Source organism: Streptomyces sp. NPDC102441 (assembly GCF_044765585.1).
In the GTDB taxonomy this organism is placed as follows: domain Bacteria; phylum Actinomycetota; class Actinomycetes; order Streptomycetales; family Streptomycetaceae; genus Streptomyces.
This window is the reverse complement of the sequence record NZ_JBIWKH010000001.1, coordinates 349,045-462,661: the sequence shown is the minus strand read 5'-3', so window position 1 is coordinate 462,661 and position 113,617 is coordinate 349,045. Positions and strand designations below refer to the sequence as shown.

103 protein-coding genes and 2 pseudogenes (2 of these 105 running past the window's edge) are annotated in these 113,617 nt (G+C 70.6%); 59 read left to right on the top strand and 46 right to left on the bottom strand.

What is annotated here, in order from left to right; all coding sequences use genetic code 11:
- From thrB to ACIREO_RS02030, 20 genes are all read left to right on the top strand, one after another.
- A protein-coding gene (gene thrB, locus ACIREO_RS02125) for a homoserine kinase (RefSeq protein WP_404103715.1) crosses the window boundary here: on the top strand, positions 1–871 show its 3' portion. The gene continues 47 nt to the left of window position 1, outside the view; only the last 871 of its 918 coding nucleotides appear in the window; the start codon falls outside the window, past its left edge; it ends in the stop codon at positions 869–871.
- Between the two features lie 388 nt (positions 872–1,259).
- The gene (gene rho, locus ACIREO_RS02120) at positions 1,260–3,353 is read left to right on the top strand and encodes a transcription termination factor Rho (protein ID WP_404103713.1); all 2,094 of its coding nucleotides are present in this window, start codon (positions 1,260–1,262) and stop codon (positions 3,351–3,353) included.
- Between the two features lie 455 nt (positions 3,354–3,808).
- Positions 3,809–4,912: an LCP family protein gene (locus ACIREO_RS02115; protein WP_404103710.1), complete on the top strand. Its 1,104-nt coding sequence runs from the start codon at positions 3,809–3,811 to the stop codon at positions 4,910–4,912.
- 177 nt (positions 4,913–5,089) lie between these two features.
- The gene (rpmE, locus tag ACIREO_RS02110; protein WP_033298361.1) at positions 5,090–5,314 is read left to right on the top strand and encodes a 50S ribosomal protein L31; all 225 of its coding nucleotides are present in this window, start codon (positions 5,090–5,092) and stop codon (positions 5,312–5,314) included.
- Between the two features lie 151 nt (positions 5,315–5,465).
- Positions 5,466–6,542 (top strand): peptide chain release factor 1, encoded by a 1,077-nt coding sequence (gene prfA, locus ACIREO_RS02105; protein WP_404103707.1) that lies wholly within the window; start codon positions 5,466–5,468, stop codon positions 6,540–6,542.
- A 52-nt stretch (positions 6,543–6,594) separates the two neighbouring features.
- Positions 6,595–7,440, top strand: coding sequence for a peptide chain release factor N(5)-glutamine methyltransferase (gene prmC, locus ACIREO_RS02100; RefSeq protein WP_404103704.1), 846 nt, complete (start codon positions 6,595–6,597; stop codon positions 7,438–7,440).
- Between the two features lie 58 nt (positions 7,441–7,498).
- A complete protein-coding gene (locus tag ACIREO_RS02095) occupies positions 7,499–8,146 on the top strand; it encodes an L-threonylcarbamoyladenylate synthase (protein WP_404103701.1) in 648 nt (215 codons plus the stop codon).
- Positions 8,143–8,784 (top strand): protein-tyrosine-phosphatase, encoded by a 642-nt coding sequence (locus ACIREO_RS02090; protein WP_404103698.1) that lies wholly within the window; start codon positions 8,143–8,145, stop codon positions 8,782–8,784. The genes ACIREO_RS02095 and ACIREO_RS02090 overlap by 4 nt, the downstream gene beginning before the upstream one ends.
- A 130-nt stretch (positions 8,785–8,914) precedes the next feature.
- A complete protein-coding gene (glyA, locus tag ACIREO_RS02085) occupies positions 8,915–10,222 on the top strand; it encodes a serine hydroxymethyltransferase (protein ID WP_404103695.1) in 1,308 nt (435 codons plus the stop codon).
- 81 nt (positions 10,223–10,303) lie between these two features.
- A complete protein-coding gene (locus tag ACIREO_RS02080; RefSeq protein WP_404103692.1) occupies positions 10,304–11,671 on the top strand; it encodes an MraY family glycosyltransferase in 1,368 nt (455 codons plus the stop codon).
- Positions 11,672–11,933: 262 nt separating this feature from the next.
- Positions 11,934–12,371, top strand: coding sequence for a hypothetical protein (locus tag ACIREO_RS02075; RefSeq protein ID WP_404103689.1), 438 nt, complete (start codon positions 11,934–11,936; stop codon positions 12,369–12,371).
- A 222-nt stretch (positions 12,372–12,593) separates the two neighbouring features.
- Positions 12,594–13,409 (top strand): F0F1 ATP synthase subunit A, encoded by an 816-nt coding sequence (gene atpB, locus ACIREO_RS02070; RefSeq protein WP_404103686.1) that lies wholly within the window; start codon positions 12,594–12,596, stop codon positions 13,407–13,409.
- 71 nt (positions 13,410–13,480) lie between these two features.
- On the top strand, positions 13,481–13,702 hold the full coding sequence (atpE, locus tag ACIREO_RS02065; RefSeq protein ID WP_404103683.1) for an ATP synthase F0 subunit C: 222 nt from the start codon (positions 13,481–13,483) through the stop codon (positions 13,700–13,702).
- Between the two features lie 45 nt (positions 13,703–13,747).
- The gene (locus tag ACIREO_RS02060; protein WP_404103681.1) at positions 13,748–14,293 is read left to right on the top strand and encodes a F0F1 ATP synthase subunit B; all 546 of its coding nucleotides are present in this window, start codon (positions 13,748–13,750) and stop codon (positions 14,291–14,293) included.
- The gene (locus tag ACIREO_RS02055; RefSeq protein ID WP_404103678.1) at positions 14,290–15,105 is read left to right on the top strand and encodes a F0F1 ATP synthase subunit delta; all 816 of its coding nucleotides are present in this window, start codon (positions 14,290–14,292) and stop codon (positions 15,103–15,105) included. Before ACIREO_RS02060 ends, ACIREO_RS02055 begins: the two co-directional genes overlap by 4 nt.
- Before the next feature lie 146 nt (positions 15,106–15,251).
- On the top strand, positions 15,252–16,823 hold the full coding sequence (gene atpA / locus ACIREO_RS02050) for a F0F1 ATP synthase subunit alpha (RefSeq protein WP_404103676.1): 1,572 nt from the start codon (positions 15,252–15,254) through the stop codon (positions 16,821–16,823).
- A gap of 3 nt (positions 16,824–16,826) precedes the next feature.
- Entirely contained in the window at positions 16,827–17,768 is a 942-nt protein-coding gene (locus ACIREO_RS02045; protein WP_404103674.1) for a F0F1 ATP synthase subunit gamma, read from the top strand.
- The gene (gene atpD / locus ACIREO_RS02040) at positions 17,768–19,210 is read left to right on the top strand and encodes a F0F1 ATP synthase subunit beta (protein ID WP_404103672.1); all 1,443 of its coding nucleotides are present in this window, start codon (positions 17,768–17,770) and stop codon (positions 19,208–19,210) included. Before ACIREO_RS02045 ends, atpD begins: the two co-directional genes overlap by 1 nt.
- A 109-nt stretch (positions 19,211–19,319) precedes the next feature.
- A complete protein-coding gene (locus tag ACIREO_RS02035) occupies positions 19,320–19,694 on the top strand; it encodes a F0F1 ATP synthase subunit epsilon (protein ID WP_404103670.1) in 375 nt (124 codons plus the stop codon).
- Between the two features lie 142 nt (positions 19,695–19,836).
- Positions 19,837–20,283 carry a DUF2550 domain-containing protein gene (locus ACIREO_RS02030; RefSeq protein WP_404104466.1) on the top strand — a complete coding sequence of 149 codons (447 nt, stop codon included), beginning with the start codon at positions 19,837–19,839 and terminating at the stop codon, positions 20,281–20,283.
- Positions 20,284–20,447: 164 nt separating this feature from the next.
- On the opposite strand, the gene ACIREO_RS02025 is transcribed toward ACIREO_RS02030, so the two are convergent.
- The 3 genes from ACIREO_RS02025 to ACIREO_RS02015 form a co-directional block, all read right to left on the bottom strand.
- Positions 20,448–22,328 carry a glycosyl hydrolase family 18 protein gene (locus tag ACIREO_RS02025; RefSeq protein ID WP_404103668.1) on the bottom strand — a complete coding sequence of 627 codons (1,881 nt, stop codon included), beginning with the start codon at positions 22,326–22,328 and terminating at the stop codon, positions 20,448–20,450.
- A 161-nt stretch (positions 22,329–22,489) separates the two neighbouring features.
- Positions 22,490–23,140, bottom strand: a complete 651-nt coding sequence (locus ACIREO_RS02020) for a response regulator (protein WP_404103666.1) — start codon at positions 23,138–23,140, stop codon at positions 22,490–22,492.
- Positions 23,137–24,333 (bottom strand): sensor histidine kinase, encoded by a 1,197-nt coding sequence (locus ACIREO_RS02015; RefSeq protein WP_404103663.1) that lies wholly within the window; start codon positions 24,331–24,333, stop codon positions 23,137–23,139. The genes ACIREO_RS02020 and ACIREO_RS02015 overlap by 4 nt, the downstream gene beginning before the upstream one ends.
- A gap of 151 nt (positions 24,334–24,484) precedes the next feature.
- On the opposite strand from ACIREO_RS02015, the gene ACIREO_RS02010 reads away from it, so the two are divergent.
- Positions 24,485–25,042, top strand: coding sequence for a hypothetical protein (locus ACIREO_RS02010; protein ID WP_404103661.1), 558 nt, complete (start codon positions 24,485–24,487; stop codon positions 25,040–25,042).
- Between the two features lies 1 nt (position 25,043).
- Here the strand turns inward: ACIREO_RS02010 and ACIREO_RS02005 are convergent, their stop codons facing one another.
- From ACIREO_RS02005 to ACIREO_RS01995, 3 genes are read right to left on the bottom strand one after another with little or no spacing between them, the layout of a single operon-like run.
- On the bottom strand, positions 25,044–25,616 hold the full coding sequence (locus ACIREO_RS02005; protein WP_404103659.1) for a cob(I)yrinic acid a,c-diamide adenosyltransferase: 573 nt from the start codon (positions 25,614–25,616) through the stop codon (positions 25,044–25,046).
- Between the two features lie 13 nt (positions 25,617–25,629).
- Positions 25,630–26,379 (bottom strand): ABC transporter permease, encoded by a 750-nt coding sequence (locus ACIREO_RS02000; protein ID WP_404103656.1) that lies wholly within the window; start codon positions 26,377–26,379, stop codon positions 25,630–25,632.
- A 7-nt stretch (positions 26,380–26,386) separates the two neighbouring features.
- Positions 26,387–27,169, bottom strand: a complete 783-nt coding sequence (locus ACIREO_RS01995) for an ABC transporter ATP-binding protein (RefSeq protein WP_404103654.1) — start codon at positions 27,167–27,169, stop codon at positions 26,387–26,389.
- 82 nt (positions 27,170–27,251) lie between these two features.
- Here ACIREO_RS01995 and ACIREO_RS01990 point away from each other — a divergent pair, with 82 nt between their 5' ends.
- From ACIREO_RS01990 to ACIREO_RS01975, 4 genes are all read left to right on the top strand, one after another.
- On the top strand, positions 27,252–27,893 hold the full coding sequence (locus ACIREO_RS01990) for a TetR/AcrR family transcriptional regulator (RefSeq protein ID WP_404103652.1): 642 nt from the start codon (positions 27,252–27,254) through the stop codon (positions 27,891–27,893).
- 127 nt (positions 27,894–28,020) lie between these two features.
- Entirely contained in the window at positions 28,021–28,869 is an 849-nt protein-coding gene (locus ACIREO_RS01985) for a 3-hydroxyacyl-CoA dehydrogenase family protein (RefSeq protein WP_404103649.1), read from the top strand.
- Positions 28,870–29,114: 245 nt separating this feature from the next.
- Entirely contained in the window at positions 29,115–29,438 is a 324-nt protein-coding gene (locus tag ACIREO_RS01980) for an STAS domain-containing protein (protein WP_014154038.1), read from the top strand.
- Between the two features lie 236 nt (positions 29,439–29,674).
- Positions 29,675–32,137 (top strand): ATP-binding protein, encoded by a 2,463-nt coding sequence (locus tag ACIREO_RS01975; RefSeq protein WP_404103647.1) that lies wholly within the window; start codon positions 29,675–29,677, stop codon positions 32,135–32,137.
- A 72-nt stretch (positions 32,138–32,209) separates the two neighbouring features.
- On the opposite strand, the gene nucS is transcribed toward ACIREO_RS01975, so the two are convergent.
- Entirely contained in the window at positions 32,210–32,881 is a 672-nt protein-coding gene (nucS, locus tag ACIREO_RS01970) for an endonuclease NucS (RefSeq protein ID WP_383563528.1), read from the bottom strand.
- A gap of 258 nt (positions 32,882–33,139) precedes the next feature.
- Here nucS and ACIREO_RS01965 point away from each other — a divergent pair, with 258 nt between their 5' ends.
- Entirely contained in the window at positions 33,140–33,532 is a 393-nt protein-coding gene (locus ACIREO_RS01965; protein ID WP_404103644.1) for an SCO5389 family protein, read from the top strand.
- A 98-nt stretch (positions 33,533–33,630) separates the two neighbouring features.
- Here ACIREO_RS01965 and ACIREO_RS01960 read toward each other — a convergent pair whose 3' ends face one another.
- Positions 33,631–34,662 carry an LLM class flavin-dependent oxidoreductase gene (locus tag ACIREO_RS01960; protein ID WP_404103641.1) on the bottom strand — a complete coding sequence of 344 codons (1,032 nt, stop codon included), beginning with the start codon at positions 34,660–34,662 and terminating at the stop codon, positions 33,631–33,633.
- Positions 34,663–34,876: 214 nt separating this feature from the next.
- Between ACIREO_RS01960 and ACIREO_RS01955 the strand changes: the two genes are divergently transcribed.
- Entirely contained in the window at positions 34,877–35,206 is a 330-nt protein-coding gene (locus ACIREO_RS01955; RefSeq protein WP_404103638.1) for an ATP/GTP-binding protein, read from the top strand.
- 9 nt (positions 35,207–35,215) lie between these two features.
- Here the strand turns inward: ACIREO_RS01955 and ACIREO_RS01950 are convergent, their stop codons facing one another.
- The 7 genes from ACIREO_RS01950 to mce all read right to left on the bottom strand — a co-directional run bounded on the left by ACIREO_RS01950 (position 35,216) and on the right by mce (position 44,828).
- Positions 35,216–36,079 carry an ABC transporter permease gene (locus ACIREO_RS01950; RefSeq protein WP_404103635.1) on the bottom strand — a complete coding sequence of 288 codons (864 nt, stop codon included), beginning with the start codon at positions 36,077–36,079 and terminating at the stop codon, positions 35,216–35,218.
- A complete protein-coding gene (locus ACIREO_RS01945; RefSeq protein ID WP_404103632.1) occupies positions 36,076–37,218 on the bottom strand; it encodes an ABC transporter ATP-binding protein in 1,143 nt (380 codons plus the stop codon). Before ACIREO_RS01945 ends, ACIREO_RS01950 begins: the two co-directional genes overlap by 4 nt.
- A 136-nt stretch (positions 37,219–37,354) precedes the next feature.
- A complete protein-coding gene (locus ACIREO_RS01940) occupies positions 37,355–38,134 on the bottom strand; it encodes an ABC transporter permease subunit (RefSeq protein ID WP_404103629.1) in 780 nt (259 codons plus the stop codon).
- Between the two features lie 5 nt (positions 38,135–38,139).
- Entirely contained in the window at positions 38,140–39,150 is a 1,011-nt protein-coding gene (locus tag ACIREO_RS01935; protein WP_404103627.1) for an ATP-binding cassette domain-containing protein, read from the bottom strand.
- A 99-nt stretch (positions 39,151–39,249) separates the two neighbouring features.
- The gene (locus ACIREO_RS01930; protein WP_404103624.1) at positions 39,250–40,185 is read right to left on the bottom strand and encodes a cellulose-binding protein; all 936 of its coding nucleotides are present in this window, start codon (positions 40,183–40,185) and stop codon (positions 39,250–39,252) included.
- 174 nt (positions 40,186–40,359) lie between these two features.
- A complete protein-coding gene (gene scy, locus ACIREO_RS01925) occupies positions 40,360–44,154 on the bottom strand; it encodes a polarized growth protein Scy (RefSeq protein WP_404103621.1) in 3,795 nt (1,264 codons plus the stop codon).
- 245 nt (positions 44,155–44,399) lie between these two features.
- Entirely contained in the window at positions 44,400–44,828 is a 429-nt protein-coding gene (gene mce, locus ACIREO_RS01920; RefSeq protein ID WP_404103619.1) for a methylmalonyl-CoA epimerase, read from the bottom strand.
- Positions 44,829–44,962: 134 nt separating this feature from the next.
- Between mce and ACIREO_RS01915 the strand changes: the two genes are divergently transcribed.
- On the top strand, positions 44,963–46,165 hold the full coding sequence (locus tag ACIREO_RS01915; RefSeq protein ID WP_404103616.1) for an acetyl-CoA C-acetyltransferase: 1,203 nt from the start codon (positions 44,963–44,965) through the stop codon (positions 46,163–46,165).
- A 28-nt stretch (positions 46,166–46,193) separates the two neighbouring features.
- Positions 46,194–47,156 (top strand): methylmalonyl Co-A mutase-associated GTPase MeaB, encoded by a 963-nt coding sequence (gene meaB / locus ACIREO_RS01910; protein ID WP_404103613.1) that lies wholly within the window; start codon positions 46,194–46,196, stop codon positions 47,154–47,156.
- A gap of 57 nt (positions 47,157–47,213) precedes the next feature.
- Here the strand turns inward: meaB and ACIREO_RS01905 are convergent, their stop codons facing one another.
- Positions 47,214–47,855: a PepSY domain-containing protein gene (locus ACIREO_RS01905; RefSeq protein ID WP_404103611.1), complete on the bottom strand. Its 642-nt coding sequence runs from the start codon at positions 47,853–47,855 to the stop codon at positions 47,214–47,216.
- A gap of 124 nt (positions 47,856–47,979) precedes the next feature.
- Here ACIREO_RS01905 and ACIREO_RS01900 point away from each other — a divergent pair, with 124 nt between their 5' ends.
- Positions 47,980–48,639 carry a response regulator transcription factor gene (locus ACIREO_RS01900; protein WP_404103608.1) on the top strand — a complete coding sequence of 220 codons (660 nt, stop codon included), beginning with the start codon at positions 47,980–47,982 and terminating at the stop codon, positions 48,637–48,639.
- Positions 48,636–50,081 carry a sensor histidine kinase gene (locus ACIREO_RS01895; protein ID WP_404103605.1) on the top strand — a complete coding sequence of 482 codons (1,446 nt, stop codon included), beginning with the start codon at positions 48,636–48,638 and terminating at the stop codon, positions 50,079–50,081. The genes ACIREO_RS01900 and ACIREO_RS01895 overlap by 4 nt, the downstream gene beginning before the upstream one ends.
- Positions 50,082–50,084: 3 nt before the next feature.
- Here the strand turns inward: ACIREO_RS01895 and ACIREO_RS01890 are convergent, their stop codons facing one another.
- From ACIREO_RS01890 to ACIREO_RS01875, 4 genes are all read right to left on the bottom strand, one after another.
- The gene (locus ACIREO_RS01890) at positions 50,085–50,561 is read right to left on the bottom strand and encodes a MarR family winged helix-turn-helix transcriptional regulator (RefSeq protein WP_404103602.1); all 477 of its coding nucleotides are present in this window, start codon (positions 50,559–50,561) and stop codon (positions 50,085–50,087) included.
- A gap of 95 nt (positions 50,562–50,656) precedes the next feature.
- Positions 50,657–51,418, bottom strand: coding sequence for an AIM24 family protein (locus tag ACIREO_RS01885; protein ID WP_404103599.1), 762 nt, complete (start codon positions 51,416–51,418; stop codon positions 50,657–50,659).
- Positions 51,415–52,065, bottom strand: coding sequence for an AIM24 family protein (locus ACIREO_RS01880; RefSeq protein ID WP_404103597.1), 651 nt, complete (start codon positions 52,063–52,065; stop codon positions 51,415–51,417). Before ACIREO_RS01880 ends, ACIREO_RS01885 begins: the two co-directional genes overlap by 4 nt.
- On the bottom strand, positions 52,065–52,697 hold the full coding sequence (locus ACIREO_RS01875) for an AIM24 family protein (RefSeq protein ID WP_404104463.1): 633 nt from the start codon (positions 52,695–52,697) through the stop codon (positions 52,065–52,067). Before ACIREO_RS01875 ends, ACIREO_RS01880 begins: the two co-directional genes overlap by 1 nt.
- Before the next feature lie 213 nt (positions 52,698–52,910).
- Between ACIREO_RS01875 and ACIREO_RS01870 the strand changes: the two genes are divergently transcribed.
- The 3 genes from ACIREO_RS01870 to ACIREO_RS01860 all read left to right on the top strand — a co-directional run bounded on the left by ACIREO_RS01870 (position 52,911) and on the right by ACIREO_RS01860 (position 55,093).
- Positions 52,911–53,261 (top strand): DUF3817 domain-containing protein, encoded by a 351-nt coding sequence (locus ACIREO_RS01870; protein ID WP_404103594.1) that lies wholly within the window; start codon positions 52,911–52,913, stop codon positions 53,259–53,261.
- Positions 53,258–53,551: an MTH1187 family thiamine-binding protein gene (locus tag ACIREO_RS01865; protein ID WP_383793467.1), complete on the top strand. Its 294-nt coding sequence runs from the start codon at positions 53,258–53,260 to the stop codon at positions 53,549–53,551. Before ACIREO_RS01870 ends, ACIREO_RS01865 begins: the two co-directional genes overlap by 4 nt.
- Positions 53,552–53,713: 162 nt before the next feature.
- Entirely contained in the window at positions 53,714–55,093 is a 1,380-nt protein-coding gene (locus ACIREO_RS01860) for a glycosyl transferase (RefSeq protein ID WP_404103591.1), read from the top strand.
- 26 nt (positions 55,094–55,119) lie between these two features.
- Here the strand turns inward: ACIREO_RS01860 and ACIREO_RS01855 are convergent, their stop codons facing one another.
- Positions 55,120–56,106, bottom strand: coding sequence for a DUF5937 family protein (locus tag ACIREO_RS01855; protein WP_404103588.1), 987 nt, complete (start codon positions 56,104–56,106; stop codon positions 55,120–55,122).
- Positions 56,107–56,127: 21 nt separating this feature from the next.
- On the opposite strand from ACIREO_RS01855, the gene ACIREO_RS01850 reads away from it, so the two are divergent.
- The 4 genes from ACIREO_RS01850 to ACIREO_RS01835 all read left to right on the top strand — a co-directional run bounded on the left by ACIREO_RS01850 (position 56,128) and on the right by ACIREO_RS01835 (position 60,249).
- Positions 56,128–57,528: an MFS transporter gene (locus ACIREO_RS01850; RefSeq protein ID WP_404103585.1), complete on the top strand. Its 1,401-nt coding sequence runs from the start codon at positions 56,128–56,130 to the stop codon at positions 57,526–57,528.
- A gap of 32 nt (positions 57,529–57,560) precedes the next feature.
- Positions 57,561–58,070: a MarR family winged helix-turn-helix transcriptional regulator gene (locus ACIREO_RS01845; RefSeq protein ID WP_404103582.1), complete on the top strand. Its 510-nt coding sequence runs from the start codon at positions 57,561–57,563 to the stop codon at positions 58,068–58,070.
- A gap of 62 nt (positions 58,071–58,132) precedes the next feature.
- The gene (locus ACIREO_RS01840; protein WP_404103579.1) at positions 58,133–58,465 is read left to right on the top strand and encodes a DUF3817 domain-containing protein; all 333 of its coding nucleotides are present in this window, start codon (positions 58,133–58,135) and stop codon (positions 58,463–58,465) included.
- Between the two features lie 83 nt (positions 58,466–58,548).
- A complete protein-coding gene (locus ACIREO_RS01835) occupies positions 58,549–60,249 on the top strand; it encodes a methylmalonyl-CoA mutase (protein WP_404103575.1) in 1,701 nt (566 codons plus the stop codon).
- Between the two features lie 7 nt (positions 60,250–60,256).
- Here ACIREO_RS01835 and ACIREO_RS01830 read toward each other — a convergent pair whose 3' ends face one another.
- Positions 60,257–60,892, bottom strand: a complete 636-nt coding sequence (locus ACIREO_RS01830) for a TetR/AcrR family transcriptional regulator (RefSeq protein ID WP_404103572.1) — start codon at positions 60,890–60,892, stop codon at positions 60,257–60,259.
- A 338-nt stretch (positions 60,893–61,230) separates the two neighbouring features.
- Here ACIREO_RS01830 and ACIREO_RS01825 point away from each other — a divergent pair, with 338 nt between their 5' ends.
- From ACIREO_RS01825 to ACIREO_RS01810, 4 genes are all read left to right on the top strand, one after another.
- Positions 61,231–62,187 carry a tetratricopeptide repeat protein gene (locus ACIREO_RS01825; RefSeq protein ID WP_404103570.1) on the top strand — a complete coding sequence of 319 codons (957 nt, stop codon included), beginning with the start codon at positions 61,231–61,233 and terminating at the stop codon, positions 62,185–62,187.
- 598 nt (positions 62,188–62,785) lie between these two features.
- Positions 62,786–63,427 carry a DUF6230 family protein gene (locus tag ACIREO_RS01820; RefSeq protein ID WP_404103567.1) on the top strand — a complete coding sequence of 214 codons (642 nt, stop codon included), beginning with the start codon at positions 62,786–62,788 and terminating at the stop codon, positions 63,425–63,427.
- Positions 63,428–63,519: 92 nt separating this feature from the next.
- Positions 63,520–64,080 (top strand): DUF6114 domain-containing protein, encoded by a 561-nt coding sequence (locus ACIREO_RS01815; protein ID WP_404103565.1) that lies wholly within the window; start codon positions 63,520–63,522, stop codon positions 64,078–64,080.
- Between the two features lie 10 nt (positions 64,081–64,090).
- Positions 64,091–65,371, top strand: a complete 1,281-nt coding sequence (locus ACIREO_RS01810; RefSeq protein WP_404103562.1) for a hypothetical protein — start codon at positions 64,091–64,093, stop codon at positions 65,369–65,371.
- A gap of 123 nt (positions 65,372–65,494) precedes the next feature.
- Here ACIREO_RS01810 and pyk read toward each other — a convergent pair whose 3' ends face one another.
- The 3 genes from pyk to pta all read right to left on the bottom strand — a co-directional run bounded on the left by pyk (position 65,495) and on the right by pta (position 70,316).
- Positions 65,495–66,922 (bottom strand): pyruvate kinase, encoded by a 1,428-nt coding sequence (pyk, locus tag ACIREO_RS01805; RefSeq protein ID WP_404103559.1) that lies wholly within the window; start codon positions 66,920–66,922, stop codon positions 65,495–65,497.
- A 74-nt stretch (positions 66,923–66,996) separates the two neighbouring features.
- Positions 66,997–68,202 (bottom strand): acetate kinase, encoded by a 1,206-nt coding sequence (locus ACIREO_RS01800; RefSeq protein WP_404103557.1) that lies wholly within the window; start codon positions 68,200–68,202, stop codon positions 66,997–66,999.
- Between the two features lie 41 nt (positions 68,203–68,243).
- A complete protein-coding gene (gene pta / locus ACIREO_RS01795) occupies positions 68,244–70,316 on the bottom strand; it encodes a phosphate acetyltransferase (RefSeq protein WP_404103555.1) in 2,073 nt (690 codons plus the stop codon).
- A gap of 241 nt (positions 70,317–70,557) precedes the next feature.
- Here pta and ACIREO_RS01790 point away from each other — a divergent pair, with 241 nt between their 5' ends.
- Positions 70,558–71,583, top strand: coding sequence for an ATP-dependent 6-phosphofructokinase (locus ACIREO_RS01790; protein WP_404103553.1), 1,026 nt, complete (start codon positions 70,558–70,560; stop codon positions 71,581–71,583).
- A 61-nt stretch (positions 71,584–71,644) separates the two neighbouring features.
- Here the strand turns inward: ACIREO_RS01790 and ACIREO_RS01785 are convergent, their stop codons facing one another.
- The 3 genes from ACIREO_RS01785 to ACIREO_RS01775 form a co-directional block, all read right to left on the bottom strand.
- Positions 71,645–72,268 (bottom strand): helix-turn-helix domain-containing protein, encoded by a 624-nt coding sequence (locus tag ACIREO_RS01785; protein WP_404104461.1) that lies wholly within the window; start codon positions 72,266–72,268, stop codon positions 71,645–71,647.
- Positions 72,269–72,432: 164 nt separating this feature from the next.
- Positions 72,433–73,107 carry a response regulator gene (locus ACIREO_RS01780; RefSeq protein WP_404103550.1) on the bottom strand — a complete coding sequence of 225 codons (675 nt, stop codon included), beginning with the start codon at positions 73,105–73,107 and terminating at the stop codon, positions 72,433–72,435.
- Positions 73,104–74,759: an ATP-binding protein gene (locus ACIREO_RS01775; protein ID WP_404103548.1), complete on the bottom strand. Its 1,656-nt coding sequence runs from the start codon at positions 74,757–74,759 to the stop codon at positions 73,104–73,106. The genes ACIREO_RS01780 and ACIREO_RS01775 overlap by 4 nt, the downstream gene beginning before the upstream one ends.
- Positions 74,760–74,914: 155 nt before the next feature.
- Here ACIREO_RS01775 and ACIREO_RS01770 point away from each other — a divergent pair, with 155 nt between their 5' ends.
- From ACIREO_RS01770 to ACIREO_RS01745, 6 genes are all read left to right on the top strand, one after another.
- Entirely contained in the window at positions 74,915–76,276 is a 1,362-nt protein-coding gene (locus ACIREO_RS01770; protein ID WP_404103545.1) for a cation:dicarboxylate symporter family transporter, read from the top strand.
- Between the two features lie 167 nt (positions 76,277–76,443).
- Positions 76,444–77,688, top strand: coding sequence for a hypothetical protein (locus ACIREO_RS01765; protein WP_404103542.1), 1,245 nt, complete (start codon positions 76,444–76,446; stop codon positions 77,686–77,688).
- Between the two features lie 131 nt (positions 77,689–77,819).
- The gene (locus tag ACIREO_RS01760; protein WP_404103539.1) at positions 77,820–78,236 is read left to right on the top strand and encodes a MerR family transcriptional regulator; all 417 of its coding nucleotides are present in this window, start codon (positions 77,820–77,822) and stop codon (positions 78,234–78,236) included.
- Positions 78,233–78,589: a thioredoxin gene (trxA, locus tag ACIREO_RS01755; protein ID WP_404103537.1), complete on the top strand. Its 357-nt coding sequence runs from the start codon at positions 78,233–78,235 to the stop codon at positions 78,587–78,589. The genes ACIREO_RS01760 and trxA overlap by 4 nt, the downstream gene beginning before the upstream one ends.
- Before the next feature lie 197 nt (positions 78,590–78,786).
- On the top strand, positions 78,787–79,392 hold the full coding sequence (locus ACIREO_RS01750; RefSeq protein ID WP_404103535.1) for a TetR/AcrR family transcriptional regulator: 606 nt from the start codon (positions 78,787–78,789) through the stop codon (positions 79,390–79,392).
- On the top strand, positions 79,392–80,228 hold the full coding sequence (locus ACIREO_RS01745; protein ID WP_404103533.1) for an alpha/beta fold hydrolase: 837 nt from the start codon (positions 79,392–79,394) through the stop codon (positions 80,226–80,228). The genes ACIREO_RS01750 and ACIREO_RS01745 overlap by 1 nt, the downstream gene beginning before the upstream one ends.
- Before the next feature lie 30 nt (positions 80,229–80,258).
- Here the strand turns inward: ACIREO_RS01745 and ACIREO_RS01740 are convergent, their stop codons facing one another.
- The gene (locus ACIREO_RS01740; protein WP_404103531.1) at positions 80,259–81,032 is read right to left on the bottom strand and encodes an SDR family NAD(P)-dependent oxidoreductase; all 774 of its coding nucleotides are present in this window, start codon (positions 81,030–81,032) and stop codon (positions 80,259–80,261) included.
- 81 nt (positions 81,033–81,113) lie between these two features.
- Between ACIREO_RS01740 and ACIREO_RS01735 the strand changes: the two genes are divergently transcribed.
- The 6 genes from ACIREO_RS01735 to ACIREO_RS01710 all read left to right on the top strand — a co-directional run bounded on the left by ACIREO_RS01735 (position 81,114) and on the right by ACIREO_RS01710 (position 88,308).
- A complete protein-coding gene (locus ACIREO_RS01735; protein WP_404103528.1) occupies positions 81,114–82,226 on the top strand; it encodes an ABC transporter substrate-binding protein in 1,113 nt (370 codons plus the stop codon).
- A 391-nt stretch (positions 82,227–82,617) separates the two neighbouring features.
- Entirely contained in the window at positions 82,618–83,346 is a 729-nt protein-coding gene (locus tag ACIREO_RS01730; protein WP_404103525.1) for an IclR family transcriptional regulator, read from the top strand.
- 86 nt (positions 83,347–83,432) lie between these two features.
- Complete coding sequence (locus ACIREO_RS01725) at positions 83,433–85,175, top strand: hypothetical protein (RefSeq protein ID WP_404103522.1); 1,743 nt, start codon at positions 83,433–83,435, stop codon at positions 85,173–85,175.
- Positions 85,172–85,858 carry a hypothetical protein gene (locus ACIREO_RS01720; RefSeq protein ID WP_404103520.1) on the top strand — a complete coding sequence of 229 codons (687 nt, stop codon included), beginning with the start codon at positions 85,172–85,174 and terminating at the stop codon, positions 85,856–85,858. Before ACIREO_RS01725 ends, ACIREO_RS01720 begins: the two co-directional genes overlap by 4 nt.
- A gap of 3 nt (positions 85,859–85,861) precedes the next feature.
- Positions 85,862–86,833, top strand: coding sequence for a dipeptidase (locus ACIREO_RS01715; protein ID WP_404103517.1), 972 nt, complete (start codon positions 85,862–85,864; stop codon positions 86,831–86,833).
- A 53-nt stretch (positions 86,834–86,886) separates the two neighbouring features.
- Positions 86,887–88,308 (top strand): MFS transporter, encoded by a 1,422-nt coding sequence (locus ACIREO_RS01710; protein WP_404103515.1) that lies wholly within the window; start codon positions 86,887–86,889, stop codon positions 88,306–88,308.
- 44 nt (positions 88,309–88,352) lie between these two features.
- Here the strand turns inward: ACIREO_RS01710 and ACIREO_RS01705 are convergent, their stop codons facing one another.
- The 9 genes from ACIREO_RS01705 to ACIREO_RS01665 all read right to left on the bottom strand — a co-directional run bounded on the left by ACIREO_RS01705 (position 88,353) and on the right by ACIREO_RS01665 (position 99,044).
- Positions 88,353–89,372 carry an ABC transporter ATP-binding protein gene (locus tag ACIREO_RS01705; protein ID WP_404103512.1) on the bottom strand — a complete coding sequence of 340 codons (1,020 nt, stop codon included), beginning with the start codon at positions 89,370–89,372 and terminating at the stop codon, positions 88,353–88,355.
- A complete protein-coding gene (locus tag ACIREO_RS01700; protein ID WP_404103509.1) occupies positions 89,369–90,541 on the bottom strand; it encodes an ABC transporter ATP-binding protein in 1,173 nt (390 codons plus the stop codon). The genes ACIREO_RS01705 and ACIREO_RS01700 overlap by 4 nt, the downstream gene beginning before the upstream one ends.
- Positions 90,541–91,428, bottom strand: a complete 888-nt coding sequence (locus ACIREO_RS01695) for an ABC transporter permease (RefSeq protein ID WP_404103506.1) — start codon at positions 91,426–91,428, stop codon at positions 90,541–90,543. Before ACIREO_RS01695 ends, ACIREO_RS01700 begins: the two co-directional genes overlap by 1 nt.
- On the bottom strand, positions 91,425–92,546 hold the full coding sequence (locus tag ACIREO_RS01690) for an ABC transporter permease (RefSeq protein ID WP_404103503.1): 1,122 nt from the start codon (positions 92,544–92,546) through the stop codon (positions 91,425–91,427). Before ACIREO_RS01690 ends, ACIREO_RS01695 begins: the two co-directional genes overlap by 4 nt.
- Before the next feature lie 4 nt (positions 92,547–92,550).
- Complete coding sequence (locus ACIREO_RS01685) at positions 92,551–94,200, bottom strand: ABC transporter substrate-binding protein (RefSeq protein WP_404103501.1); 1,650 nt, start codon at positions 94,198–94,200, stop codon at positions 92,551–92,553.
- A 162-nt stretch (positions 94,201–94,362) separates the two neighbouring features.
- Positions 94,363–95,373 carry a membrane dipeptidase gene (locus tag ACIREO_RS01680; RefSeq protein ID WP_404103498.1) on the bottom strand — a complete coding sequence of 337 codons (1,011 nt, stop codon included), beginning with the start codon at positions 95,371–95,373 and terminating at the stop codon, positions 94,363–94,365.
- A complete protein-coding gene (locus tag ACIREO_RS01675) occupies positions 95,370–96,215 on the bottom strand; it encodes a hypothetical protein (RefSeq protein ID WP_404103496.1) in 846 nt (281 codons plus the stop codon). The genes ACIREO_RS01680 and ACIREO_RS01675 overlap by 4 nt, the downstream gene beginning before the upstream one ends.
- On the bottom strand, positions 96,212–97,972 hold the full coding sequence (locus ACIREO_RS01670; protein ID WP_404103493.1) for a hypothetical protein: 1,761 nt from the start codon (positions 97,970–97,972) through the stop codon (positions 96,212–96,214). The genes ACIREO_RS01675 and ACIREO_RS01670 overlap by 4 nt, the downstream gene beginning before the upstream one ends.
- A gap of 352 nt (positions 97,973–98,324) precedes the next feature.
- Positions 98,325–99,044 carry an IclR family transcriptional regulator gene (locus ACIREO_RS01665; RefSeq protein ID WP_404103491.1) on the bottom strand — a complete coding sequence of 240 codons (720 nt, stop codon included), beginning with the start codon at positions 99,042–99,044 and terminating at the stop codon, positions 98,325–98,327.
- Positions 99,045–99,416: 372 nt separating this feature from the next.
- Here ACIREO_RS01665 and ACIREO_RS01660 point away from each other — a divergent pair, with 372 nt between their 5' ends.
- On the top strand, positions 99,417–100,706 hold the full coding sequence (locus ACIREO_RS01660) for a haloacid dehalogenase-like hydrolase (RefSeq protein ID WP_404103488.1): 1,290 nt from the start codon (positions 99,417–99,419) through the stop codon (positions 100,704–100,706).
- A 222-nt stretch (positions 100,707–100,928) separates the two neighbouring features.
- Complete coding sequence (locus ACIREO_RS01655; protein ID WP_404104459.1) at positions 100,929–101,927, top strand: RICIN domain-containing protein; 999 nt, start codon at positions 100,929–100,931, stop codon at positions 101,925–101,927.
- A 141-nt stretch (positions 101,928–102,068) separates the two neighbouring features.
- On the opposite strand, the gene ACIREO_RS01650 is transcribed toward ACIREO_RS01655, so the two are convergent.
- On the bottom strand, positions 102,069–102,278 hold the full coding sequence (locus ACIREO_RS01650; protein ID WP_404103486.1) for a DUF397 domain-containing protein: 210 nt from the start codon (positions 102,276–102,278) through the stop codon (positions 102,069–102,071).
- A pseudogene (locus ACIREO_RS01645) lies at positions 102,275–102,592 on the bottom strand (Scr1 family TA system antitoxin-like transcriptional regulator); the annotation flags it as partial. The pseudogene ACIREO_RS01645 and the gene ACIREO_RS01650, both read right to left, overlap by 4 nt.
- A gap of 211 nt (positions 102,593–102,803) precedes the next feature.
- Here ACIREO_RS01645 and ACIREO_RS01640 point away from each other — a divergent pair.
- A complete protein-coding gene (locus ACIREO_RS01640) occupies positions 102,804–103,349 on the top strand; it encodes a GNAT family N-acetyltransferase (protein ID WP_404103483.1) in 546 nt (181 codons plus the stop codon).
- A gap of 473 nt (positions 103,350–103,822) precedes the next feature.
- The gene (locus tag ACIREO_RS01635) at positions 103,823–104,806 is read left to right on the top strand and encodes a MarR family transcriptional regulator (protein WP_404103480.1); all 984 of its coding nucleotides are present in this window, start codon (positions 103,823–103,825) and stop codon (positions 104,804–104,806) included.
- A gap of 244 nt (positions 104,807–105,050) precedes the next feature.
- On the opposite strand, the pseudogene ACIREO_RS01630 reads toward ACIREO_RS01635, so the two are convergent.
- The 6 genes and pseudogenes from ACIREO_RS01630 to ACIREO_RS01605 all read right to left on the bottom strand — a co-directional run.
- Positions 105,051–105,248: pseudogene (locus ACIREO_RS01630) on the bottom strand (Fic family protein); the annotation flags it as partial.
- A gap of 215 nt (positions 105,249–105,463) precedes the next feature.
- Positions 105,464–105,814 (bottom strand): type II toxin-antitoxin system Phd/YefM family antitoxin, encoded by a 351-nt coding sequence (locus tag ACIREO_RS01625; protein WP_404103478.1) that lies wholly within the window; start codon positions 105,812–105,814, stop codon positions 105,464–105,466.
- Between the two features lie 111 nt (positions 105,815–105,925).
- Positions 105,926–108,355 carry a 1,4-alpha-glucan branching enzyme gene (gene glgB, locus ACIREO_RS01620; RefSeq protein ID WP_404103475.1) on the bottom strand — a complete coding sequence of 810 codons (2,430 nt, stop codon included), beginning with the start codon at positions 108,353–108,355 and terminating at the stop codon, positions 105,926–105,928.
- Positions 108,356–108,396: 41 nt separating this feature from the next.
- Positions 108,397–109,839 (bottom strand): maltokinase, encoded by a 1,443-nt coding sequence (locus tag ACIREO_RS01615; protein WP_404103473.1) that lies wholly within the window; start codon positions 109,837–109,839, stop codon positions 108,397–108,399.
- Positions 109,840–110,103: 264 nt separating this feature from the next.
- On the bottom strand, positions 110,104–111,810 hold the full coding sequence (gene treS, locus ACIREO_RS01610) for a maltose alpha-D-glucosyltransferase (protein ID WP_404103470.1): 1,707 nt from the start codon (positions 111,808–111,810) through the stop codon (positions 110,104–110,106).
- Positions 111,807–113,617, bottom strand: partial view of an alpha-1,4-glucan--maltose-1-phosphate maltosyltransferase gene (locus tag ACIREO_RS01605; protein ID WP_404103467.1) — the 3' portion only. 298 nt of this gene lie beyond the right edge of the window; the window shows 1,811 of its 2,109 coding nt (coding positions 299–2,109); its start codon lies off the right edge, out of view; the stop codon is at positions 111,807–111,809. The genes treS and ACIREO_RS01605 overlap by 4 nt, the downstream gene beginning before the upstream one ends.

Below are 113,617 nucleotides of genomic sequence, written 5' to 3'. Positions count from 1 at the left end.
CGCAACCAGCGCCAATCTGGGCCCTGGTTTCGACGCCCTCGGCCTCTCGCTGGGGCTCTACGACGACGTCGTCGTCCGGGTCGCCGATTCCGGGCTGCACATCGACATCGCGGGTGAGGGCGCCGAGACGCTGCCCCGCGACGAGAACCACCTGCTCGTACGCTCGCTGCGCACGGCCTTCGACCTGCTCGGCGGACAGCCCCGCGGCCTGGAGATCGTCTGTGCCAACCGCATCCCGCACGGCCGCGGCCTCGGATCCTCGTCCGCCGCCATCTGCGCCGGGATCGTCGCGGCCCGCGCCGTGACGACGGGCGGCGAGGCCCGTCTCGACGACGCCGCGCTGCTGGAGCTGGCGACCGAGATCGAGGGGCACCCCGACAACGTCGCCGCCTGTCTGCTCGGCGGATTCACACTCGCCTGGATGGACGGGGGAGCCGCCAGGGCGATCCGGATGGACCCTGCCACCTCCGTCGTACCAGTGGTGTTCGTGCCGGCCACCCCGGTGCTCACCGAGACCGCCCGTGGCCTGCTGCCGCGCACCGTCCCCCATGTGGACGCCGCGGCCAACTCCGGTCGTGCGGCCCTGCTCGTCGAGGCGTTGACCCGGCGCCCCGAGCTTCTTCTCGCCGCGACGGAGGACAGGATCCACCAGGAGTACCGGGGTCCCGCGATGCCGCAGACCGTGGAGCTGGTGAGCCGGCTGCGCGCCGACGGCGTCCCTGCTGTCATCTCCGGTGCGGGGCCCACCGTGCTCGCGCTGACGGAGGAGGGCTCGGCCGACAAGGTCGCCCGGCTGGCGGGTGAGGGATGGGCCGCGAACCGGCTCGCTCTCGACGCCACGGGTGCGAGCGTGTTGCCGCTCGCCGCGTAATCCCACGTGATTGCCGGTGCATGAGAGGGGGAATGTTTGTTGGAGCCGGTAGTGTTAACCTCAAGTCAGCAATCGACGTCTTCGTGGCGCGTTGCTTCGTGTCCCCCTCCGGGACCACCACTCTTCCGGGAGCCTCCCCGACTGCCTGAGCAGCCTGCCTGAGCTTTCGAACACGCTCCGGAACCGGCACGACACCCTCTTGCTCGTCCAGGAGTGGGCCGAGCAGGGGGATCTCGCGCCGGAACCCCGCACATTCGTCTCTCCGCCGCACCCGGCGGACCACCGCCCCGGCAAGGTCCGCGATCGACACGATCAACAGACCGCAGTCGGACAGCACAACCGGTCGCCGAGCCAGAAGGCCGACGTCCGCTCCAGGGAAGGACCCTTCGTGAGCGACACCACCGATCTGATGGGCGTGACTGCCGACAAGAGCGTCGACAGCTCCGTGCCCGCCGAAGGTGCTGCCACTGGCACCACCGCACGGCGCCGCCGCTCCGGCACCGGCCTTGACGGCATGGTCCTGGCCGAGCTGCAGCAGGTCGCGTCCGGCCTCGGCATCAAGGGCACTGCGCGGATGCGCAAGAGCCAGCTGATCGAGGTCATCAAGGAGGCGCAGGCCGGAGGATCCTCCGCGCCCGCCCCCAAGGCCGCCGCATCCACCGGTACGGACGCCGGGAGCAAGCCGAAGCGGCGTGCCACGTCCAAGACACGCACGGGCGACGAGAACGCTGCCGCCCCGGCCGCCGAGAAGGCGGACGCCCAGCAGCAGATCGACATCCCGGGTCAGCCCGCCAACGACGAGCCGCCGGCGGGCGAGCGCCGCCGTCGCCGGGCCACCGCGCAGGCGGGCAGCCCCGACACCAAGGACGAGTCCAAGCCGGAGGCCGAGCCGAAGGCGGAGCCCAAGGCCGAGGGCCGTCAGGACCGGGGCCAGGACCGCGGCGACGACCGCGCCGAGACGAAGGGCGAGGCCAAGGCCGAGTCCGCAGTCGACACGGCCGAGGGCCGTCGCGGCGACCGCCAGGACGGCCGGCGCGGTGACCGTGGCGACCGCCAGGAGCGCGGCGACCGCCAGGACCGCGGCGACCGCCGCGACCGCCAGCGCGACCGCCGGGGCAAGGGCGACGACCAGGGCCAGCAGGGCGGCGGACGCCGCGGGCAGGGCCAGCAGGGCGGCGGCCAGCAGGGCGGCGGCCAGAACCAGGGCCAGCAGGGCGGCGGCGGCCAGCAGGACGACGCCTACGACGACGAGGGCGGCCGGCGCGGCCGTCGGGGCCGTTACCGCGACCGCCGTGGCCGTCGTGGCCGCGACGACTTCGCGACCGACGTCCAGGTCGCCGACGACGACGTCCTGATCCCCGTCGCGGGCATCCTCGACATCCTCGACAACTACGCGTTCATCCGGACCTCCGGCTACCTGCCGGGACCGAACGACGTGTACGTCTCGCTCGCCCAGGTCCGTAAGAACGGCCTGCGCAAGGGTGACCACGTCACGGGTGCGGTGCGCCAGCCCAAGGACGGCGAGCGCCGTGAGAAGTTCAACGCGCTGGTCCGTCTCGACTCCGTCAACGGTATGGCGCCGGAGAGCGGCCGCGGCCGCGCCGAGTTCCAGAAGCTGACCCCGCTGTACCCGCAGGACCGGCTCCGTCTGGAGACCGACTCCAACATCCTGACCACCCGGATCGTCGACCTGGTCGCACCGATCGGCAAGGGCCAGCGAGGCCTGATCGTGGCGCCGCCGAAGACCGGTAAGACCATGATCCTTCAGGCGATCGCCAACGCGATCACGGTCAACAGCCCCGAGTGCCACCTGATGGTCGTCCTGGTCGACGAGCGTCCGGAAGAGGTCACCGACATGCAGCGGTCGGTGAAGGGCGAGGTCATCTCCTCGACCTTCGACCGCCCCGCCGAGGACCACACCACGGTCGCCGAGCTCGCCATCGAGCGCGCGAAGCGCCTCGTGGAGCTGGGGCACGACGTGGTGGTCCTGCTGGACTCGATCACCCGTCTGGGCCGCGCCTACAACCTGGCGGCGCCGGCCTCCGGCCGCATCCTGTCCGGTGGTGTCGACTCGACCGCGCTGTACCCGCCGAAGCGCTTCTTCGGTGCCGCGCGCAACATCGAGGACGGCGGCTCGCTGACCATCCTGGCCACCGCGCTCGTCGAGACCGGCTCGCGCATGGACGAGGTGATCTTCGAGGAGTTCAAGGGCACCGGCAACATGGAGCTCAAGCTCGACCGGAAGCTCTCGGACAAGCGCATCTTCCCGGCGGTGGACGTCGACGCGTCCAGCACCCGTAAGGAAGAGATCCTTCTCGGCACCGACGAACTGGCCGTGGTCTGGAAGCTGCGCAGGGTGCTTCACGCGCTCGACCAGCAGCAGGCGATCGAGCTTCTGCTGGACCGCATGAAGAAGACGCAGTCCAACGCGGAGTTCCTGCTCCAGATCCAGAAGACGACGCCGGGCAACGGCAACGACTGACGTCGCCCCGCCACTGGATGAACAGATGCCCCGTCACGAAGGTGACGGGGCATCTGCCGTACGTCACCTCCCATGAGTTGGCCGTCCTCCGGGCGGCGCGGCCCAGGCGGAGTGACCTCGCCCGACGGCTGCCACATGCCCGGCACGGCCGCCGGCGTGCACGGCGCGGACCCGTCGGTCCGCCGGGCGGGACGCACCCCGGCGACGTGCGATCTTTGCCACACGCGTCGCGTCCGTGACGGCCGGAGCAGCGGCGGCCCTGTTCGGCTGAAACACCAGGTGAGCGCCGGGTTCCCGGTCCGCCCGCCCGCTCTTTCCGAGGCCCCCGTCGCCGGACGGGGGCCTCAGCGGGTTGTGCAACGCTTCTCGCTGCTCCGGTCGTCCCACCGAGTGACGCCGGACCGCGCCCGTGCACCACGGCAGGGGGTAACAGCGAGAAGCGAAAGAGGGACCGCATGAGCGAGCAGAGCAGGAGCACCGGCCGAATACGCGGCACCGGCAGCCGCCGGAGGAAGCCGTCCCGTGGCCGCCGGGCGAAGAAGATCGCCCTGTGGGGCGCCGCCGCCCTGGTGGTCGTCGGAGGATCCGGGCTCGGTTACGCCTACTTCACGCTCAACGGGAACCTGAAGGGCGTCGACATCGACGCCGCGCTGGGCGCCGAGCGTCCCGACGACGTGGACAACGGGTCGCAGGACATCCTGGTGCTCGGATCGGACTCCCGCTCCGGCGCCAACGCGGAGTACGGCGCCGACCAGGGGTCCGCACGTGCGGACACCGCGATGGTCGTCCACGTCAACGAGGGGCACACCTCCGCGAGCGTGGTCTCGGTCCCGCGGGACACCCTCGTCGACCGTCCCGCCTGCACGAGCGACACGACCGGGGAGCAGGTCGGCGCGGAGCACGAGACGATGTTCAACTCCGCCTACCAGGTCGGCGGGCCCGCCTGCGCGGTGAAGACCGTCGAGTCGATGTCGGGCATCCGCATGGACCACTACGTCGAGGTCGACTTCACCGGGTTCAAGAAGCTCGTCGACGGGCTGGGCGGCGTCGACATCACCACCTCGCAGGCGATCGACGACCCCGACAGCCACCTCGCTCTGAAGCCCGGACCCCACACCCTGAGCGGGGAGCAGTCGCTCGGCCTCGTCCGTACGCGCCACAGCGTCGGCGACGGCAGCGACCTGGGCCGCATCCAGCTCCAGCAGGCCTTCGTCAAGGCGCTGATGGACCAGGCGAAGAGCGTCGGGGTGTTCTCGAACCCGAAGACGCTCTTCGGGCTCGCCGACACCGCCACCAAGGCCGTCACCACCGACTCCCAGCTGGCCTCCGTCAAGAAGCTCACCGGCTTCGCCGACGGGCTCAAGGGGCTCGGCTCGAAGAACATCGACATGGTCACGCTGCCCGTGGAGTACGACCCCGAGGACCCGAACCGGGTGCTGCCCCAGGAGAACGCAGACCGGAAGGTGTGGGCGGCCCTGAAGCAGGACAAGCCGGTCCCCGCCTCCGCCACGGCGAAGTCGGCCGGCGACAAGGGCGGGGCGGGGCAGGTCGTACGGTAACGGCACCTTCAGTCACCGGACGGTCGCGGAACGTTCCCCGTACGCACGGGAATACACACGGCCCGGTCCTCGTTTTGGGAGATACGGCCGGTCCTGGCAGACTGGTACGTCGGCCCCGGTTCACGGACGCGCAATCCGCGCGAACGACCCGGAGCCCTCCCGAATCTAGGAGACACCTTGAAGCGCGACATTCACCCCGAGTACGTCGAGACCCAGGTCAGCTGCACCTGCGGTGCGTCGTTCACCACCCGGAGCACCCTCGACGGCGGCGCGATCCGTGCCGACGTCTGCTCCGAGTGCCACCCGTTCTACACGGGCAAGCAGAAGATCCTCGACACCGGCGGCCGCGTGGCCCGCTTCGAGGCCCGCTTCGGCAAGGCTGCCGGCTCCGCCAGCAAGTAGCGAGCCACTGCGCCGGTTCCCGACGCCCTCCAGCGGGGCGCCGGGACCGGCGTTTTTTCCGGCTGTGCGGCCTGACGCCCCTTGCACGGCACCGGCAGCACACCGTCCAGCAGGCCCGCAGACGTACGACGCAGAAACCAGGAGCCCGAAGATGTTCGAGGCGGTCGAGGAACTGATCGGCGAACACGCCGATCTCGAGAAGAAGCTCGCCGACCCGTCGGTCCACGCCGACCAGGCCAACGCGCGCAAGCTCAACAAGCGCTACGCGGAGCTGACCCCGATCGTCTCCACCTACCGGTCCTGGAAGCAGACCGGCGACGACATCGAGACCGCCCGCGAATTCGCCGTCGACGACCCCGACTTCGCCGCCGAGGTCAAGGTCCTGGAGAAGCAGCGCGAGGAGATCACCGAGAAGCTCCGCCTTCTCCTGGTCCCGCGCGACCCCAGTGACGACAAGGACGTGCTCCTGGAGATCAAGGCGGGCGCCGGCGGCGACGAGTCCGCCCTCTTCGCCGGCGATCTGCTGCGCATGTATCTGCGCTACGCCGAGCGCGTCGGCTGGAAGACCGAGATCATCGACTCCACCGAGTCCGAGCTGGGCGGCTACAAGGACGTCCAGGTCGCCGTGAAGACAAAGGGCGGGAACGGGGCCACCGAGCCCGGCCAGGGCGTCTGGGCGCGGATGAAGTACGAGGGCGGCGTGCACCGCGTGCAGCGCGTGCCCTCGACCGAGTCCCAGGGCCGCATCCACACCTCGGCCGCCGGCGTGCTCGTCACGCCCGAGGCGGAGGAGGTCGATGTCGAGATCCACGCCAACGACCTGCGCATCGACGTCTACCGCTCCTCGGGACCGGGCGGCCAGTCCGTCAACACCACGGACTCCGCCGTGCGCATCACACACCTGCCGACCGGTGTCGTCGCCTCCTGCCAGAACGAGAAGAGCCAGCTCCAGAACAAGGAGCAGGCCATGCGCATCCTGCGGTCCCGGCTGCTGGCCGCCGCCCAGGAAGCGGCCGAGCAGGAAGCCTCCGACGTACGCCGCAGCCAGGTGCGTACCGTGGACCGCTCCGAGAAGATCCGGACGTACAACTTCCCGGAAAACCGCATCTCGGACCACCGCGTCGGCTTCAAGGCGTACAACTTGGACCAGGTACTCGACGGTGACCTCTACGCCGTCATCCAGGCCTGCGTCGACGCAGACTCCGCCGCCAAGCTCGCCGCCGCATAAGCCGTAAGCTCCACCGCCCAGCCCCGCTCGTGAACCCGTACGGAGAACCGCGATGAACCTGCTGCTCGCCGAGGTGGCCCAGGCCACCCAGCGGCTGGCCGACGCCGGTGTCCCCTCACCGCGATTCGACGCCGAGGAACTCGCCGCGTTCGTGCACGGGGTCAAGCGGGGCGAGCTCCACCATGTGCCGGACGCGGACTTCGACGCCCGCTACTGGGAGACGATCGCCCGCCGCGAGGCCCGCGAACCGCTCCAGCACATCACCGGCCGCACCTTCTTCCGCTACCTGGAGCTCCAGGTCGGCCCCGGCGTCTTCGTGCCCCGGCCCGAGACCGAGTCGGTCGTCGGCTGGGCGATAGACGCGGTCCGCGCGATGGACGTCGTCGAACCTCTGATCGTCGACCTCTGCACCGGATCGGGTGCGATCGCGCTCGCCATGGCGCAGGAGGTGCCGCGCTCGCGTGTGCACGGCGTGGAGCTGTCCGAGGACGCCCTGAGGTGGACCCGGAAGAACGCCGAGGGGTCCAGGGTCACCGTCCACCGGGGAGACGCCCTGAGCGCCCTTCCCGAGCTCGACGGCCAGGTCGACCTGGTGATCTCCAACCCGCCGTACATCCCGCTCACCGAGTGGGAGTACGTCGCGCCGGAGGCCCGCGACCACGACCCGCAGATGGCCCTCTTCTCCGGCGAGGACGGCCTCGACACCATCCGCGGCATCGAGCGCACCGCGCACCGTCTGCTCCGCCCCGGCGGGCTCGTCGTCATCGAGCACGCCGACACCCAGGGCGGCCAGGTGCCGTGGATCTTCACCGAGGAGCGGGGCTGGGCCGACGCGGCCGACCACCCCGACCTGAACAACCGGCCCCGGTTCGCGACGGCCCGCAAGGCCATGCCGTGACCACCGGGGCACCGGTACCGCACGATCCCTACCCGTACATGTCCGAGGAGGCCGGCTGATGGCACGGCGATACGACTGCAACGACGCGACCGACCGTACGACCGGCCTGCGTGAGGCCGCGTCCGCCGTCCGCCGCGGCGAACTGGTCGTGCTGCCCACCGACACCGTGTACGGGATCGGTGCGGACGCCTTCAGCTCGGAGGGCGTCGCCGACCTGCTCGACGCCAAGGGCCGCGGCCGCAACATGCCGACCCCTGTCCTGATCGGCTCCCCGAACACCCTGCACGGTCTGGTCACCGACTTCTCCGAGCAGGCCTGGGAGCTCGTCGACGCGTTCTGGCCCGGTGCCCTCACGCTCGTCGCCAAGCACCAGCCCTCGCTCCAGTGGGACCTCGGCGACACCCGCGGCACCGTCGCCGTCCGGATGCCCCTGCACCCGGTCGCCATCGAGCTCCTCACGGAGGTCGGCCCGATGGGAGTCTCCAGCGCCAACCTCACCGGACACCCCTCGCCCGAGGACTGCGACGCCGCGCAGGAGATGCTCGGCGACAGCGTCTCCGTGTACCTCGACGGCGGTCCGACCCCCGGGATCGTCCCGTCGTCGATCGTCGACGTCACCGGCAAGATCCCGGTGCTGCTGCGGGCAGGTGCCCTCTCGGTCGAGGAACTCCGCAAGGTGGTACCCGACCTCGAGGTGGCCAATTGACCGCCCCTGAGGGGCGTGGCATAACGGGGCGGCACGACACTTTCCGCATCCTCCACGTCAGCACCGGCAACGTCTGCCGCTCGCCCATCACCGAGCGGCTGACCCGCCATGCCCTCGTGGACCGTCTCGGTGACCCGCTCAGCGGCGGCCTCATCGTGGAGAGCGCGGGCACCTGGGGACATGAGGGCGCGCCCATGGAGGCCAACGCCGAGGTCGTCCTCGCCGACTTCGGCGCCGACCCCACCGGCTTCGTCGGCCGCGAGCTCCTCGACGAGCACGTGATCCGCGCCGACCTGGTGCTCACCGCCACCCGCGACCACCGCGCCCAGGTGATCTCCATGGGCCACTCGGCGGGCCTGCGGACCTTCACGCTCAAGGAGTTCACCCGGCTGGTGCGGGCCATAGACCCGGCGACGCTGCCCGACGCCATGGAGGAGGGCGTCGTCGAGCGTGCCCGCGCGCTGGTGCGCGCCGCGGCGGCCCTGCGCGGCTGGCTGCTGGCCCCCACCGCGGAGGCCGACGAGGTCTACGACCCGTACGGCGCCCCGATCACGTTCTTCCGTTCCATCGGCGACGAGATCAGCCAGGCGCTCGATCCCGTCATGACGGCACTGACCGGAGTGCGCGCCCCGCACTGAGCCGCACACGCGCCCCGAAGGGGGTGCGCCGACCGGCGTAGAAGGGCGCCCGGCAGCGGGCAGGCGGCCCGGGGCGGGCCTACATTGGATCTGACGCCACGCACCCCTCCTCCAGGCCCGGAGCCGTCAGATGCCGGTCACCACTCCAGCCGCACGCGCAGCCGCGCCCCCGCCCTCCGCGACGTCCGCGACGTCCGCGCCGGACACCGTCATGCCGCAGGACTTCGGCGCCCTGCTCCTCCAGGACCCGGAGATCGGCTCCGTCCTGATGGCCGAGGCCGGGCGGCAGTCGAGCACCCTCCAGCTCATCGCCGCCGAGAACTTCACCTCGCCCGCGGTCCTCGCCGCCCTCGGCTCCCCGCTCGCCAACAAGTACGCCGAGGGCTACCCCGGCGCCCGCCATCACGGCGGCTGCGAACAGGCCGACGCCGCCGAACGCGTCGCGGTCCGGCGGGCCAAGTCGCTGTTCGGCGCCGAGCACGCCAACGTCCAGCCGCACTCCGGATCGTCGGCCGTCCTCGCCGCGTACGCCGCGCTGCTGCGCCCCGGTGACACGGTGCTGGCCATGGGGCTCCCGTACGGCGGACATCTCACCCACGGTGCTCCCGGCAATTTCTCCGGACGCTGGTTCGAGTTCGCCGGTTACGGCGTCGACCCCGACAGCGGGCTGATCGACTACGCGCAGGTGCGCGCTCTGGCCAGGGCCCGGCGCCCCAAGGCGATCGTCTGCGGGTCCATCTCATATCCCCGCCACCCCGACTACGAGCAGTTCCGGGACATCGCCGACGAGGTGGGCGCCTATCTGATCGCGGACGCCGCGCACCCGATGGGGCTGATCGCCGGGGGAGCGGCGCCAAGCCCGGTGCCATACGCGGACGTGGTGTGCGCGACGACGCACAAGGTGCTGCGCGGACCGCGCGGCGGCATGCTCCTGTGCGGCGTGGAGCTCTCCGAGCGGATCGACCGCGCGGTGTTCCCGTTCACCCAGGGCGGAGCCCAGATGCACACCGTCGCGGCGAAGGCCGTCGCGTTCGGGGAGGCGGCGACCCCGGGGTTCGCGCTCTACGCCCACCGGGTCGTCGCGCACGCCCGCGTCCTGGCGGCCGCTCTGGAGGCCGAGGGCTTCGAGATCACCACGGGGGGCACGGACACCCACATCGTCGTCGTGGACCCTGGTCCGCTGGGCGTCGACGCCCGCACCGCCCGTGAGCGGCTCATGGCCGCGGGGATGGTCCTGGACACCTGCGCGCTGCCGTACGGGGACGCGCGCGGGATCCGGCTGGGCACCGCGGCCGTCACCACCCAGGGCATGGACGAGGACGACATGGCGCGGATCGCCGAGCTGTTCGGCGCGGCCGTGCGCGAGGAGGGCGACCCCGTCCTGCTGCGGGCCGAGGTCCGCGGACTGGCAGAGCACAATCCGCCGTATCCGGGGTAGGCGGTGTGCAACCAACAGCCCGTGGCACGGTGTCCTTGCTCATGAGACTAGGGTGTGGGGCTGAGATGGCCGGCGAAATCTGTGGGGCAGCCCGTGCGTGATTACCTGCTGACGCTCTGTGTCACGGCAGCGGTTACCTATCTGCTGACCGGGCCGGTGCGGAAGTTCGCCATCGCGGTCGGGGCGATGCCCGCGATCCGTGCGCGCGACGTGCACCGGGAACCGACACCTCGGCTCGGTGGCATCGCCATGTTCGGCGGACTGTGCGCGGGGCTGATCGTCGCGGACCACCTGAACAACCTGAACAGTGTCTTCGAACTGTCCAACGAACCACGGGCCCTGCTTTCGGGCGCAGCCCTGATCTGGCTGATCGGCGTCCTGGACGACAAGTTCGAGATCGATGCCCTGATCAAGCTCGGCGGCCAGATGATCGCCGCCGCTGTCATGGTCATCCAGGGTCTGACGATCCTGTGGCTGCCCATCCCCGGCGTCGGCACCGTCGCGCTCACCCAGTGGCAGGGCACGCTGCTCACGGTCGCCCTGGTCGTGATCACCATCAACGCCGTCAACTTCGTCGACGGACTGGACGGTCTCGCCTCCGGCATGGTGTGCATCGCCGCCGCGGCGTTCTTCCTCTACACCTACCGCCTCTGGTACGGGTACGGCATCGAGGCCGCCGCCCCCGCGACGCTCTTCGCCGCGATCCTGATGGGCATGTGCCTCGGCTTCCTGCCGCACAACATGCACCCCGCCCGGATCTTCATGGGTGACTCCGGGTCGATGCTGATCGGGCTGGTGCTGGCCGCCGGCGCGATCTCGGTCACCGGCCAGGTCGACCCCGACCTGATGAACCTCTTCGCCGGCGGTGAGCGCGCGGCGACCCACGCGATGCTGCCCGTCTTCATCCCGCTGCTGCTGCCGCTGACGATCATCGCCATTCCCGCCGCGGACCTGGTCCTCGCGATCGTCCGCCGCACCTGGAACGGGAAGTCGCCGTTCGCCGCCGACCGCGGGCACCTGCACCACCGGCTGCTGGAGATCGGGCACTCGCACAGCAGGTCCGTGCTGATCATGTACTTCTGGTCCGCGCTGATCGCCTTCGGCGCCGTCGGCTACTCCGTGCACTCCGCGTCGCTCTGGATCGTGCTGGTGATCGTGGGGCTCAGCGCCGTCGGCCTCGTCCTGCTGCTCATGCCGCGCTTCACCCCGCGCGCCCCCCACTGGGCCGAGTCCTTCGTGCCGCCGCGCTACAGGCGCCGTCGGCACGGCGGCCAGGACGAGGAGGCCGAAGGTGCCTCTGACGGCCAACACGGGCCCGAGGGCTCGCAGATGGCTTCCGCCGGGCCGGAGCGGCCCGTGTCCGTGGGTGTCTCCGGCGTCAACGGAGCGACCGCCATCGGCCCCCGTTCGCGCTTCACGGATCGGGACCGCGCCGACTCACCGCGCTGACCTCCCGGCACAGAAGTCCCCATACCAGACAATGCGCCGTGATGTTCTGCACACACGCGCGAAGTAACCCTCACGTGTGACAGCTGGCACACTTTCTGAGTAAAGACCTCATCAAATAGTTTGTGATACCGTTCACGAAGCCCGGTGAGGAGGCCGAAGGACCTGAGTAGCACGGTCCTTTGGCCCGAAGCACCGATTCGGACCGGGCCTACGCTCGTCCCTGACGACCACTGACCACCCCCTGCAAAGCGGAGTAACCGCCATGCCGTCCAACGACGCCCGGACTCTCCTTCACACCGCCGTGCCCACTGCTGCCGCCGGTGTCGTCACCGTCGCCGTCAGCGCTGCGCTCGCCGGCGGCGAGGGAGCGATCGGTGCTGCGGTCGGAACGTTGGTGGTGATCCTCTTCATGGGGATCGGACTCGGCGTTCTGCAACGCACGGCCAAGTCGCTGCCGCATCTGTTCCAGGCCATGGGGCTGGTGCTCTACACGGTCGAACTGCTGCTGCTCTTCGTCTTCGTCGCCGCGTTCAAGGACACGACGCTGTTCAATTCCAGGGCCTTCGCGGCCGCGGTGATGGTCGCCACCCTTGCCTGGGTCGCGGCGCAGATCCGTGTCCACATGAAGACCAAGATCCTTTACGTCGAACCGGAGTCGTCCGCGGGCAAGACGCCCGAGAACATGGGGTCTTCGACGTGAGGGGTAGGGCCGGGATAAGCGCGCGTTCGAGACCCTGCTATCGTCCGGTGCCAACTGCGGCACTGCGGGCGCGGGCATCAAAAACGGCGCCTGCTTCATCGCGAGGCGTAATGCCTGAGCCGCCCCCCATCCGTAAAACCAGTCCAGTGCCGACCAGCGGCTGCTTGCCGCGCCGACACAACGAGGTTGCCGTACCTATGCGCCACGCTGAAGGAGCCCGCGGTGAGTGCTGACCCGACGACGGTGCTCGCCTTCGAGACCGACTGCCACATCTTCGACGGATGCGGCTTCCCGGCTCCTGGCCTGCACTCCTTTGTTTTCGAGCCGATCGCCACCGTGGGCGGCATCGAGATCAACAAACCGATGCTGCTGGCGGTCCTGAGCACCGTTGTCGTCGTCGGCTTCTTCTGGGCCGCCTTCAACAAGCCGAAGCTGGTGCCCGGAAAGCTCCAGATGATCGCCGAAGCCGGTTACGACTTCATCCGTACCGGTGTGGTGTACGAGTCGCTCGGCAAGCGCGAGGGCAAGAAGTACGTGCCTCTCATGGTCTCGCTGTTCTTCTTCATCTGGATGATGAACATCTGGGCCATCATTCCGCTCGCCCAGTTCCCGGTGGTGTCCGTCATCGGATTCCCGGCGGGGCTGGCCGCGATCGTGTACATCCTCTGGGTCAGCGTGACCTTCAAGCGGCACGGCTTCGTCGGCGGCTGGAAGAACATCGCGGGTTACGACAAGTCGATCGGCCCGGCCCTGCCGATGGTCATGGTTTTCGAGCTCTTCTCGAACCTGTTGATCCGGCCGTTCACGCACGCGGTGCGACTCTTCGCGAACATGTTCGCCGGACATGTGCTGCTGCTGATCTTCACCATCGCCAGCTGGTACCTGCTGAACGGCATCGGCATCGCCTACGCGGGTGTCTCGTTCGTGATGGTTCTCCTCATGACCGTCTTCGAGATGTTCATCCAGGCTCTGCAGGCCTACGTCTTCGTGCTCCTGGCGTGCAACTACCTCCAGGGCGCCCTCGCAGAGCACCACTGACCAGCCGCTCCACCCCGATAGTCCTCCGGTGGCAAACCTCCACCGGTTCTGAAAGAGAAGGAAGAACTGGCATGTCCAACCTTGCTGCTGTCACCGGCGACCTCGGCTCCATCGGTTACGGCCTCGCCGCCATCGGTCCCGGCGTCGGCGTCGGCATCATCTTCGGTAACGGCACCCAGGCGCTGGCCCGTCAGCCCGAGGCGGCCGGCCTGATCCGCTCCAACCAGATCCTCGGCTTCGTGCTCTGTGAGGCGCTGGCCCTGATCGGTCTCGTCATGCCCTTCGTCTACTAGAGATCCTCGGATCAGCGAACCGCCCACTAGACGAAAGGCACTGATGTGATCGCCCTACAGCTGGCGGCAGAGGAAGAGATCCAGAATCCTCTGATCCCGGCGGTCCCCGAGATCATCATCGGTCTGATCGCCTTCGCCATTGTCTTCGGCGTCCTCGCCAAGAAGCTCCTCCCGAACATCAACAAGGTTCTGGAAGAGCGCCGCGAGGCCATCGAAGGCGGAATCGAGAAGGCCGACGCGGCCCAGACCGAGGCCCAGAGCGTTCTTGAGCAGTACAAGGCTCAGCTCGCCGAGGCCCGCCACGAGGCCGCTCGTCTGCGCCAGGAGGCGCAGGAGCAGGGTGCCGTCATCATCCAGGAGATGAGGGCGGAAGGTCAGCGGCAGCGCGAGGAGATCATCGCCGCCGGCCACACCCAGATCGAGGCCGACCGCAAGGCCGCGGCGTCCGCGCTGCGTCAGGACGTGGGCACCCTCGCCACCGCCCTGGCCGGCAAGCTCGTCGGTGAGTCCCTCGAGGACCACGCCCGGCAGAGCGGCACCGTCGACCGGTTCCTCGACGAGCTCGAGGCGAAGGCCGAGGCTGTCCGATGAACGGCGCGAGCCGCGAGGCGCTGGCCGCCGCACGCGAGCGTCTCGACGCACTGACCGACTCCACGTCGGTCGACGCGGCGAAGCTCGCCGAGGAGCTGGCAGCCGTCACCGCGCTGCTCCACCGCGAGGTGTCGCTGCGCCGGGTCCTCACCGACCCGTCGCAGGGAGGCGAGGCCAAGGCCGAGCTGGCCGGACGACTGCTGCGCGGTCAGGTGGGCGGCGAAGCCGTGGACCTGGTCTCCGGCATGGTCCGCTCCCGCTGGTCGCAGTCGCGTGACCTGGTGGACTCCGTCGAGGAGCTGGCCGCCACCGCGGACCTCACCGCGGCCCAGCGTGCCGGTGCGCTCGACGACGTCGAGGACGAGATCTTCCGGTTCGGCCGGATCGTCGGCTCCGACGTCGCGCTGCGCTCCGCCCTGACCGACCGGAAGGCCACGGCCTCCGCCAAGAGCGAGCTGCTGCGCAGCCTGCTCGGCGGCAAGGCCCAGCCCGTCACCGAGCGCGTGGTCACACGCCTCGTGACGCAGCCCCGAGGACGTAGCCTGGAAGCGGGACTCGACTCCCTGTCCAGGCTCGCCGCGGAGCGCCGGGACCGTATGGTCGCCGTCGTCACCTCGGCGGTGCCGCTGTCCGATCGCCAGAAGCAGCGCCTCGGCGCCGCCCTGGCGAAGATCTACGGCCGGCAGATGCACCTGAACCTGGACGTGGACCCCGAGGTCCTCGGCGGGATCGTGGTGCGCGTCGGTGACGAGGTCATCAACGGCACGATCGCGGAGCGCCTCGAAGAGGTCACCCGCAGGATGGCCGGCTGACAGCGCGCAGCGCCACACCGCACCAACTGAACGAGCAAGAATTGCGGCCCGGTTGGGCCGTGCAGAAATTGCAGAAGATTCCTGGGGGTCGCCCCCAGACCCCATTGAGAAACTTCGGGCCCAACAAGGAGAGCAGGGAACCCCAGATGGCGGAGCTTACGATCCGGCCGGAGGAGATCCGGGACGCACTGGATAACTTTGTCCAGTCGTACCAGCCGGACGCGGCCTCGCGCGAGGAGGTCGGGACGGTCAGCGTTGCCGGCGACGGCATCGCGAAGGTGGAGGGCCTGCCCTCCGCCATGGCGAACGAGCTGCTGAAGTTCGAGGACGGCACCCTCGGTCTCGCCCTCAACCTCGAGGAGCGCGAGATCGGTGCGATCGTCCTCGGCGAGTTCAGCGGAATCGAGGAGGGCCAGCCGGTGCAGCGCACCGGTGAGGTGCTCTCCGTCGGCGTCGGCGAGGGTTACCTCGGCCGCGTCGTCGACCCGCTCGGCAACCCGATCGACGGTCTCGGCGAGATCGCGACCGAAGGCCGTCGCGCCCTCGAGCTGCAGGCCCCTGGCGTCATGGTCCGCAAGTCGGTGCACGAGCCGATGCAGACCGGCTACAAGGCCGTCGACGCCATGGTGCCGATCGGCCGCGGCCAGCGACAGCTGATCATCGGCGACCGTCAGACGGGTAAGACCGCTCTGGCCGTCGACACGATCATCAACCAGCGCGACAACTGGCGCACGGGCGACGTGAACAAGCAGGTGCGCTGCATCTACGTCGCCATCGGTCAGAAGGGCTCCACCATCGCCTCCGTGCGCGGTGCCCTCGAAGAGGCCGGTGCGCTGGAGTACACGACCATCGTCGCCGCCCCGGCGTCCGACCCGGCCGGCTTCAAGTACCTGGCGCCGTACACCGGCTCGGCCATCGGCCAGCACTGGATGTACGACGGCAAGCACGTCCTCATCATCTTCGACGACCTCTCGAAGCAGGCCGACGCCTACCGCGCCGTGTCGCTTCTGCTGCGCCGTCCGCCGGGCCGCGAGGCCTACCCGGGCGACGTCTTCTACCTGCACTCGCGTCTGCTGGAGCGCTGCGCCAAGCTCTCCGACGACATGGGCGCCGGTTCGATGACGGGCCTCCCGATCGTCGAGACCAAGGCGAACGACGTTTCGGCGTTCATCCCGACCAACGTCATCTCCATCACCGACGGCCAGTGCTTCCTGGAGTCCGACCTGTTCAACGCGGGTCAGCGTCCGGCGCTCAACGTCGGTATCTCGGTCTCCCGAGTCGGTGGCTCCGCCCAGCACAAGGCCATGAAGCAGGTCTCCGGCCGACTGCGCGTGGACCTCGCCCAGTACCGCGAGCTGGAGGCGTTCGCCGCCTTCGGTTCCGACCTGGACGCGGCCTCCAAGGCGTCGCTGGAGCGCGGTAAGCGCATGGTCGAGCTGCTGAAGCAGGCGCAGTACGCCCCGTTCCCGATGGAGGAGCAGGTCGTCTCCGTCTGGGCCGGCACCACGGGCAAGATGGACGAGGTCCCGGTCGAGGACATCCGTCGCTTCGAGACCGAGCTGCTGGAGTTCCTGCGCCGTGAGCGCAAGGACCTTCTGACCAGCATCGCCGAGGGCGGCAAGATGTCCGACGACACGCTGCAGTCGATCGCCGACGCGATCGCCACCTTCAAGCAGCAGTTCGAGACCTCGGACGGCAAGCTCCTGGGCGAGGGCTGATCGATGGGCGCTCAGCTTCGCGTTTACAAGCGCCGCATCCAAGCCGTCACCGCGACCAAGAAGATCACCAAGGCGATGGAGATGATCGCCGCCTCGCGCATCGTCAAGGCGCAGCGCAAGGTGGCGGCCTCGATGCCGTACGCGACCGAGCTCACCCGTGCGGTGACCGCGGTGGCGACCGGCTCGAACACCAGGCATCCCCTCACCACCGAGGCCGAGGCTCCGGCCCGGGCGGCGGTCCTGCTCCTCACGAGCGACCGCGGTCTGGCCGGCGGCTACTCCTCCAACGCCATCAAGGCGGCGGAGCGGCTGAGGGAGCGGCTGGCGGCCGAGGGCAAGGAGGTCGACACGTACATCGTCGGCCGCAAGGGCGTCGCGTACTACGGCTTCCGTGAGCGCAAGGTCTCGGAGTCGTGGACCGGCTTCACCGACAGCCCCGAGTACTCGGATGCCAAGAAGGTCGCCGCGCCCCTGATCGAGTCCATCCAGAAGGACACGGCCGAGGGCGGCGTCGACGAGCTGCACATCGTCTTCACGGAGTTCGTGTCGATGATGACGCAGAACGCGATCGACGGCCGGATGCTGCCGCTGTCGCTCGACGCTGTGACATCAGCGGCTGGCGCCGGGGGCACGGAGGAGAGCACCGAGAAGGGCGAGATCCTTCCGCTGTTCGACTTCGAGCCGTCGGCTGAGGACGTCCTCGACGCCCTTCTGCCGCGCTACGTCGAGAGCCGTATCTACAACGCACTGCTGCAGGCCGCCGCTTCCGAGCACGCCGCCCGACGCCGTGCGATGAAGTCGGCGACCGACAACGCCGGGGATCTGATCAAGAGCCTCTCCCGGCTTGCCAACGCGGCCCGCCAGGCCGAAATCACCCAGGAAATCAGCGAGATCGTCGGCGGTGCAGGTGCGCTGGCCGACGCGTCCGCGGGGAGTGACAAGTAATGACGACGACAGTTGAGACGGCCGCTGCCACGGGCCGCGTCGCCCGGGTCATCGGCCCGGTCGTCGACGTGGAGTTCCCCGTCGACGCGATGCCGGAGATCTACAACGCCCTGCACATCGAGGTCGACGACCCGGCCGAGGCCGGCGCTCGTAAGACGCTGACCCTCGAAGTCGCCCAGCACCTGGGTGACGGCATGGTCCGCGCGATCTCGATGCAGCCCACCGACGGTGTGGTCCGCCAGTCCCCGGTGGTCAACACGGGCAAGGGCATCACCGTCCCCGTCGGTGACATCACCAAGGGCAAGGTGTTCAACACCCTCGGTGAGATCCTGAACGAGCCGGAGGCCGAGGCGCAGATCACCGAGCGCTGGCCGATCCACCGCAAGGCTCCGGCCTTCGACCAGCTCGAGTCGAAGACCGAGATGTTCGAGACCGGCCTGAAGGTCGTCGACCTGCTGACCCCGTACGTCAAGGGCGGCAAGATCGGTCTGTTCGGCGGTGCGGGCGTCGGCAAGACGGTCCTCATCCAGGAAATGATCATGCGTGTGGCGAAGCTGCACGACGGTGTGTCGGTGTTCGCCGGTGTCGGCGAGCGCACCCGTGAGGGCAACGACCTCATCGACGAGATGACCGAGTCGGGCGTCCTGGAGAAGACCGCTCTGGTCTTCGGCCAGATGGACGAGCCGCCGGGCACCCGTCTGCGGGTCGCGCTGTCCGCCCTGACCATGGCGGAGTACTTCCGCGATGTGCAGAAGCAGGACGTGCTGCTCTTCATCGACAACATCTTCCGCTTCACGCAGGCCGGTTCCGAGGTCTCCACGCTGCTCGGTCGCATGCCGTCCGCGGTGGGTTACCAGCCGACCCTGGCCGACGAGATGGGTGTGCTCCAGGAGCGCATCACCTCGACGCGTGGCCACTCGATCACCTCGATGCAGGCGATCTACGTCCCCGCGGACGACCTGACCGACCCGGCCCCGGCCACCACGTTCGCCCACCTCGACGCGACGACGGTTCTCTCCCGTCCGATCTCCGAGAAGGGCATCTACCCGGCCGTGGACCCGCTGGACTCCACGTCCCGCATCCTGGACCCGCGCTACATCTCGCAGGACCACTACGAGACCGCCATGCGTGTCAAGGGAATCCTTCAGAAGTACAAGGACCTCCAGGACATCATCGCCATTCTCGGTATGGACGAGCTGGGCGAGGAGGACAAGCTCACCGTCTTCCGCGCGCGTCGCGTCGAGCGCTTCCTGTCGCAGAACACCCACGCCGCCAAGCAGTTCACCGGCCTGGACGGTTCGGACGTTCCGCTCGACGAGTCGATCGCGGCGTTCAACGCGATCTGCGACGGGGAGTACGACCACTTCCCCGAGCAGGCGTTCTTCATGTGCGGTGGCATCGAGGACCTCAAGGCCAACGCCAAGGAACTCGGCATCTCCTGAGCCTCCGGCTCACCGAGGGGGGTGGGTGTGTCCCGCCCCCCTCACCACGCCCCGTAGAATTGAACCGACACCCGGCACGACCGCCGGGTGGTGACCCGAGGAGCCACCCTTGGCTGCTGAGCTGCATGTCGAGCTGGTCGCCGCGGACCGCAGTGTCTGGTCCGGCGAGGCCACCCTCGTTGTCGCACGTACCACGTCCGGCGACATCGGCGTCATGCCCGGTCACCAGCCGCTCCTGGGTGTGCTGGAATCGGGCCCCGTGACGATCCGTACGAGCGACGGCGCGACTGTCGTCGCCGCTGTGCACGGAGGTTTCATCTCGTTCGCGGACAACAAGCTCTCGCTGCTGGCAGAGATCGCTGAGCTTGCTGACGAGATCGATGTCCAGCGCGCCGAGCGTGCGCTGGAGCGTGCGAAGTCGGACACGGACGGCGGCGCGGAGCGCCGTGCGGACGTGCGACTGCGTGCGGTGGCGGCGCACTGAGCGTCCCCACGAGGAGTTTTTAACTCAGCCGCGGCCCGAGCTGGAGAGATCCAGACCGTGTCGCGGCTGAGGCGATGCAGGTGCAGTCCGGTTCGGCTCGGTTCGGTATCCGTTACTCGACGATGCGAGGAGGTCGGTGGAGATGGTCCTCGCGTTGTGGGTCGGCGGTCTGGTAGTCGTACTGGTCGCGGTGGGTCTGTTCGTCTTCGCCCTCCGCAGGCGGCTGATCCAGCGTTCCGGCGGGACCTTCGACTGCAGCCTGCGCTGGGACGTGTCCGAGGAGCCGGATCCGTCCGGCAAGGGCTGGGTGTACGGGGTCGCCCGCTACAGCGGTGACCGTGTCGACTGGTTCCGGGTCTTCTCCTATTCGCCCCGCCCGCGCCGTGGTCTTGAGCGCTCCGCCATCGAGGTGGTCGCGCGCCGGCTGCCCGAGGGCGAGGAGGAGCTGGCTCTCCTCTCCGATTCCGTCGTGCTCGGCTGTCTCCACCGGGGGACGCGCCTGGAGCTGGCGATGAGCGAGGACGCCCTGACCGGCTTCCTCGCCTGGCTGGAGGCGGCACCTCCGGGCCAGCGAGTCAATGTGGCTTAGATAGAGGGTTCTCGCTGGTTGGGGGTCCCCCCGGACGAAGTCTGGGGGAGAGTCAATGTGGCCTGACGTAAGCATGCGGACTTGCGAAAACCGGGGAGACAGGGGGCGGACCTGTCTCCCCGGCGCTTTCCGGGGTGTAACTACCTCGTGGGGGGTGGCGAGGATTAGTTCAGTCCGTTGTCCATCGCGCTCACGAGCTCACCGTTGGCGGTGTCGCCGCTGAACTCCCAGAAGAACGCCCCGCCCAGCCCCTGGCTGTTCGCCCAGGCCATCTTGGACGTGATCGTCGCCGGGGTGTCGTAGCTCCACCAGTTGGTGCCGCAGTGGGCGTACGCGGTGCCGGCGACCGTGCCCGTGGCCGGGCAGCTGTTCTTCAGGACCTTGTAGTCCTCGATGCCGGCCTCGTAGGTCCCCGCGGCGGCCCCGGTGGCCGTGCCGCCGGGTGCCGCCTGGGTGACGCCGGTCCAGCCGCGGCCGTAGAAGCCGATGCCCAGCAGCAGCTTCTTCGCCGGGACACCCTTGGCCTTCAGCTTTGCGATGGCCGCGGCGGAGTTGAAGCCGTCCTGCGGGATGCCGTCGTACGCGTTCAGCGGGGAGTGGGGGGCCGTCGGACCCTTGGCCTCCCAGGCGCCGAAGAAGTCGTACGTCATCACGTTGTACCAGTCGAAGTAGGCCGACGCTCCGGCGTAGTCGGCGGCGTCGATCTTGCCGCCCGCCGAGCCGTCCGCGGTGATCGCGGCGGTGACCAGGTTGTTCGTGCCGAACTTCGTGCGCAGCGCCGAGGAGAGGTTCTTCAGCGCGGCGGGTCCGCTGGTGTCACAGGTGAGACCGCAGGCGTTGGGGTACTCCCAGTCGATGTCGATGCCGTCGAAGACATCGGCCCAGCGGGGGTCCTCGACCAGGTCGTAGCAGGACTGGGCGAACGCGGCCGGGTTCTGCGCCGCGGCACCGAAGCCGCCGGACCAGGTCCAGCCGCCGAAGGACCAGATGACCTTGATGTTCGGGTACTTCGCCTTGAGCTTGCGCAGCTGGTTGAAGTTGCCGCGCAGCGGCTGGTCCCAGGTGTCGGCGACGCCGTCGACCGACTGGTCGGCGGTGTAGGCCTTGTCGTAGTCGGCGTAGGCGTCGCCGATGGTGCACTTGCCGCCCTGGACGTTGCCGAACGCGTAGTTGATGTGGGTGATCTTCTCGGCGGAGCCGGAGGTCACGAGGTTCTTGACGTGGTAGTTGCGCCCGTAGACGCCCCACTCCGTGAAGTAGCCGAGGTTGACCTTGCCACCGGGGCCGGGGCCCGGATCCGTGGTGCCGGTGGTGCGTACGGCGACCGAGGCGCTGACCGGACCGGTCTGGTCGGCGGTGTCGCGGGCCTGCACCGTGTACGAGTAGTCGGTGCCCTTGGTGAGGCCGGTGTCGGTGTACGTCGTCGTGGTCACCGTGGCGACCTTGGCACCGTCGCGCAGGACGTCGTAGTTCTTGATGCCCTTGTCGTCGGTGGCGGCGCTCCAGCTGAGCTTCGCCGAGGTGTCGGTGACGGCGCTCGCGGCGGGGGTGCCGGGCTTGGACGGGGCGTTGTCGCCGGGGACGCTGCCGCCGTCACAGGAGGCGCCGTTCAGCTTGCAGCCGGTGGGGGAGCCGGTGCCGGTGCCGTTGAAGCCGAAGCTGATGCTGGCGCCCGGGGCTACCGTCCCGTTCCAGCCGAGGTTCTTGGCCGTCCAGTGGTTTCCGGAGCTGGTGACGGCGGCGTCCCAGGCGGAGCCGGCCGCGGTGCCGGAGGGGAAGTCCCACTCGATCGTCCACGAGGAGAGGGCGGTCGTGCCGGTGTTCTTGACCGTCCACTGGCCTTCGAAACCGGTGCCCCAGTCGGACTTCTTGACGTAGGTGGCGGTCGCGGAGGTGGCGGCCTCGGCGGGGGAGGCCAGGCCGACCATGGCGGCGAGGGGAAGCAGCAGCGCGGTGAGACCCGCGACCGTCTTCGACCTGATGGCTGTGGAGGCTGAGCGTCTCCATCTGAGACGGGAGAGGCGTACGGGGTTGTCAGTGCTCAACGGTGCTCCTCGGGTGAGGTCCGGCAATCGGGATGGTCCGTCAAACCCTGCGTCGCCCTGAGCACGCTGTGTCATGGCGTACTCACCGCAGTGTGTGCCGTGACATTAGGAAGGTCTGGACCAATCGTCAAGAGGTCCAGACCAAAGTTCCATCCGGGGGTTCAGATACCCAACTCCTGGGCAAGAACCGCCGCTTGCACCCTGCTGCGGAGCTCCAGCTTCCCGAGCAGCCTGCTGACGTGGGTCTTCACCGTCGCCTCCGCCATCTGGAGGCGCCCAGCGATCTCCGCGTTCGACAGTCCCTCACCGAGGCAGCCCAGCACCTCCCGCTCCCTGCGCGTCAGCGCGTCCAGTACCTCGCGGCCCGGCCCGCCCGCCCTGCGCGAAGGGGTGGTCCCGGCGAACTCCTCGATCAGCCGCCGCGTGACCGCCGGGGCGATCAGGCCCTCGCCGCGCGCCACCGTGCGTACCGCTTCGAGCAGATCCTTGGCGTCGGTGTTCTTCAGCAGGAAGCCCGAGGCGCCCGCGCGCAGCGCGCCGAAGACGTATTCGTCCAGGTCGAAGGTGGTCAGCACCAGCACGTCCGCCAGCCGCTCACCCACGACCTGCCGTGTCGCTGACACCCCGTCGAGCCGGGGCATCTGCACATCCATGAGCACCAGATCCGGGCGGAGTTCACGGGCCAGGCGCACGGCGGCCTCGCCGTCGGCCGCCTCGCCCACCACCTCGATGTCCGGGGCGCTGCCCAGGATCAGCACCAGCCCCGCGCGCACGGCGGACTGGTCCTCCGCGACCAGCACCCGGATCGTCATGTGCGGTACGTCCTTTCCTCGACGGGCAGTTCGGCCCGCACCAGCCATGTCTTCGAGCCGTCGGACCGGGGTTCAGGACCCGCGTCCATCGTCCCGCCCAGCAGCGCCACCCGTTCGCGCATCCCCACCAGGCCGGCCCCCGAACCGGGCGCGCGCGGCCCCGGCCGGTCTCCGAGCACGCTGCTCACCTCGACGGTCAACACCCCACACGAACGTCCCAGCCGGACCGTCACCGGGCCCGGCGCCGCATGCTTCAGCGCGTTCGTCAGCGACTCCTGCACGATGCGGTACGCCGCCAGCTCCACCGGTGCGGGCAGCGGCCCGGACTCCTCGCGGGCGTCGTCCAGGGTGACGGTGAGCCCGCTGGACGCGGAGTTCGCGCCCGCCTGCCCGACGAGCGTGTCCAGGGAGGCGAGGGTCGGAGCCGCGCTCGGCGGCCCGGCCGCACCGCTCTCCCTCAGCAGCCCGATCAGCCGCCGCATCTCGGCCAGCCCGTCGACACTGTTCTGCCGGATGACCCCGAGGGCCTCCCGGGAGGTGCCCGCATCGTCGATGGAGAGCGCGGCGGTGGAGTGGATGGCGATCGCGGAGAGATGGTTGGCGACCATGTCGTGCAGCTCGCGGGCCATCCGGGAACGCTCCGCGGTCACCGCCTGCGCCCGGTCCATCTCCGCCAGCAGCGCGGTCTGGTCGGCACGCAGCCGGGCCGCGTCGGCGGCGTCGCGGTGGTTGCGCACACTGGCACCGGTCAGGGCGGGGCCGAAGAAGACCATGCCGATGACGATCCCGATGAGTACGGCGTCCGCGGACGGGGCCCAGGCGACGAAGCCGACCGTCGTGGCGACCGTGACGAGCAGGGCGATCACCGGGATGCGGCGTGAGGCGGCGGGCGCGCCGTACAGCACCGCGGCGTACACGAGGTCCGTGAACAGCAGCAGTGTCGCGAGGCTGCCCACGGTGAACTGATCAGCCACCAGCGCGAGGGCGCCGACCACCAGGGCGGTCAGCGGGGCGTTGCGCCGCAGCAGTTCCAGCGCCGACATCACCACGAGCGGCAGCAGGGACACCCAGGGGGCCTCGAAGAGCCGGCCGTTCTGGATGTGGATACCGATCAGCCACAGGATCGCACCGCCGGACAGCCCGACGACCGCGAGGAGGACGTCGTCGCGGTGCGGGCGCGTAACGGAGATCACCCTCCCATCCAACACGGTGGCGTGGAGCGGCACGTCCGTACGCGGGGTGAGGTGCGGCTACATCGAAGGATGCACTCACGTCTCGTCACTGCCGACGACGATCCGGCGCCGTACGGAGAGGAGCCTGGAAGGGACCGGAAGGGGAAGTGCCGTGATCGTCACACTGATCGTGCTCTGCGAGGTCGGGTTCTGGGTCCTGCTGGCCGCCGGACTCGCGCTGCGGTACGTCGCGAAGAAGCCCCGGCTGGGCGCCGCCGTGCTGCTGTGCGAGCCCCTGCTGGAGGTCGTGCTGCTCGTGGTGACGGCCGTCGACCTGAAGAACGGCGCCGAGCCCGACTGGAAGCACGGCCTGGCCGCCGTCTACATCGGCTTCACCGTGGGTCTCGGCCACTCCACCATCAAGTGGGTCGACGCCCGGGTCGCTCACCGCTTCGCGGGCGGCCCGCCGCCGGTGAAGCCCCCGAAGTACGGGATGGCGCGGGCCGCCCACGAGTGGCGCACCGCCGCGCGCTGGACCGTGGCCGCGGGAACGGCCATGGCCCTGCTCCAGGCGGCGATCTGGTACGTCGGCGGGGACGGCGACACCGGCTCGCTACAGATGTGGCAGCAGAAGATGCTCTGGGTGATCGGGATCAACCTGATCATCGCCGTGGGCTACACAGTCGCCCCGAAGCAGGAGCCGAAGGACCGGGTGGGAGCCGGCCGCTGACTCAGCGCTCGCCGCCCGGCACCCACAGGACGTCGCCGACCTCCTTGTTCGCCGTCCTGGCGAGGATGAACAGGAGGTCGGAGAGGCGGTTGAGATAGGTCGCCGTCAGCGCGTTCATCACCTCGCCGTGCACCTCCAGCGCAGCCCAGGTGGACCGCTCCGCGCGCCGGACGACCGTGCAGGCCTGGTGCAGCAGCGCCGCCCCCGGCGTCCCGCCCGGGAGGATGAAGCTGCGGAGCTTCTCCAGCTCCTCCAGGAAGGTGTCGCAGTCCGCCTCCAGCTTGTCGACGTACGGCTGCTCCACCCGCAGCGGCGGGTACTCCGGGTTCTCGACCACCGGTGTGCACAGGTCCGCGCCCACGTCGAACAGGTCGTTCTGTACCCGGACGAGGACCTTCACGACGTCCTCCGGGAGGCTCCCGAGCGCGATCGCCGTGCCGATGGCGGCATTGGCCTCGTTGGCGTCGGCGTAGGCCGAGATCCGCAGATCGGTCTTGGCGGTCCGGCTCATGTCGCCGAGGGCCGTGGTGCCCTTGTCGCCGGTACGGGTGTAGATGCGCGTCAGATTGACCATGGGGCCAGCGTAGTTAGGCTCCCGCCCGACGGAAGACGCGCGTGCCGACCGTCACAGCCAGAAGGGCGAACGCGAGGGCCACCAGGACCCCGTACAGCATGTGTGCCGTGGCGTACGAGCCGACGTACGCGTCCCGCACCGCGTCCACCAGATAGCGGAACGGCGTGAAGTGCGACAGGACGTCCAGCCAGGCGGGACCCAGCGTCATCGGCAGCATCAGACCGGAGAGCAGCATGGCCGGCATGGTGAGCGAGTTGATCACCGGCCCGAACTCCTGCGGCGTACGCACCTTCATGGCCAGGGCGTACGACAGCGAGGCCAGCGAGACGGTCAGCAGCCCCACGAACGCGAAGCCGATGAGCACCCCGGGCAGCGGGGCGCGCAGCCCCATGACCAGCGCGGCGAGCACCAGCAGCACGGACTGGAACATGAAGAGCAGGGCGTCCCGCAGGACCCGTCCCAGCAGGAGGGCGAGACGGCTGACGGGGGTCACGCGCATGCGCTCGACCACCCCCGTCGACTGCTCGATGATGATCGCGAAACCGGTGAACGAGGCTCCGAACAGCGCCAGTTGCAGGAGCAGGCCGGGCACCAGGACCTGCCAGGAGTCACCGGTGGAGCCGAGCGGGAGGCTTGTGAGGAGCGGGCCGAAGAAGAGCAGGTAGAGCAGCGGCATCAGGATCCCGAAGAAGATCTGGAACCGGGAGCGCAGGGTCTGTCGGACGTACCGGCCGAAGATCAGCGAGGTGTCGTGGAGAAGCATGGGGGTCCTATACGGCGACGGGGGCGGCCTCGGCGGCGGCCGGGGTCCGCCCGGTGATCGCGAGGAAGGTCTCGTGGAGCGAGGCGTCGGGGGAGCCGGCGTGCTCGGTCTTCAGTGCGGCCGGGGCTCCCTCGGCGACGACCAGGCCGCCGTCGATGACGACCAGCCGGTCCGCGAGGGCGTCGGCCTCGTCGAGGTAGTGGGTGGTGAGCACGACCGTGGTGCCGAACTCGTCCCGCAGCCCACGGACCAGGTCCCAGAGGTCCTCCCGGCTGCCCGGATCGAGACCGGTGGTCGGCTCGTCGAGGAAGAGCACGGCCGGACGGTGGGTGAGGCCCATCGCGATGTCGAGGCGGCGGCGCTGGCCGCCGGAGAGCGCGGCCGTCCTGCGGTCGAGCAGGTCGCCGAGGCCGAGACGGGCCGCCAGTTCCGCCGTGCGCGCGATCGCGTCCGCCTTTCCCAGCCGGTACAGCCGCCCCTGGGTGACCAGCTCCTCCCGCACGGTGACATGCGGGTCCACCCCGCCGGACTGGGCGACGTAACCGCACTTCTCGCGGACCCCCGCCGGGTTCCCGGTCAGGTCGCAGCCGGCGACGGTGGCCGCGCCGCCGGTGGGGGCGAGCAGTGTGGTGAGCATCCGCAGGGTGGTGGTCTTGCCCGCGCCGTTGGGCCCCAGAAGGCCGACGATCTCACCGGGCATGACGGCCAGATCGACCGAGCGCACGGCGTGGACCGGTCCCGCCTTGGTCGTGAAGGTCCGGGCGAGCCCGGACGTACTGATGATTGGCATAGTGACCACAAAAACAGAGTGACTGGAAAATTGCAATGCCTCCAAAATTTCATCGACACCATGGGTTACGTAGGATGGGCTCATGGCTGAGGGACTGAGGGAGCGGAAGAAGCGCCGGACGAGGCAGCACCTCTCGGACGTGGCCACCTGGCTCTTCGTGGAGCGGGGCTTCGACGCGGTCACGATCGCCGAGATCGCCGAGGCCGCCGACGTCTCCGTGAACACGGTGTACAACTACTTCCCGACCAAGGAGGACCTCTTCCTGGACCGCAGCAGTGGCGTCGTCGACCGGCTCTCGCGCTATGTCCGTGGCCGTGACAAGGGGGAGTCCGCCGCCGACGCCGTCCTGCGCGAACTGCGGATCCAGGTGGAGGGCGTCTCGCCGACGGTCGGCCTCATGGACGGCTACGCCCGCTTCATGCGGGTCATCGAGGGTGCCGACAGCCTCAAGGCCCGGCTCTGGCACATCGGGCAGGAGGCTCAGCGCCACCTGGAGGGGACCCTGCGGGAGGAGTCCGGGGCGGAGCCCGGCGACCAGGCTCCGGTTCTGGTGGCCGGTCAGCTCTCGTGGGTGCACAGCACGCTCATGGCGTACATCGGCGGCGAGATGGTCGCGGGCCGTGGGACGAACGAGGTGTCGCGCGACGCACTCGTCCTGCTCGACGACATGGAGGACCTCCTCGGCGAGAAGGTGCTCAACTACGCACGACGCGCCGCCGCGTGACGCCGGCCGGTGTGATGTCCGTCATGTGAGACGTGACGCGCATCTCTTCAGGGCCGTAACGACCCTCACGGGTACTAATCTCCGCCGGAGAGCATGTGAACGACCGATAAGTATTGGGGTGCGAAACGTGGCCAGGAAGCTCGCCGTCATCGGCGCCGGACTCATGGGGTCCGGTATCGCGCAGGTCTCCGCCCAGGCGGGCTGGGACGTCGTGCTGCGCGATGTCACCGACGAGGCCCTGGCCCGTGGGCGCGGCGGGATCGAGGCCAGTTACGGCAAGTTCGTCGCCAAGGGCAAGCTGGAGGCGGCCGACGCCGAAGCCGCGCTCGCCCGGATCACCACGACCACCGACCTCGACGCCGTGGCGGACGCCGACGTCGTCGTCGAGGCCGTCTTCGAGAAGCTCGAGGTCAAGCACGAGATCTTCCGTACGCTCGACAAGGTCGTACGGGAGGACGCCGTCCTCGCCTCCAACACCTCCGCCATCCCGATCACCAAGATCGCGGCCGTGACGGAGCGCCCGGAGCGGGTCGTCGGTGTGCACTTCTTCTCGCCGGTGCCGATGATGCAGCTCTGCGAGCTGGTGCGCGGCTACAAGACCAGCGACGGAACACTGGCCACCGCGCGGGAGTTCGCCGAGTCGGTGGGCAAGACCTGCATCGTCGTCAACCGCGATGTCGCGGGCTTCGTCACCACCCGGCTGATCTCGGCACTGGTCGTCGAGGCGGCCAAGCTGTACGAGTCGGGCGTCGCCTCGGCCGAGGACATCGACACCGCGTGCAAGCTGGGTTTCGGCCACGCCATGGGCCCGCTCGCCACGGCCGACATGACCGGCGTGGACATCCTCCTGCACGCGACAGGCAACATCTACACCGAGTCCCAGGACGAGAAGTTCGCCGCCCCGGAACTGATGCGCCGGATGGTCGACGCAGGTGACATCGGGCGCAAGAGCGGGCAGGGCTTCTACACCTACTGATCACGACCGGGTCCCCGGCTGCCTGATGCGCCGTCAGTCAGAGCCGGGGATCCGGGATTCCGGTGCCGTCCGGTTCGCGGATCCAGCGGGTACCGCCGGAGCTGCTTCACTCCTCGGGGTGAATTCGGTATCGGTTCGCTTACAGACGGCAACTTCCCTGTCCCTGCGGCAGTCAGTTGTGGCAGAGACAGAAAGAGAAAACAAGACAGACCGACCTTGCTGCGGAGTACTTCCGGGGAGCGCATATGCACATCAGGGGCGACCACGCCGAGCTGGTCGTCGGGGGCCGCCTCGACGTCCGAAGCGCGGCGGACGCCCGTACGGTTCTGCACTCGGCCGTCGACGACGGAGCCGGCGATCTCGTGCTGAACCTGACCGAGCTGGACTCGTGGGACGCCACCGGACTCGGCGTCATCATGGGCGCGCACCGCAGAGCCGGCCGGGCAGGCCGGCGGCTGGTGCTGCGCGGCGTGCCGCCGCAGATGCAGCGCCTGCTGGTGGCGACGAGACTGCACAGGATCCTGGCCATCGAGGGCGGGCTCGCCGCCGACTCCCTGCCACGCGTCTGAGGGCCGTACCGTGAGGCCCGCACCCCTGCGAGCCCCTTCGCGCACAATCCTCACGAGAACGTGATGTCGGGGGCCGCGCGGCCCCCCGCCGGTTCGTAGATACTGTGCGAAGGTTTAGGGTTCGGCCGTCTGCCGATCGACGAGGACCCACTGGCGGACACCGGACCGGGAGCGACAGCGGGGCGTGCGAGGCCGGATGGGGCAACCGCGCGCTGCGCGTCTGGGGGACTTTGACGATGGACCCGATCAACCGGGGACCGGAAGAGTACGGCCATGGCGCCGGACGTTCCGGCGACGACGCCGGGCGGCGGCGGCAGCCCCGTGACCCGCTGACGCCCGACCTCGGGCACCAGACACCCCAGCAGTCACGCACGGTGCAACTGATATCGGGTGAGTTCCTGCTCACCGTCAACCCGGTCGACGGCAGCGAGATCGAGCCCTGCCGGCCGGGGGAGCAGCCCGACGCACCCGTACGGCACACGGCGGCCCGTCGTGTGGAGCGCGAGCGTGCCGCCGCGCCGCCGGTGCCCCCGGGCCCGCCCGCGCCGCAGATGCCCCTCCTGGAACGCCGGGAGGAGCGCGAGCGGCTGGTACGGCTGCTCGCCCGGGGGCGCTCGGTGTGCCTCACAGGGCCCGCCGGGTCCGGACGCACGGCCCTCGTGGACGCCGTCGCCGCCGACTGCGCGGACCTGGCACCGGACGGGGTCGTACGGCTCTCCGGACACAGGCGGACCGCCACCGAGCTGCTGTACGGGCTCTTCGAGGCCGTCTACAGCGCACCGCTGTACCGCCCCGACCGCGAAGGACTCCTCGCGCTCGTCCACGGCATCGGCGCCGTCGTCGTCGTCGACGACCTGGAGCTCGGCGGCGCCGCGCTCCAGGAGCTGCTCGACGCCACCCCGGAGTGCGCGTTCCTCTTCGCCACGACGCCCGACGTGCCCGCGCCCGGACCCGACGCGAATCTCGAGGAGGTCTTCCTCACCGGTCTCGGCCGCAGCGCCTCGATCGAGCTGATGGAACACGTCGTGGAGCGCGTGCTCACCGACGAGGAGGCGAACTGGGCGGGAGACCTCTGGTTCGAGTCCGAAGGGCTGCCGCTGCGCTTCGTCCAGGCGGGCGCCCTGCTGCGCCAGCGGGACGACGTGCGTGCCGGCCAGGACGCGTTCGACGGCTACGGCGACGGTCCGGCCGACGCCCCCTTCGGCCGGACCGAGCCCGCCGGCCTTCCGCTGCCCAGCCTCGGTGAAGGCGCGGCGCCCGCCGCTCTGCTCGCCTCCCGGCTGAGCGAGGCCGCCCGGGAGACCCTGCGCTTCGCCGTCGCGCTCGGCGGCGAGGTGCCGCACCAGGCGCATCTGCCGGCCCTCGTGGGCGACACCCACGCCGATGCCGCCCTGGGGGAGCTGGCTCTCGGCGGACTGCTCTCCCCGGCCGGCCCCCGCTACCGGCTGGCCGCCGGTGTCCTGGCCCAGCTGGAGGCCGGCGGATACGACGAGAGCGCGGACGCACACGCCCGCAGCGCCGCACAGCACTACGCCTGGTGGGCAGGGCACCCCTCCGTCACCCCGGAACGCGCGGTCGCCGAGGCGGACGCCCTGCTGGCCTCGATGACCCGCCTCGTTCCCGGCGAGGCGCCAGGACAGGCCAGCGTGGCCGTCCTGCTGGCCCGCAGCGCCGCTCCCGCCTTCGCGGCGGGAATGCAGTGGGGCGCCTGGGAAAAGGCCCTCAGGGTCGGCCAGGAGGCCGCACGGATCGCCGGAGAGGTGGCGGAAGAGGCGTACTTCCACCACGAATTGGGTGTGCTCGCGCTCTGCGCCGGACAGCTGGACCGGGCCAGGGCCGAACTTGAGGCGTCCGTCGGCATGCGCGGTGCGCTCGCCGACAAGCCCGGCGCGGTGGCCGGACGCCGGGCGCTCGCCCTCGTCGCGGACCGCTCGGGCGAACCGGTGCACAGCACCCCGGCCGGCGAGGAGGTGCCGGCCCCGCGTCACGACGAGTCGGCCTCGCCCCCCGGCGGAATCCCCGTGGCGACACCCTTCCCGCGGGTGGTCGAGACGTCCGCGACCCTGATCACCCGTCAGACGCCGCCGCAGGCGGGGCCGCCCGGCGGGCGCACGGGGGGAGTGCTCAGCGGCGCCCGGCGCAACATCGTCGCGGTGGGCGCCGGCGCACTGCTGGCGGCGGTGCTCGGCACCGTGGTGACTCTGGGAGCCACCTCGGGGAGCGACGACCCGGACGGACAGAACGTCACGACCGAACAGTCGGCGAACGAGGACGACAGCGAGAACGGCCTCCCGGCGGACGAGCCGACCGACGGCCCGGCCACCGACGAGGGCACGGCCGGCTCCGAATCCCCGAGCCCGTCCGGCACCGCCTCACCGTCCGCGAGCGGCAGCCCGTCCCCGGGCTCGTCGAGCCCCGGCACGAGCCCGGGGACGAGCACCTCGTCGAGCGGCAGCCCCAGTAGTGACGACCCGCCGACGCAGGGTAGCCCCTCGCCGACGAAGAAGCCGACGAAGCCGCCGACCACCCCGCCCGACGAGTCGGAGACCCCGACCGAGACCCCGACCGACACGCCCCCCACGGATCCGACGCCCCCGACCGAGACCCCGACGGAGCCGGAGAACTCCAACTCGGCGAGCGGCCCGGCGGAGACCGGCACCGCTTCGGCGACGGAGAGCGGTTCGCCGACCGCGGCCTGAACGCGAAAACCGCCGTACGGGCCCGGAATCCGGGCCCGTACGGCGATCAGGGGGCGGGCAGCGCCCCCAGGGTCAGAACAGCCGCAGCTTGTCGTCCTCGATGCCCCGCATCGCGTTGTAGTCGAGGACCAGGCACCCGATGCCACGGTCCGTCGCCAGCACCCGGGCCTGCGGCTTGATCTCCTGCGCCGCGAACACACCCCGCACCGGCGCCAGATGCGGATCGCGGTTGAGCAGCTCCAGATAGCGGGTCAGCTGCTCCACGCCGTCGATGTCCCCCCGCCGCTTCAGCTCCACCGCCACCGTCGCACCGTCCGCGTCCCGGCACAGGATGTCGACCGGGCCGATCGCGGTCGGGTACTCACGGCGGATCAGCGTGTAGCCCTCGCCGATCGTCTCGATGCGGTCGGCGAGCAGCTCCTGGAGGTGCGCCTCCACGCCGTCCTTGATCAGCCCCGGGTCGACACCCAGCTCATGGGACGAGTCATGGAGGATCTCCTCCATCGTGATGATCAGTTTCTCGCCCGCTTTGTTCACCACGGTCCAGACGCCCTCGTTGTCGTCGGCGCCCTCCTTCAGGGTGCACGGCGGGGACATCCAGTTGAGGGGCTTGTACGCCCGGTCGTCGGCGTGGATCGAGACGCTGCCGTCCGCCTTCACCAGGATCAGACGGGGGGCGGAGGGCAGGTGGGCGGTGAGCCGGCCCGCGTAGTCGACGGAGCAACGGGCGATGACGAGACGCATGGTCGGCAACGCTACTCGACGACCCGTGGTCCACGCGATTCCCGGTCCCCTTCCGGTACACCTCCGGAGAGGGACCGATCGGTCTTGCCCCTCTTTGCGACCGTTCGATATTGGCCGGTTGTGTTCCCAATCTCCTGGTGCGGCCCGGACTGCGCCCTTACCGTGGAAGCAGGAGGTCGCCGTCTGTGTACGCAGCGTCGCCATCCTGCCCTGCCCGTAAGGCCCCGGCCACCTGCCGGGGCCGCGAGAGGAGAACCCATGTCGCTCGACGTCTCACCGGCGCTGTTGGAACAGGCCGAGCGAGGCGAGGTCGACGAAGCCGACTTCGTCGACTGCGTCCGGACCTCCCTGCCTTACGCATGGGAGATGATCAGCTCCCTGGTGGCCCAGCTGAAGGTCGACGGCGGAGAGTTCGCCGACAACCAGACGCCCCCGCCGGACGAGCAGGCACGTGGTCAGCTGCTGCGTGCGCTCGCGAGTGATGCGATACGCGGCGCGCTGCAGCGGCACTTCGGAGTGCGTCTGGCATTCCAGAACTGCCACCGCGTCGCGGTGTTCCCGCTGGACGACTCGGTCGACGAGCGGCTGGCCCGATTCACCTCGGTGAGGGGTCAGCTGCTCAACCAGTCACCCGGACTACGGGACTGCTGAACGCTTCTGCTGCCGCTTCGGGCCGCGGGAGGTGCAACTGGCTCCGGGGCGGCAGCTCCCGCACCACCGCGCCACCAGGAACGACCGGCGTGAACAGGTCACTTCAGCAACGGCAGCACTTCCGTGCCCAGCCGTTCCACATTCGTCTCCGTCGCCGCGAGATCGCCCGACCCCTCGACCATGAGGGCGAAGCGGGTGATGCCCGTGCGCTCCGCCGTGGCCGCGAGCCGGTCGGCGGCGAAGCGGGGCGGACCCACCGGATGCAGACCGCAGAGGAACTCCGTATACGCCACGGGGTCGCGCATCACCCGGTGCCGGCCGTCGACCGTCACATGGGCGTCGAGCCCCTGCCGGAGCCAGCCGGGCATCGCCTTCACGAGTGTCTCCACGGCGTCCGCCGGGCGGTCGGCGATCTGGGCCACCCCTGCGGACACATGTGCTACCCGCTCCGCGACCTCCGCCGGCTGGCCGGCCTCCCGGGCCGCCGAACGCCACAGAGTGACCATGTCGGCCTTCTCCTCGTCGCCGCAATGCATCCCGAGGAGCATCGGCAAACCCTTTTCAGCGGCGAGTTTCACGCTTTTCGGCGACGTGCAGGCGACGATCACCTCGGGGCCCGGCGGACCGTCCCCGAGGAGCTCGTCGGCGCGGGGCACCACGGCCACCTCGCGGAAGCCGTGACGCTCCCCGTGCCCCGCCACCCGGGGCTTGCCCAGCCATTCGAGGAGCAGCCCCAGCGCCTCGGGGAAGCCCTTCTCGTACGCCTCGAGTCCGCCGCCGAACACCTCCAGGTCGACCCATGGGCCGCCACGCCCCACCCCGAGGGAGAAGCGCCCTCCGCTGGTCAGATGCAGCAGCGCCGCCTGCTCGCCGAGTGCGACCGGGTGCTGGTTCGGCAGCACGCTCACCGCCGTACCCACGCGGATCCTGCGGGTGCGGCCGAGCAGCAGGGCGGCGAGTGTCGTGGCGGACGGGCACACCCCGTACGGCACGAAGTGGTGTTCAGCCAGCCAGACGGAATCGAGTCCGGACTCCTCCGCGACCTCCGCCGAGCGGACGGCCCGGTGCAGGGTCTCACCCTGCCCCTGGCCCGGAAACTGAGCTGCCAGTACGAACGTTCCTACGCGCATCGCCTTCTGCCTCCCTACGGCCGACGCGGCTGTCCCTCCACTGGCAACAACGTCTGACACGTGCCAAAGGCACGGTCCACGGCGAAGTTGTTGCGATTTTCCGGTAACCCACCCGCCCCGTGGGTGCTCATCCGCCACTGCCGACACGGGCGGGCCGCCGGTGGCTCTAGGCTGGTCGGAACAATTTGCCCGTTCCCGCCCCGTGAGGTGTCCCGTGTCCCCGCGCCGCAACCGCCCCCGAGGCGGCGAGAGTCCTGCCGGCATCCCACGCGAGGCGGGAGAACGGTACGGCGGGGGCGGTGCCACGGAGAGCTGGCAGGGCGAGGAGTGGTCGGTGCGCCCGGTGAGCGGCGCGAGCGCGGCCGGCAAACGCTACCGCTGCCCCGGCTGCGACCAGGAGATCCCGTCCGGGATCCCCCACCTCGTCGCCTGGCCCGAGTTCGGCGGGATCGACGACCGCAGGCACTGGCACAAGGCCTGCTGGAACGCGAAGGACCGCCGCACCACACGGGTGCAGCGGTCCAGGAACGCTCCGCGCTACTGAGCGACGCCCTCAGACGTCCCGCCGGTCGAGCGAGACGAGGGCGCCGGTCATCGCCACCGCGGCCAGGCCCAGGATGATCCACAGCGGCTCCCAGCCGGCCGGGCCCGACGCGGTCACCGACATGTCGTACATCGCGCCGAGCTGGTTGGGGATCGAGTACTCGAAGAGTGCCTGCTGCACATCGGCCAGTGACCGGGAGAACATGAACATCGCCAGCACGAGCGGGAGCAGCACCAGCGCGATCATGATCGTGATGGCACCCGCCGAATGCCGGATGAGCGCGCCGAGCGCGAGCGAGAGCAGCCCCAGCGTCGCGAGGTAGAGGCCGATCCCGACCGTGGAGCGCACCCAGTACTCGGTGTCGGGTGTGGCGCCGTCCAGGATGGCCGTCTGAAGGACGCCGACGATCCCGGTGGTCACGGTGGTGATCGTGAAGGTGAGCAGGAAGAAGACGACCGACTTCGCGATGAGCATCCGCGCCCGGCTCGGGCACGCGGTCAGCGTCGTACGGATCATCCCGGTGCCGTACTCGGACGAGATGGTCAGCACGCCGAGCGTGATCACGCAGATCGACCCGAGCAGCACGCCGAAGAAGCCCAGGCTGAGCACGGGGGTGTCGTCCAGGGGGGCGTCCGACATGTCCACGACGAGCGCGGTGAGCAGCCCGATGCCGGTCAGGAGCACAATCATCACGCCGAGCGTCCACATCGTGGAGCGCACGGAGCGGATCTTCGTCCATTCGGAGGCGATGGCGTCACCGAGGCCGGGGGTGCGCACGGGAATCGGTGAGGAGTACAGGCCGGTCGGGCCACCCTGGGCCTGCTGCGGTGGCGGGGGAGCCTGGTGCGCCTGAGGGGGCGGCGGCATCGTCATCGGGAGTCCTCGTCGGTCGTGCGCTCGGGCCGGTCCGCGGTGGGCGCGGGGGCGGCCGGCGGTGCGTCGGCGTACGGGTTCTGCCCCGGGGGCGGCGGGGCGTACCAGCCCTGCTGCGGGACCTCCGGCGGAGGCTGGTGCCCGGGATCGGCCTGCTCGGGGCCCTGGTGGCCGGGGTGTCCGTAGCCGGGAGGCGGCGGCTGGAGCCATTCCTTGGCGTCCGCCGTGGAGCGGTAGTCCACGGCGGCCTGTGTCATCCGCATGTACGCCTCCTCCAGCGACGCCTGGTGGGGCGAGAGCTCCCACAGCCGGACGTCCGAGGCGTGGGCCAGATCGCTGATCCGGGGGAGCGGCAGTCCGGTGACGCGCAGGGCGCCGTCCGGTTCAGGCATGACCCCGGCGCCCGCCTCCGTCAGCGAGGTCGTCAGCTTCTCCCGCTCCTCCGGCCGGTCCGCCGGGACCCGCACCCGTGCGAAGTCCGCGGAGTTGGCGGAGATGAACTCCTTGATGCTCATGTCGGAGAGCAGCTGCCCGCGCCCGATCACGATCAGATGGTCGGCGGTGACCGCCATCTCGCTCATCAGGTGGCTGGAGACGAAGACCGTGCGGCCCTCGGAGGCCAGCTGTTTCATCAGGTTGCGGACCCAGAGGATGCCCTCGGGGTCGAGACCGTTGACAGGCTCGTCGAAGAGCAGCACCTGCGGGTCGCCGAGCAGCGCCGCCGCGATGCCGAGCCGCTGTCCCATGCCCAGGGAGTAGCCACTGGAACGCTTCTTCGCGACGTCCTGCAGTCCGACGACGCCGAGGACCTCGTCCACCCTGGCCGCCGGGATACCCGCCAGCTGGGCCAGGCACAGCAGGTGGTTACGGGCGCTGCGCCCGCCGTGCACGGCCTTGGCGTCGAGCAGCGCACCGACCTGGCGCGGGGCGTTGGGGAGGCTGCGGAAGGCGTGGCCGCCGATCGTCACATGGCCGGATGTCGGCCGGTCCAGACCGAGCATCATGCGCATGGTGGTGGACTTGCCCGACCCGTTGGGACCGAGGAACCCCGTGACCGCCCCGGGCCGCACCTGGAAGGAAAGGTTGTGCACGGCCGTCTTCGCGCCGTAGCGCTTGGTCAGGCCGACTGCCTCGATCATTCTCCAGCCCCATCGACTTATCTGTCGTCGGGGCCCAGGCCCGCGGCCGCACGCCCCCGTAAGAGTTAGGAGGATAACCAGCCGCGGGTGGTTCCGGCCAAGCCGGAGGCCGGGCGCCCGCGTCCCGGGCGCCCGGTCAGGCGTCCCGCTTCTTCAGGACGAGGTAGCCGCCGATCAGCGCCGCCAGCACCCACAGCGCCATGATCCCGAGCCCGGCCCACGGACCGTACGGCGCCGGGTCGCTGTTCATGGCGTCGGGGACCACCTGCATGATCTTGGAACCGGCCTGGTCGGGGAAGTAGCGGGCCACGCTCTTGGCGCCCGGGACCGCCGACAGGATCTGTGAGACGAGGAAGAAGAAGGGCATCAGGATGCCGAGCGACAGCATCGAGCTGCGCAGCATCGTGGCGACGCCCATGGAGAAGACCGCGATCAGGCCCATGTAGACACCGCCGCCGAAGACCGCGCGCAGCACGTTCTCCGCGCCGATGTCCGTGCCGCGGTCGCCGAGCAGGGCCTGGCCGAGAAAGAACGTCACGAAGCTGGTGGCGAGGCCGACGACCAGCGCCAGGACGCCCGCCACCGCGATCTTGCTGAACAGGAACGACCCGCGCTGCGGAACGGCGGAGAGCGAGGTGCGGATCATGCCGGAGCTGTACTCCGTACCCACCACCAGGACACCGAAGACGACCATCGCGAGCTGCCCCAGGATCATTCCGGAGAAGCTCACGTACGTCGGGTCGAAGGTGACCCGCTCGGCGGCGGAGAGATCATCGAACTGGCTGCTCAGCAGAGCGCTCAGGGCCGCGCCCATGGCGACGGTGACGACGAAAGCGGAGATCAGCGTCCAGGTGGTCGACGAGACCGTACGGATCTTGGTCCACTCGGAATTCAGGACCGCGGGTACCGATGCCATCGCCGTCACACCCCCTTCGGGCGGTCGCCGGCCGTGCCGCCGCCGGCCTGCTGCTGGTTCCACTGGTCGCCCCAGTGCGGGCCCACCGGCGGTGGCAGGGCGTCGTCGCGCTCGGAGTGGGCGTGGTATTCCACGGAGCCCGCGGTCATCTGCATGAAGGCCTCCTCCAGGGAGGCCCGCTGGGCGCTGAGCTCGTGCAGCACGATCCCGTGCCGGCCGGCGAGCTCACCCATCCGCTCCGGGGCCTCGTCGTCGATCTCCAGCGTGCCGTTGCCCGACTCGACCGCGACGACGCCCTCCGCGTGCAGCAGATCGCGCAGACGCTCCTGTTCCGGTGAGCGCATCCGCACGAAACTGCGGGAGTTCTCGTGGATGAAATCGGCCATGGAGGTGTCCGCGAGGAGCTTTCCCTGCCCGATGACGATCAGATGATCGGCGGTCAGCGCCATTTCGCTCATCAGATGGGAGGAGACGAAGATCGTCCGGCCTTCGGACGCGAGGGCCTTCATCAGATTCCTGATCCAGTGAATTCCCTCCGGGTCCAGACCGTTGACGGGCTCGTCGAACATCAGGATCTCGGGATCCCCGAGCAGGGCGGCCGCGATTCCCAGCCGCTGGCCCATACCGAGGGAGAAGCCCTTGGACTTCTTCTTCGCCACCGCGGTCAGGCCGACCGTGTCCAGCACGTGGGAGACCCGGCTCGCCGGGATGCGGTTGCTCTGGGCGAGACACAGGAGGTTGTTGTACGCGCTGCGCCCGCCGTGCATCGACTTGGCGTCCAGCAGCGCCCCGATGTGCTTGAGCGGCTCCTGGAGGTCGCGGTAGTGACGGCCGTCGATCCGCACCGTGCCGCTGGTCGGGTTGTCGAGGTCGAGCATCATCCGCATGGTCGTGGACTTGCCCGCGCCGTTCGGGCCGAGGAACCCCGTCACCATTCCCGGTCTGACCCGGCATGACAGATGGTCGACGGCAACCTTGTTGCCGAAGCGTTTGGTGAGGCCGTCGAGCTCGATCATGCGATCACGCTAGAACGGACGCGCGCCCGGCGCCACCACAAGGGCGGAACCGGGCGCACAAAGGGGTACAGCTGCTGTACGTGCCCCAGGGCCTCTCGCTCAGCGGGTCTGCTGGGCGGGGACCCCCTGGGTGGCGGACTCGTCCTCCGGGGAGCCGGCGGCGGCGACCGCGGCACCCGTCAGCGTCGCCAGCATCTCGCGGACGTTGGTCAGCTGGGCGTTGATCGAGTCGCGGCGGTTGGTGAGCGCCGCCAGCTCGCGCTCCGACTCGCTGCGGATCCGGTCGGCCTTCGCGTTCGCGTCCGCCACGATGTCCTCGGCCTGACGCTGAGCCGTCTCCACCGTCTGACGGGCACGGCGCTCGGCGTCCGTACGGAGCTTCTCGGCCTCCAGGCGGAGCTGCTCCGCGCGGTGCTCGATCTCCGCGAGACGCTTCTCGGCCTTCGCCTGACGCGACGCCAGGTCGCGCTCCGACTGCTCACGGCGCTTGGCGAGGTTCGTCTCGAAGTCAGCGGCGGCCTGGGCGGCCTTGGCGCGGGTCTCCTCGAAGAGGGCGTCCGCCTCCTCGCGCTTCTGCTGGGCGTCCTTCTGGGCGTCGGTGCGCAGCGTGCTCGCCTCGCCCTTGGCCTTCTCGACGATGCGAACGCCCTCGTCCTCGGCCTTCGACTTGCGCTCCGAGGCGAAGGTCTCCGCGTCGTTGCGCACCTGCTGGGCGGCCGACTCGGCCAGCTCGCGGTGCTGCTCGGCCGCGCGGCGGGCCTCCTCACGCAGGTCCTTCGCCTCCTCCTCGGCGAGGCGGAGGATCTTCTCGACACGAGCACCGAGCCCGGCGTACGACGGCTCGGCGTCGTTGACCTGGGCCTGGGCGTTCTGTGTCTCGAGGTGGAGCTCCTCGATGCGCTTTTCCAGAGAAGTGATACGGGCAAGAGCGCTGTCACGGTCGGCGACGATCTTGGTAATGCGGTCGTCCACCTGACCGCGGTCGTATCCACGTCGCACGAGCTCGAAGCCGAAGGGGGAGGAAGGGTCGCTCATGGGGTTCCTGTCGAATGAGACCGGTGAGGTGTTAGAGGGAATCCTAGGGGCCAGAACGGCGTGTCAACGTGAAGATGCCGCTTTGGTATGGAGAATGACACCCCTTTTGAGTGGCTGACCCCCGGAGGGCTTGCGGGCCGCAGGTTTGAATGTTCATGGCGAAGCGCGCCCGCGCTACCCGTCCGACGCCTTGCCGCCCGACCGGGTACCCGCAGCCGCACCGGCCTTGACGCCCCCGGCGCCACCCCCCGAAGCCTTACCCGAACCGCCCGGAGCCTCGAAAGACTCCAACGCCTCCAGGACGTCCTGGACACGGGAGATCTCCGTATTGATGTCCTCGCGCCTGCGGACCAGCAGGTCCAGCTCCCGGCGGCCCTCGTCGACCGTCTGCTTCGCCTCGGCCTCGGCGTCGGCGCGCAGCTTCTCGGCCACCCGGGTCAGCTCGGCCTTCTTGGTCTCGGCCTCCTTGAGGAGCGACTCGGCGCGCTTCACGGCGGCGATACGGACCTTGCTCGCCTCCGAATTCGCGTCCGACATCAGCTCCTTGGCCTTGGCCTCGGCCTCGGCCCGCTGTTCCGTCGCCGCCTTCATCAGCTTGTCGACGCGCTCGCCCGCCGTCTTCATCTGCTCGGACGTCTCGCGCCTGGCGCGCTCGTGCAACTCCTCGATCTCGCTCTCGATCCGGGTCCTGAGCTCCTCCGCCCGCTCCCGGGTGGCGGTGGCGTCCCGGCGGGCGCCGACGAGCAGCTCGTCCGCGTCCGTACGGGCCCGCTCCACCAGGGAGTTGCCCTCGACCGTCGCCTCCGAGGTGATCCGGACGGCCTCGTTGCGCGCGGCGCCGACCATGCTGTCGGCCTGCTGCTCGGCCTCGGTGGCGGCGCGCAGCGCCTCCTCCTGTGCCTTGTTGACGAGCTGGTCGGCCTGTTCGGCGGCATCGGCACGGCGCTTGGCCGCGGCCTCGCGTGCCTCGTCCAGCAGCCGGTCCGCCTCCTGGCGTGCCTCCGCGCGCAGTTGCTCCGCCGCGGACTCGGCGTCGGCGCGCAGCCGCTCCGACTCCTCCCGGGTGCGGGCCGCGTGCTCCTGGGCCGAACCGACGGTCCGCGCCGCCTCCGCGCGCAGCCGCTCCGCCTCGTCGGTCGCCTCTCCGACGAAGCGCTCCGACTGCTCGGTCGCCTCGGTGCGGATCCGCTCGCTCTCGCCCGTCGCCTCGGCCATGAGCCGGTCGGCCTGCTCCGCCGCCTCGGAACGGATCCGGTTGGCGTCCTCACGGGCCTCGCCACGGGCGCGCGAGGCGTCCTGCTCCGCCGACGCGAGGGCGTCCGACGCCTCCGTACGGACCCGCTGGCTGTACTCCGAGGTGTCCGAGCGCAGCTTCTCCGACTCGGCGATGGCCTCGGACACGGTCCGCTCGGCCAGGGTCTTGGCGGCCTCCGCCTCCTCGTGAGCGACCCGGCGGACGCGGTTGGCGTCCTCGGTGGCACGCTCACGCTCGGCGTAGGCGTCGGACCTGACCCGGTCCGCCTCCTCCTGCGCCTCGGTCCTCGTCCGCTCCGCCGAGTGCTCTGCGGCGGAGCGCAGGCCGGTGATCTCCTCCTCGGCCTGTTCCTGCAGCCCGGCGACGGAGTCCCGCACCTGCTGGGCGGTCTGCTCGGCGGCGGAGACCAGCTCGGTGGCCCGGCTCTCCGCCTCCTCGACCAGACGCTGGGCCTCGGCCTGGGCCCCCTCGACCCGCTTACGGGCGGAGGCGAGGAGCTCCTCGCTCTGCTCGCGGGCGCGCTCGCGCTCCTGGTCGGCCTCGGCCCGCGCCGAGTCCAGCGCCTCCTCGGCGGTGCGGCGCCGGCGGTTGGACTCCTCCTGGGCGGCGGCCAGAGCCTCGGCCGCCTCCGTGCCGACCCGCTCGGCGGCGGCAGCCGCCTCGGAGCGGATCCGGTCGGCGCTCTCCTGCGCCTCGTTCTTCAGCCGCTCCGCCTCGGCCGCGGCCTCGCTGCGCAGCCGTACGGCCACGGACTCGCCCTCGGCGCGGGACTGTGCCGCGTCGGCGGCGGCCTCCGTGCGCAGGCTCTCGGCCTCCGTCGTGGCCTGCTCCTGGAGCGTACGGATCCGCTCGGCGGCCTCCGCGCGCAGCCGCTCGGACTCCTCGCTCGTCTCGCGGCGGATCCGCTCCGCCTCCGTGCGCGCCTCACCGAGCGCCTCTTCGGCGGCGGTGACCCGGGACTCGGCCTCGGTGTGCAGCCGGGTCAGCTCGTCGGCCGCCTCGGACTTGCGGGCCTCGACCCCGCGCTCGGTCTCCTCGCGCAGCGCCTCGGCCGCCGTCTCCGCGGCGGCGGTGAGGGCGGCGGCCTGCTCCTCGGCCTCGGCGCGAAGCTTCTCCGCCTCGGCGCGGCTGCGCTCCAGCGCTTCCTCCGCCTGCTTGCGCAGGGTGGCGGCGCGCTCGGCCGCCTCGGTCCTGACGCGCTCGCTCTCGGTGCCCGCGGAGTTCCGCAGCTCCTCGGCGTCGGACTTGGCCTCGGTGAGGAGCTCCTCGGCGGTGCGCGCACCCTCCTCGAGCTGCTGGACGGCCTCGCGGCGGGCCTCGCCACGGATCCGCTCGCCCTCGGCCACGGCCTCGGAGCGCAGCTGCTCGGCCTCGCCGCGGAGCCGGCGTGCCTCCTCCTGCAGCTCGACGGTCTTGGCCCGGTACTCCTTGGTGTCGTCCTTGGCCGCGCCCTTGAGCTGGTCGGCCTGCTCGGCGGCCTCGCCGCGCAGCCGGTCGGCCTCTGCCTCGGCCTCACGGCGGATCCGGTCGGCCTCCTCACCGGCGGCCTTGGTGGTCGACTTCGCGTCGTCGGAGGCCTTGGTCAGGACCTCCTCGGCGCTCCGGGCCGCCTTCGCGAGCTGTGCCGCCGCGTCCTCGGCGGCCAGGGTGCGGGCCTTCTCGGCCGCCTCGGCGACCACCCGCTCCGCCTGGGCCCTGGCGTCGACGAGCGCCTGCTCGGCCTCTTCCTTGAGCGTCTCGGCCTGTTTCGTGGCCTCGCCGACCAGACGGGCGATCTCGGACTTGGCCGTACGGGTGCGCTGCTCGTTCTGCGACTCGGCGCCGGCCAGCCGCTTGACGGCGGCCTCCTTCGCCTCGGCGAGGACCTTCTCCGCCTCCAGCCGGGCCTCGCGCAGCCGGGTCTCGGCCTCCTGCACGCGCTGCTCGGCGGTGCGGTTCAGCTCAGTGGTCTGCTGCCGGGTCTGCTCGGTCTCGGAGGTGGCCGTCGAGCGGAGCTGCTCGGCGTGACGGGTCGCCTCCTGGGCCTGTGTGGAGGCGGCGTCGAGCAGCCGCTCGGCGTCCCTGCGGGCTCGCAGCAGCGTGGCCTCGGCGTCGGCACGGGCCGACTCCGCCTCGGAGTTGACGCGCCGGCGGGTCTCGTCGGCGAGCCGGTCGGCCTCGGCGCGGGCCGTGGCCAGTGACTGCTCGGCCTCCGTACGCGACTCGTCCAGGAGACGGCGGGCCTGGGACTCGGTCCTGGCCCGCAACTGCTCGGCCCAGGCGACGTTCTCGTTGACGTGGGACTCGACGGTCTGCCGGCGTTCCGCCAGCTCCTGGTCGAGCCGCTGGCGCCGCTGCACCGCTTCGGTGTGCAACTCGGCCTGTAGCCGGGCCTGGTGCTCCGCGTGCTCCTGCAGGATCCGCTGCGTCTGCGCCCTGGCCTCGCGCAGCTCGCGCTCGGCGTCGGTCCGCAGCTGGTCGGCCTGGACCTGGGCGTTACGGAGCATCTGTTCGGCCTGGTAGCCGATGTCCGCGCTGTCGTGTGCGGGACGGGTCGCGAGATTGCGCCGTGCCTCGTGCAGCTTGGCGCGCAAGACCTCGACCTGGTAACCGAGGTCCTCGGCGTGCTGGACGGCCTTCTCCCGGTCGGTCTTCAGCCGGTCCATCTCGGCTTCGAACCGCGAGAGATGGTCGTCGTCAGCTCGGTGGCTCTGCTGGCTTTCGTAGCCCCGCACTGCGCGGTCCCATCCTTCCCCGAGCTCTCAACTACGGTTCGAGCAGGGGACACCCCAACCCGAGCTCTCAACTACGTTCGAGCAGGGGAGACCCCAACCCTGGTCGCAATTCTCCATACGAGTACTGCTCGCCGGCGAGCAGTTCCCCCGGGGGAATGGTGACAGATCAGACTGAGGACGCGGCGCGGCCCCGACCCGGCCCCGGCCCGGAACCGCCCACTCTACCGGGCCGGGTATGGGTCAGGTCAGTGCTCGGTCGCCGAGGTGACCAGTTCGGTCAGCACACCGTGGCAGTCCTTGGGGTGGAGGAAAGTGATCCGGGACCCCATCGACCCGGTCCTGGGCTCGTCGTACAGCACCCGCACGCCCTTCCCCCGGATGCCGGCGGCGTCCGCGTCGACGTCCGCGGTCCCGAAGGCGATGTGGTGCACGCCCTCACCGTTCTTCGCCAGCCACTTGCCGACGGCGGAGTCCTCACGGGTCGGCTCCAGGAGCTGGAGGTACGAAGCCCCGCCGTCCGAGGTGCCGTTGATCTTCAGCATGGCCTCCCGGACACCCTGCTCCTCGTTGATCTCGGAGTGGTGCACCTCGAAGCCGTAGGTCGCGCGGTAGAACTCCACCGTCTTGTCGAGGTCGAAACAGGCGATTCCGATGTGGTCGATTCGCGTCAGCATGGAACCAGTGCAGCGCCCCCGGGTTGGTTACGCAACGTGCGCGCGATCACACCCACTGCCGGATGACGGGCGCGGTACTGCTCAGTACATTCGAGTAAACCCTCGTTCACTTCCAATCCAAGGGGCTGCGCCTCATGTCAGGAACGACCGGAACCACCTCAGTGATCGTCGCGGGCGCGCGGACGCCCATGGGCCGTCTTCTCGGCTCCCTGAAGAGCTTCTCCGGAGCCGACCTCGGAGGCTTCGCCATCAAGGCGGCGCTGGACCGGGCCGGTATCGGCGGGGACCAGGTCGAGTACGTGATCATGGGCCAGGTGCTCCAGGCCGGGGCAGGGCAGATCCCGGCACGCCAGGCTGCGGTCAAGGCGGGAATCCCGCTGAACGTCCCCGCGCTCACGGTCAACAAGGTGTGCCTCTCGGGGCTGGACGCGATCGCCCTCGCGGACCAGCTGATCCGCGCCGGTGAGTTCGACGTCGTGGTGGCCGGCGGCCAGGAGTCCATGACCAACGCCCCGCATCTGCTCCCGAAGTCCCGCGAGGGATACAAGTACGGTGCGGTCGAGATGCTCGACTCGATGGCGTACGACGGCCTGACGGACGCCTACGAGAACATCCCGATGGGGGAGTCCACCGAGAAGCACAACACCCGCCTGGGCCTCGCCCGCGCCGACCAGGACGAGATCGGGGCCCTGTCCCACCAGCGCGCCGCCGCTGCCCGGAAGAACGGCATCTTCGAGGCCGAGATCACCCCGGTCGAGATCCCGCAGCGCAAGGGCGACCCGGTCCTCTTCTCCAAGGACGAGGGCATCCGCCCCGAGACGACCGCGGAGTCCCTCGGGAAGCTGCGCCCCGCCTTCACCAAGGACGGCACGATCACCGCGGGCACCTCCTCGCAGATCTCCGACGGCGCCGCCGCCGTCGTCGTCATGAGCAAGGCGAAGGCCGAGGAGCTGGGTCTGGACTGGATCGCCGAGATCGGCGCCCACGGCAATGTGGCGGGCCCGGACAACTCGCTCCAGTCGCAGCCGTCCAACGCCATCCGGCACGCCCTCAAGAAGGAGGGCATCGGCGTGGAGGACCTCGACCTCATCGAGATCAACGAGGCCTTCGCGGCTGTCGCCGTCCAGTCGATGAAGGACCTCGGAGTCACCTCCGACAAGGTCAACGTCAACGGCGGCGCGATCGCGCTCGGCCACCCCATCGGGATGTCCGGCGCCCGGGTGGTGCTGCACCTGGCGCTGGAGCTGAAGCGGCGTGGCGGCGGCACCGGGGCGGCGGCGCTGTGCGGCGGCGGCGGTCAGGGCGATGCGTTGATCATCCGCGTACCGGGCAAGTAGTCGGTACGAGCGAGCGAGGAGGCCGAGCGTGAAGGTGGACGTCCCCACCCTGGTCGAGCAGGCACGGGAGGGCAGGCCGCGTGCGGTGGCCCGGCTCATCTCCCTGGTGGAGGGTGCCTCGCCGCAGCTGCGTGAGGTGATGGCCGCCCTGGCACCGCTCGCGGGCCACGCCTACGTCGTCGGCCTGACCGGATCGCCGGGTGTCGGCAAGTCCACCTCGACCTCGGCACTGGTCTCCGCCTACCGGAAGGCCGGCAAACGGGTCGGGGTCCTGGCCGTCGACCCCTCCTCGCCGTTCTCCGGGGGAGCGCTCCTCGGCGACCGGGTCCGGATGTCGGACCACGCCTCCGATCCGGGCGTCTACATCCGCTCGATGGCCACCCGGGGCCACCTGGGCGGCCTCGCCTGGTCGGCGCCTCAGGCGATCCGGGTGCTGGACGCGGCGGGCTGCGACGTGATCCTCGTGGAGACGGTGGGGGTCGGCCAGTCGGAGGTGGAGATCGCCTCCCAGGCCGACACCTCCGTCGTCCTCCTCGCCCCGGGCATGGGCGACGGCATCCAGGCGGCCAAGGCCGGAATCCTGGAGATCGGCGATGTGTACGTCGTCAACAAGGCCGACCGGGACGGCGCCGACGCCACTGCCCGCGAGCTCAACCACATGCTGGGCCTGGGCGAGTCCCGGAAGCCCGGCGACTGGCGGCCGCCGATCGTGAAGACAGTCGCCGCCCGGGGCGAGGGCCTCGACGAGGTGGTCGAGGCACTCGAGAAGCACCGGGCGTGGATGGAGGAGCACGGCGTCCTGGCCGAGCGGCGCACGGCGCGTGCGGCCCGCGAGGTCGAGACGATCGCCGTCACCGCGCTCCGCGAGCGGATCGCCGATCTGCACGGCGACCGCCGGCTGGGCGCCCTCGCGGAGCGGATCGTGGCCGGAGGCCTCGACCCCTACGCGGCGGCGGACGAGCTGGTCGCGGGGCTCACCGGCGGGAACTGACGGCCCCCGGGCGGCGTGCGGGCCGCCCGGGAACCGTCCCTTCAGGTACGGGACTGATTAGTCGTCGTCACCGTCGTCGTGGTGGTCGTCGTCGTGGTCCACCGTGACCTTGGCGGTCTTCGCGTCCACGTGCAGCTCGTGCTCCTTGCCGTCCTTGCCCGAGACGTCGACGTCCCAGCGCAGCGCACCGCGCCTGCCGTCGTCACCGTCGTCGTTGTCGTCCAGGTCCACCGACGTCACCGTGCCGGGCTGCGCGCCGAGCGCCGCCTTCACCGCGGCGCCCAGGGACACGGACGCCGAACGGGGCGCGTGCCGGTCGCGGTCGTCGTTGTCGTCGTCCTCGCGGTCCGACACCACCTTGCCGTTCGCCGCGTCCACGGTCACGTCGTGCCAGACCTTGTCGGAGCCGTACACGTCGAGCTCCCAGACCGTACGGGAGCTGTCGTCGTCATCGTCCAGCTCGGCCTCGGTGACCGTGCCGGGGACGGCCTTCAGCGCGGCGCCGACGGCCTCGTCGACGCCGGTGCGTCCGGTCGTGCTCTGCTCCCCGGTGCCGTCCGCAGCCCGGTCCGCGGTGGCCGTCCGGTCGTCCTTGCCACTGCTGTCGGAGTCCGCGAAGGCGGCGGTCGTGGCGAGCCCGCCGCCGACGAGTACGGCCGCGGTGAGGGTGGCGATGGCGATGGCGATCTTGCGCTTCATGGTGGGTTCCTCCCCGATGGGATCTGTTGTGCTGAGCGACAGGAACCACACTGGCCCGGCGATGCTGAACGCAGCCTGAAGCCACCTGAAGGCGTCTTCAGCTTCGGTTTGCGAAGCTGTCCCCATGCGCCTGTTGATCGTGGAGGACGAGAAGCGCCTCGCGACGTCCCTCGCGAGGGGACTCACCGCCGAGGGTTTCGCCGTCGATGTCGTGCACGACGGCCTGGAGGGCCTGCACCTGGCCGGCCAGGGAGTCCACGACCTCGTGGTCCTCGACATCATGCTGCCCGGGATGAACGGCTACCGGATCTGCGCGGCACTCCGAGCCGCAGGACATGGGATGCCGATCCTGATGCTGACCGCGAAGGACGGGGAGTACGACGAGGCGGAGGGCCTCGACACCGGCGCCGACGACTATCTGACCAAGCCGTTCTCGTACGTCGTGCTCGTCGCCCGGGTCAGGGCGCTGCTGCGCCGCCGGGGCGGATCCCCTTCACCGGTGCTGACCGCCGGCACGCTGCGGATGGACACCGCCGCCCGCCGCGTCCACCGGGGTGAGGAGGAAGTCACCCTCACCGCCAAGGAGTTCGCCGTCCTGGAACAGCTCGTGCTGCGGGCGGGCGAGGTGGTGAGCAAGGCGGACATCCTGGAGCACGTCTGGGACTTCGCCTACGACGGCGACCCGAACATCGTCGAGGTCTACATCAGCACGCTGCGCCGCAAGCTCGGCGCCGCGTCCATCCGCACCGTACGGGGCGCGGGCTACCGGCTGGAGGCGCTGTGAGGTCCGTACGGGCGAGGGCGGCCCTCGGCGCCACCCTCGTCGTCGCCGTCGCCCTGGCCGCCGCGGGGCTGGCCGTGCTGCTGGTGCTGCGCGGCAACCTGACGGACCGGGCGGGCCTGGAAGCCGAGGTGACCGCGCGGGAGGTGGCGGGGGAGCTGGCCCTGGGCAGGGCGTACGCGGAGCTGGAGGCGGGCGACGAGGACAGCCACCCCGTCCAGGTGACCGACGAGGAGGGGCGGGTGGTCGCCGTCTCGAAGGATCTGGAGAAGATCTCCGGGACGGGCACCGCAGGGGTCGTGCCGGTGTCCCCGGCGCCGGTCCCGAGCCAGGACGACGACGATGACGATGACGACGACGGGGACGACCCGCCCCGCAGGGAGGTCTCCTCCGACCCGCCGGACTTCACGAACGGCACCGCCACCGTCGACGGGGAGACGGCGGACTACCGCTTCGCCACCGTCGAGCTGACCACGGACAAGGACGTCACCCTCACCGTCCACGCCGGCGCCCCGCTCGCGGCCGAGCAGGAGGCGGTGAACACCGTACGCAACTCCATGCTGACCGGACTTCCCGTCATGCTGCTCGTCGTCGCCGGAGTGACCTGGCTGGTCACCCGGCGCGCACTGCGCCCGGTGGAGGGCATCAGGCGGGAGCTGGCCGCGATCACCGCGTCGGAGGATCTCGCGCGCCGCGTGCCCGAGCCGGACTCCCGGGACGAGATCGCGCGACTGGCCCGTACGACCAACGAGACCCTCACCGTGCTGGAGGCCTCCGTCGACCGGCAGCGGCGCTTCGTCGCGGACGCCTCGCACGAGCTGCGCAGCCCGATCGCCTCGCTCCGCACCCAGCTGGAGGTGGGGGAGGCCCACCCGGAGCTGCTGGACGTGCCCGGCGCGGTCGCCGACACCGTACGGCTGCAGGTGCTGGCCGCCGATCTGCTGCTGCTCGCCCGGCTGGACGCGGGGGAGCGGCCGGGCAGCACGCCGGTCGACCTGGGCGCGCTGGCCCGCGAGGAGGTCTCCCAGCGCTCGGCGGACCGGATCCCGCCCGCGGTGTCCGTGGCGGACTCGGGCTCGCTCTCCGGGCCGCTCGAAGTCGCCGGGTCCCGTGGGCAGTTGGCCCGGGTCGTCGGCAATCTGCTGGACAACGCCCAGCGCCACGCGGAGCGTTCGGTCACCGTCTCGGTGCGGGCGGACCGGGCTGACGTACTGGTGGAGGTCACTGACGACGGGTCGGGAGTGCCCGAGGGTGAACAGGACCGGATCTTCGAGCGCTTCGTACGCCTGGACGACGCCCGCAGCCGCGACGACGGCGGGGCCGGGCTCGGCCTGGCCATCGCCCGTGATGTGGCCTCCCGGCACGGAGGCACACTCACGGTGGGCGAAGGGCCGGGCGGCGGCGCGCTGTTCACCCTGCGGCTGCCGGGACGCACCAAATCGTAGGCGTTACGGCTTGCCGCGGCGGCCGCGCAGATGATCCGCGATCGGGGTCAGCGCCGCGTGCAGTCCCGAGAGCTCCTCGGGGGAGAGCAGATCCATGAAGTGCCGCCGCACCGACTCGACATGGTGCGGTGCGACCTTCCGCATCGTCTCGCCGCCCAGGTCCGTGAGGACCGCGAACAGTCCGCGCCGGTCCGACTCGCAGTGTTCGCGGCGGACCAGGCCGGCGTTCTCCATGCGGGTGATCTGGTGCGAGAGCCTGCTCTTGGACTGCAGGGTGGCGGCGGCGAGATCGCTCATCCGCATGCGCTGGTCCTCCGACTCCGAGAGGTTCACCAGGATCTCGTAGTCGTTCATGGTCAGGCCGAACGGCTGGAGATCCTTCTCCAGCTGATGCGTCAGCAGCCTGCTGACGTCCAGGTGGGTGCGCCAGGCACACTGCTCCGCGTCGGTCAGCCAGCGGGTGGCCGTCTCGGTCTCCATGTATGGATTCTACCTAAGATGTTGAAAGCCGGACGAAGTCTGGGAGTGTGACTCCTCGCACGTACTGCCGGGCGTCACACTCCGCAGACTACCGTTCACAGCCCGAAGCGACGCTGGAGGTCCCCCAGCTGACCGGGCGTGCGAGGGGTGGAGCCGTGTTGACCTCCACCCGGCACGCCCGGCTCGTGCGGGACGGTGCCGGTCGCCTGCGCGGGCATCAGGGCCTCGGACGACTGGAGCAGTACGGTGCCCGCCCCGACGAACTCGAACTGGTGCTCCTCGCCCGAGGCGCCGCCGATCCCGGTCAGTGACCGCAGGCCGCCCATCACACCCGTCATGTAGCCGTGATCGTAGTGGTGGCACGGCGAGGGGCAGTCCGCCCAGCCCACCAGCGCCTGCGGGTCCACCCGCAGCGGCGGCTCCATGAAGGCCACCGGGCCGTTCGACGCCGCGACGAACTTCCCCGTCCCGATCAGGGTCAGGAAACCCGGCACGATCGACTGCTTCAGCGCCAGCGTCGGCTGGTAGGCCAGCAGATTGCCGGACCGGATCGTCAGATTGCCGTCCTCCAGGTCGAAGGAGTTCACATCGAAGGCCCGGTCGGCGAGCAGCATCTTGCCGCTGCCCTCGGCCACCACCCAGTCGCTCGCGTGCAGCGGGGAGTGGAAGCTCGTACGGATCAGCCGCTCGAAGCGCCCGTGGCCGATGCCGTTGAACTCGATCTGCCCGTAGTAGGCGATCATCTTGCCCTTCTGGAGGAACCACTGGCTCCCCTTGAGCTCCACGCAGAAGGTGTACGCGTTGACGTTGTCGTCCGACGGCAGCGTCATCGGGTCGAGAATCACCGGCGTGCTCACAGCTTAGCCTCCGAGGCCTGGACGTACACCGCTCCGTTACCGCTGAGCTCCAGCTGGAACGCCTCACCGGAGCCGCGCCCCACCATGTCGCGCCAGCCGAGCGCGGTGGACAGCTTGTTGGTCACGTCCCCGTGGTGGGCGACATACGCCTGCGGGTCCACATGGACCGGCCGGCCGGGCGCGATCGGCAGCTCGATCACCCCGCCGTGGGCCATCACGGCGACCGCGCCGTGCCCCTTGAGCGTCGTCGTGAACAGCCCCTGCCCGCTCACCTGGCCGCGCACCATGCCCAGCACCCCGCCCTGCGAGCCCATGAACATGGTGCCCTGCTGGAGCGTCCCGTCGAAGGCGAGCAGCCGGTCGGCCTCCACGTACAGGGTGTCGCCGGCAAGGCTGATCACCTGGATGTGGTGGCCGCCGTGGCCGAACATCACCGTGCCGTTGCCCTCGACCGTCATCAGCGGGGTCGCCTCGTTCGCCACCCGCCGGCCGATCATCGACCCCAGGCCGCCCTGTCCGCCCTGGATGTTCGGGGTGAACGAGACCTCGCCCCGGTAGGCGAGCATCGCGCCGCGCTGGCTGTACAACGTCTGCCCCGGCCCCACCACGGCCTCGACCATCTTGGAGTTGATCTCACGGAACGGCATCAGACATCGCCCCCGACGGTGTTGCGCTCGCTCGGCTGTACGTAGACGAGGCCGTCGCCCTCGAAGCGGATCTGGAAGGACTCACCGGAGCCCTCACCCATGAGCGTCCGGAAGTTCACCCCGGACTGGAGGTGCTGCTGGAGTCTGCCCTGGTGGGCGATGTAGGCGCCGGGGTCGACGTTCAGCGGGTACTGGGGTGTCACCCGCAGCACCACGGCGGAGCCGTCCGACATGATCGCCGCCTGCCCCGTGCCCTCGACGGTCGTGGTGAACAGGCCGTTGCCGCTCGCCCCGCCCCTGAGCCCCGTGAAGGTGGTGCCGGTGCGCAGCCCGGCGTCGGTGGCCAGCAGATTGCTCGCCTCGACGTACAGCGTCTCGCCGTGCAGCGAGACGAGGTTGATCTCGCTCGCCCGGTCCGCGAAATAGCAGGTGCCCTGCCCCTTCACCTCCATCAGGACCATCTGCTCGCCGGTCAGTCGGCGGGTCACCATGCCGCGCAGGCCCTCACCGCCGCCCGACATCTTCTTGAACGCCATCTGGCCGTCGTACGCGACCATCGAGCCGTTCTTCGCCTTGACGGCATCGCCTGTCAGGTCGACGGCGAGCGTCTTGCTGCCTTGGAGTCGGAACATCGCCACGGTGCGACGTTAGCCGCAGGGAGGCCCGGCGCACAGGGCCCGGCGGCCGATCCCGACCCCGACATGACCCTGATATGCACTGATACGTGCCGCGGGGGCCGGACTCGGCCCCCGTGCCCCGGAGGGCCGGGAGCGATGCCACAATGGCAGTGCTTGTGCCTGCTTTCACAAGCCGCCACGCCCCTCCCACCCACCGAAGGTGCCCTCGTGGACATCAAGACCGCTTCCGCCCTGCACCGGCTGCGCCTCATCTCGCTTCCCGAGGCGCTGTCCTTCCCGGCGCTGATCCTCTTCGGCTCGGTGCTCAGCCGGATCTCGGACATCGACTTCCTGATGATGCCGCTCGGCATGCTGCACGGCATCCTCTTCACGATCTACCTGGTGTTCCTGCTGGACGTGTGGGCCAAGGCCAAGTGGCCGTTCAAGCGCGTCGCCCTGTTCTTCCTCCTCGCGGTGCTTCCCTTCGGCGGGCTCTACGGCGAGAAGCTGCTCAAGAAGTACGAGGCCGACGGTGTCATCGCCGCCCGTGCCCGCGCCGAGGGGACGGTCAGCGCATGATCGTCGCCTTCTCCGTCAGTCCGGTGGGCGTCGGTGAGGACGTCGGCGAGTACGTCGCCGACGCCGTCCGTGTCGTCCGCGAGTCCGGGCTGCCCAACCGCACGGACGCGATGTTCACCTCCATCGAGGGTGAGTGGGACGAGGTCATGGACGTCGTGAAGCGCGCCGTCGCCGCCGTCGAGGCCCGCGCGGGTCGCGTCTCCCTGGTGCTCAAGGCCGATATCCGGCCGGGCGTCACCGACGGCCTGACCTCCAAGGTCGAGACGGTGGAGCGGCACCTGGCGGGCTGACGCCCCGTCCGTACGCGTACAAAGGGCCCCCGACGCCGCCCGGCGCCGGGGGCCCGTTCCGTTCGGGCGAAGAAATCCGCTCACTCGGACCTGCCGGGTCGCCGCCTCGCCGGTTCTCCCCTTCTGTGGGGACCACCGGCATATCCGACCGTTGGAGGCGCGATGCCGTCGGAAAGACAGGACCACGACCGGGCCGGCCACAGCGGCCGGCCCCCCGGGCCGCTCACGGAGCGGCCCGCGACCGGGTACCGGGTGCGGTACCGCGGGCTCCTCCGTACCGGGTGGCACCGAATACGAGCAGTCCTCCCGCCCGTGCTCGCCCCCGTGTCCGCCGGGCTCGTGCTGCTCTTCCTGGTCCTGCCCGAGCACCGGAGCGGTCGCGGGAACGGCCGGACGTGGCCCGGTCCCGCCGACTCCGTGACGGTGGCGTCCCTCTGCCTGGTCGCGGTGCTGGCGCCGGTCGGCCTCGCCCTGGTCGTGCACGCCGCGACGGTGGCCAGGGAACCCGTCCCCGTGACGCCCGAGCCCGGCACCCGGATCGCCTTCCTCACCACGTACGTGCCGGGCAGGGAGCCGCTCTCCGCGGTGCGGGCCAACCTGGAGGGAGCCGCACGGATGCGGCACCCAGGACCGCTGGACGTCTGGCTGCTCGACGAGGGCGACGACCCGGAGGCCAGGATGCTCTGCGCCGAGCTGGGCGTGCACCACTTCACCCGCCTCGGGGTGCCCGAGTGGAACCGGGAGAAGGGCCCGCACCAGGCCGGGACGGAGCACGGCAACCGCAACGCCTGGATCGCCAAGCACGGCGACGCGTACGACCTCCTCGCCTCCGTCGACACCGATCACGTCCCGCTGCCCGCCTTCCTGGAGCGGACGACCGGCTATTTCCGTGACCCGGACACCGCGTTCGTCGTCGGTCCTTGGCTCGCCGGGAACCACGGCTTCCACGCCCTGGTGCAGCGCGCGGGCAACCGCTACGGGGCGCCCGTGCTCGCCGGCCCCGGAAGCGTCGTACGCACCGCGGCGCTGCGCCAGGCCGGCGGCTTCCACGGCTCGGGTACCGAGGACATGGCCACGGGTTTCGAGATCCACCGCCGACGCAACCCGCGGACCGGGCAGTACTGGCGCTCGGTGCACACCCCGGACGTGCCGGCCTCCCGCGAGGGTCACGCGTCCACGGCGGACCGCTCCGGCCGGTGGCCGCGCCGGTCCAGGGCGGGGCTGCTGCGGCAGTACGGCAAGGCGCTGTTCCGGATGCCGGCCGGCCGGCTCGTCGGCTACACGCTGCTGCTCGTCCAGCACCCCGTGGCCACCCTTGCCGGGCTGCTCGGCGTGGTGAGCTGTCTGGCGGCCACCACCCACGCGGCGGCCCGTGGCTGGGCGGTGCTCGCTCTGCTGATCGCCCTCGCGCCGGTCGCGGCGCGGTCCTTCACCCTGCTGCGTGAGCGCGGGAACGGCGGTGGCGCGCGGAACCGGCCCCGGGTGCCCGAGGCGGAACCCGTGCTCGCCCGCGCGGCGGGCACCCCTGCGGGAGGAAGCTGACCCGCCGGCCTGCCCGCACAACACGCCTACGGCTCCTGCCCCGCCAGCGCGATGCCCAGCGGAGTGCGCTCGTACAGCACCTGGTGCCCGTAGCGCCGCGAGGTGAGCAGACCCGCCGCGCGCAGCGCCGACAGATGCGCCGACACGGAGGACGGGGCGAGCGAGAGCCGGTGCGCCAGCGCGCTCGTCCCGGCCGGTTCACCGAGGGCGCACAGCACGTCGGCGCGGGCCCTTCCCAGCAGCCGGGCGAGCGCGTCCGGCGTCCGGTCGGCGGACTCCGTCCACAGTCCGCCGATGCCGCGCGCCGGGTAGATCACCGCGGGCTGCCAGGGCGGCTCGTAGCCGCCGACGACGTCCGGCCAGACGAAGACACTGGGCATCAGGACGAGCCCCTGCCCGCCCAGGACCCTGCTGTGGTTCCCGCTGGTGCCGGCCACCGTCAGGGTCGAGTCCGTCCAGCGCAGCCGTGGGCTGATCTCGCCGAGCAGCCGCTCGAAGCCGACCTCGGCGAGGCGGCGCGAGTGGTAGGCGACGTCCGCCTCCAGCAGGGCGCGCAGCCGGGGCCAGTGCGGCTCGATCATCACCTCCCACGCCCGCTCCAGCAGGTCCGCCAGCTCCTGGACCGCGCGAGCCGGGCCGGCCAGCATCCGCTGCCCGGCGGGGGAGCGCAGGCCGCCCGGGATGTCGGCGAGCGCGAGCGCCATGTCGTCGCGGGCGGTCGCCGGATCCGTCGCGCGCACGGCCGCGATCTCCTCGGCGAAGGTGGCGAGCGGCCCGAGCGGCGGCGGACAGATGAAGTCCGGGTTGTGGCCGTGCTCCGGCATCAGCAACCACAGCGGCGCGAGGTCAAGACCGGCGGCGCCCTCCTCCACCCGCCGGAGCCACGGCAGGTGGTAGCCGTGCCGGGAGGGGCGGCGGAGCGTGCGTACGGCCTCCTGCGTCTCCCAGAGCGGGGAGAGGGCGAAGCGGCAGCGGAGCAGGTCGCTCTCGTCGAAGTACAGATGGAACGGCATGGTGCCCACTCAAGTTTCGGCGTGAGCCGAAAGTCTATGGAGGGGCGGGGTCCTTCCTCCAAGCTGCGTCCATGCCGAGCGACACCACCACCCCGGCGGGCGCACCCCGCGAAGAGCCCGCCGAGAAGGCGCTGTCCCCGGCCCTGCCCCCTGGGCCGTGCCTCCTCACCCGACCCGGGCTCCGCCCCGGAGGCAGGCCCCCGAACCGGGGGATACCGCGCGGTCTTCGCCGTACGGGAGTTCCGGGCGGTCTTCGCCGCGCATCTGCTCTCCCTCCTCGGCGTGGTCGTCAGCGAGCTGGCGCTCACCGTGCTGGTCTACGACCTCACCGGCTCACCCCTCCTGTCCGCCCTCACCTTCGCGCTCGGCTTCCTGCCGTACATCGTCGGCGGCACGCTCTTCGCCGGGGTCGCCGACCGGTACCCCGCCCGCCGGGTCCTCGTCACCTGCGACCTGGTCTGCGCCGGCTGCGTCGCCGTGATGGTGCTCCCCGGCACGCCCGTCGCGGGGCTTCTCGCGCTGCGCTGCGTGGTGGCCGCGATCGCGCCCGTCTTCACCGGGACGCGGACGGCGGCCCTCACCGACATCCTCGGGGAGGGCGACCTCTACGTCCTCGGCCGCTCACTGCTGCGCCTGGTCTCGCAGAGCGCCGTGCTCGTCGGCTTCGGGGCGGGCGGGCTGCTGCTCACCGCGCTGTCCCCGCGCGGGGCGATCACGGTCACCGTGGTGACGTTCCTCTGCTCGGCCGGGCTGCTGCGCCTCGGCACCCGGGACCGGCCCGCCCGCACCGGAGGGGACGCCGGCGGCACGCTGCTCAAGGAGTCGCTCGCCGGGGCCCGCGCCGTCCTCGGCGACCGCCGGATGCGGGGGCTGCTCCTGCTCTTCTGGGTGCCGGCCTTCTTCGTGGTCGCCCCGGAGGCCCTCGCGGCTCCGTACGCGGACGCGATCGGCGCCGGTCCCGCGGCCCTCGGGCTCCTGATGTCCGCGATGGCCGTCGGCCACATCGGTGCCGAGCTGTATGTGGCGACCGCGCTCGGCCCCCGCGCCCGCTCCCGGATCGTGCTGCCGGTCGCCGCTCTCGGACTGCTGCCCCTCGTGCTCTACGCGTTCCGCCCGGGGGTGGCTCCGACCGTGGCCGCTCTCGTGCTGGCCGGGGCCGGGGCGGCGTACATCATCGGGCTCGACCAGTGGTTCGTCGAGGCGGTCCCCGAGCATCTGCGGGGCCGGGCCATGACACTGCTCACCGCCGGCCTGATGACAGCCCAGGGAGTGGGCATGGCCCTCGCGGGGCTGGCCGCGGAGTTCTTCCCGGTACACCAGGTCGTCGCGTGCGCGGGCGTGGCCGGTACGGTCTGCACGCTTCTGCTGGTTGTCGAGGTGCGTAGAACGCGTGTCCGGTACCGAAGTGCGAGACGGTGCTGACCGCCATGTGACCAGTGGGTAAGGTCGATGCCGTGCCGAAGCCGCTCAGCCTCCCCTTCGATCCCATCGCCCGCGCCGAAGAACTCTGGCACAGGCGCTGGGGTCCGGTGCCCTCCATGGGCGCGATCACGTCGATCATGCGTGCGCAGCAGATCCTGCTCGCCGAGGTGGACGCGGTGGTGAAACCGTACGGGCTGACGTTCGCCCGCTACGAGGCGCTGGTCCTGCTCACCTTCTCCCAGGCCGGCGAGCTGCCGATGTCCAAGATCGGCGAGCGCCTGATGGTGCACCCCACCTCCGTGACGAACACCGTCGACCGGCTGGTGCGCTCGGGGCTGGTCGACAAGCGCCCCAACCCCAACGACGGGCGCGGAACGCTGGCCTCCATCACGGACAAGGGCCGTGAGGTCGTCGAGGCGGCCAGCCAGGACCTGACGGCGATGGACTTCGGGCTCGGCGCGTACGACGACGAGGAGTGCGCCGAGATCTTCGCGATGCTCCGGCCGCTGCGGGTCGCCGCCCAGGACTTCGAGGACAAGTAGGGCCTTTCGTGAGGGGCAGGGCGCCGCAAGATCGCCCCGGCCTCCCGGTTACGCTCGATGTCATGAAACGCAGTGTGCTGACCCGCTACCGGGTGATGGCCTACGTCACCGCCGTGATGCTGTTGATCCTGTGCGTATCCATGATCTTCAAGTACGGCTTCGACACCGGTGAGAGCGTGACACTCGTCGTCTCGCAGATCCACGGTGTCCTCTACATCATCTACCTGATCTTCGCCTTCGACCTCGGTTCCAAGGCGAAGTGGCCGGTCGGCAAGCTGCTCTGGGTGCTGATCTCCGGCACGATCCCGACCGCCGCGTTCTTCGTCGAGCGCAAGGTGGTCCAGGAGGTCGAGCCGCTGATCTCCGACGGCTCCGCGCAGGCCGTCAAGGCCTGATCCGAAGCGCCCGAACCGCCCCGCGTGAAGCGCCGGGCGGTTTGCCGTCGACATTTAGTAGGACGTCCTAGTAAATTTGAAGCATGGACGCTCATGCGATCGAGGAAGGCCGCCGCCGCTGGCAGGCCCGTTACGACAAGGCCCGCAAGCGTGACGCGGACTTCACCACCCTCTCCGGTGACCCGGTGGAGCCCGTGTACGGGCCCCGCCCCGGCGACACGTACGAGGGCTTCGAGCGGATCGGCTGGCCCGGCGAGTACCCCTTCACCCGGGGACTCCACCCCACCGGCTACCGGGGACGTACCTGGACCATCCGCCAGTTCGCCGGCTTCGGCAACGCCCAGCAGACCAACGAGCGCTACAAGTCCATCCTGGCCAACGGCGGCGGCGGGCTCAGCGTCGCCTTCGACATGCCGACCCTGATGGGCCGCGACTCCGACGACCCCCGTGCACTCGGCGAGGTCGGCCACTGCGGCGTCGCCATCGACTCCGCCGCCGACATGGAGGTCCTGTTCCAGGACATCCCGCTCGGCGACGTCACCACCTCGATGACGATCAGCGGCCCCGCCGTCCCCGTCTTCTGCATGTACCTGGTCGCCGCGGAGCGTCAGGGCATCGACCCGGCCGTGCTCAACGGCACGCTCCAGACCGACATCTTCAAGGAGTACATCGCACAGAAGGAGTGGCTCTTCCAGCCCGAGCCGCATCTGCGCCTCATCGGCGACCTGATGGAGCACTGCGCCCGCGACATCCCCGACTACAAGCCGCTGTCGGTCTCCGGCTACCACATCCGCGAGGCCGGGTCCACGGCCGCACAGGAGCTCGCGTACACCCTCGCCGACGGCTTCGGATACGTGGAGCTCGGTCTCTCCCGGGGCCTGGACGTCGACACCTTCGCTCCCGGGCTCTCCTTCTTCTTCGACGCGCACCTCGACTTCTTCGAGGAGATCGCCAAGTTCCGCGCCGCGCGCCGGATCTGGGCACGCTGGATGAAGGAGACCTACGACGCCAAGACCGACAAGGCGCAGTGGCTCCGCTTCCACACTCAGACAGCCGGTGTCTCGCTCACCGCCCAGCAGCCCTACAACAACGTCGTACGCACCGCTGTGGAGGCGCTGTCCGCCGTCCTCGGCGGTACCAACTCCCTGCACACCAACGCCCTGGACGAGACGCTCGCCCTGCCGTCCGAGCAGGCCGCCGAGATCGCGCTGCGCACCCAGCAGGTGCTCATGGAGGAGACAGGCGTCGCCAACGTCGCGGACCCGCTGGGCGGTTCGTGGTACGTCGAGCAGCTCACCGACCGCATCGAGGCCGACGCCGAGAAGATCTTCGAGCAGATCAAGGAGCGCGGCACCCGGGCGCATCCGGACGGCAAGCACCCCATCGGGCCGATGACCTCCGGAATCCTGCGAGGCATCGAGGACGGCTGGTTCACCGGCGAGACCGCCGAATCCGCCTTCAGGTACCAGCAGTCGCTGGAGAAGGGCGAGAAGCGGGTCGTCGGCGTCAACGTCCACCACGGGTCCGTCACCGGCGACCTTGAGATTCTGCGCGTCAGCCACGAGGTCGAACGCGAGCAGGTGCGTGAGCTCGCCGGGCGCAAGGAGGGCCGCCGGGACGGAGCGGTCCGTGGGGCGCTGGACGCGATGCTGGCGGCGGCGCGCGACGGCTCGAACATGATCGGGCCGATGCTGGATGCCGTACGGGCGGAGGCGACCCTCGGTGAGATCTGCGGGGTGCTGCGCGACGAGTGGGGCGTCTACACGGAGCCGCCGGGATTCTGACGCGCGGTCAGTCCTCCTGCGAGGCCGCCGCTCCCAGTCCGGAGAGCAGCAGCAGGGTGAAGCGCTGGGCCCAGTCGGCGTCGACGGGCTCGGCGCTCACCAGTGTCCGGTGCACCACGGCGCCGGCGATCACGTCGAAGATCAGGTCGGCGGTGCGGGCCGCCACCACCGTGTCCGGCTCGGTGGGCAGTTCACCGCGCTGCTGCGCGCGCTCCCGCCCCAGCAGCACGAGGTGCTTCTGCCGGGTCACGATCGAATCGCGTATGCGATCCCGCAGCGCCTCGTCCCGCGTCGACTCGGCGACCACGGCCATCAGGGCCGTCTTGGTCTCCGGGCGTTCCAGCAGGGCCGCGAACTGGAGGACCACGGCCTCCACGTCGGCTCCGAGACTGCCGAGGTCGGGCAGCTCCAGCTCGTCGAAGAGAACCGCGACCGCGTCCACCACCAGCTCGTTCTTGCCGGCCCAGCGCCGGTAGAGCGTCGTCTTGGCGACCCCCGCCCGCGTCGCCACATCGCCCATCGTCAGCTTCGACCAGCCCAGGTCGACCAGCGACGCACGGGTCGCCTCCAGGATCGCGGCATCGGCCTCGGTGCTGCGGGGTCGTCCGGACCGGGTGGGTTCGGTGGGGCTGCGGCTCAGCATGCGGCGACCATACCGGCCAGTAAGTAGTGCTGACCGGCCCGGGAGCTCGTGAGACAGATCACCGCGCACTCTTGCCTCGCAGGGGGGTCCGGCAGTTACGCTACGGGTCGTAGCGTAAGAAACGACGGTCCGTCCGTCGCTGACGCCACACTGATCGACAGCCACAGGCGCCGGGTGGGGATCCGGTGCCGATCTCTGGGTTTTTCAGGGCCCTGGGCCGTTTCCGTCCACCCGCCGCGCACACCGGTGCGGCTGTGGACGGAAGCGGTTCGCGGATCGCTTTCCGGAACAGAGCGCGCAGGGGGGAGGATGTACGTATGCAGCCTAGGAACATGTCCATGAGCGGCGTCGTCGACCTCGCCGCTGTGAAGGCGGCCGGCGACGCCAAGACGAAGGCGGAGCAGGCCCGCGCGGAGTCCGCCCGGCAGGGGGGTGACGGTGCCGTGGCACCCGTCTCCCTGGTGATCGACGTCGACGAGGCCGGCTTCGAGGCCGACGTCCTCCAGCGCTCCACCGAAGTCCCCGTAGTCATCGACTTCTGGGCCGAGTGGTGCGAGCCGTGCAAGCAGCTCGGCCCGCTCCTGGAGCGTCTCGCCGTCGAGTACAACGGCCGCTTCGTGCTGGCCAAGGTCGATGTCGACGCCAACCAGATGCTGATGCAGCAGTTCGGGATCCAGGGCATTCCGGCGGTCTTCGCCGTGGTGGCCGGACAGGCGCTCCCGCTCTTCCAGGGCGCGGCGCCCGAGAGCCAGATCCGTCAGACGCTGGACCAGCTGATCCAGGTCGGCGAGGAGCGGTTCGGTCTCACCGGTATCACCGTCGCCCCGGACGCCGGCGACGTCGACGAGGAGAGCGCCCCCGCCGAGGTGCCCGCAGGGCCGTACGACGCGCAGCTGGAAGCCGCCGCGCAGGCGCTGGACGCCAACGACTTCACCGGCGCGGTCCAGGCGTACAGGAGCGTCCTGGCCGACGACCCGGTCAACATCGAGGCGAAGCTGGGCCTCGCCCAGGCCGAACTCCTGGGCCGCGTGGCGGGCCTGGACCCGCAGCAGGTCCGCAAGGACGCCGCGGAGAGTCCGGCCGAGCCGGCGGCGCAGATGGCCGCGGCGGACCTGGATCTCGTGGGCGGCCATGTCGAGGACGCCTTCGGGCGGCTCGTCGAGACGGTCCGACGCAATTTCGGCGACGACCGCGACGCCGTACGCCTGCGGCTCCTGGAGCTCTTCGAGGTGATCGGCCCCGACGACCCCCGGGTCACCGCGGCCCGGACCGCCCTGGCGCGCGTCTTGTTCTGATCTGACAACACGGCCGTGGAGCCTTCCCGGCTCCACGGCCGTTTTCACGGGCGAACGCCGACTGACACGTCTGCTTTACCAAAAATTGATAAAAGCACGCGCTGTTACTCGCAGTAAATCACCCTCGGCGTTCTGTCCGGTTTCGGGTTGCAATCCTGCTGTTCGCACGTCCTTCCGGTGCCACCCTGTGTGGCCGGGCGATGCCCCCCTGTCGCGTCCTGGTTATCGGGTCGTTACTAGCCGGTAACGACCCCCTTGTGTCACGGCCGCGAATGCACCACGATCGGCCACGCTCGGTCCAATACCCGCCAGCCCGGCAACCAGTCGGCGCAGGTGGGTCTGTTGGGTCCCCACCGGGTGGTCGGCGGCAGTGGCGCCGATCGCGGACAGGGGGGTTCCTGCCCCTGGGCAGGGCCTGTCCGACCGGTCGCGCAGACGCGCGGCCAGTGGTTGTCGCTCGGGGGTGATCGCCGGTGATTCGGATGCGGTACGCGCCTCCGGTCCGGGCGCTCTCCTTCCCGAGGACGTAGCACTTCTCCCATCCCAGGGCGGGCACCATGTCCGTACCGGAGATGTACGTCCGAGAAGGAGGAAATTTATGAGTTCGCAGGTTCGCGGTGGTACCAGATGGAAGCGTTTCGCTCTGGTCATGGTGCCCAGCGTCGTCGCGACCGCCGCAGTCGGCGTCGGCCTGGCGCAGGGTGCGCTCGCCGCGTCGTTCAGCGTCTCCGGCCAGAGCTTCAAGGTCAGTACCGACAAGCTCGTCGGTAAGGACTTCGTCCAGTACGGCAGCGTCGCTGTCGGCAAGGACCTCAACGGCAAGGACGCGGCGCACCCGGTCGCCGTTTCCGGCTTCAGCAGCGCCACGATCACCAACATGTGCCAGTCGGTGGTCACGCCTGACCTGCCCTTCGGTCTCGGCAGCGTCAGCCTGGAGCTGAAGGCGGGTACCGACCCGAAGAAGCCCGTCGAGGCGACGAACCTGTACCTCGATGTCGCCCAGCTCGACGCGGACGCGTACTTCGAGAACATCGACATCGGCGTCGCCGCCGGTTCGGTCGGGAAGCCCGGCATCCAGTCCGGTACCGAGAAGTCCGTCAACCCGAACGGCTTCTCGCAGCGTGCCGACACGGCCACGCTGTCCAACGTGGAGCAGACGGCGTGGGCAACCACCGCCGGCACCTTCAAGCTCAGCAACCTGAGCCTGAAGCTGCACAAGGGCGTCAAGGAGTGCTTCTAGCACTCGCCCGGGTGGCCGGAGTTCTGTGAGGACCTCCGGCTGCCCACCCCTTCTCTTCTCACAGCAGTACCGGTTCCAGGGAGCTGTTTTCCATGAGCCCCGAGTCCACAGGGCAGAACGAGCACCACCTCACCGTCTACCGGCGGGGATTCCGCACCTGGCGGGGTAACCGGCCGTTCTGGGCGGGCCTGTTCACCATTTTGGGTGGTCTACCCATCGCGTACTTCCCGTACGCCAACATGCACCTCGGCAACATGACGATCGCGATGTCCACCACCGCGGGTGCGGGGTCGCTGATCATCGGGATCCTGCTGATCACGCTGGGCTTCACGATGTGGTTCCACCACATCGTGCGGGTGTTCGCCGGTGTCGCCGCGATCCTGCTCGCGCTGATCTCCATTCCCGTCGCCAACATAGGCGGCTTCATCGTCGGCTTCCTGTTCTCCCTTCTCGGCGGAGCGCTCTCGATCGCCTGGGCTCCGGCCGAGGCACAGGCCTCCGCGGCGTCCGGAGAGGCGCAGGTGTCCGGGGACGGCGACCCCGAGGTGCCGGAGCAGCGTCAGGAGGCCCACGGCGCGGCTGAGGCCCCGCGGAGGCCGATGATGTTCAAGGCGGCGGCGGAGGCCGACGGTGGGAGGCATCGTGCCGGGTGACGACAGGCAGATGAAAGACTTCGGTCCGGAGGACCTCCCGGAGCGGAGTGGGCGCCGCCACGCGGCGCCCAGGAAGTCACTCCTGACGAAGCTGCACATGCCCGCGGGGAAGAAGGCGTTCGCGCTCGCCGCGATGCCGACGGCCGTCTTCGTCGGCATGGGGCTCACCCCCAAGCTGGCGATGGCGGACGACAACTCGGACATCCCCTTCGCGCCCGGGCCCTGTGTGACCCGCTCCGACGAGCCGTCCGAGTCGCAGGAGCCCGAGGCGGAGCCGAGCCCGAGCGCCACGCCGTCCGACGATGCCGGCAAGGACGACGCCGGTAAGGACGACGCCGGTAAGGACGACGCCGGCAAGGACGACGCCGGTAAGGACGACGGGACCGCGTCTCCGAAGCCCTCGGCGAGTGCGAGCGCCTCCGAGGAGGAGGACACGTCCACGGAGACCTCCGGGGACAAGGCCGCCGCTTCGGCCACTCCCGAGCCCACCGAGTCGAAGAACCCCCTCGACCCGCTGGGTGTCGGTGACGCGCTCAAGGACCTCTTCGAAGGACCGGACAAGGAGACGGCCGAGCCGTCCCCCAGTGCCACCACCGAGGCCCCGAAGCCGTCGGAGAGCGCCACCACGAAGCCCGTCGAGAAGGCCACGGACGCGGCGAAGGACACGGTCGACAAGACCACGGACGCCATCCGTGACGCGGCCGAGAAGGCGGGCAAGGGCGTCGAGGAGCTCGACGACGACGTCAAGGGCCTCGACCCGGTGAAGGACGAGGACATCCCTGACGGCGCCAAGGAGCGCTTCCCCTGCCCGACCGCCGACCCCGAGGCGCTCGCCGCGGCCGACCTGGAGCAGGGCCTCCCGCTGCTCCCGGACGACCCGTGGACGCTGGAGACCTCGAAGCTCACGCTCACCGGGCTCGACTACGCGGGCATCGTCGAGGTGAAGACGTACAACGGCAGCGTCAAGAAGGTGCTGAAGTTCACCGCCGACACCGTCGACATCAAGGACCTGCACCAGCTGACGACGGGCCCGGCCGGCTCCACCGGCCACGTCAAGGCGGAGGAGGGGTCGACCTCCACCATCCGCAACGGCACGGTGACGATGTACACGGAGGAGCTGAAGGGCAACCTCTTCGGCCTCATCCCGGTCACCTTCAGCCCGGAGACCCCGCCGCCGCTGAACGTGCCCTTCGCCTTCTTCACCAACGCGACGGTGAAGCAGGCCGGCCAGTTCGGCGGCTCGCTCAAGGTCCCGGGCCTGCAGAACTACTTCACCGGCGGCAAGAGCTAGGGTCTTTCGTTTGGATCAGGCTGGGTCAGGTACGACAGGACCCGTTCGGGAGCCGCACAACGACCGTGGCCCGCACACCCGTGAGAACGGGGGTGCGGGCCACGGTCGTTGCCGTACGGCGCGTCAGGCGCGCTCGCCGCTCAGGTGGTGCACCCGGACCATGTTGGTGGTGCCGGGGACGCCGGGAGGCGAACCGGCCGTGATGACCATCGTGTCGCCGTCGCTGTAGCGGTTCAGCTTCAGCAGCTCCGCGTCCACCAGGTCGACCATGGCGTCCGTGTTGTCCACGTGCGGCACGACGTAGGACTCGACGCCCCAGCTCAGCGCGAGCTGGTTGCGGGTGGACTCCTCCGTGGTGAAGGCGAGGATCGGCTGCGCCGTGCGGTAGCGGGAGAGGCGGCGGGCCGTGTCACCGGACTTGGTGAAGGCGACGAGTGCCTTGCCGTCCAGGAAGTCCGCGATCTCGCAGGCCGCGCGGGCCACCGAACCGCCCTGCGTACGGGGCTTCTTGCCAGGCACCAGCGGCTGGAGGCCCTTGGACAGGAGCTCCTCCTCGGCCGCGACGACGATCTTCGCCATCGTCTTGACCGTCTCGATCGGGTACGCGCCGACGGAGGACTCCGCCGACAGCATGACCGCGTCCGCGCCGTCCAGGATCGCGTTGGCGACGTCGGACGCCTCGGCGCGGGTCGGCCGCGAGTTGGTGATCATCGACTCCATCATCTGGGTCGCCACGATCACCGGCTTGGCGTTGCGGCGGCACAGCTCGATGAGGCGCTTCTGCACCATCGGGACCTTCTCGAGCGGATACTCGACGGCGAGGTCGCCGCGGGCGACCATCACGGCGTCGAAGGCGGCGACGACGCCCTCCATGTGCTCGACGGCCTGCGGCTTCTCGACCTTGGCGATGACGGGGACCCGGCGGCCCTCCTCGTCCATCACCTTGTGCACGTCCTTGACGTCCTCGGCGTCCCGGACGAAGGACAGCGCGACCATGTCGCAGCCCATCCGCAGGGCGAACCGCAGGTCCTCGACGTCCTTCCCGGACAGCGCGGGGACGTTGACCGCCGCACCGGGGAGGTTGATCCCCTTGTGGTCGGAGATGACACCGCCCTCGATGACGATCGTGGTGACCCGGGGGCCGTCGACGGAGACGACCTTCAGCTCGACGTTGCCGTCGTTGATCAGGATCGGGTCGCCCTTGGTGACGTCGCCGGGCAGGCCCTTGTAGGTGGTGCCGCAGATCGACTTGTCGCCGGCGACGTCCTCGGAGGTGATGACGAACTCGTCCCCGCGGACCAGCTCGACAGGACCCTCGGCGAACTTGCCGAGTCGGATCTTGGGGCCTTGGAGGTCGGCGAGCACGCCGACCGCGCGGCCGGACTCGGCGGCGGCCTTGCGGACGCGGTCGTAACGGCCTTGGTGCTCCTCGTGGGAACCGTGACTGAAGTTGAAACGGGCCACGCTCATGCCGGCCTCGATCAGAGCTACGAGCTGCTCATGGGAGTCGACGGCGGGACCGAGGGTGCAGACGATTTTGGAACGGCGCATGAGGCGGATCCTATCGGTTTGTTTCACTGCGGAATATTCCGTCTGGTGGAAGATACAAAGGGGCGCGGGCCCGCTCAGTTGTGGACCAGATCGAAGGTCTGGCCGGCGATCTCCAGCTCCTCGTCCGTAGGCACCACGGCGACCGCCACCCGCGCGTCGTCGGGCGAGATCAGTCGCGGTTCGCCGGACCGCACGGCGTTGCGTCCGGCGTCCACGGCCAGGCCGAAGCCCTCAAGACCCGCGAGCGCAGCCTCCCGCACCGGGGCCGAGTTCTCCCCGACCCCCGCCGTGAACACCACGGCGTCCACCCGGCCGAGGACCGCCGAATAGGCGCCGATGTACTTCTTCAGCCGGTGGATGTAGATGTCGAACGCCAGCGCGGCACGCTCGTCGCCCTCGTCCACCCGGCGGCGGATCTCCCGCATGTCGTTGTCGCCGCACAGCCCGACCAGGCCGCTCCTCTTGTTCAGCAGGACGTCGATCTCGTCCGCCGACATCCCCGCCACCCGCTTCAGGTGGAAGGTGACGGCCGGGTCGATGTCCCCGGAACGCGTACCCATGACCAGCCCCTCCAAGGGGGTCAGTCCCATCGACGTCTCCACGCACCGGCCGCCCGCCACCGCGGAGGCCGAGGCCCCGTTCCCCAGGTGGAGCACGATCACGTTCACGTCGGTCACCGGCCGGCCCAGCAGCTCGGCCGTCCTGCGCGACACGTACGCGTGCGAGGTGCCGTGGAAGCCGTAGCGGCGGATGCGGTGCGCGTCGGCGGTCTCGACGTCGATGGCGTACCGCGCCGCGTACTCCGGCATCGTCGTGTGGAACGCCGTGTCGAAGACCGCGACCTGCGGCAGGTCCGGGCGCAGCGCCTGCGCCGTACGGATCCCGGTGATGTTCGCCGGGTTGTGCAGCGGGGCCACGGGGACGAGCCGCTCGATCTCCTTCAGCACCTCGTCGGTGATCACGGTGGGCTCACTGAACTTCAGCCCGCCGTGCACCACCCGGTGGCCGATGGCCGCCAGTTCGGGGGAGTCCAGCCCGAGGCCGTCGGCCGCCAGCTCGTCCGCAGCCGCCTTCAGAGCCTGCTCATGGTCGGCGATCCTGCCGGTGCGCTCACGGGTCTCCCCGCCCTTCAGCGGTGTGTGCACCAGCCGGGAGGAGGACTCGCCGATCCGCTCGACGAGACCGGTGGCCAGCCTCGATCGGTCGCGCATGTCCAGCAGCTGGTACTTCACCGACGAGGAGCCGGAGTTCAGCACGAGTACGCGGTGCGCGTCATTCATGGAGCGGGAACCTTCGCTGTTCGGGCCGGTGGTCATCGCGGTCATTCCTCGCCCTGGGCCTGGATCGCCGTGATGGCCACCGTGTTGACGATGTCCTGGACCAGCGCGCCGCGGGACAGGTCGTTGACCGGCTTGCGCAGCCCCTGGAGGACCGGGCCGACCGCGACCGCGCCCGCCGAACGCTGGACCGCCTTGTAGGTGTTGTTGCCGGTGTTGAGGTCCGGGAAGATCAGCACGGTCGCGCGGCCCGCCACCTCCGACGCCGGCAGTTTGGTCGCGGCGACGGACGGCTCGACCGCCGCGTCGTACTGGATCGGGCCCTCGATCCTCAGGTCCGGCCGTGAGGCGCGTACCCGCTCCGTGGCCTCACGCACCTTGTCGACGTCGGCGCCCGTACCGGAGGTGCCCGTCGAGTACGAGAGCATCGCGATCCGGGGGTCCACACCGAAACGGGACGCGGTGACCGCCGACTGCACCGCGATGTCCGCGAGCTGCTCCGCGTCCGGATCCGGATTGACCGCGCAGTCGCCGTAGACCAGGACCTTGTCGGCGAGACACATGAAGAACACCGACGAGACGATCGAGGCGTCCGGCTTCGTCTTGATGATCTCGAACGCCGGGCGGATCGTGGCCGCCGTGGAGTGCACCGAGCCGGAGACCATGCCGTCGGCCAGGCCCTCCTGGACCATCAGGGTGCCGAAGTAGTTGACGTCCGAGACGACGTCGTACGCGAGCTCCACCGTCACTCCGCGGTGCGCGCGCAGCACGGAGTACCGCTCCGCGAAGCTCTGGCGCAGCTCGGAGGTCTGCGGGTCGACGAGCTGCGTCTCCGCGAGGTCGATGCCCAGGTCGGCGGCCTTCTTGCGGATGATGTCGGTGTCCCCGAGGAGGGTCAGGTCGCAGACGTCGCGGCGCAGCAGCACGTCGGCGGCGCGCAGGACGCGCTCCTCGGTGCCCTCGGGCAGGACGACCCGGCGCCGGTTCGAGCGGGCCTGCTCCAGCAGCTCGTGCTCGAACATCATCGGGGTGACCCGGCCGCTGCGCGCCACCGAGATCCGCTCCAGCAGGGCGCCGGTGTCCACATGGCGCTCGAAGAGGCCGAGGGCGGTCTCCGCCTTGCGGGGCGTCGCCGCGTTCAGCTTGCCTTCCAGGGCGAAGAGTTCGCCCGCCGTGGGGAATGACCCGCCGGTCACCGCGACGACCGGGGTGCCCGGTGCGAGGCGGGCGGCCAGCCGGAGTATCTCCTCGCCGGGGCGCTCGTTCAGGGTCAGCAGGACGCCGGCGATGGGCGGCGTGCCTGCGCTGTGCGCGGCGAGCGAGCCGATGACCAGGTCCGCGCGGTCCCCGGGGGTGACGACCATGCAGCCCGGGGTCAGGGCCTTGAGAAGGTTCGGCAGCATGGCGCCGCCGAACACGAAGTCCAGCGCGTCCCTGGCGAGGCCCGAGTCGTCGCCGAGCAGAACCGTTCCGCCCAGTGCGGTGGTGATCTGGGCGACGGTGGGCGCGGAGAGCGCGGGATCGTCCGGCAGCACGGAGCAGGGGACCGGGAGCTGCGACCGCAGCCGCTCGGCGATGTCCGTGCGGTCCTCGGACGCCACCCGGTTCACGATCATCGCCAGGACGTCGCAGCCGAGACCGGCGTACGCCCGGTAGGCGTTGCGCGTCTCGGCCCGTACGGATTCGGCGTCCTGGTCCTGGCCGCCGACCACCGCGATCACCGAGGCGCCGAACTCGTTGGCCAGCCTCGCGTTCAGGGCCAGCTCGTCGGGGAGCTGGGTGGCGGCGAAGTCGCTGCCGAGGACCAGCACGACCTCGTAGTCGCGGGCCACCCGGTGGAAACGCTCGACGAGCAGCGAGACCAGCTCGTCGGTCCCCTTCTCGGCCTGGACCGCGGAGGCCTCCTGGTAGTCGAGGCCGAAGACCGTCTCCGCGCTCTGCGAGAGCCGGTAGCGGGCCCGCAGCAGCTCGAACAGCCGGTCGGGTCCGTCATGGACGAGCGGCCGGAAGACCCCGACCCGGTCGACCTGACGCGTCAGTAGCTCCATGACTCCCAGATCGACGACCTGACGGCCGTCTCCCCGGTCGATCCCGGTCACGTACACACTGCGCGCCACGCGTGGTCTCCCGTCCTGTTTGGCTGGCATTGTCCCTTTGACGATACCTACCGGGGCAGGTGGGCCGCCCGCCGGGCAGGGCGCCCGGAGCGGGCCTCCCCGGACCCGTACCGGCCGAGCGGCCCGGCCCGGAAGCGCGGGGGTCCGGCTCGGCGTGGGACAATCGTCGTGGCTCACGGTACGGGGGTTTCATGACGGGTCCCCGGAATGCATGGCACTAGCGAGCAGGAGACAGAGCAGGATGCGCATCGGAATTCTCACCGCAGGCGGCGACTGCCCAGGCCTGAACGCTGTGATCCGGTCGGTCGTGCACCGCGCCGTGGTGGGCCACGGCGACGAGGTCATCGGCTTCGAGGACGGCTTCAAGGGGCTGCTCGACGGCCACTTCCGGCCCCTCGACCTGAACGCGGTCAGCGGCATCCTGGCCCGCGGCGGCACGATCCTCGGCTCCGCGCGGCTGGAGCGTGACCGGCTGCGCGAAGCAGCCGAGAACTGCGCGGAACTGTCCCTCCGTTACGGCATCGACGCGCTGATCCCGATCGGCGGCGAGGGCACGCTCACCGCGGCCCGCATGCTGTCCGACGCCGGGATGCCCGTCGTCGGCGTCCCCAAGACCATCGACAACGACATCTCCGCGACCGACCGGACCTTCGGCTTCGACACCGCCGTCGGCGTCGCCACCGAGGCCATAGACCGGCTCAAGACCACCGCCGAATCGCACCAGCGCGTCATGGTCGTCGAGGTCATGGGCCGCCACGCGGGCTGGATCGCACTGGAGTCCGGCATGGCCGGCGGTGCGCACGGCATCTGCCTGCCGGAGCGGCCCTTCCAGGTCGACGACCTGGTCAAGATGGTCGAGGAACGCTTCGCGCGCGGCAAGAAGTTCGCGGTCATCTGCGTCGCCGAAGGTGCGCACCCGGCCGAGGGCTCCATGCCGTACGCCAAGGGCGAGATCGACCAGTTCGGCCACGAGCGCTTCAAGGGCATCGGCAACCGCCTCGCCGTCGAGCTGGAGCTGCGCCTCGGCAAGGAGGCCAGGCCGGTCATTCTCGGCCATGTGCAGCGCGGCGGCACGCCGACCGCGTACGACCGGGTGCTCGCGACCCGCTTCGGGTGGAACGCCGTGGAGGCCGTGCACCGCGGCGACTTCGGCCGGATGACGGCGCTGCGCGGGACCGAGATCGTCATGGCCCCGCTCGCGGACGCCGTGACCCGTCTGAAGACCGTGCCCAGCGACCGGATGTACGAGGCCGAGTCGGTCTTCTGACGCTCCGCCCTCCCCGGCCGGACCTCTTCGGACGGCCGGGGCGGTTCCCGCGTACGCCGGGTCAGATGCCCGCCGTCCGCCAGAACTCCTCGACCACCCGGTCCAGGAACTCCCGCCCCTCCTCGCCCGCCGTCCCCGCGCGGTCCCGGCCCGTGGTGTTCCAGCTCAGCGTCGACACCATCAGCGACTGGTAGTCGGCGTGCAACTGCTCCAGCACGTCCTGTACCAGGATCCGGTCCAGCGGCACCAGCTTGTCCACCGGGCGTACGTATGCCTGCCAGCGCGTCGTGACCGCCCTGGTCAGCAGATCCGCCAGCTCCTCGTTCCGGCCGGTCGCCGACAGGAACTGTGGGGCGGACATGTCCAGCGCGTCGCAGAGGGCCACCGCCTGGCGCTCGTTGCCGCGCCAGCGGCCCGAGTCCTCGATCCGCTGATACGCGGCGGCCGTCATCCCGAGCGTCCGCGCCAGGTCGTCCACCACGATCTCCCGGGCCAGCCGGTGCTCGCGCAAGGTGCTCGCGGCGGCCAGCAGTTCGCCCGGCGCGCACCACAGCACACCGGCCAGCGCCATCAGTTCGCGTTCGCCCGGCAGGGCCGTGCCGCGTTCCCAGGCCATCACGGTCTCGGCCGTGATCCGAAGTCCGTACTGGGCGCCGAGCCCGTACGCAACATGTCCTGGAGCCATTCCCAGGGCCTCGCGCAGGCGGCGCGCGGCGGGGGCGTTGAAGGGCGGGGTGGGGTGCACGGCCCCACCGTAGAAGCCCGGGAACCGCCTGGCTACAGGCTGTTCCTATCAGTTCACCCTTCGTATGATCCTCCTAGGGTGTCCTCCGGCGGAGCCCTGGACCATCAGCGGGTTTCAGCCACCCAGTGGTAGTGCAGCTCGGGCCGGCCGACCTGGCCGTAGCTCGGGCGCCGCACGGCGCGGCCCACCGTCACCAGATGCTCCAGATAGCGGCGGGCGGTGATCCGGGACATCCCCAGCTCCTCCCCGGCGGCCGCCGCGGTCACCCCCTCCGGCGCCTCCCGCAGGGCCCGGGTCACCGCCTCCAGGGTCGGACCGCTCAGCCCCTTGGGCAGGGTGGCCGGGTCCGAGACCCGCAGCGCGCCCAGCGCACGGTCCACCTCCTCCTGACCGCTCGCCTCACCGGCCGCGGCCCGGAATTCGGCGTACCGCACGAGGCGGTCCCGGAGCGTGGGATAGGTGAACGGCTTCAGCACGTACTGCACGACGCCGAGCGACACACCCTCCCGCACCACCGCCAGATCGCGCGCCGATGTCACCGCGATGACGTCCGCGCCGTGCCCCGCGGCCCGCAGCGAGCGCAGAAGCTGAAGGCCGTGTCCGTCGGGCAGATACAGATCGAGCAGCAGCAGGTCCACCTCGGTCCGGTCCAGCGCCCGTACGGCCTCCGCCCGGGTGTGGGCGACAGCGGCGACCTCGAAGCCCGGCACCCGGCCCACGTACAGTTGATGGGCGTCCGCTGCCACCGGGTCGTCCTCCACGACCAGCACCCGGATCACGGTGCGGCCACCTCCGTCCGCGCCGTACGGCCGTCCAGTGGCAGCCGCACGGTGAACTCGGCGCCGCCCTCCGGCGCCCGGCCCAGCGTCACCGTGCCGCCGTTGCGGTGGACCGCCTGCCGGACGAGCGCCAGCCCCAGGCCCCGGCCCGTGCCATGGGTCGTCCAGCCGCGCAGGAACACCTCGTCCGCGTCGTCCGGGCCGATCCCGGCGCCGGTGTCCGCCACCCGCAGCAGCAGCTCGCCGGAGTCCGTCCGCGCGGTCACGGTGACCAGGGCCCGCGTGGCGGTGCGCTGCGCGGGGAGGGGAGCGCCGGCGCCCGCCGCCGCCTCCGAGGCGGCGTCCACCGCGTTGTCGATCAGATTGCCGAGGACCGTCACCAGATCCCTCGGGGCCAGTGAGCGCGGCAGTGCCCCGTCGTCGATCAGGCTGTCCTCGGCGAGCACCAGCTCCACCCCGCGCTCGTTGGCCTGCGCCGCCTTGCCGAGCAGCAGCGCCGCGAGCACCGGCTCGGCGACCGCTCCCACGACCCGGTCCGTGAGGACCTGCGCCAGCTCCAGCTCCGCGGTCGCGAAGTCCACCGCCTCCTCGACCCGGCCCAGCTCGATCAGCGACACCACGGTGTGCAGCCGGTTCGCCGCCTCGTGCGCCTGGGAGCGCAGCGCCTGGGTGAAGCCGCGCTCCGAGTCGAGCTCGCCCGACAGCGCCTGCAACTCCGTATGGTCCCGCAGCGTCACGACGGTGCCGCGCCGCTCGCCGCCGACCACCGGGCTGGTGTTGACGACGATCACCCGGTCCGCCGTCAGGTGGACCTCGTCCACCCGCGGCTCGGACGCCAGGAGCGCGCCCGTCAGCGGCACCGGCAGCGCCAGCTCGTCGACCCTGCGCCCGAGCGACCCCGGTGCCAGCCCGAGCAGCTCCCGGCCCGCGTCGTTGATCAGGGCGACCCGGCGCTGCCCGTCCAGCATGAGCAGCCCCTCGCGCACCGCGTGCAGCGTGGCCTCGTGGTAGGTGTGCATCCGGCTCAGCTCCCCGGCGTTCATCCCGTGCGTGTGCCGCCGCAGCCTGGCGTTGATCACGTACGTCCCGAGTGCGCCCAGGGCGAGGGCGGCGCCCGCTGCGGTCCCGAGGGCGCCGAGCTGTTCCCGTACCTGTGTGGAGACCCGCTCGACGGTGATGCCCGCGCTGACCAGGCCGACGATCCTGTCGCCGTCGCGGACGGGCGTCACGACCCGTATCGAGGGCCCCAGCGTGCCGGCGTAGGTCTCCTCGAACGTCTCGCCGAGCAGCGCACGCTCGGTGTGCCCGATGAAGCTCCTGCCGATCTGGGTGGGATCGGGGTGGGTCCAGCGGACCCCCTCCGGATTCATGATCGTGACGAACGCGATCCCGGTGTCCTCGCGGACGCGCTCCGCGTACGGCTGGAGAACGGCGGACGGATCAGGGGTACGGATCGCCTCGTGAACCGACGGCGATTCGGCCATGGCCAGGGCTGCGGCGCGCACCTGGCGGGCCGCGGTCTCCTCGGCCCGGTCCCGGCCGGAGGCGTACGCGAAGAACGCGCACCCGGCCACGACCGCCGCCACGAGCAGGGCCTGCATCGCGAAGAGCTGGCCGGCCAGGCTGCGGGGGAGCGTACGGGACAGGCGCATGCCTCACAGTCTGCCTGGCGGGGACCGCAGGCCCAAGGTGGCTCGAAAGCGTCCGTGAACGATATGAACGCAAGGGTGACGGCCGTCACAGGGAAGTGAATAGTCACCGGGGCCCCCAGGGACGGGGGAGCCGCCGCATACCCGAGGAGACCCCCGTGGCAGAGAAAGCCGCACGACGGGACCGCACGCATTATCTCTATCTGGCCGTGATCGCCGCCGTGGTGCTGGGCATCACGGTGGGCCTCGTGGTTCCGGACTTCGCCGTGGAGCTCAAGCCGATCGGCACGGGCTTCGTCAACCTCATCAAGATGATGATCTCGCCGATCATCTTCTGCACGATCGTGCTGGGGGTCGGCTCCGTACGCAAGGCCGCCAAGGTCGGCGCCGTCGGCGGTCTTGCCCTCGGCTACTTCCTGGTCATGTCGACCGTCGCGCTGGCCATCGGCCTGGTCGTCGGCAACATCCTGGAGCCCGGGTCGACCCTCCACATCACCGAGGCGACGCGCGCCGCGGGTGAGGCACAGGCGGGTGACAGCGAGTCCACCGTGGACTTCCTGCTCGGCATCATCCCCACGACCATCGTGTCGGCCTTCACCGAGGGCGAGGTCCTGCAGACCCTCCTCGTCGCCCTGCTCGCGGGCTTCGCGCTCCAGGCCATGGGCTCGGCCGGCGAACCGGTCCTGCGGGGCATCGGCCACATCCAGCGCCTCGTCTTCCGCATCCTCGCCATGATCATGTGGGCGGCTCCGGTCGGCGCGTTCGGCGCGATGGCGGCGGTGGTCGGCGAGACCGGTGTGGACGCGCTGAAGTCCCTCGCGATCATCATGGTCGGCTTCTACGTCACCTGCGCGCTCTTCGTGTTCGTGGTCCTGGGCGCGATCCTGCGCCTGGTGGCCGGGGTCAACATCTTCTCCCTCCTGAAGTACCTGGGCCGTGAGTTCCTGCTGATCCTCTCCACCTCCTCGTCCGAGTCGGCCCTGCCGCGGCTGATCGCGAAGATGGAGCACATGGGCGTCAGCAAGCCCGTCGTCGGCATCACCGTGCCGACCGGCTACTCCTTCAACCTCGACGGCACCGCGATCTACCTCACGATGGCCTCGCTCTTCATCGCCAACGCCACGGGTGACCCGCTGAGCATCGGGGAGCAGATCTCGCTGCTGGTCTTCATGGTGATCGCCTCGAAGGGCGCGGCGGGCGTCACCGGCGCCGGTCTGGCGACCCTCGCCGGCGGCCTCCAGTCGCACCGCCCCGAACTGGTCGACGGCGTCGGACTGATCGTCGGCATCGACCGCTTCATGAGCGAGGCCCGCGCCCTGACGAACTTCGCCGGCAACGCGGTGGCCACGGTGCTCGTCGGTACCTGGACCAAGGAGATCGACCGGGCCCGGGTGGACGAGGTCCTCTCCGGAGCCCTGCCGTTCGACGAGAAGATGATCGCCGACGAGGGCCCCGCGGAGCCGCATGTCCCCGACGCCAGGGACGGCGACGGGGAGCAGCCCTCGCTGGTGAAGGCGTAAGGAACGGTCTGAGCGGCCGGTACGGGACCCCCGTACCGGCCGCTCACGCATGTCCCGCCCCATCATGTGTGGACAGTGTGATCATCCCGTGCTGGTGCCGTGCGGCGGGGCCGAGCAGTATCGCTCTCCTGACCAGGCGCAAGAGGTGTCCTGACCAGGCACAAGGGGTGGGGACGCTGAAGACCGTACGACACTGGAGAGCGGCAGCCGCGCTGCTGCTGCCGGCCCTCATCGGCGCGGCCGGATGCGGCACCGCGGACCGGCCGGACGCGGGGGAGGCGGTCTACGGACAACCGCTCGCCGAGCAGTTCCAGGCGGCGACGGACGCCACCCGCGAGGCCGGCACCGCGGCCTTCGTATCGACGCTGAGCTACGGGGTGGGGGGCAGCGACGCCGTGCAGCGCGCCCGGGGGAGCCAGGACTACGGCCGGGGGACGTCACGCGCGGACGTCGACCTCAAGGCCCCCCGCACGTTTCCGGAGGGCACGCTGGAGTTGCTCCGGGGATCGGCTCCTGAGGGTGACCAGGTGCTGGCCACCGCGGATGATGACGTCTACGTCCGTAACGCCGGCTCCGCCTGGCTGAAGTACTCCCCTGAGGCCGTCAGCAAGCTGGGCGAGGCCACCGGCGAGGTCGCCGGGCACGCCCCCGGGCGGGCGGCGCCGTACAGCGGGACCCTGGCGGACCTCGTTCCGCGCGCGATCCCCCGCGAGGCCCCTGAGCGGCGCCCGGACGGCAGCCGGGTGTACCGGGTGTCCCTGCTGCCCGAGGTCGCCGCGGAGCTCCTCCCGCCGTACCTGAGGGGCGCCGGTGACGACTGGGGGACGGAGCAGGTCGGGATGACGGTGAAGCTGGATGCCGACGGCAGGCTGGCCTCGGTCACCGCCGACCTCTCGCCCGTGCTCGCCGTGCTTCACGACCGGGGCGGCCTCATCGATGTGAAGCGCCTGCGGGCGGCGTATGAACTCACCGCCTTCGGCGAGCCGGTGAAGGAGCCGTTCGATGACGACGAGCCGGTCGAGGACGCCGCCGAGGTGCTGGCGCCCGTCGCCACGTTGAAGGCCGGCCGGTGCGCGACCACCGGCGACACGGGACTGGGTACCGAGGCGATCGTCCGGCCCGTGGACTGCGCGGACCGGCACGACCTCCGGGTGCTGGGCCAGGTGGAGGTGGACCGGGCCTTCCCCGGCCAGCCGGTCATCGGGAGCACCGACCGTTACGGGGAGGAGGAGTGCGAGCGCGCCGATGCCGCCGCGCCGAAGGGCTGGCGGGGCGGCGGCCGTTACGCCGACGGGTTCAGCGTGCAGGGGGAAGCCGGCGTGAGTGTGTCGGTCACCATGGACGGGAAGCCCGCCGGGGGGACGAAGACGACGGTGGCCGGCTCCTACACCTGCTACCTCACGACGTCCTGACGCGGACGCCTGCCGTACGGCCCCCGGCCTGACTGCCCGCCTGCCTCCCTGGCCTTGCCTCGCCTCGCCTTACCTCGCCTTGCCTTGCCTTGCCTTGCCTTGACGCCGACGTAAAGGATTACGGTCGCGGTATGCGAATCGGGGAGCTGGCCGAACGCGCCGGAACGACGACACGGACGCTGCGGTACTACGAGTCGCGTGGCCTGCTGCACGCACGCCGCGCGGAGAACGGCTACCGCACGTACGACGACAGCGACCTGCGGCTCATCCAGCAGATCCGGACCCTTCAGGACTTCGGGTTCGACCTGGAGGAGACCCGCCCGTTCGTCGAGTGCCTGCGCGCCGGCCACCCGGCGGGCGACGCCTGCCCGGCCTCGCTGGCCGTCTACCGGCGCAAGCTCGGCGAGCTGGACGCGCTCATCGGCCAGCTGCAGTCGGTCCGTACGGAGGTGGGCGCCCAGCTGGCCCGCGCCGAACTCGAGGCCTCCGCCGAGCTGCCGGGCGGTCCCGAACCACGATGCGAACTGAACTGGGAGGACGACAGATGATCCATGCAGAGGGTGTCGCCGAGGTCACCGACACGACGTTCGACGCGGAGGTCCTGGGGGAGGGCCTGCCGGTCCTGGTCGAATTCACCGCCGACTGGTGCGGCCCCTGCCGCCAGCTCGCTCCGGTGCTCAGTGCGATCGCCAGGGAGGAATCCGGCCGCGTCAAGGTCGTCCAGATCGACGTGGACCGCAACCCGGGCATCACGAGCCGCTATGCGGTGCTGTCGATGCCGACCCTGATGGTCTTCCAGGACGGCGAACCGGTGAAGTCGATGGTCGGCGCCCGCCCCAAGCGCCGCCTCCTCCAGGAACTGGAGGAGGTAACCCCGATCAGGGTGCCGATGGGAGGTTGAGGACACCCTGAGGGGCGATATGTTCTGGTTTGACCGTCCGTAACTTCCCAGCTGCGGCAGCTGAGTCCACTGATCCTCCAAGGGTCCGCACGGTTGTGCGGGCCCTTGTCCTGTTTCGTTCCGGCGGCGCCTCGACCGGTGGCCGGCCCTAGAGGGTTTCGGTGTAGCCTAGGGGTCCTAGGATCGCTGGAGGGTTCATGGCGCGGGCCGGGCTGACGGCGGAGCGGGTGACGATCGCGGGCGCCGAACTGGCGGACGAGGTGGGGCTCGAGCAGGTGACCATGTCGCAGGTCGCTCGGCGGCTCGGCGTGAAGGACGCGAGCCTCTACACGCACGTCCGCGGTCTGGAGGACCTGCGAGGACGGATCGCGCTGCTGGCGGCGGACGAGAAGACCATCGGAATCGCGGAGGCGACAGCCGGGCGGGCGGGCCGGGACGCGCTGATCGCTTTCGCCGGTGCCTGGCGTCAGTACGCCCACACGCATCCCGGCCGCTACACGGCAACGCAGACCCCGATCCGGATCGACCCCGAACTGGCCGCGGAAGCGCCCGGACCGCGGCGCGCGGTCCAGCTGACCTACGGCATGCTGCGCGGCTACGGCCTCGCCGAGCCCGACCTGACCGACGCCGTCCGGCTGCTGCGCAGCACGTTTCACGGGTTCGTCGCCCTGGAGGCCGCGGGCGGATTCACCCACGGTCGCTCGCCGCAGCGCTCCTGGGACCGTTCCCTCGACGCCCTGCACACCCTCCTGGAGCACTGGCCCCCGTCCCGGGAACCCACGTCCCGAGAAGGAGACTCCTGATGGCTGTCCCGGTCACCGGCAGCATGCGCGTCGACGGCGCGAGCCTGCACTACGAAGTGCGCGGCCAGGGACCTCTCCTGCTGCTCATCCCCGGGGGCACGGGGGGTGCGGCCGCCTTCGACGACGTAGCCGACTCCCTGGCCGCCGAGTACACGGTCGCGACCTACGATCCGCGCGGCATGTCCCGAAGCACGCTGGACGACCCCGAGGCCGAGCAGCGGGTGGCCGAGCACGCCGACGACGCGTTCCGGATGGTGGAGCGGCTGTCACCCGGTGAGCCCGCCCGGGTGTTCGGCTCCAGTTCCGGCGCGATCACCGCCCTGCACCTGCTCACCGCTCGTCCCCGAAGCGTCCGGTGCGTCGTGGCGCACGAGCCGCCGGTGGTGGAGGTCCTGCCGGACGCCTCCGAACACCGCGTGCTCGTCGCACGCGTGCAGGCGACGTTCCGCACACAGGGGCTGATGCCGGCGATGGCCGTGTTCGCGGCGGGGCTGAAGAAGGACGGCGACACCGCGGAGCCGAAGGCCAGGACCGGGCTTCCGCCGCGAGCAGCGGCGCGGGCCGAGCAGACGATGGCCGACCTGCCGTATTTCGTCGGGCGCATCGTGCCCGCCTTCATGTCCTACTACCCGGACATGAACCGGCTGGAGGCGCTGTCGGACCGGCTCGTGCTCGCCGGCGGCGAGGACTCCCGCGGTGAGCTGGCCTACCGTACGGCCGCTTTCCTGGCGGGGCGTCTCGGCACGGAACTCCTGCACTTCCCCGGCGGCCACACCGGTCTGACCACCCATCCCGCGGAGTTCGGGGAGCTCCTCGGGAAGTCCCTCCGGGGCTGAGCCGGAGGGGAGAGGGTCGCACCCTTCGGTTCAGCCGGCCGTCCACCCGCCGTCCACGGCCAGTGCCGACCCCGTGGAGAAGGAAGCGCGGTCGCTGCACAGCCACAGGGCCGCCTGGGCGATCTCGACGGGCTCCGCCATGCGCTTCTGCATGTGGTGGGCGACGAAGGCGTCACCCAACTCCGGGTAGGCCTCCACCGCCTGCTCGATCATGTCCGTTCGGGTGGTACCGACGACGAGCGTGTTGATGCGGATGTTGTACGGCGCGTACTCGGCCGCCGCCGCCCTGGTCATGCCGAGTACCGCGTGCTTCGCGGCGACGTAGGGGACGGGGGCCCCGGTGGCCCGCATGGCCGCGGCGCTGGACGTGTTGACGATCGCGCCCTTGCCCGCTTCGAGCATCACGGGGATCTGGTAGCGCAGACAGTTCCAGGTGCCGTTGACGTTGACGGCCATCGTGCGGTCGAAGATCTCCTGGTCGAGCTCGTGCAGCGGGGACAGGTCGGCGCCGGAGAAGCCCGCGTTGTTGAAGGCGGCGTCCAGGCCGCCGAAGTGCTCCTGGGCCGCCTCCACGGCGCGCTGTACGTCCTCGGCGACCGAGACGTCGCCCGTGCTGAACGCCGCACGGCCGCCCGAGTCCGTTATGTCCTGGGCAAGTTGCTTCAGTACGTCCTCCCGGCGGGCCATCAGCAGGACCGCCGCTCCCTCGGCGGCGAACAGGCGGGCGGCCGCTTCCCCGATACCGCTCGACGCACCCGTGATCATGACGGTCCTGCCGGCCAGCATTCCATTCGTGTCAGTCATGGGGCGAGTAAACGCCCTTGAGGCTCCTGGGGAACACTCCTAAGTTGTCCGGTCACAACTCCGCACGAGAGACGCCAGCGTATGAACACGCCACCATCACCACCTGCGACGAAACGAGCTGACGGGCCGTCCGTCCGGATCGGCGCGCTCGTCCCGCTCACGCGGCCCGGCTGGGCCGAGGCGGGCCGGCACCTGCTCGCCGGAATGGAGCTGGGCGTTCGCGAGGTCAATGACGTCGGAGGGATCGCCGGAAGACCACTGGAGCTGGTGGTCCGGGACACCGCGGCTGATCCGCGCAGGGCCGCGGCGGCCGTGGACGAACTGGCCAGTCTGGGGGTGGCAGCCCTGGCGGGGGAGTATCACAGCGTCGTCGCCCGCGCCGCCGCCACCAGAGCCGACGCTCTCGGCCTGCCGTACCTCTGCTCGTCGGCGGTTCTCGACGCGCTCACCGAACATCCGACGCGATGGGTCGCCCGCCTCGCCCCTGCGCAGTCCCACGGCTGGCGGATCTACGCGGACTTCCTCCTCAGCGCGGGCCACAGCCGAATCGCCGTAGCGGCCGAGCCGAGCGTCTACTGGGCGTCCGGGGCCCGCATCCTGCGGGACCATATCGCTCCACGCGGTGGCACCGTCGTCGAACTCGACATGCGCGAGCTCAGCTCCACCGATGTCTGCGACGAACTTGTCGGCACCCGTGCGACGGCGCTCCTTCTACTGGTCGGCCACCCGGATCCGGCGGTGCCGGTCGTCAGGGCCGTACGCCGAGACCAGCGCCTCACCGAGATGATGATCGGTGCTCCGGCCGGGCAGCCGGAGTTCGCCGAATGGGCGGAACTGCTGGGCGGCGACGGTGCTGCGGTCCCGTTCCTTCGCTACCTGCCCGAGCGCCTCGGCCCGCTCGGCACCCGCATCAGGACGGCCCTGGTCGAGCGGCTGGCCGAAGCGCCCTCCTTCGTGGCCTTCGAGGGCTATGACACGGTCGCCGTCCTCGCCGATGTGCTGCGTTCTCGCGGCGCGGACCGGGCACGCACTGCCGACTCCTGGTCGCATGTCGCGGTCGAAGGCACCCGAGGGAGGATCCAGTTCTCCCGCACACCAGGCATCAGCGTCCGGCAGTGGCTCCGGGCGCCGGTCCAGGTCGTCGACCGGGATCCGGCGGAACCCGGTCGCTTCCGGATCCTTCACACCGGCTGAGGGCGCGGAGGCCCCGGCGGCCGACCGGCCCGCGACGAAGACCTCCACCGGCTTGCGGGGCCCGTCCCAGGCGAGCTGTCCGGCTTCCTTGGCCAGCCGTCGGGGACGGAGAAGACCGCCTTGAGGGCCGGGGCGCCGGCGAGGTGCCGGCCAGCCCCTGGCCCGTCGGACGTGTTCAACCGGAGCGGAGGGGCGGCCATAAGAGGCGTTCAGGCACAGGTGGCGCCGTCGGAGCCGAGGCCGTGAGAGATGAACGCGAGCGCGATGCCCTCCTCGCGCCGTTCCGCACACCTCTTGACCGTGCCCGGAGCGGGTGGCAATAATCCGAGCACGTAGTCACACAATGCAGGATGGTGTCACAGAATATATGACAGACAAGGCGACGCGGCCGATGAGTTCGGCGCTGAAACTCCTCCGGCTCCTGGACGAGGTCGGGGAGTCCTCCGAGCCCGTACGCGTCGCCCTGCTGGCCGCGGAACTGGGCGCCACCCGCTCCGAAGTGCACCGCCATCTGGTCACGTTGGTGGCGGCGGGCTGGATGGAGAAGCTGCCGGACGGGGCCTATCAGCTCACGGTGAAGGCGGCCCATCTCGGTCACGCCGCACTCCAGCACGCCGGATTCGGCGAGCGGGTCTCGGGTCTCCTGGTTGAACTGGCCGCGGACATCGGCCACTCGGTCTGCCTGGCCGTGCTCGACGACGACGCCGCCCGGGTGGTCAAGCGGGCCGACCCCGGGACGACGGCGCATGTCACGCTCGCCCTCGGTCGCCGGATGTCCCTGCTCACGGGCGCCACCGGCCGGGTCCTCATCGCGTACGCGGACCCGGAGGACGTCGACGCCCTGCGTGGGCGCGGCGTGCCCGTGCCCACGGAGGGGGAGTGCGCCGAGATTCGCGCTGCGGGGTACGCGCTCATCCCGCCGGGCTCCAGCGACGGACTCGCCGGGATCGCCTTCCCCCTCCGGGGCCGCACGGGCCGGCCGGCCGTCGCGCTGTGCGCCATCGGCCCCGAGACCCGCTTCGACCCGATGGACGTACGGGACGCACTCGCCGCCGCCGCGGCCGACCTCGGGCGGCTGACGGTCAGCACCGGTGGGCCGCCGGACGCCTGGGGCGGCTGACGCCGCTCGCACCGCCCCTCACCGGGGCGCGGTCATGTCCCTCCCCCGTGGGCGCCTTCAACGGCCCACCCGAAGAAAGGAATGACATGCTCACGCTAAGTGAGTCGAACCTGGGGTCCGCCCCGCTGCCCGATCCGGACGACCTCATGCAGCCCGAACGGCTGGCGACCCTGCCCCCGACCCGCCTCAGCGCCAGCCGCTCCCTCCTCCACCGGATGAGCCGCGAACGCTGGTCCGTCGAGATCGTCCGCTTCGACATCGACGAACGCGCCCGGGGCCAGGCGGTGTACCGCGTACGCACCCCCGGGCACGTCATCGACTTCCTCGTCTACTCCTTCGAGCCCAAGCTCGAAGGGCGCACCGGCCGCATCATCGGCACCGACTGGGACATGATGGGCGCCCTCGTCGAGGGCGAGACCGGCGAGGAGGAACTGCGCCGCACCCGCGAGGAGATGCCCAAGCTGTACGCGGGCCGCGCCACCCCCGGCACCCTCGTGTGGTGCCGCTCGAACCGCAGCCTGCGCCTCTTCGAGCACGTCGTCGCACGCCTCGCGGAGGGCCGGCAGCCCGATGCCGACGAGCTGTGGCGCGTCGGATACCTCATGCGCAACACCGGCCTCGACGGCAACGGCACCTTCGGCACCCGCTCCTACCTGGCCCTCGAGGACGACCACCCGCTGCGCCTCCCCTACCAGGCGCAGATGCTGTCCGCCTATCTGATGCGCGAGTTCTCCGTCGACCTCGCCGAGCACCTGGCCCGCCGCGCGGGCGGCAGCACGTCGGTGCGGCTCGATCCCGCGCTGCGACGCAGCCTCGGCCTCGGCAACGGTTCCGCACTCGGCCTCGTCTTCTTCGCCAACACCCACCCCGCGCTCCTCGACCGCTGGCTCACCCTCCGCTCCCTCGCCGTCCAGCGCGCCCGCGCCCTCCCGCTCGCACCCGGCACCCCCGAAGCCGGCCGCGCCACCGAACTCCTCGCCCGCGCCGCCCGCTTCTACGAGGACGACCCCTCCCCCTACCAGGATTTCACCCCCGCCTCCGACATCGCCAAGGGCCTGCACGTCCTGGAGACACAGCTGGACGCGGCACTGTGCAGCCCGGTGCCCGGCTCCGTCTACGGCGACCTGCTGCGCGCACTGCCACCGCGGGTCTGCACCGAGGCCCGCGAGGTCTATGACGCCGTCCTCCTGGAACTGCGCCCCGAGGAGACGGACGCGTTCCTGCAGCACCAGCCCGTCGACGAGGAGCTACGGCGCGATCCGGCCCAACCCGTCGGCGAGCTCCTGAGCCGGCTGCGCAGCGAGTACGCCTGGGCGTTCGCGTACGACATGAACGATCCCGCAGAACGCCACTATCGCTGGTACAAGTCCCGTGACGCCGAGGAGCCGCGCCGCGGACCCGCCGAGGAGGTCCCCGAAGGGCTGGAGTGGGCACTGGACCTGCCCGGCGACATCCAGCGACTGGCCGGCGCGCTCGAGAGCGTGCCCGCCGACACCCTGGTGGGCGAGTTCCTGGCGGACCGTCCGGGCGAGCGGGACACCGTCCAACGCGTACAGGGCCTGGCCGGGCGCCGCTACCACTCCCCGCACATGAACATGCTCGGCGAGGAGTTCGTGCCGGTGCACGTCATCCGGCTCATGAACGCCGCCTTCCACGGACTCGACAAGACGGCCGACGCACTCGGCCGCAGCGTCCTCGGACTGCTCTTCCACGGCGCCCCGACCCGCACCGACCTGGCCGCGGACCGCGCGTCCGACTGGATCTACCCGCAGCGCCCCACGAACGCCCCGCGCACCGCCGCCCGCGACAAGGAGAGTGAGCAGGCATGAGCGAAACCCTGAACGTGTCCCTGCGCGAGTGCCGGCTCGTCGCCGGAAGGCTGCTGCGGGCCCTGGGCGTGCCGCGCGGCGCCGTGCCCGCGGCGCGTGACGCCTTCGTCACGGCGCAGGCCCTCGGTCTGGACGGACTGCGGGTGCTGCGCGACGACGCCGAAGTCGTCCGCGCCACCGCCACCGCCGTCTGCCGGCGCACCGTCGAGGACGGACGCGCCGAGGTGGACGGGCGTGGCCGGCACGCACTGGTGGCGGCACCGGACCTGCTCGACCTGGCCGTCGCCCTCACCCGTCGGCACGGAGCGGCACGGCTGCACATCCGGAACATCCACCGCCCGCGGCTCCTGAGCGTTCTCGTCGCCGAAGGAGCGGCGTACGGAGTGGAACTCGCGGTGGACCCGGAGACCGCCACGGTTACCTGCCGCCCCGCCGGGCCGTGCACCGGCGAGAAGCCCGGTCCCGTCGCACGCGTCCTCCACGAGGGTGCGGACATCGACCCCGAGGTGTGGTGGGAGCTCTACCACCGCTCCCAGGACGCCCTGACCCCCGACTCGGCGTTCTCCCGGCACCACACCGGCCGCTCGGTCCTCACCGACGACGGACGCATCGTCGGCGAGATCGGCGAGGACTTCGAGCCGCAGCCCGCCACTTCCGCCCCCGGCACCATCGAAGGGAACTGACGCATGTACATCGACGGACTCGAATGCAGCAACTACGACCGTGTCGTGCTGCTGGAGCTGCGCGCCGGTGGCCTGTCCTGCATCACTCCCACCCTGGCGTTCTGGGAGAACGCCACCGAGACCATGGACGCGCTCGGCAGGTGGCTCGACCTCGAGCGCGAGAACCCCGACCTGATACGCATCGCCCGCACGGCCGCCGACATCGAGGTGGCCCACCGCGACGGGGTGACGGCCGTCCTGCTCGGCACCCAGAACTCCTCCCCGCTGGAGGACCGCATCCGCTTCGTCGAGCTGTTCCACGCCATGGGCCTGCGCGTCATGCAGCTCACGTACAACAACCAGAACGCCATCGGCGGCTCGTGTTACGACCCTTCCGACTCCGGGCTGACCCGCTTCGGCCGCGAGGTGGTCCAGGAGATGAACCGGGTGGGCATGGTCATCGACCTGTCCCACGTGGGGGAGCGGACCGGGCTGGACGCGATCGACGCCTCCGACAGGCCCGTCGCCGTCACCCACGCCAACGCCCGCTCCCTGCAGGACCACCCGCGCAACAAGGGCGACGAGCTGCTGAAGGCGCTGGCCGGCAACGGAGGCGTCATCGGGCTCGCCACGTACCGCAACATCAGCGGCGAGTGGGCCGAATCGCGCGAGCGCTGGTGCGACATGGTGCGCGCCACCGTCGACCTGGTCGGCCTCGACCATGTGGGCATCGGCACCGACCTCAGCCGGAGGAGCGGCGAGGCGGACCTGGAGTGGATGCGCAAGGGCCGCTGGACCCGCACCGTCCAGTACGGCGCGGCGTCCCCGAAGCGCCCGGGCAAGGCCGCCCCCGTCACCTGGATGAACTCAACCGCCGACTTCCCCGCCCTCGCCGACTGCCTGCGCACCCACGCCGGCTTCGACGAGCACGAGACCGCCCAGCTGATGGGCGGCAACTGGCTGCGCTTCTACCACCAGGTGCTGAGCCACGCCTGACCGGACCAGACAGGCCCGCCCCGTGCGGCGGGCCCACCCGAAAGGCGCTCCACATGACTCCGCGAACCATCGGTACGGCCGGACGCACCCCGGCTCCGGCATCTCCCGAGCACGCCGCCGCTCTCGTCGCGGCCCGCCTCGACCGTCTCCCCTCCACGCGGGTGCAGCGCGGCATCCTGGCGAAGGGCGGCCTCAGCACCACCTTCGACGGGCTGGACAACGGGATCGTCTCCTTCCTGCTCCCGGTCGTCACCGGGCTGTTCGCACTGAGCGGCCTCGAACAGGGGCTGCTGGGCAGTTCCGCCCTCATCGGCGCCTTCGCCGGAGCGATCGCCGTCAGCCTCTGGGGCGACCGGGTGGGACGGCGTAACCTCCTCGTCTGGTCCATGACCGTCTACAGCGCCGCCATGATCGTCGGCGCGGTCTCGCCCGACGCGGTCTTCCTGCTGGTCACCCGGCTGGTGGGCGGCGTGGCCATCGGCATCAACGCCAATATCGTGATGCCCTACCTCGCCGAGTTCGCCCCCGTGAAGGGCCGCGGCCGCTTCGTCGGCTCCCTCGCCGCGTTCTTCGCCGGCGGGTACGTGGTGGCCGCGCTCATCGGATTCTTCGTCATCCAGGCCTTCGACGACGGCTGGCGTATCGCCCAGCTGATCGTCGGACTGCCCATCGTGCTCGCAGTGTTCTGGCGGCGCTCACTGCCGGAATCCCCCCGCTATCTGGCCACCCGGGGGCGTATCGAGGAGGCCTTCGCCGAGACCGAGCGGCTCGAGGCGCGCGTCGTGAAGGCCACGGGCCGGCCGCTGCCCGAAGTGCCGGAGGTGTCCGTCCCGCAACAGACCACCGGCGCGCGGCAGCTCGGCTACGCCCAGCAGTTCGCCGCGCTGTGGCAGGCCCCGTACGCACGTCAGACCACGCTGCTCTGGATCCTGTGGTTCTGCTTCAGCTTCGTCTACTACGGCTTCCTGGTGTTCCTGCCGACACTGCTCGTGGAGCGCGGCTTCTCGCTCTCGGAGAGCTTCGGATACACGATCCTCGTCGAAGTGGCCCAGGTGGCGGGCTACTTCCCGGCAGCGGCACTCTCGGAGCGGTGGGACCGCAAATGGAGCATCGTCACCTTCCTGCTCGTCGGCGGGCTCTCCTCGCTGGGCCTGGCCTTCGCCGTGAACGACGCGATGGTCGTGTGCTGCAGCATCGCCCTGGCCTTCTTCCTCAACGGCGCGTACGCCCCCCTGTACACGTACACGCCCGAGGTCTACCCGACGCGGCTGCGCGGCACGGGCGTAGGGGCGAGTGCCATCCTCAGCCGCGTCGGCGCCGCCCTCGCGCCCATCATCCTCGGCGCCGCTTCGGCGAGTCTGAGCTTCGGCGGGGTGTTCCTGCTCCTGTTCGCCGTGATCGTCGTGGCCGTGGCGGTCGTCGCCACGATGGGCATCACGACGCGCAGCCGCAGCCTCGAGGACATCGGCGGCTGACGATGGCGGAGCCTCCGGTGACAGCCGGCGGTCCGCCGCGTGAGTCAGAGCACGGCCGGTTCCCGCGCCTGTGCGACCCAGCAGGCCACCTCGGATTCCTCCTCCGCCCCCGGCGCCCGCAGCAGAACCGGCTCGTCGGTCCGGCAGCGGTCGACGGCGAGCGGGCAGCGTGGGTGGAAGCGGCAGCCGGGCGGGGGGCTGCCCGGGTCGGGGACCTCGCCTGTCAGCGCCTGGGGGCGGGAGCCGGTGCCGTCCGGTACGGGTACGGCGGCCAGCAGGGCCTGTGTGTACGGGTGGCGGGGCGAGTTGAAGATCTGCTCCACTGTGCCCGTCTCGGCGATGCGGCCCAGATACATGACGACCACCCGGTCGGCGAGCGCGCCGACCACCGCCAGGTCGTGCGAGATGAACGCGAGCGCGATGCCCTCCTCGCGTGACAGGTCCCGCAGCAGATTCGCCACGGCGGCCTGCGCGGAGGCGTCGAGGGCCGACACCGGCTCGTCCGCGACGATCATCTTCGGGCGGGACGCGAGTGCCCGGGCGATCGCCGCCCGCTGCCGCTGCCCGCCGGAGAACTCATGCGGGTACTTCTCCGCGGCTCCGTCCGGAAGGCCGACCCGGCGCAGCGTCTCGACCGTCTCGCGTGCGGTCTCAGGGTCGCGGCGGCCGCGCTTGGCGCCCCGCGCGCGCTCGCGGGCGACCACGACCTCCTGGATCTGCGCGCCGATGGTGCGGCGAGGGTTGAGCGAGGCGTTCGGGTCCTGGAACACCATCTGCAGCGGCAGCAGGCCGGGGGCGCGCCGACGCCGCCCCACGGCACCGACCGGAGTGCCGTCGAAGGTGACCGAGCCCGCGTGCGCCGGGGCGAGTCCGGTGACGGCACGGGCGAGCGTGGACTTGCCGCAGCCGGACTCGCCGACGATGCCGACGATTTCACCGGGGGCGACCTCCAGGCCGACCCCGGCCAGGGCGCGCATCGGGGGCAGCCCCTTGCGCGGATACTCGACGACCACGTCCTCGACGCGGAGCAGTGGTGCGGCCGGGTGGCCGGCGTTCACGGTCATGCCTTCCTCCTGGCGGGGGCATCGGCCGCGAGGACGGGGCCGGGAATCGATGGGTCGTCGGCCGGCCGGACGGCGCCGGGCTCGGCCAGCACGCAGGCGACCGTACGGGCAGGGCCGATACGGACCGGGACCGGGCGGTCCCGGTCGCAGCCCTCGACGGCCGACGAGCAGCGCGGGTGGAACGGGCAGCCGGGTACCGGTGCGTCGGCGGCGGGGGCCGACCCGGGGATGGGGCGCAGTGGCACGGCATGCCCGACGGCCGAACGCTCTCCGAGCGAGGCATGCGGCAGGGCCTGCAACAGGCCTCGGGTATAGGGGTGCTGGGGGGCGCCGATGACCTCGCCGACGGTGCCGGTCTCGATGACGCGGCCGGAGTAGAAGACGGAGATCCGGTCGGCGATGGAGGACAGGACGCCGAGATCGTGGGTGACCATGACGACGGCCATGCCCGTCTCGCGCCGCAGCTCGTCGAGGAGTTCGACGATGCCGGCCTGGACGGTCACGTCGAGGGCCGTGGTCGGCTCGTCGGCGATGAGCAGGCGCGGGCCGCAGGCCAGGGCGGAGGCGATGGCAATGCGCTGACGCATGCCGCCGGAGAACTGGTGCGGGTAGCGGGCGGCGGCCGAGGCGCCGCCGGGGATGCGCACCAGGTCGAGCAGTTCGGCCGCGCGGGCCGCCGCCTCCTTGCGGCTGATGCCCTGGTGGCGGCGGACATGGTCGGTGATCTGCCGGCCCACGGTGAGCATCGGGTGCAGGGCGGAGGACGGGTCCTGGAAGACGACCGCGATGTCCCGGCCGCGTATCTGCCCCCACTCCGTGTCGGGGAGCCCGACCAGTTCCCGGCCGTCGAAGCGGACCGAGCCGGTGACGGAGGCCCGGTCGGGTCCGAGGCCGACCAGGGTCATGCCGGTCACGGTCTTGCCGCTGCCGGACTCCCCGGCGATACCGAGCACCTCGCCGGGACGGACGTCGAGGTCGACGCCGTCGACGAGCCGGACATCTCTTCCGGCCCGGGGCAGGGCGACCGTCAGGCCCCGTACGTGCAGCAGAGGCTCGACGGCCGTACCGGAACCAGTCGTACCGGAACCAGTCGTACCAGTACGTGCCGTGCCCGTACCCGCGCGGGAGTCCAGCGGGGTGCGCGCGCCGAGGGTGTTGTCCCCACTCATCATCGTTCTCCAGCCGTCGAGAGCTTGGGGTCGAGCCGGTCGCGCAGGGCGTCGCCGAGTACGTTGAAGGCGACCACGACCGTGACGATGGCGAGGCCGGGGACGACCGCGAGCCACCACTGGTTGAAGTACTGCGAGGCCTCGGAGATCATCGATCCCCATTCGGCGGACGGCGGCCTGGCACCGAGCCCGAGGAAGGACAGCCCGGCGAGCAGCAGGATCGCGCCGCCGACGTCCAGCATGGCGAGGACGAGCAGCGAGCCGGCGACGCCGGGCACCAGGTCCACCAGGATCGAGCGGACCGAGCCGACCCCGGCGAGCCGGTTGGCGTGCACGAAGTCCGACTCGCGCAGCGAGAGCACGGTGGAGCGCACGGTGCGCGCGTATCCGGGCCACCAGACGAGGGCGCCCGCGAGGACGGAGTTGGGCAGTGACGGGCCGAGCGAGGCGGCCACGGCCATCGCCAGGATGATGACCGGGAAGGCGAAGACGACGTCGGTGATCCGCATCAGGACCTCGTCGACCCAGCCGCCGAAGAATCCCGCGACCAGACCGACGACCGTGCCGATCACCGCGGTGACCGTGATGAGCAGCAGGCCGACCGGGACGGACAGCCGGGCGCCGTACAGGACGCGGGAGAGCACGTCGCGCCCGGCGGGGTCGGTGCCGAGCCAGTGCGCGGACGACGCGCCTTCGAGGGGCACCGCGCCCTGGTCGAGAGGGTCGTACGGGGCGAGCACGGGGGCGAGGAGGATGACGATCAGCCACAGGAGCAGCACGCCGACGGCGACGCCCTGTGCGGGGTTGCGGCGCGCCCAGCGCCAGGCGCCGGCCACCGCTCCCGTACGGCGGCCCGGTGCGGTGACCGGGGTGAGGGTGGCGGTCATGAGAGGCGGATCCTCGGGTCGAAGGCGGCGTACAGCAGGTCGGCGACCAGGTTGACCACGACGAAGACCAGGGCGATGAGGATGGACACGCCCATCACGGCGGGCAGGTCGAGGTTGGTCGAGCTGCGGAAGGCGTACTGGCCGATGCCGTTCCAGGAGAACTGCTGCTCGATGTAGACGGTCGCGGCGAGCAGCAGGCTGAAGGAGAGGGTGGTGGCGGTGATCAGCTGGCCGGACGCCGAGCGCACCGCGTAGCCCCACAGGACACCGCGTCCGCGAAGTCCCTTGGCGCGCCCGGCCTTGACGAAGTCGGACGACAGCGACTCCAGCACGGCGCTGCGGGTGAAGCGCAGCACCATGCCGATGACGGACAGGGCGAGGACCGAGGCGGGCAGGACGAGATGGGCGGCGGCCGAGGCGAAGGCGCCCAGGTCGCCGGCCAGGAGCGCGTCGGCCGTGTAGAAGCCGGTGATCTGCTTCGGTGGATCGAGGGCGGGGGCGAGCCGCCCGGAGCCGGGCAGGATGCCGAGGTTCTTGACGAACAGCACGGCGGCGACCATCCCGATCCAGAAGGTCGGCAGGGAGACCCCGGTGAGCGACAGGGTGCGGGAGATCCGGTCGAGGCGTCCGCCGCGCCCCTTCGCGGCGAGTACGCCGAAGAGCACACCGATGACGATGGCCATCACGGTGGCGACGACGACCAGTTCAAGAGTGGCGGGCAGCTTCTCGGCGAGGTCGTCGAGGACCGGGCGTTGCGTCTGCTGCGAGGTACCCAGGTCCCCGGTGAGCAGGTTGCCGAGGTAGGAGGCGTACTGCACGGGCAGTGACCGGTCGAGGCCCTGGTCGGCGCGGTAGCGGGCGACGATCCCGGGATCGTCGAGGGCGCGCTGGCCGAGGTTGGCGGTGGCCGGGTCCGCCGGGACGACGGAGCTGAGCAGGAACGTCACCAGGGTGACGCCGAAGACGATCAGCACCGAGGACGCGACGCGGCGCAGGGCGTACGCCGCCAGGGGCGGCATCCTGCGGCGGGCGCGGGGCGTGTCCTTCACGGGAGCCGGTGGGCCCGCCGGTGCGGGGGCCGGTCCGGCGAGGGCCGTGCCGGGGGCGGTGTCGGTCATGTGTTCACCCCTCCGAGCGGCCGAGCGAGGCCAGATCGAGGTAGTAGAGCGGGTTGCGGACCAGTCCGGTGACCTCGGACGAGGCGACGGTCACGAAGTTCGGTTCCAGCAGCGGGACGAAGGGACCGTCCTCGTTCATCGCCCGGTTCCACGCCGTGTAGGCGGCGAGCCGGTCCTGCTCGTCGACCGAGGCGTACGCCTTCTTCGTGAGGGCGGCGAGTCCGGGAGCGGCCTTCGCGGGCCAGTGCACCCGCTTGGAGAGGAAGTCGCCGGGCGCGAAGCCGAGGACGTTCTGCGGGTCGAGATAGTCCGGCGGGTAGGACCACAGGGCGAGCTGCGTCTTGCCGTCCACGTACCGCTGCAGGGAGGTCGACGTCGGCGAGGGCCGGAGCGTGACGGTGATCCCGATCTTCCCCAGGTCGCTCTGGACGCGCTGGGCCATCACGCCGTAGTCGAGGCCGGCCAGCCGGTGGTAGTCACTGGCGTAGTCGAGGGTCAGCTCGATCTTCTTCAGGCCCTGTTCCTTCTTGGCCTTCTCGACGAGGGCGCGGGCCGCCCGGGGGTCGTACGCGGCGGCGTCCTCCTTGCCGAGGCCCCCGGTGAAGACGGTCGGCAGGATGCCGGTGGCCTGGGTGGAGCCGGGTCCGGCGATTTCGACGAGACCCTCGTAGTCGATGCCGAGCCGGATTGCCCTCTGGACGTCGGCGGAAGCGGTGGGGAGGTTCTTCTCGCGGCTGACCGCGAGGTAAAGGACTTCTGCCGCCTGGCTGTTGTCGACGGTGAGGTTGTCGCCGTGCAGGCCCTTGGTCTGCAGCGCCGAGATGTCGAGGGCGATCTGCGAGTCACCGGACTGCACGCCGAGCAGCTGCTGCTGTGCCGAGGGCACGTTCCGGATGATCACCCTGGGGTACGCCGGTGCGTCACCGGCGTACTCCGGGTTGGTCTCCAGGACGATCTGCGAGGAGTTGCTGTAACTCTTCAGCCGGTACGGCCCCGATCCGGCCGACGCCCTGTTCAGCCAGGCCTCGGCCGAGTCCTCGGTGACCGCGTTCTTCGCGTCGGTGCCGCCGTGCGCGCGTACCGCGTCGGCGTTGAGCACCCCGAACTGCGGGGTGGCGAGCATGGCGGGCACATCGGCACGAGGGGTCTCGGTGGTGAGAACCACGGTCCGCGCGCCCTTGGCCTCGACCGAGAGCCCGGCCATCAGATAGGCGGGACTGGCGTCGACGTGACGCAGCCGGTCGAAGGAGAAGGCGACGTCGCTCGCCTCGACGGGGGACCCGTCGGAGAAGCTGGCGTTCCTCCGGAGGGTGAACGTCCAGGACTGCCCGTCCTCGGAGTTGGACCACGACGTGGCCAGACCGGGCACGGGGGTACGCAGGTCGTCGCCACGGTAGGTGGTCAGCGTCTCGTACAGGGCGTGGTCGACGAGGTAGTCGGTGGGCTGGTAGACGCGGGCCGGGTCGATGGACTTGGCGTTGAAGGCCGTGTCGACGACGAGGGTGTGGCGCGCGGCCTCGACGGACACGCCCGCGGTCGCGCAGGAGGTGAGCGAGGCCGTCAGCACGGCGGCCAGGGCGAGGGCGGCGAGGGTGCGCCGCCGGGGCCGGGGCGGCAGGGCGCCCGCCGGTGGACTGCTGAAGCGGTGGGTCATCGGGGTCTCCGCTCGGAGAGACGGGCAGGGAGGAGGCGGGGAAGTCACTCCTGGGTGGCGTCCCGGGGCGGGGCTCGCACCGGGTGCGTACGGCGGGTGCCCTCGGCGTGTGGGCCCGGGGCGGCCCGGCGGGGGCGGGGGGTCCGCCGCCGGGCCGGTCGGTCAGGCCGAGGCGGTCACGGGTACGGCCGGCGGGCCGCCCTGGAGGTCCACGTCGATGGTCTGCCGGTACAGGCGCAGCCAGTTGCCGCCGCACAGCCTCTCGACCTCGGCGGGTGAGAAGCCGGCCTTGGCGAGCCCGTCGGGGATGTTGCCGAACTGGGCCGACGTCTCGAACCACTCCGGGTCCGGGACGACCGGCGACTGTCCCGGCTTGCCCGCCCCGTACTCGGGCCCGCGCGTCCAGTGGCCCTTGCGCATCTCCACCATGTGCTCCTCGGTGAGGAAGCGCCCGAGGTCGGAACCGACCCCGACGTGATCGACGCCGATCCGCTCCACGGTGCGGGCGACCAGTTCGCACCAGCTGCCGACGGTCTCGCTCCACTCGCCGGCGATGTTCGGATACATCGTCAGGCCGAGGACCCCGCCCCGTTCCGCGAGCGCGTCGATGACCTCGGGCCGCTTGTTGCGGGCGTGGTCGAAGAACTCGCGCGGATTGGCATGGTTGATCGCGACCGGGACCGCCGAGGCGTGGACGGCGTCGTACGAGGTCCGGTCGCCCACGTGCGAGCAGTCGACGAGGACACCGCAGCGGTTCATCTCCTCGACGGCGTTGCGGCCGAAGCGGGTCAGACCGGCGTCGGTGGTCTCGTAGCAGCTCGCGCCCAGGGTGTTCTGGATGTTGTAGGTGAGCTGCATGACCCGCAGGCCCATGCGGGCGAAGAGCTCGATGTTGTCGAGCCGGTCCTCGATCGGGGAGGCGTTCTGGGTCCCCATGAGGACGGCGGTGCGGCCCTCGGCGGCAGCCGTCTCGATGTCGGCCGTGGAGTACGCGATCCGTATGAGGTCGGCGTTGTCGCGTTCCATGCCGTACCAGTCGGCGAGCGCCTGCATGGTCTCCGCCGCGTTCTCCCAGAACGCGATGGTGTTGGTCACGCAGTCCACGCGCCCCGCGCGCAGCTCCTCGAAGACCGTCCGGTTGAAGACGCCGCACTCGAGTCCGTCGATGTTCATCGCTGCTCCTCGTTCTTGGCCGTGCCGCCGACGAAGTCCACGTCGTCGGTGAGGTCGGGTTCGATCACGCCGTTCTCGTCGACGGCGGTCGCGCCGGCGTGCTTGAGGGAGGTCACCGACTCCGTGGACAGCGCGTGCGCGGAGTCCTCGAACAGCGACCACCACAGGGCGGCGGGGGTCTCCACCCCGGTGCGTACCGCGCGGGCCGCGGGAAGCGAACCGACGAGTGACATCAGCCGCAACAGATCGGAGTCGTCCGGCAGTTCGGGTGCGCGGCGCTCCATGACCAGGAGTACGCCCTCCCCGTCCAGCCCCTCGGGCAGCGGGGGCAGACCGGCGGCCGGTGCGGCGTCCGGAGCGGTGGGGGTCACGGTGATCACGACACCCCGGTCGGTGCCCTGGTGCTCCAGTACGGCGGCGAGGCCCGCGCGCTCGACGCGCCCGGCCCACAGGGTGACCCGCTCCCCGGGTACGGCCTGGAGCAGGTCGAGCAGTGCCGGGGCGACGACCAGGGCGCTCTGGCCGAGGCAGTCGACCACGAGCGCGTCCGGGGTCTCGGCGGCGATCTCCACCCGGCCCGAGCCGTCACGGTCGGCGGCGCTGAGCCCCTCGGCGAGGAACTGTAGCGCGGGCAGCCCGGCGGCCTGGGCGTGCAGCACCAGATCGCGTACGGCGTGTACGGCGCCGAGCGCCAGGCCCTGGGCCTGGAGCAGCCGCTCGGTGACGAGCCGCAGTTCGCGCAGCGACAGGCGCAGGGTCTCGGCGTCGGAGGCGTTGTGCCAGGTGCGGCCGAGGCGGTCGGCGGCACTCCCGGTGCCGCTGGTGAGCGTGGCGGAGGTCATCGGGCGGCTCCGTTCGAGGGGGCGGGTGCGGGTGCGTCGAGGACGACGGTGTCGGTGGGGCGTGGCACGGCGGGCCAGAACCACGGGCCGACGGTGTCGGAGGCCCCCAGGTCGGCCGCGGTGGGGGCGCCCTGGAAGATCACGCCGCGCAGGTCACGGCCCAGGTAGTCCTTGGTGCGTTCCAGGCCGTAGAGGGCGGCGTTCGCCAGGCGGATGATCCGCGCGGGCACGAAGCCGGCGTCACGGATGTTGGTGTGCGGTACGGCGTACGCATGCCCGGCGAGGGACTGGAGGCGCTCGACGCCTCCCCGCAGTTCGGGGCGGCGTGCGAGGAGGCGTCCGACGGGCAGGGCGGGGTCCTCGGCGGCGAGTACGCCGTCGAGGTGCTGGACCATGCCGGGTACGTCCACGGTGAGATCGACGGTGCCCTCGGGCAGTTCGGCGGTGGCGCCGCACCGGGGCTCCTCGGCGGACCGGGACTTGTACCAGGTGTTGGCGACCGCACCGGGCGCGGTGCGGTCGACAGCGAGAGCCCAGGCGTACCGGTCGGCGAGCAGCGCGCGCAGCTCACCGGCGGCCATCGACCCGTCCCGGCGGAACGTCTCGTCGACGGTGAGTCCCGACGCGAGCCGGTCCGACTCCTCGGGGTCCAGCTCGGTGAGTACGGAGTTGATCACCTCGGCGGCTTCGTCGCAGACGTCCTCGACGCCGTCGACCAGCTCCGCCACCGTGGGCACCCGGCCGTCCGCCCCGGCCGCGGCGGCGCGTAGGGGGATGGCGTCGAGCACGCGTCGGAGGTCGGCGACGATCCGCTCGGCGGGGGTGAAGCAGGTGTACTCGTTGACGTCTTCGCTCTGGTAGAGAGCGGCCCGCTCCAGCAGGGCGACCAGCGTGTCCGCCACGCCGGAACCGGGTGCGGCCGCGAGACCGCGGGCATGGGCGAGGGCCTGCTCGCGCAGCGAGATCCAGCGGTCCACCAGCACCGGATGGTTGCCGACCCACAGGACCAGGCCGAGCGCGGAACTGTTGCCGACGCCGAGGAAGCGGCGTACCTGCGGGTCGAGGGCCACGGCCGTGTCCGAGCGGCGGGCGGCCAGCGCCTCGACCAGGTCGGCGCTCAGCTCGCGCATCATGTAGGCGGACAGCAACTGGGCGTGGTACGGCACCGCGAGCGGGTGGTCGTCGCCGTACGCCAGGAAGGTGCGGGTGCCGAAGGTGCCGTTGCCGTCGAGACCGATGTTGCGCATCAGATAGCCGACACGGGCGAGCGCGACGGTGTCGGGCTGCCGCCCCGCGGCCAGCGCCTCCACGACGTGCTCGAAGACGCGCAGCGAGCGGTTGGCGCGGCACCAGGTGAGTGTGTGCCCGGTGGCACGGCCGTGGTAGAGGCGCGGCATCTCGTTGCGGGTGTGCTCGACGTCCTCGGCCGTGGCGGGGCCGTCGAGGAGGGCGCCCATCATGTCCCAGCCGAGGTCGAAGATGCGCAGGGTGCGCTCCTGCGACGAGGGCGGGAAGGCGAAGGCCACGAAGTCCATCACGCGGTCCGCGGTGTGGATGCGGTAGACGGCCTCGCCGCTGCCGTCCGCCCCGACGGTCAGCGAGCGGCGCTCGACGCGCCAGTTCTCACGAAGCATCCGGTTGACCAGGGAGCGGGCCGACGAGAGGCGCCCGGCCTGCAGGGAGGAGAGGGCGGCCGAGGTCATGATCTCGGCGGCAGGCCGGCCGGCGGGCCCGGCCGGGCTGGGCTGTGGTGCCACGGATGGTTCCTTTCGTGCGCGTCACGCGGTGCGGTGCCGCCGCGGGGGAGCGGCGGCCGTCGCCGGCGGGGCCGGTGGTCCGGCTGCCGTGGGGCGACAGAGCTGGTGCGGGCCTGGCAGGGCGTCGGGGCAGCCCGGGGCCAGGCATGGGGATTCACGGAGGGCACGGCCGGCAGGGGGTGAGGTCCGGTCGCGAGGGTGGTGCGCGGGGTGGCGGCGCGGCGGGGCACGCCCCGGTCGGGGGCGGCGGCGCCGGGGTGCCGTGTCCGGGCGGACGAGGGCCGGGACCGTGCGGGTGGGTGCGGACGGGGTCCGGGTCAGGGCCCGGTGGCGGGGTGTCGGACGGCGGCGGTCACCTGCTCCCGGAGACGATCTTGGTGACACGAGCCGCGCAGGCCACGGCGTCGGCCGCGGCATCCTCGGCGTCGAAGCGGACCATCGGGCCCACCACGGACAGAGCCGCCATCACCCGGCGCCTGGCGTCGAAGACCGGGGCCGCCACGGCGACCGTCGGCTCCAGCCGGTTCGGCAGCGAGATCGCGTAGCCGAGGCCCCGGATACGCTCCAACTCCGCGTCACCGGCGGTGGATACTCCCGCATCGCGCAGCGCGTCCAGATCGTGCGGCAGCGCCCAGGCGGTGAGCACCCGGCCGGACGCGGTGTCCGAGATCGGCATCCGTGCCTCGATGCGGGAGTCGACGCGCAGCAGTCGGTCGACCTCGACCCGCTGCACGATCCGCGCCGAGTCGCCGTCGAGGACGGCCAGCGACACCGTCTCGTCGATCAGAGCGGCCAGTTCCTCCATCGCCGCGGTGGCCCGGTGGCCTAGCCCGGCCTGGGCGAACGCGGCGTCGGAGAGCCTGGAGACACGGAGGCTGAGCCGGTAGGTCCCGTCCTCCGCCTGCTCGGCCCAGCCGCCGGCGCACAGCGTCACCAGCTGCCGGTGCACATAGCCCCGGCTGCCACCTGTGCGACGGGCCAGCTCGGAGACACCCACGCCCTGCGGCTCGTCGGCCAGGGCGGCGAGGACCTCCAGCGTCTTGAGCGAGGAGGTGAGTATCTGGGTGGCCAAGGTGCTGTCTCCTATAAGAGGACACTGTCTCCGATCGAGATGCGTCACTTAAACACCGCACTCGCCGGACCGTCAATGGTCGCCAGAAGAAAAACATCAGACGCACCATCAGGTGTGACGATTGCCGACGTTTACCTTGGATTCCACTGTCGTTGTCGCCATTGGCTTACGAATATGAGAATCCGGCCGGGGTGACGCGTGGCCTGCGCCTGTCTTCCATAGGGAGACGGCTCAGGCGAGTCCGCGCAGTGCGACGTCGTCCGTGCTGCCGGGGCCCGGGGAAGTAGACGTACAGCACATGTCCTTCGGGGCCGGTGACCCGGTGCGCGCGTCCCTCAACATCGCGGAGACATTGATGTACGGTCCACTCACATGCGTAACCGACTCGTTCTCGCGTGGACCTCGGCCGTGGCCGCCGCACTCTCGGTCGCGGCAGCAGCCGGCCCGGTGGCCGCAGCCCCGGCCGCTCGCGCGTCCGTGACGCCGACGGCCCACTGCCCCCAACTCTCTGAAGAACTCACCTGGTACGGCGACAACCGCGCCCAGCTGCAGCGCGTGATCGACGAGCGCGGCACCTGCCACGGCAAGGGCGGACCGCGCCCGGTCGCCGCGTTCGACTGGGACAACACCATCACCAAGAACGACGTCACCGACGCCACCATCAGCTGGTCCCTGCGGCACGACAAGATCCTGCGGCCGGCCCGCTGGAAGGACACCAGCAAGTGGCTGACCGACACCGCGGACAAGGCCCTCACCGAGGCCTGCGGCACCGACGTCGAGGTGGGAGCGCCCCTGCCCACCTCGACCAACGCCCGCTGCGCCGACGAGATCCTCCAGATCCGTGAGGACGGCTCCACGATGAGCGGCGAGGCCGCCTTCGCGGGGGAGTGGAACCACCGGCGTACCGTTCCGCAGTACGCCTGGGTGCCCCAGCTGTTCGCCGGACACACCGTCCCCGAGCTGCGCGCGTACACGGAGGCCGCCCGCAAGGAGGCCCTCGCCGCGCCTGTCGGTGCGACCCGCACCGTCGGTACCCACGTCCTTCCCGCCTACGTCCGTTACTACGAACAGCAACGCGACCTCGTCCGCACGCTCCAGAAGGCCGGGTTCGACGTCTGGATCGTCTCGGCGGGCTCCGAGCCGGTCACCGAGGTCTGGTCGCGCGACATCGGCATCGACCGGGCCCACACCGTCGCCATCCGCTCCGTACTCGACGGCAAGGGCCGCATCACGACCAGCAACGAGGGCTGCGGCGGGGTGGGGAACACCGAGGGCGAGGCCATCCCGTACATCGACGGCAAGCGGTGCTGGATCAACCAGGAGATCTACGGGATCGAGGGCAGGGCCGCCTGGCACAAGCAGGCCCCGGACCGGCGGATCGCGCTCGGCGGCGGTGACGCCGACACCGATGTGACGTTCGTCGGTGACGCCACCGGCGCGCACCTCGTGCTCAACCGCAACAAGAACGAGGTGATGTGCCGCGCCTACGACAACGCCGACGGCCGCTGGGTCGTGAATCCGATGTTCATCGAGCCGCTGCCCCGCAAGGCCACGGCCTACCCCTGCGCGACCGCCGCCTACAACGAGCCCGCCGGCGGCTTCGGCCCCTTGCGGCGTGGCGACGGCAGCGTCGTACCGGATCAGCAGGACACGGTGTACTGACCTCCCGCCCCCTGGCAGCGGCCGGGCCGTCGTCGGCCAGACACCCTTCGTATGTCGGCCAAAGACATCGCAGTCCCCCGCGACGGATGGCGGGCGTCACTAGCGTGAGGCCCGCCATCGCTACATCAGTGCACCGATCGCACAGGGGGACACACCATGGAATCGCGTGTAGGCGGAGCCTTATTCAGGGCGCTCAGCGTCATCGTGGCCGCGTTGGCCGTCATGCTCGGGCTGACCGCGCAGGCGGGCGCGACCCCGGCCGACAGGGTGTCTGCGTCCGGGCTGACCGGCCTGACGTTCACTTCGGTCAACAGTGGCCGGAACCTGGACGTGCAGAACGGCAACACGGGTAACGGGGTCTTCGTCGTCACCAACGCGGCACCCGGCTACCACCAGCAGTGGACGGCCGACCTACAGACCGACGGCGCCTTCCGCCTGGTCAACGACGACACCGGCAAGTGCCTGGCGACCGGCTTCCCGCTCGCCCAGCAGGCCTGCGCGGGCACAGCGGCCCAGCGCTGGTACTTCCAGCCCGTCGCGGGTGCCGAGAACACCTTCATGATCCGCAACGCCGGTGACAACAAGTGCGTCGATGTCGTCCTCGCGGCCCAGAACGACGACGCGTGGACCCAGACCTACGCCTGCAACGGCAGCAAGGCCCAGCAGTGGTCCATCCCGGCCTCGGCCACCGGGGACGCGTTCGAGGCCGCCGTGGACTACGCCTCCAAGCGCTGCCAGAAGGACGAGGAGACCTGCTCGTGGACGAAGGGCTCCCAGGCCCCGGCCGAGCCGCTGCCCGTGCAGTGCGTCTCGCCCGTCTGGTACAACGGCACCGCCGCCTCGGTGCCGTGGACGTTCTCGCTGACCACCGAGCACGGCTGGTCCAGCGAGATCAGCGTCTCCTTCACCGCGTCCGTGGGCTCAGGGTCTCCGAGCCCTGTTCAGGCGAGTGTCGCCGAGACCATCGCGGGCAAGGTGACCTACAGCCTCAGCGAGACGCTCGGCAACAGCCTGGAGATCGCCGTGCCGTCGGGCCACTACGGCTGGGTGGCGCTGTCGGAGCTGGCGACGAAGGTGACCGGGGACTGGACGTTCGACGCGAACGGCTACCCCTGGAAGGCGCACGACACCGTCACCGTGCCCCTGACCAGTGACGACCAGGGCCACGCCAGCGTCTACCTGGCGAAGACCGGCCCGGAGTTCACGACCTGCGGCGGCTGATCCGCCGGGGCCCGCACCGCGCACACCTGGTGCGGGCCCCGGAGAACCTGCGCTGGCGGAGACGCAGGCCGCAGGCGAAGCACCCCGCCGCTACCAAGGCGTTGGAGTGGCGGGGTTCTGGCCGGGGCGCCTGGAGTTAGGTCAGAGGACGGAGGGCTCCTGGGTCTTCACGTCGGCCACGAACGAAGCGAATGCGCAGGCGGCGAAATGCAGAACTGGCCCACCCGGGTCCTTGGAGTCACGCACGGGAACGATGCCGTGCGGGGCGACGAGGTTGGTGGCAATCTCGATGCAGTCACCACCGTTGTTGCTGTACGAGGACTTGAACCAACGGGGGGATTCGGTCGTCACGGGGTGCCCTTTCGCAACTGGCTGATCATGGCCACGGACGCCGCTTGCGACAGCGCTTCAGCCTGTAGTTGATGGTAGGCCGTCAGCATGGGCATCACGGAAGTGCTCTCTCGGTCCAGGTGCCCCTGAGCCTGCGACTCGGCATAGCAGATCACGGACCGATCCGGCAGCGTCAACAGGTTGACGGGCAGGTCGAACGTGCGTCGCTCACCTATCTCGAACGGCGCCACCTGAAGCAGCGTGTTCGGCAGCCCGGCGAACTCGACCAGGTGCTCCAACTGGGCGGCCATGACGGCGCTGTCCGCCAACACCCGCGCGTACGAAGGTGGTAACAGCAGCGACGGACAGACACCGGCGGACGGGCGCTGATCGTGTCCGAGGAGAGGATGCCGGAGGCCGGTCCTGGTGTGGCTCGACGTTCCGGCCAACCCTGTGCCCCTCCGGGCTTCCGGATCTCGTGCGCAGAACGAATGAGTGGAGCCTTCGACGCGGACACGCGCTGCCCGACTGTGCTTTTCTGCTGCCGTGAATCTAAAGAGTGCCCTCGATGCCGACGGGCTCCCGGGACGTCAGATCCGGCGTCGTCATCAGCCGGACCTTCCCGAGTGCGTCTTGGTGCTCGCCGATGTCCACGAAGCCGACGGCTACCCGACCAACTGGCCGGACGACCCTGTCGGCTGGTTGTCCGAGCCGTCGTTGCTCGCTGCCTGGGTGGCGGAATCGGATGAACAGATCATGGGGCACATCGGTCTGTGCCGTGGTGAGGAAGGAGACGCGGCCCCCGACCTGTGGAGCAGGCGTGCGGGACTGGGCGCCGAGATGACCGCGGTGGTCAGCCGCCTGTTCGTCGCTCCGGCGGCCAGGGGCAGCGGGATCGGCGCACGGCTGGTCGCACAGGCTGTGCGGGAGGCGCGGGAGCGCGGACTGCATCCGGTCCTGGACGTCGTGGCGTCCGACACCACGGCAGTGGCCCTGTACGAACGTCTGGGCTGGAGCTTGCTGGCCACCGTGGAACAGCAGTGGGAGCCGGCCCAGACTGTGACCGTGCATTGCTACGAGGCGCCCGCGTGACCTGGCGCGGCGGGCCGTGACGTCTCCCCGCTGCTGGGCGGCGGACGTCGCGGTGACGTACGAGGGGGACTGGTGCTCTCATCGATGCGTGAGGGAGGAAGGCCGTAGTGCACCCCGAAGCTCAAGTCCCGGAACTCGGGTCTCGGGATCCAGGGTTCGAGCGTCGGATGCGGTCAGGTCACTCTTTCGAGGGTACGGGCGAGGCTCCCGGCCCGGCGCTTGAGCTTCGGGATTCGGGGGCCGGGATCCGGGAGCCGGGATTCGAGCGATGTTGTACATCCGGGGGGAAAAGAAGGGGGTTTGGGGAAACCTACCCACCCTCCCTACCCCATCACGGCCAGCAAGTATGACTAATCGTGACCGGCTTGCGGCGCAGAGTCGTGGGTGCTTACGGTGCCCACAACGAAACGACCCCGGCACGGTGTTGGAAGCACCATCCGGGGTCTCACCCCAAGATCGAATCGAGCGATCCCGTGGCTACCCAGCACCCTAGCTCCGCCCTGTGCGCCCCCGCACCCTCACGCTCGTACCGCCAGGCCCGCACCGGCTACGGCAAGCGCTCCGTGCCCGCCCAGCCCCCGCCCCAGGCAGCTGACTTCGCCTTCCTCCCGGAGCGGGAGCGGTACGTCGCCGGGTACGTCGACCATCTCCCCGACGGTGCGGCCATGGACATCAAGTCGCTCGCCAAGGACCTCCCGCTGTACGGCCAGATGGCCATCGGCACCGCCCTGCGCACCCTGGCGGTCGCCGGTCACCTCCGCCACGTACGCTGCCGCGTCGAATCGCTCGGCCAGAGCCGCTGGGTGACCCGTACGTACTGGTCCCGTGCCGCCCGCGACAACGAGTGGTGGGCCACCCACCTGGCCGGGGAGGTGGCTGGGGCCCCGGGCGCCTCCGTCGAGCCGCCGACGCCCACGCCGCAGGAGACGCTTGCCGCCCCCGCCGTGCCGCAGCAGAGGACACCGGCCGACCCGGCCCCGGGCAGCCCCGCGCCCTCGCCCGCGTATCTCGCTCTGGCCCGGCTCGGCCGCATCGAGCCCCGGCTCGCCCTTTCCGCCAGGGACTGCGCCGCGCTGGAGCGGCTCGCCGCGGAGTGGTTCACCCGTGGGGTTGATGCCGACTACCTCACCCAGGCCCTGATCTCCGGCCTCCCCTCCCCGATCGGCTCGCCCGTCGGCTTCGTACGCTGTCGCCTCACCGACAAAATCCCGCCCCGGCTGCCCGACGTTCCTGCCCCGGGGGTGGCCACGCCCGACGTACGCCCTCTGCTGGTGGAGTGCGCGCAGTGCGGCCGCCCCGGCCCGGCGCAGGCGCTCCCGGACGGCCTCTGTCGCCCCTGCCGCGTCATGGTGCAGGCAGGGGCCGAGGCATTTGAGGAGACCACGCCCGAACTGCCTGCCGAGCGCGATGTCAAGGCGCTGGTGGACAGCATGCGCAATTTGATGCGGACACCCTGAGCTGCAGACTCAGTACGGCCGTTGACGTTGATCACCAGTTGCGTTTGTTCGTGGTGGAGCCGAATTCGAAAGCGGTGTGCTGGTCACCGGTGTGTCACTCTCCGGCTGTGAATCGGTCGAGCATGCGTTCCAGGAGCTCGTTGTCGCCGTGGTGGCTCTTGATGGATGCCACGATGTTTTCGTCGGGATCCATCGACGCCCATGAGATCGGTCGGCCTGCCTGGTGGCTCAGCTGGGTCAAGAACGCCCGCTGTGTGCGCCCGTTTCCCTCGCGGAACGGGTGAAGAGCGTTCAGGTCGGCGTAGAGGCCGGCCGCTGCCACCACGAATGCCGGACGAGCAAGGCCACGCAGCCAATCGGCGGCACGCAGCCGTCCGAATATGTCCTCGGAGTACGCGACGATGTTGTGCGCTGGGCACGGCGTGTGCTTGGCGATGTTAACCGTGCGTGTTCGGCCCGCTCAGTCGTACAAATCGCCGAATACGAATGCGTGCATCGCGCACAGGTGAGCCAGGCCGAATGACCCGGGTAGAGGCCTTGCGGCGAGCTGGAGGAGCCGGGCGCGCGTGATGTCCGCCTCTGCGGCTTCGAGGGCGGAGGCGGTGGTGATGTGGAGCAGATTCCGTAAGACGCCGTTAGGCAGGGTGTACGGGTCGGTCATCCCGCCCGCCGCTGTGCTGTCGGCCTATGCCGTGCGATGGCGCGGTCTGCCATCTCATCGGCGCTGAGTGTGCCGGACACGTAGGCGGCTGCGTCAGCTTCGGACGCCGCAGTCGGGGTCAGACCCTCCGCGGCGAGGGAACCGCCGACAGACGCCACCGCATCGAGGCGGGCCGCGCGGCCGGTCAGATTCTCGTAGGCCTCGACCGACAGCAGTACGCCCTGGGCCTTGCGATGGGCCCCGATCAGGACGGGCTCAGCGTCAGGGCCGGCGTCGTCGAGTGCGGACAATATCCGGGAGAGGCGCGTCCGGGCGTCGCTTACGGTGACGATCTCTGGTACCTGCATAACTCAAGAGTAGCGTAAACAGGTACGGAAATCTGTACAGGAATTGGTCCCGCCGTGGAGAGGTAGGGGGCGGTGCACCCGTGCCTGGGTGCACCGCCCCTGCCCCGGCCGTCAGGCCGGCCGCAGCCAGACCGTCGCCAGCGGCGGGAGCGTCAGCGTGAGGCTGGTGTCCCTGCCGTGTGCCGGCACGGCCTCCGGCTTCAGCGGCTCCTCGTTGCGTACGTCGCTGCCGCCGTAGCGGGCCGCGTCCGTGTTCAGGACCTCCACCCAGGCCTCCGGGCCGTCCGGCACGCCGATGCGGTAGTCGTGGCGCACCACCGGGGAGAAGTGCGAGACCGCGATCAGCGGTGAGCCGTCCGCGTCGTAGCGGACGAACGAGAACGCGTTGTCCTCCGCGGCGCCGCCGTCGATCCAGCTGAAGCCCTCCGGGGACGTGTCCCGCTGCCAGAGCGCGGGCAGCGCGGTGTACACCGCGTTGAGGTCCGTGACCAGGGTGCGTACGCCGCGGTGGTCGCCGGAGGCCTCGTACGTCTCGTCGAGCAGCCACCAGTCCGGGCCGTGGCCCTCGGACCACTCGGCTCCCTGTGCGAACTCCTGGCCCATGAAGAGGAGTTGCTTACCCGGGTGGGCCCACATGTAGCCGAGGTAGGCGCGGTGGTTCGCGCGGCGCTGCCACCAGTCGCCGGGCATCTTGGTGACCAGCGCCTGCTTGCCGTGCACCACCTCGTCGTGCGAGATCGGCAGCACGTAGTTCTCGCTGTACGCGTACACCATCGAGAAGGTCATCTCGTTGTGGTGGTACTTGCGGTGGACGGGCTCCTTGGAGATGTACACGAGGGAGTCGTGCATCCAGCCCATGTTCCACTTCAGGCCGAAGCCCAGGCCGCCGGAGTCCGTGGCGCGGGTGACGCCGTCCCAGGCGGTGGACTCCTCCGCCATCGTGACGACGCCCGGGTTGCGCCGGTAGACCGTCGCGTTCATCTCCTGGAGGAAGGCGACCGCGTCCAGGTTCTCCCGGCCCCCGAACTCGTTCGGCGACCACTGGCCGTCCTCGCGGGAGTAGTCGAGGTAGAGCATGGAGGCGACCGCGTCGACCCGAAGCCCGTCGATGTGGAACTCCTCGCACCAATAAGTGGCGTTGGAGACCAGGAAGTTGCGGACCTCCTTGCGGCCGTAGTCGAACTCCAGGGTGCCCCAGTCCGGGTGCGCCGCCCGGTTCGGGTCGGAGTGCTCGTACAGCGGGCGGCCGTCGAACTCGGCGAGGGCCCAGTCGTCGCGGGGGAAGTGCGCCGGCACCCAGTCCATGAGGACGCCGATGCCCGCCGCGTGCAGTGCGTCGACCAGGAAGCGGAAGTCGTCCGGGGTGCCCATGCGGGACGTCGGTGCGTAGAAGCCGGTGACCTGGTAGCCCCAGGAGCCGCCGAAGGGGTGCTCGGAGACGGGCATCAGCTCCACGTGGGTGAAGCCGAGTTCCTTGACGTAGGCGGGCAGTTGGGAGGCCAGCTGCCGGTAGTCGAGGCCGGGTCGCCAGGAGGCGAGGTGGATCTCGTAGACGGAGAACGGGGCCTCGTGGACCGGGCGGTCACCCCGGTGGGCCATCCAGTCCGCGTCCTGCCACTCATGGCGTGAGGCCGTGACGACCGAGGCGGTCGCGGGCGGCACCTCCGTGTGCCGGGCCATCGGGTCGGCCCGCTGGGTGTGCGACCCGTCGGGGCGGCAGATGTCGTACTTGTAGACAGCACCCTCGCCGACGCCGGGGAGGAAGATCTCCCAGATGCCGGTGGAGCCGAGCGAGCGCATGGGGAAGGCCGTGCCGTCCCAGAAGTTGAAGTCGCCCGTGACACGGACCCCGCGCGCGTTGGGGGCCCAGACCGTGAACCGGGTGCCGGACACTCCCTGGTGTTCCATCGGCTCCGAGCCGAGGGCCTTCCAGAGCTCCTCGTGCCGGCCCTCACCGATGAGGTGCAGATCGAGTTCGCCGATGGCGGGCAGGAAGCGGTACGGGTCGTCCACCTCGATCGTGTTGTCGTCGTAGGCGACCTGGAGGCGGTACCCGTCGGGCAGAGCGGGCAGCGGCAGCACCCCCGAGAAGAAGCCGTCGCCGTCACTCTGCAGCTCTGCCCGCTTGCCCTCGGCCAGCACGGTCACCGAGCGGGCGTAGGGGCGCAGCGCGCGGAAGAGCACTCCGCCCGAGGTCGGGTGCGCGCCCAGTACGCCGTGTGGATCGTGGTGCTCACCCGCGAGCAGCCGGCCCCGGTCCGCGTCGTCCAGGGCGTTGGCGGGCAGCACGTTCTTGCTGCCCCCGCCGCGCCGGGGGCGGGGCGGGGTGCCGGCGGCCGCGGCGGTCGTCTTCCTGGCCCGGGCACGCTTGGCCGGGGGCGGTGGTGGCGGGTCGGCCGGTGCGTCCGCGGCGGCCGGAGCCGTGGGGGGCGCGGTGGCGGGCGTCGCGGCGGAGGCGGTGACCTCGGTGGTCACCGGCTTGGCCGTGGGCGGGACCTCGATGGGGTCGGACGACTTGCGGGACGGCTTGCGGGCGGTCACGGAGACTGCCTCCTCGGGGGATGAGTGATGGGAAGCGGAGGTCACGCCGGCATCGCGGCCAGGCGCTGGATGGCGGCCATCGGGACCGGCAGCCAGTCGGGGCGGTGGCGGGCCTCGTACAGCACCTCGTACACCGCCTTGTCGGTCTCGTGTGCGCGCAGCAGTTCCGGCTCGGCGCGTGGATCGGAACCCGCCGCGCGGGCGTAGCCCTCGCAGTACGCGGCACGGCAGCGGGCCGCCCATTCGGGGTTCCACGGGTGGTGCGAGCGGGCCGCGTAGTCGAAGGACCTGAGCATCCCCGCGACATCGCGCACCGTCGGCTGCGGGGCTCGCCGCTCGGGCAGGGGCCTGGCCGGCTCACCCTCGAAGTCGATCAGTGACCAGAAGCCGTCGTCCCCCCGCAGGGTCTGGCCCAGGTGCAGATCCCCGTGGATCCGCTGTGCCGCCCAGCCGCACCCCGTGTCCCCGAGCGCCGCGACCGCGTCGAAGGCGGTGCGCAGCCCCGGTACGTACGGGACGAGTGCCGGGACCGCCTGGGCGGCGGCCTCCAGCCGCTCCACCATCCCGGCCACCAGGTCCCTGGTCCGGTCGTGGGCCAGGGGCGGTGTCGGCAGTGCGGCGGCGAGGGCGGTGTGCACCTCGGCGGTGGCCTGGCCGAGTGCGTGCGCCTCGGGTACGAAGTCCCGGCCGGCGGTCAGCGCGGCGAGCGCCAACTGCCAGCCGTCCTGAGCACCGCGCAGGAACGGCTGGAGCACGCCGAGCGTGAGCGGCTCCGTGCTCGTGGTCGCCTCGAACCAGGCCACCGGGGCGGGGACCCGACCGCAGCCCTCGCGGCCGAGAGCGAGCGGCAGTTCGAGATCGGGGTTGGTGCCGGGGAAGACCCGGCGGAAGATCTTCAGGATGAGGGCGTCACCGAAGACGAGCGAGGAGTTGGACTGCTCGGCGTCCAGGACGCGCGGGGTGAGGTCCGGCGGGATGGGCTCCGCCCGGTCGAAGCGCAGGAGGCCGAGGGATCCGGGGTTACGGAATCGTTCCAGCAGGAGATCGGCGACGCGCGGGTCGTGCAGTCCCTCGTACAGGGTGCGGCCGGCCAGCGGGCCGTCCGTGACCTGTCCGATGCGTGCGCCGGCCAGGCGTGGTGGCAGCGTGGTGCGCACGCCGAGCAGGAGCTGGTAGCAGTCGCCCTGGGTGGGCGCGGGGCGACTGCTCGGCTGGTGCACCCGGACGAGCAGATGCAGCAGCCCGGGACCGGTGCCCGAGGCGTCCAGAGGCAGTATCTCGGTGGCCGCGACCAGGGAGAAGCCGGTGACGGGCTGCCCCTTGCCGGCGAACCACCGCTGCCGGGGGACCCACTCGTGGAGCAGTGGGGCGAGCGACGACAGCAGGGCAGTGGTGCTCGTGGTGCTCGCCGGATGTCGTCTTGTCGTCTTTCTCGATGTTGTGCTCTTCACCAGGGCGACTCGAGTGGATGCAGCCTCCGACATGGCATCGCGTCCTTTCCCCGGGCACACCACAGGATGCGAAGAGTGTCCCGGATTGCGGCAACGGCTGTCCGGCTGTGCGGGACGTGTCGGGTGAGGAAATGTCCATTTGGACTCGATCAATGCTCGATCGATGCTCGATCAATGGGCCACAAAGAGACCGGAAGAGCCCGGAAGTGCTCGATATGGGGGGAGAGTGCCCCGTGCGGGGCGGCGGAAACCGCCCCGCCGGAGGCGCCCCGGAGGTGAGGCGCCGTCAGTCGGCCGTCAGCTGACCGGAGCATCCTTCCGCAGCCGGAACCAGTAGAAGCCGTGCCCCGCGAGAGTCAGCAGATAGGGCCACTGACCGACGGCGGGGAAGCGCACCCCACCGATCAGCTCCACCGGATGACGCCCGGCGAAGGCCCGCAGATCGAGCTCCGTCGGCTGTGCGAACCGTGAGAAGTTGTGGACGCACAGCACGAGATCGTCCTTGTACTCGCGGGTGAACGCGATCACCGCCGGGTTCGACGACGGCAGTTCGTTGTACGAACCGAGGCCGAACGCCGGGTTCTGCTTACGGATCTCGATCATCCGCCGTGTCCAGTGCAGCAGCGACGAAGGCGAGGCCATCGCCGCCTCGACGTTGGTGACCTGGTAGCCGTAGACCGGGTCCATGATCGTGGGGAGGTAGAGCCGCCCCGGATCGCTGGAGGAGAAGCCGGCGTTGCGGTCGGGCGTCCACTGCATCGGGGTGCGCACGGCGTCACGGTCGCCCAGCCAGATGTTGTCGCCCATCCCGATCTCGTCCCCGTAGTAGAGGATCGGTGAGCCGGGCAGGGAGAGCAGCAGCGCCGTGAACAGCTCGATCTGGTTGCGGTCGTTGTCCAGGAGGGGTGCGAGACGCCGGCGGATGCCGATGTTGGCCCGCATCCGCGGGTCCTTGGCGTACTCCGCGTACATGTAGTCGCGCTCTTCGTCCGTGACCATCTCGAGCGTGAGCTCGTCGTGGTTGCGCAGGAAGATGCCCCACTGGCAGCCGGACGGGATGGCCGGGGTCTTCGCCAGGACCTCCGAGACCGGGTAGCGGCTCTCGCGCCGTACGGCCATGAAGATCCGTGGCATCACTGGGAAGTGGAACGCCATGTGGCACTCGTCGCCGCCGGCCGTGTAGTCGCCGAAGTAGTCGACGACGTCCTCGGGCCACTGGTTGGCCTCGGCCAGCAGCACCGTGTCCGGGTAGTTGGCGTCGATCTCCTTGCGGACCCGCTTGAGGAAGTCGTGGGTCTCCGGGAGGTTCTCGCAGTTGGTGCCCTCGCGCTGGTAGAGGTAGGGCACGGCGTCGACGCGGAAGCCGTCGATGCCGAGGTCCAGCCAGAAGCGGAGGGCCGAGATGATCTCCTCCTGCACGGCCGGGTTCTCGTAGTTGAGGTCGGGCTGGTGCGAGAAGAAGCGGTGCCAGTAGTACTGCTTGCGCACCGGGTCGAAGGTCCAGTTCGACGTCTCGGTGTCGACGAAGATGATCCGGGCGTCGGGGAACTGCTTGTCGTCGTCGGCCCAGATGTAGTAGTCGCCGTACGGCCCGTCGGGGTCGGTGCGGGACTGCTGGAACCAGTCGTGCTGATCGCTCGTGTGGTTCATGACGAAGTCGATGATCACGCGCATGCCGCGCTGGTGCGCGGCGTCGACGAACTCCACGAAGTCGGCGAGGTCGCCGAATTCGGGCAGCACGGCCGTGTAGTCGGACACGTCGTAACCACCGTCACGCAGAGGCGACTTGAAGAACGGCGGCAGCCACAGGCAGTCGACGCCCAGCCACTGCAGATAGTCCAGCTTGGCGGTGAGGCCTTTGAGGTCACCGACGCCGTCCCCGTTCGAGTCCTGGAAGGACCGGACGAGTACCTCGTAGAAGACGGCGCGCTTGAACCAGTCGGGATCGCGGTCCTTGGCGGGAGTGTCCTCGAACAGGTCGTGGACAGGCTCATTGACGATCATGGTGTGGGTGACCCTCCGGTCGGCGGGGACGGTCGCAGGACCGCGATGTGCGCGGGTGTGACACCCGGTTCCAGACGCACATAGAAGGCCCTGCCCCAGTGATAGGTGTCGCCGGTGAGCTCGTCGCGCACCGGCACGCTCTCGTGCCGGTCGAGGCCGAGACGCGGCATGTCCAACGAGACCGTGGCCTCCTGGGTGTGGTGAGGGTCGAGGTTGACGACCACCAGAACGATGTCCGGACCCGAGCGCTTGCTGTATGCGATCAGCGCCTCGTTGTCGACCGGGTGGAAGTGGACGTCGCGCAGTTGCTGGAGCGCCGGATGGCGACGCCGGATCCTGTTGAGGGAGGTGATCAGGGGAGCGAGCGAGCGGCCCTCACGTTCCGCCGACTCCCAGTCCCTGGGCCTGAGTTGGTACTTCTCGGAGTCCTGGTACTCCTCGCTCCCGGGACGCACCGGGGTGTTCTCGTACAGCTCGAAGCCCGCGTACACACCCCAGGAGGGGGACAGCGTCGCGGCCAGCACCGCCCGGGCAGCGAAGGCGGGCCGGCCGCCCTCCTGGAGGTAACCGGGAAGAATGTCGGGCGTGTTCACGAAGAAGTTGGGCCGCATGTACGAGGCGCTCTCCCCCGAGAGCTCCATGGCGTAGTCGGTGAGTTCCTGCTTCGTGTTACGCCAGGTGAAGTACGTGTAGGACTGCTGGAAGCCGACCGAGGCCAGCGTGCGCATCATCGCGGGGCGGGTGAAGGCCTCGGCCAGGAAGATCACGTCCGGGTCGGTGCGGTTGATGTCGGCGATCACCTTCTCCCAGAAGACCACCGGCTTGGTGTGCGGATTGTCGACACGGAAGATCCGTACGCCGTGCTCCATCCAGAACCGCAGGACGCGGACGGTCTCCCGGACGATCCCGCTCATGTCCTTGTCGAACGCGATCGGATAGATGTCCTGGTACTTCTTGGGCGGGTTCTCGGCGTAGGCGATGGTCCCGTCGGCCCGGTGGTGGAACCACTCCGGATGCTCCGTCACCCAGGGGTGGTCGGGGGAGCACTGGAGGGCGAAGTCCAGTGCGATCTCCATGCGCAGCGTGCGGGCCGTCGCGACGAAGTGGTCGAAGTCCTCGAGCGTGCCGAGATCCGGATGGACGGCGTCGTGCCCGCCCTCGGCCGAGCCGATCGCCCAGGGCACCCCCGGGTCGTCGGCCCCGGGGGCGAGGCTGTTGTTGGGGCCCTTGCGGTGGGTGGTGCCGATGGGGTGGACCGGCGGGAGATAGACGACGTCGAACCCCATCGCGGCGACGGCGGGAAGCCGCTCGGCGGCGGTACGGAACGTGCCGCTGATCATCCGGGGAGCCGGCGGCGGGAGCTCCGCGCCGACGGCCGCCGGGGCCTTCTTCCGGGCGGCCGTGACCTTGGCGGGCTTGGCGGCGGTCTTCGTGGCCCGCGGCTTCCGGGCGGCCTCCGGGGGCTCCACCGGCTCCGGCCGCGCGCCCTCGGAGCGCGGGAACATCTCGTACCAGGAGCCGTACAGGGCGCGCCGGCGCTCGACGGTCAGCGGCAGCGGCCGGGACGCGGTGACCAGTTCGCGCAGGGGGTGGCGGCCGAGCGCCTCGTCCACCTCGGCGGTCAGCGCCGCCGCGAGACGGGAGGCCGCCGGGCGGCTCGTGTCGCGCAGCGCGTCGACGGCGGCCAGCACGGCCTCGCGCCCGTCCTTCTTGGGTACGCCCTCGGCGGCGCGGGCGTACAGCTCGGCGCCCTCCTCCAGGACCAGCGAGGTGTCGATGCCCGCAGGGATCTTGATACGGGCGTGCG

What these genes read in the sequence shown, in the direction of transcription:
- ACIREO_RS02115 (WP_404103710.1), top strand. Translation starts at nt 3,809, where the DNA reads ATGAGCGAGCAGAGCAGGAGCACCGGCCGAATACGCGGCACCGGCAGC.
- prfA (WP_404103707.1), top strand. Translation starts at nt 5,466, where the DNA reads ATGTTCGAGGCGGTCGAGGAACTGATCGGCGAACACGCCGATCTCGAG.
- prmC (WP_404103704.1), top strand. Translation starts at nt 6,595, where the DNA reads ATGAACCTGCTGCTCGCCGAGGTGGCCCAGGCCACCCAGCGGCTGGCC.
- ACIREO_RS02095 (WP_404103701.1), top strand. Translation starts at nt 7,499, where the DNA reads ATGGCACGGCGATACGACTGCAACGACGCGACCGACCGTACGACCGGC.
- glyA (WP_404103695.1), top strand. Translation starts at nt 8,915, where the DNA reads ATGCCGGTCACCACTCCAGCCGCACGCGCAGCCGCGCCCCCGCCCTCC.
- ACIREO_RS02075 (WP_404103689.1), top strand. Translation starts at nt 11,934, where the DNA reads ATGCCGTCCAACGACGCCCGGACTCTCCTTCACACCGCCGTGCCCACT.
- atpE (WP_404103683.1), top strand. Translation starts at nt 13,481, where the DNA reads ATGTCCAACCTTGCTGCTGTCACCGGCGACCTCGGCTCCATCGGTTAC.
- ACIREO_RS02055 (WP_404103678.1), top strand. Translation starts at nt 14,290, where the DNA reads ATGAACGGCGCGAGCCGCGAGGCGCTGGCCGCCGCACGCGAGCGTCTC.
- atpA (WP_404103676.1), top strand. Translation starts at nt 15,252, where the DNA reads ATGGCGGAGCTTACGATCCGGCCGGAGGAGATCCGGGACGCACTGGAT.
- ACIREO_RS02045 (WP_404103674.1), top strand. Translation starts at nt 16,827, where the DNA reads ATGGGCGCTCAGCTTCGCGTTTACAAGCGCCGCATCCAAGCCGTCACC.
- atpD (WP_404103672.1), top strand. Translation starts at nt 17,768, where the DNA reads ATGACGACGACAGTTGAGACGGCCGCTGCCACGGGCCGCGTCGCCCGG.
- ACIREO_RS02030 (WP_404104466.1), top strand. Translation starts at nt 19,837, where the DNA reads ATGGTCCTCGCGTTGTGGGTCGGCGGTCTGGTAGTCGTACTGGTCGCG.
- ACIREO_RS02020 (WP_404103666.1), bottom strand. Translation starts at nt 23,140, where the DNA reads ATGACGATCCGGGTGCTGGTCGCGGAGGACCAGTCCGCCGTGCGCGCG.
- ACIREO_RS02005 (WP_404103659.1), bottom strand. Translation starts at nt 25,616, where the DNA reads ATGGTCAATCTGACGCGCATCTACACCCGTACCGGCGACAAGGGCACC.
- ACIREO_RS02000 (WP_404103656.1), bottom strand. Translation starts at nt 26,379, where the DNA reads ATGCTTCTCCACGACACCTCGCTGATCTTCGGCCGGTACGTCCGACAG.
- ACIREO_RS01995 (WP_404103654.1), bottom strand. Translation starts at nt 27,169, where the DNA reads ATGCCAATCATCAGTACGTCCGGGCTCGCCCGGACCTTCACGACCAAG.
- ACIREO_RS01990 (WP_404103652.1), top strand. Translation starts at nt 27,252, where the DNA reads ATGGCTGAGGGACTGAGGGAGCGGAAGAAGCGCCGGACGAGGCAGCAC.
- ACIREO_RS01980 (WP_014154038.1), top strand. Translation starts at nt 29,115, where the DNA reads ATGCACATCAGGGGCGACCACGCCGAGCTGGTCGTCGGGGGCCGCCTC.
- ACIREO_RS01975 (WP_404103647.1), top strand. Translation starts at nt 29,675, where the DNA reads ATGGACCCGATCAACCGGGGACCGGAAGAGTACGGCCATGGCGCCGGA.
- nucS (WP_383563528.1), bottom strand. Translation starts at nt 32,881, where the DNA reads ATGCGTCTCGTCATCGCCCGTTGCTCCGTCGACTACGCGGGCCGGCTC.
- ACIREO_RS01965 (WP_404103644.1), top strand. Translation starts at nt 33,140, where the DNA reads ATGTCGCTCGACGTCTCACCGGCGCTGTTGGAACAGGCCGAGCGAGGC.
- ACIREO_RS01960 (WP_404103641.1), bottom strand. Translation starts at nt 34,662, where the DNA reads ATGCGCGTAGGAACGTTCGTACTGGCAGCTCAGTTTCCGGGCCAGGGG.
- ACIREO_RS01950 (WP_404103635.1), bottom strand. Translation starts at nt 36,079, where the DNA reads ATGACGATGCCGCCGCCCCCTCAGGCGCACCAGGCTCCCCCGCCACCG.
- ACIREO_RS01945 (WP_404103632.1), bottom strand. Translation starts at nt 37,218, where the DNA reads ATGATCGAGGCAGTCGGCCTGACCAAGCGCTACGGCGCGAAGACGGCC.
- ACIREO_RS01940 (WP_404103629.1), bottom strand. Translation starts at nt 38,134, where the DNA reads ATGGCATCGGTACCCGCGGTCCTGAATTCCGAGTGGACCAAGATCCGT.
- ACIREO_RS01935 (WP_404103627.1), bottom strand. Translation starts at nt 39,150, where the DNA reads ATGATCGAGCTCGACGGCCTCACCAAACGCTTCGGCAACAAGGTTGCC.
- ACIREO_RS01930 (WP_404103624.1), bottom strand. Translation starts at nt 40,185, where the DNA reads ATGAGCGACCCTTCCTCCCCCTTCGGCTTCGAGCTCGTGCGACGTGGA.
- mce (WP_404103619.1), bottom strand. Translation starts at nt 44,828, where the DNA reads ATGCTGACGCGAATCGACCACATCGGAATCGCCTGTTTCGACCTCGAC.
- ACIREO_RS01915 (WP_404103616.1), top strand. Translation starts at nt 44,963, where the DNA reads ATGTCAGGAACGACCGGAACCACCTCAGTGATCGTCGCGGGCGCGCGG.
- ACIREO_RS01905 (WP_404103611.1), bottom strand. Translation starts at nt 47,855, where the DNA reads ATGAAGCGCAAGATCGCCATCGCCATCGCCACCCTCACCGCGGCCGTA.
- ACIREO_RS01900 (WP_404103608.1), top strand. Translation starts at nt 47,980, where the DNA reads ATGCGCCTGTTGATCGTGGAGGACGAGAAGCGCCTCGCGACGTCCCTC.
- ACIREO_RS01890 (WP_404103602.1), bottom strand. Translation starts at nt 50,561, where the DNA reads ATGGAGACCGAGACGGCCACCCGCTGGCTGACCGACGCGGAGCAGTGT.
- ACIREO_RS01880 (WP_404103597.1), bottom strand. Translation starts at nt 52,065, where the DNA reads ATGCCGTTCCGTGAGATCAACTCCAAGATGGTCGAGGCCGTGGTGGGG.
- ACIREO_RS01875 (WP_404104463.1), bottom strand. Translation starts at nt 52,697, where the DNA reads ATGTTCCGACTCCAAGGCAGCAAGACGCTCGCCGTCGACCTGACAGGC.
- ACIREO_RS01865 (WP_383793467.1), top strand. Translation starts at nt 53,258, where the DNA reads ATGATCGTCGCCTTCTCCGTCAGTCCGGTGGGCGTCGGTGAGGACGTC.
- ACIREO_RS01860 (WP_404103591.1), top strand. Translation starts at nt 53,714, where the DNA reads ATGCCGTCGGAAAGACAGGACCACGACCGGGCCGGCCACAGCGGCCGG.
- ACIREO_RS01855 (WP_404103588.1), bottom strand. Translation starts at nt 56,106, where the DNA reads ATGCCGTTCCATCTGTACTTCGACGAGAGCGACCTGCTCCGCTGCCGC.
- ACIREO_RS01840 (WP_404103579.1), top strand. Translation starts at nt 58,133, where the DNA reads ATGAAACGCAGTGTGCTGACCCGCTACCGGGTGATGGCCTACGTCACC.
- ACIREO_RS01835 (WP_404103575.1), top strand. Translation starts at nt 58,549, where the DNA reads ATGGACGCTCATGCGATCGAGGAAGGCCGCCGCCGCTGGCAGGCCCGT.
- ACIREO_RS01830 (WP_404103572.1), bottom strand. Translation starts at nt 60,892, where the DNA reads ATGCTGAGCCGCAGCCCCACCGAACCCACCCGGTCCGGACGACCCCGC.
- ACIREO_RS01825 (WP_404103570.1), top strand. Translation starts at nt 61,231, where the DNA reads ATGAGCGGCGTCGTCGACCTCGCCGCTGTGAAGGCGGCCGGCGACGCC.
- ACIREO_RS01820 (WP_404103567.1), top strand. Translation starts at nt 62,786, where the DNA reads ATGAGTTCGCAGGTTCGCGGTGGTACCAGATGGAAGCGTTTCGCTCTG.
- ACIREO_RS01815 (WP_404103565.1), top strand. Translation starts at nt 63,520, where the DNA reads ATGAGCCCCGAGTCCACAGGGCAGAACGAGCACCACCTCACCGTCTAC.
- ACIREO_RS01810 (WP_404103562.1), top strand. Translation starts at nt 64,091, where the DNA reads ATGAAAGACTTCGGTCCGGAGGACCTCCCGGAGCGGAGTGGGCGCCGC.
- pyk (WP_404103559.1), bottom strand. Translation starts at nt 66,922, where the DNA reads ATGCGCCGTTCCAAAATCGTCTGCACCCTCGGTCCCGCCGTCGACTCC.
- ACIREO_RS01800 (WP_404103557.1), bottom strand. Translation starts at nt 68,202, where the DNA reads ATGAATGACGCGCACCGCGTACTCGTGCTGAACTCCGGCTCCTCGTCG.
- ACIREO_RS01790 (WP_404103553.1), top strand. Translation starts at nt 70,558, where the DNA reads ATGCGCATCGGAATTCTCACCGCAGGCGGCGACTGCCCAGGCCTGAAC.
- ACIREO_RS01785 (WP_404104461.1), bottom strand. Translation starts at nt 72,268, where the DNA reads ATGGCTCCAGGACATGTTGCGTACGGGCTCGGCGCCCAGTACGGACTT.
- ACIREO_RS01775 (WP_404103548.1), bottom strand. Translation starts at nt 74,759, where the DNA reads ATGCGCCTGTCCCGTACGCTCCCCCGCAGCCTGGCCGGCCAGCTCTTC.
- ACIREO_RS01760 (WP_404103539.1), top strand. Translation starts at nt 77,820, where the DNA reads ATGCGAATCGGGGAGCTGGCCGAACGCGCCGGAACGACGACACGGACG.
- trxA (WP_404103537.1), top strand. Translation starts at nt 78,233, where the DNA reads ATGATCCATGCAGAGGGTGTCGCCGAGGTCACCGACACGACGTTCGAC.
- ACIREO_RS01750 (WP_404103535.1), top strand. Translation starts at nt 78,787, where the DNA reads ATGGCGCGGGCCGGGCTGACGGCGGAGCGGGTGACGATCGCGGGCGCC.
- ACIREO_RS01745 (WP_404103533.1), top strand. Translation starts at nt 79,392, where the DNA reads ATGGCTGTCCCGGTCACCGGCAGCATGCGCGTCGACGGCGCGAGCCTG.
- ACIREO_RS01740 (WP_404103531.1), bottom strand. Translation starts at nt 81,032, where the DNA reads ATGACTGACACGAATGGAATGCTGGCCGGCAGGACCGTCATGATCACG.
- ACIREO_RS01735 (WP_404103528.1), top strand. Translation starts at nt 81,114, where the DNA reads ATGAACACGCCACCATCACCACCTGCGACGAAACGAGCTGACGGGCCG.
- ACIREO_RS01730 (WP_404103525.1), top strand. Translation starts at nt 82,618, where the DNA reads ATGAGTTCGGCGCTGAAACTCCTCCGGCTCCTGGACGAGGTCGGGGAG.
- ACIREO_RS01725 (WP_404103522.1), top strand. Translation starts at nt 83,433, where the DNA reads ATGCTCACGCTAAGTGAGTCGAACCTGGGGTCCGCCCCGCTGCCCGAT.
- ACIREO_RS01720 (WP_404103520.1), top strand. Translation starts at nt 85,172, where the DNA reads ATGAGCGAAACCCTGAACGTGTCCCTGCGCGAGTGCCGGCTCGTCGCC.
- ACIREO_RS01715 (WP_404103517.1), top strand. Translation starts at nt 85,862, where the DNA reads ATGTACATCGACGGACTCGAATGCAGCAACTACGACCGTGTCGTGCTG.
- ACIREO_RS01710 (WP_404103515.1), top strand. Translation starts at nt 86,887, where the DNA reads ATGACTCCGCGAACCATCGGTACGGCCGGACGCACCCCGGCTCCGGCA.
- ACIREO_RS01705 (WP_404103512.1), bottom strand. Translation starts at nt 89,372, where the DNA reads ATGACCGTGAACGCCGGCCACCCGGCCGCACCACTGCTCCGCGTCGAG.
- ACIREO_RS01700 (WP_404103509.1), bottom strand. Translation starts at nt 90,541, where the DNA reads ATGAGTGGGGACAACACCCTCGGCGCGCGCACCCCGCTGGACTCCCGC.
- ACIREO_RS01695 (WP_404103506.1), bottom strand. Translation starts at nt 91,428, where the DNA reads ATGACCGCCACCCTCACCCCGGTCACCGCACCGGGCCGCCGTACGGGA.
- ACIREO_RS01690 (WP_404103503.1), bottom strand. Translation starts at nt 92,546, where the DNA reads ATGACCGACACCGCCCCCGGCACGGCCCTCGCCGGACCGGCCCCCGCA.
- ACIREO_RS01685 (WP_404103501.1), bottom strand. Translation starts at nt 94,200, where the DNA reads ATGACCCACCGCTTCAGCAGTCCACCGGCGGGCGCCCTGCCGCCCCGG.
- ACIREO_RS01680 (WP_404103498.1), bottom strand. Translation starts at nt 95,373, where the DNA reads ATGAACATCGACGGACTCGAGTGCGGCGTCTTCAACCGGACGGTCTTC.
- ACIREO_RS01675 (WP_404103496.1), bottom strand. Translation starts at nt 96,215, where the DNA reads ATGACCTCCGCCACGCTCACCAGCGGCACCGGGAGTGCCGCCGACCGC.
- ACIREO_RS01660 (WP_404103488.1), top strand. Translation starts at nt 99,417, where the DNA reads ATGCGTAACCGACTCGTTCTCGCGTGGACCTCGGCCGTGGCCGCCGCA.
- ACIREO_RS01655 (WP_404104459.1), top strand. Translation starts at nt 100,929, where the DNA reads ATGCTCGGGCTGACCGCGCAGGCGGGCGCGACCCCGGCCGACAGGGTG.
- ACIREO_RS01625 (WP_404103478.1), bottom strand. Translation starts at nt 105,814, where the DNA reads ATGCAGGTACCAGAGATCGTCACCGTAAGCGACGCCCGGACGCGCCTC.
- ACIREO_RS01615 (WP_404103473.1), bottom strand. Translation starts at nt 109,839, where the DNA reads ATGTCGGAGGCTGCATCCACTCGAGTCGCCCTGGTGAAGAGCACAACA.
- treS (WP_404103470.1), bottom strand. Translation starts at nt 111,810, where the DNA reads ATGATCGTCAATGAGCCTGTCCACGACCTGTTCGAGGACACTCCCGCC.